The sequence below is a fragment of the Ureibacillus thermophilus genome (assembly GCF_004331915.1).
Lineage (GTDB): Bacteria > Bacillota > Bacilli > Bacillales_A > Planococcaceae > Ureibacillus > Ureibacillus thermophilus.
On record NZ_CP036528.1, the window covers coordinates 2,793,306 to 2,892,096 of the forward strand.

Here is a 98,791-nt window from a genome sequence, read left to right on the forward strand (position 1 = left end):
TGGGTTTTTAGTAAGAGTTTGCTAAAAATTTAATCCACCATGACTAAGCAGCATGAACATTCATGCCGTTTCATGGTGGATTTTTTATTTTTTCAGGTGTCAAAACTAGAAATCTTTCGCTCACGATAAGGGGGTTCTCAATTTGGAGAAAATCAATATTAATGGCACTCTTTATGATATTCCTGAAGGGGCAACGATTTTGGATATTTTGAATCAACACAGCATCCCTCACCCGCAAATTTGCCGTGCGCCGATTGTTGATCCAATTCAAACTTGCGATACATGCATTGTGGAGGTGGATGGAAAGCTTGTTAGATCCTGTTCCACCAAAGCCTTAGATGGCATGAATGTGAAGCTGGATTCAGATAGGGCGCGAGCTGCTCGAAAAGAAGCGATGGACCGCATTCTTGAAAATCACTTATTGTACTGCACCGTTTGCGACAATAACAATGGCGACTGTATTCTCCACAACACAGCGATGATGATGGGCATCAAATCGCAAAAATATCCATATCGTCCAAAAGTGGATCCTGATGAAGTCGATATGTCCCATCCTTTCTACCGTTATGACCCAAACCAATGCATTGCCTGTGGCCGCTGTGTGGAGGTTTGCCAAAACTTACAGGTAAATGAAACAATCTCCATCAACTGGGAAGCAGAAAGACCTTTAGTAATTTGGGATGATGGCGTAAAAATCAATGAATCTTCCTGCGTCAGCTGCGGACAATGTGTGACTGTTTGCCCAACCAATGCGTTGATGGAAAAATCCATGCTTGGGGAAGCTGGATTTCTAACAGGGCTGAAAAAAGAAATTTTAAATCCAATGATTGATTTAGTGAAAGAAGTGGAACCGGATTACAGCACGATTTTCGCCATTTCCGAGATGGAAGCGTCCTTGCGCAAAAAACGCATCAAGAAAACGAAAACGGTTTGCACTTTCTGCGGCGTCGGCTGTTCCTTTGAAGTATGGACAAAAGGGCGAAAAATTTTGAAAGTGCAGCCTTCTGAAGGTCCAGTCAACGGCATTTCCACTTGCATCAAAGGAAAATTCGGCTGGGATTTCGTCAACTCTAAAGAACGGCTTACAAAACCTTTAGTCCGGAAAAATGGTGAATTTGTGGAAGTGTCATGGGATGAAGCATTAGACTTTGTGGCAGAAAACCTTCTCCGCATTCACAAAACTTATGGTCCGGGTTCAATCGGCTTTATCTCTTCTTCCAAAACGACAAACGAAGAAAATTACTTAGTGCAAAAAATGGCTCGGCAAATTTTCCAAACAAACGATGTGGATAACTGCTCCCGCTATTGCCAATCGCCGGCAACTGACGGACTGATCCGCACGGTAGGTTTCGGCGGTGACTCTGGAACCATCAAAGACATCGAAAAAGCAGGGCTTGTCATCATCGTTGGCGCTAATCCTGCAGAATGCCATCCGGTTTTAGCAACGCGAGTTAAACGCGCCCATAAATTGCACGGTCAAAAATTGATTGTGGCTGATCTTCGCAAAAATGAAATGGCAGAACGAGCAGATATTTTCCTCCGCCCGAAACAAGGAACAGACCAAGTTTGGATTATGGCCGTCACAAAATACATCATTGACCAAGGTTGGCATGATGAAGCCTTTATCCAAGAAAATGTCCTAAACTTTGAGGAATATAAACAACTCCTTGAAAAATATACCCTTGACTATGCGGAAGAAGTGACAGGCATTCCGAAAGAAACGTTGATGCAAGTGGCGGAAATGATTCGCGATGCAGACGGCACATGCGTACTTTGGGGAATGGGGGTTACCCAAAATACAGGCGGTTCCCATACTTCTGCGGCTATTTCCAATCTTCTATTAGCAACAGGAAACTATCGACGTCCTGGAGCAGGTGCTTTCCCTCTCCGCGGCCACAATAATGTGCAAGGGGCTTGCGATATGGGCTCATTGCCAAATATGCTGCCAGGCTATCAAAGGGTAACGGATGAAAAAGCCCGGGAAAAATTTGAAAACGCTTATGGTACCAAAATTCCTTCTACACCTGGTCGCACAAATCCGGAAATGCTTGATGCCATTATGGAAGGCAAAATGAAAGCAATGTATTTAGTCGGGGAAGAAATGACTTTAGTGGACTGCAATGCCAATCATGTAGATGAAGTCCTTTCTAAATTGGAGTTCTTTGTCGTACAAGATGTGTTCTTCTCTCGTACTGCCCAATATGCGGATGTCATTTTGCCGGCTTCTCCTTCGTTAGAAAAAGAAGGAACTTTTACGAATACAGAACGCCGCGTGCAGCGGTTGTATCAAGTATTGCCGCCTCTTGGGGAATCAAAACCAGATTGGCAAATTCTTCAATTAGTGGCGCAGCGTTTAGGCTATGATTGGAACTACAGCCATCCTAGTGAAATCTTTGATGAAATGGCAAGCCTCACCCCCATCTTCTCCCAAGCCAACTATGATGTGTTGGCAGGCTGGGGAAGCTTCTGCTGGGGCAGCCTCGATGGTAAAGATACGCCTTTACTCTATTTGGACGGCTTTAACTTCCCGGACAAAAAAGCCCGTTTTGCTTTAGACGACTGGGTAGAACCAGTGGAATATGAAGGACAATTCGATTGCATCATCAATAATGGACGGATGCTCGAACATTTCCACGAAGGCAATTTGACGAACAAATCCACAGGCATTCAATCGAAAGTGCCGGAAATCTTCGTGGAAGTATCGCCAGAGCTGGCAAAAGAGCGAGGCATTGAAGATGGCATGTTCGTGCGCCTTGTATCTCCATATGGGGCATGTAAAGTTAAAGCCCTTGTGACAGACCGGGTGAAAGGAAACGAACTCTTCCTGCCAATGAACTCTGTAAGCAAAGATTCGGCCATCAACTTCTTAACGGGTCCGGCAGCGGATGTGAACACAAAAACCCCTGCCTACAAGCAAACAAAAGTGCGGCTAGAGGTATTGAAAGATAAAGGAAAACGCCCGCTTCCAAAAACAAATCCAAGAACGAAAAAACGAAATCCGCAAAATGGTGTCGAAGTGGAACGAAAATGGAAGCGCCCTGATTACGTGCCGATCACGACTAATTAGGAGAAGCAGTAATAGAGCAGCTCTGCACAATCGGAAATTGCATTGGGCAGAGCAGTTCTGTCCAATCACAAACAAGCAATGCAAAAGGAGGGAAAACATGGCCTCACCAATTCGGACAATTCGAAAGCAGCCAGTAACAAAAGAAGAAATCGTAGAACAAAATTTGGAGAACTTGAAAGAGCTTGTTTCGGAAAATAAGGAAACTATTCATCAACTCTTTTCGATTTTAAATGAACTTCAGGAAATGGGTGCACTAGAAGCAGCGGAAAAACTCCTTGAAGCTCGGGAAGATGTGGCGGAAATCGCCCTTGGCCAACTGACTAGAAAACCAGCGACAAATCTCATGAATCATTTGATGAATGCAGCTGGTGCATTATCTACCATCGACCCGGAAGCAACGAAAACATTAGCGAATAGTTTCACCAATGGCTTAGATGAAGCGAAAAATGCATTGAACAATGATGAAAAACTCGGCGTATTCGATGTATTAAAAATGCTCAACGACCCGGACGTCAACCGCGGCCTCCACTTCGCCCTTCACTTTTTGAAAGGCTTTGGGAAAAGTTTGAAGGAATAAATGAATCCCCCGCTTTCGTTTTGGAAAGTCGGGGCGATTGCTCTATGTGGGAATGACCCGTGCCCGGGACTATAACCCGCGATTTTTCAAAAGCAACTTGGCTCAATGAACAAATGGCAACAGATGGCCTTCCGATCCTTTCGGCAATCCGGGTTGGCGAAGAGGATGGAGAAATCATTGTCAACGGACAGTCCTTAATCAAAAGGCTTCAGGAGTCATCGATTGTTTAATTGAACTGCCGGACGGATGGGTCATCATCGACCATAAAACATTCCCGGGCCGCGAAGAACTTTTGGCAGCGCGTACCTAAGATCTATGCCCACGCTTTGACCGAAGCTTCCGGCAAACCGGTGCTGGAAGGCTGGATCCATATGCCGATTGTCGGCAACATGGTGCAATATACAAAAGAGGATTTAGTGATCAAAGATTGGAATAAGCTCTCGTTGGGGTGAAACTTGACAGAAAATAGGAGAGCTGTGCTGAAAAGTCTTTTGAATCGACTTTCCGGCACAGCTCCATTTGCATTACACCAATTCCACTTTGATCCATTTTCTTACGCTATTGATGAACCATATTTTCGAACACTTTTTCAAATCGTCCAACGTTAAAACTTTTTCCTCAATTTGCCCCGCTTTCAACAAATGCTCACGGAAAGTGCCTGCAAGAAGCCCGCTTGTGACAGGCGGCGTCCACAGCTTCCCATCGATTTCCAACACGACATTCCCGTTGATGAACTCTGTCAATTCCCCTCTTTCATTCCAAAGAAGAACATCAAAAATTCCTTCTGATGACGGCTTGAACTGCTCATACATATCCCGGTTCGTCGTTTTGTGATATAAAAACAAATGTTCCGAATGGATGGGACTTTTCGCAAGGGCCGCTTTTTTCGGAGACTGCATTTTCACAATCGGCTGCCCCTCAATAGTACAGGCACCGTCTTGCTCCAAAAGCAATCGCACTTTCCATTGGCCCAAAGGATTCATGTTGGCAAATTCCTTCAGCTTCGTTTCCACTTCATCGATGTTGACAGCATACTGAAAATAGGTTGCCGATTTTTTCAAACGGTTGAGATGCTTGTCTAACAGAAAATACTCTCCATCATCCAACAGCAAACTTTCCAGCAACTGAAACGCTTTTTCTTCCCTATTAAGAAAAGCGCATTTCGCAAGAACTTCATGAAATTCGTCTTCAGCGGTGGAGTCCCAAGTGATGCCCCCTCCGACACCATACATGGCTTTCCCTGTCTTATGGTCAATCATTACCGTCCGAATCGGCACGTTAAAAATGGCCTCCTGATCGGGCGTGATGTATCCAATGGCTCCGCAATACACTTCCCGAGGCGATTTTTCCAGTTTTGAGATGATTTCCATTGTGCTGGCTTTTGGAGCTCCTGTAATGGAACCGCATGGAAAGATGGCTCTTAGAACATCCACCAGTTCTGTGCCTTTTTTGAGCTTTGCAGTTACGGTGGATGTCATTTGATGAACAGTCGGATACTGTTCTACTTCAAATAATTTGGTCACTTTCACCGTACCCGTTTCAGCAACGGCTCCCAAATCATTCCGCAATAAATCAACAATCATTACATTTTCTGCGCGGTTTTTTTCGGAATGATACAGCCACTTTGCCTTTTCTTGATCTTCTTCAAAGGTTTTTCCCCTTTTAACTGTCCCCTTCATTGGGCGAGTTGTAATGTGGTTCCCTTCAATATGGAAAAACAATTCAGGAGAAGCTGATAGGATACTATGTTCGCCTGTATGAATGTAAGCGCAATAATTTGCCGCTTGAGCTTTTTTCATTTTATTGAATAATGCAAATGAATCACCTTCAAATTGTGCATGTAAACGAATTGTATAATTCGTTTGATAGGTAATTCCCTTCGCAATGGAATTTTTAATAAATTGGATGGCTTCTCGATATTCCGATTCATTCGTATCAGGTTCCCACTCCGTCAATGAATGGAAACCTTGGCTTGCCATCACTTGATATGTAGGTTCTTTATAAAGGCCGAACCACAACAAAGGCATCTGATAATCCGCCTTTGTTTTTAATGAAGAGTCGAAAGCCGGGGCGCTCTCATAAGATAAAAACCCCGCCGCATAATACCCTTTCTTTACCCATTCTTGCACTTCTTGAAGACAAGTTAACACTTCATGCATTTGGCTGGCAGAAATGATTTTTTCCGGATGAAGAAAAGCAATAGGCTCAATCATCCCATTCGATTTTGCAAATTCGAAATAGAGAAATGGCGTTAGTTCGTTCATGAATCATTTCCTTTTCTGTTTAGAAATTTCTATACATAGTATAGTAAAATTGTGTGTTATTGCAAATTTTTATTTTTTATCAACCATGAATCCAACAGCTTTAAGAAGAGAAAAGATGTGGCTGATTCATGCATAAATCCAGCAGGATATTAGCCAAAGATGGCACAATAATAGTCATTCTGCTTCAAATTTGTAAACATAATAGCCAGAGGAGGAAAAAAGGGAATATTGAGAGGCGATAATAGTCAAATAGAGGAAGATATTAGTCATTTCTCCAAAGATAATAGTCAATCTTAAGAAGATAATAGCCATTGTGGAAAAATAGGGAATGAGAGGCGATAATAGTCAAATAGAGGAAGATATTAGTCATTTCTCCAAAGATAATAGTCAATCTTAAGAAGATAATAGCCATTGTGGAAAAATAGGGAATGCTGAGAGGCGATAATAGTCAAAGTTGATTCGATAATAGCCAAAATGCCAAGGATAATAGTCAAACTTGGCAAAATAATTGCCAAAGCATTAGAAAAGAGCGAATGAGAAAGCCAATCATCATTCTCATTCGCTCTTTTGAATAAACCCACGTTTTCTAGAACAAAGACATTTGTTCCTTTTCTGTCAGTCTTTCCAACGCTTCTGGTTCATGGTCGCGGAAGTATGCGTGGTGGAGCCATTTTTCTGTTGTGACGATTTGTTTATTGGCTTGTTTGGCTTCACGGAGTTTGCAGCTATAAATTACAGGGAAATAATCCCGCAAAAACTTCCCTTCCGCATGGGCGGTCAATGCGATGATTTGAAATCCCAATTGTTCCGCAACAAAGAAAACCGGACTGAGCACATGATCGCTCGATGCTTTGCCGAATGGATTGTCCAAAATCACCACCCGGCTGTGCTTCATGTTTGTTTTTTGATGCTGTTTCTTTTCAGCGACGTATTTTAACAAGCCCAAAAACAACGTCATATTTTTGCTCCATTTTTCTCCGCCTGACCATACATTGCTCTGCTCCCAAGAATAGGACCTTGTCGACACTGTATTTTCGTTTGTCACTTTGCGGCAACTTACTTTCATGCCTTCATTTTTCATCACCACTTGCAGAAGCTGTTTGGTTTGCAGCCACATTTCAATGTCATTCCGAACTTTCGTTTCATCCTGAAGGCCATTTTCTTTTACATAACGATCCGCCTCCAGTTGAAGCATAATCCACTCAATGTAATCGCGAATCCGCTGCTTACCTTCTTCTGCGTCCCATTGAGGGATCGTAAAAGTATAAATCGTTTTCCATTGATCCTCTTCTTTTACTTTTGTATGTTTTGGAATTTGTTTCAACTCTTCTACCACTGTTTTTAAATGGTTATGGATTTGGTTGATATATGCCTGCAATTCCTCATCTTTTTGCCGTATATGTTCATTGGCATAATTCGTCGACCGCTCGATTCGGATCATCATATTCTTTTTAAAATCCAATAACTCTTCATAACCCGTCTTATAATCCACACCTTCAATCGCCATTTTTTGCAATTTATTATCAGAAACCGTTGAACAAAACTGCTTATAAGCTTGTTTTTGGGCATCCACCGCTTCCTTTTCCTTCTCCACTTGTCCACTATGTTGCTCCAATTCTTGGATAATGGCTTTCACCATTTTCTTCCGATTATAGATAAAATCCATTTTTTCATTTTCACTTAAAGGGATTGTCACGACTTGTGGTGCGTTAAAATGATGTTTTTCAATGAATTTGATCAGCTCGCGTTCCGCTTCATCAATCTTGTTTTGCTCCCGTGACACTTGTTCCATCTGTTCATCCAAATAATTCTTCTCTTTTTGAAGCGCCTTCTTTTCTTCAGCAAGCTCTTCTTCCGCTTGGTTTAATGGAACGGAGAATGTGTAAATATCATGATCCGGAAAATTTTCACGGAAAAGCTGTTTCAAATGATTTCTTTTTCCTTTTTGCTCTTCCTTTGCAGAAAGCTTTTCTGTAACCTGTTTTTCCAACTTGTTTAATGCCTGTTTCAACTCTTTTATTTTGATAATCTTATTTTGCAATAAATGTTCTCCATCTGATGGAAATTCCCAATGTTCATGCACATTTTCACATTCATTGCGGATCTGATCCATCTCTTCCTGCAGTTTAGTCAAATTGTGTTTGGCATTGGCCAGCTTTTCATTCAATTCTCCTATACTTTTTGACGCTTGATGGATTTTCAAATTCAGCGTCTGGATTTTGTCGCGGAGATTTTTCCGGCTTTCCCCGGTAAAAATTGGGGTCAATGATTGCACTTCTTTATACTCTTCATCATTTTTAAGAGAATCTAATTTCCATTTTAAATTTTGTTTGCGTTCCTCCAGTGCAGCCTTTTGTTCGTTATAATCCAATAATTGTGCGGCTAAATATGCTTTTTTGGCTTTTATATTGGCCAATACGTCTTTCAACTCTTTTTCAACTTCCTTGGCCTCTTTTACTTCACGGCAATAATGGAAATATTGATTCCCTTCCTGGATTTTCCGTTCAAGCCCTTGCATTTCTTCTTGGCAAAGTTCCATTTGTTCCCCGATGGTTGTGATTTGATGCTTCAGATTCTTTCGCTGCTGCTCCGCATTTTCAATTTCTCTTTCGATTTGTTCGATTTTTAACATCGTTTCCGACCATCTTTTTTGAAAATCGGTCAGCCGTTCATATGGATAGTCTTTCAAAAATTGTTGGAAGGCTTGTAGGGCATATTCCCATTCTTTTTGTTCCGTTTCTTTCAGTTCTCTTTCCTTCGTCGCTTTTTCCGCATCCACACGGACTTTTTCTTTCCATTGCCCAAAGGTCTCTTCCATCATCCCTTTTTCCCAATGAGCAGGAATAATCCAGGATGGCTCCGGTTGGACGGCATCTTTCTTTATCTTCACCGCTTCTTCGGTCGTCAGTATTTGAATCGGGTATCGAAGTTCATCGGCAAGGTCTTCCACTTTCTTTTGCAATTCTTCCTTCGATTTATTGGTTGTAATCAAAGTGACAGCCCATAACGGATAGAAGACTTTTTCTTCATAATCCGCTTCATTCAGCATCTGCAAATATTCAATACCCATTACACAATAGTCCAATTGATTTTTCCATGATTTTATCCGTTCTTCAATCAACGGATCGCTGAAAAATGTTTTCTGTTCCCCATAATCATCGACTAAACGCAATGCCACCCGCTCTTTGTATAATAAAACCTCTTTTTCCTTTTTCAATTTTTCGATGGTTTCATAAAGCCGGTTATAAATGGAGTGTTCATTTTCATAGACCGATTCCAGAATGGCCCATTGCGGTCTTAATCTTCCCAAAATTCGAATCAATTTTCTTTGTTCATTTTCAATTTGGCTTTTCTCGTTTTTCAATTGTTCTTTTGCAACATGCAAACCGTTCTTCTCATTTTTTAATTTTTCGATGGTTTCATCCAGCTCAATCGATTGCTTCTCTTTTTCCTTCTTCTCTCCGTGCAGCCGTATCAGTTCTTCATCCAAAAATTGATGGCGGTTTTGCCATTCGGCCATTTTCTCTTCCACTTGTTCGTGCTGTGGATTGGAAAGCAACAATTGTTTCAACCTTTCGATATCCGCTTCCCTCATTTGGATGGTTTTCTGAACACCGGCGATTTCCCTTTGCTTATCCAAATCATGTTTTTCGATGGATCGCTTTTCTTCCTGCAAAGTATCGATTTTCCTTACAATCGGATTGAGTTCGAATTGGATTTGTTCCATATTCTTTTTCATGTCATCCATCTGTTCAATAAAATGTCCGAGCAGCGCCTGCTTCGTTTCTTCCAATTGGTTTTGCAAATCCGAGAGCTCTTCTATTTCTTCCAGCTTCTTCATTTCGCTTTCAACAAACGCAATTTCCTTTTGATAATGATTCAAAAGTTGCTTGCATTTTGCAAATTTCAATGAATAATAGGCAAGGCTAAGTTGCTCCAGTTCTTCCTTTTTTGTGCCATATTCAACATTTGCCAGATCATAATCTTTCTGCAGTTGTTCGTATTTTTCTTCCTCAACGGCAATCTGATAAGACGCCACTTTCACTTCATGTTCTTTTTTCTTTTGAATCCAAAGATTGAATTGCTCTTCATTCTTTTCCATTTCTTTTGCAACATCGATTTTTTGAATTTGAATCTCTTCCCAGATTCCCTTTGCCTTCTGCTTCGACTTGTCATAGGCAAGCTGGGAGGAATGCAGTTTTTCAAACGTTTGCACGTATTTTTCCAGTTGATGTTGGATTCGCTTGTTCTCTTCAATGGTTTCTTTCAGTTTTTTATAAAGTTTCAAATTATCCAGCTGTTTTTCAAAGATATCGGCAAAAAGGGTTGGATGATGACCCGCAATCGATTGTTCAACGGTCGGTATCAATAAGCGGTCAAATAACTGGGTGGTGTTTTTGCAGGCTTCGAAAAAGGCCTCGACGCCCCCTTCCGAGCTGTTGATCGTCACAATACTTTCCCATTCATCGGCAATAATATGGTATTGTTCTTCAATAAACTTCCGATATTCTTTGATTGTCGAAAACGTTCTTGCCGATAAAGGATATCGTTCCTTCATGCCATTGTAATAATCAAGCATTTCCCCCTTGTCGGCAGGTCTAGTGCCGCCTTGTCCTTCCCGAACAAAAGGAATGCCTTCGATTCCGTTCTGATCCCCTTCATCATATTCATAAACATAGCGGTAAGAATCCAATCCTTTATCCGTCATAAAAAGGGTCACCGCCGTCACAACATATCGCCGTGGACGTTCGTTGAGTATCCATTCGATCGCAATATGGGCCGGGGCATTTTCCAACACCAAAGTGTTTTTAATTTTTCGATCCGCCAAATCGGTATGGGGAATCATCCCTTGCAATACCGTTTGGATAAAAACGGTCTTCCCTCCGCCGTTTTCAAGAAGAATCACCCCATTATATCCGTTGAATAAAAAGAGTTCATCATTATAACACTTGTTGCCTTCTTCATAGACAATATTGGTCAATCTGATTTTATTGATGGCCGGCATGTTGTCCCTCCTTATCAAAACCGTAAAGAAACTCAAAAATCCCTTTGTTATATTCCACTGCCATGAAAAATCGCTGGATGATGGTCATCGCTTTTTCCGTCAAGGTGATTTCATTATTCCCGATTTCCCGGATCAACTGTTGGTCGCTCAAAAACTTTGCAACCATATGCAGGAAGCTCATTCGGCTAATCGTATTTCCTGATTGCCGCTTAGCGGTTTCCTTAATATCATCCATATCATCCCATTTTTCGATGATGGCGCTCCAATTGTAAGAAAACTCTTTTTCTGATGTTTTTAATTGTTCCTCATCATGGGATTTTAAATGATCAATCCGCTCCTGAATCAGCCGGATCCATTCATCCATGCCGATAAATTGCCTTGTGGGATGCGGACTTTGATAGGAATCATAAAAACTGCCGAAAAGAACAAGTATGCAAAAATAAAGAAGATACATATCCGCATTCGTCGCACCGGAACGCAAATATTTCCGTTTAATCCACTCATTGCTTACATGGAATGGAGACAGCTTCGGTTCAGGAACGAGAAACAGTTCTTCACTCGTTTTGATTATTGCGCAATGCACTTCCTGGCTGAACAATTCAAGAAGGGCGCGCACATCTTCATCGGCATTATAGATTTGAACGGCCTCTTTGCCCAAAACCCCGTCCCTTGCCAGCTTCGTATATAGTCGAAAGGCTTGCAACACCGTTTGTTCAGAATAGTTCATCTTCATCCTCCAACTTTATGTTCATTTCGCTGATGGAATAGCGATCTACTTTTTGAATGATCGCTTTATCTTCCGTAACGATTAATTTGCGTTTTCCCAATAATCGAAAGGCCTCATCAAAAACCGTTCTGCTTTCTTCATCATCCGTTCCCGCTTGAATAGGCGAACGTTGGTGGAGAACAATCCAAAAATCGTAGAAATACCGCATTTGGAATAGATTCTCCAATAGATTTCTTTCGAGATAGGATATGAACTCGGATAACGTATTGCCGCTATTTTCTTCATAAGCCTTCAGAAAATGTTCCATCAGCTCTTTATATTTTTCTGAAATCCATTGTTTATATGAATTGAAGCTGTTTTCGTCATCCACTTCATAAAAGTGATATTCCACCTTCACTTTCCGGTCTTCTACAATATTCTGCTCTTCCAAAACAGCAAGCGGCGACCAAAATTCATTTTCTTCCACTTTCAAGAAAGGATGGAGAACGCCTTTCATCGCATCCAACGGCAAAGGGGTGGACACAATGAGAGACACGATATCTTGGTCGAAGTTAAAGGAATGCATGCCCGTATAATAAAGCGACTCCTGGGCTGTAATCAAAGTCGTGTTTTTCAAATGGAGCGTCTGATTCAGAAGCTCGGAATGTTCATAGTGCACTTTCTCCAATTCCCTGTTGATCTGCAAAATGTATTGATACGTTTTCTGCTCCTTTTGATGAATATTTTCGGCAAACAATCGTTCCCTCGTTTCTTTGACAAACTCCCTCAATTCTTTGAATTCTTCATCTTCCCGTTCCAGCCTCTGAAAAATATCATCAAGCAGCTCTTTATACCGCTCAAACGTTTCTTCGGACACAATGCTTCGCTGGATTTCATGCTTCAATTTGACAATGCGTTCCTGCAACGTCTCGACGGCCACCCGCATTTCATTGATTTGCCGAAGTGCCCCCTTAAATTCCCCCTTTTCCAGCTGTTTCCGTAAAATCAATTGGTTGATGGAAATTTGAAACTCACTGTAAAACTCCTTAGTTGCAAAAATCAATTCCAATCCATCTTCATCCAATGTGTAGAATTGGGTATTCGTTCCGGCATCAAAATCGTTCGCCTTCAAAATGGAATATTCAATGGTCTCCTCCGCCTTTTCCTCCCAATCAAAATAACCGTAGCTGCGTTTTTTTCCGTGGGTCGGGCGGAAATTTTGAATCAAGGATCTGGCCAGTTCTTCATAGGTTTCCTCTTTCAGCATATACACTTCTTTCGTGGCTTCTTTTAAAAAGAAAGCCAACTCTTTGACACCTGTCCTTTGATTTCGCATCAACTTCTGTTCAAAGAAAAAAAGCAAAGTGAGGAGGCCAAGCCCTTTCATATCAATCTTCGTCCCATTTAAATCAACATCCCTTTTCCGATCCAGTTCATTCAATGGTTCAAACAGGGCGATGCGCCGGATCCGATCTCTATATCCGCTTAATAACGCTTGCATATCCATCTGTTCCAATCGGATCCCCTCCAAATTTCCTGCAATTCTTTTGATTTTAAGATTTCCTGCGGGTAATACTTCCCTTGCGAAAACATCATCGCCAGTTGTTCTTGCTCCTTTTGCGGAAATTGGCTAATGAATTTTTCTTGAGCTTCAGTATATTGTCTTTGATATTCTTTTCCGGCGATCGGCTGTTTTTCAAGACAAGCTTTATAGAATGGCAATGCCAAATGGGCTTTGATTTTTTGGTTCAACGAATGCCAAATGGACACTCCTTCCCGGTCAATGTCGCCGAAATAGAAAAAATGATGCTGGGCGTTGACCGGATATTGATCCCGGAACTGTTCGATGCTATGGATGATTTTCTTCCCACTTCCGTAAATCAATGTGGAAAATTCAGTGGATGGCAAAGCCGGAAGCAGACCTTGATAAGTCGTTTTATTTTCAACAATGAGGTGAAACTGTGTCTCTTTTGATACCAGATTGGGATGGATGGCAAACATCAACGGGTCGGAAACAGGGATGATGTTAAAAGAATGGAAGAGTCCGATACGCTCCAGCAGCTCTTTTCCCCCTTTTTCAGTGAGCCATTTTTCATCCTGGACCAGTTCAAAACTGCGCTCCGGTGCAGGAACGGACTCTTCCGGAAAACCAAATGTTTTTATGTATTCATCGATTTTGATGAGATAAGGAAGATCGTGCCGCCAAATGGAAGGATCTTTTTTGTAATATTCATCAAGGTTTATGGATGGATGGAACTTGTTGCGATAATGTTGAATCTCTTGATGGAAACCGGTTTGAAGCAGACTTTTATTGATCCGGTACTGAAAGGCGAGCGATGGATTTCTTGTCGTTCTTCCTTTAGACTTCACCATCTCCAAAATGCCTTCCTGTTCCAGCTTCAAAATAAAGCCGGCATATTCTTCGTATGTATGAAAGAAATTCCCCATGATTACTTCCAATGCGGATAATCCTATCATTCTTTTCGGATAGCCATTAAGTGCGCGGTAAATTTCATCCACTATCCTTACCTCCGAACATTCTTTTTTCTTATTTTACTTAAAATGAAGGGAAATTGGAAATACAAGTCTGTGAAGAAAGTTAGGGGAATGTTGCACAGTTCAAGAAATGTTTGGTTTTGGGGAGGGGATTTCAATAAAAATCGTTTTACGGGCAATCAATAGATTTGTCAAAACAATAAAAAATGGAAATTTTTGTTGAGAAGTGTTTCCATTTCTTTCCATTAATGTATTCTTTACTCAACTTTCGCACACAGAATATGAAGACAGTCCTTGATATAACGAGGTTGTAAAAACGATTTACTGAATTTAAAAAAGGTTTCGATGTCCCAACGCATCCCATAGATTCGAACGATTTCTTCATTAGACAGCGTGGTATCTGTACTCAAAATGGCCAGCCATTCACTTTGGTTGTTTCGATTCCGCACAAACACGATTTTCACTGGTAAACCCGTATGAAGGGTTGCGTGAATCGAGCCGAGTGTTTCTTTTTTGCCAATGTCTCGTTTCGCTTTTCGATACAGTTGTTCAAAGGTTAAACGTTCTCCGTTGAAAAGATACCGTTGTTTCAGCTGTTTGACCATGCCAATGACAAAAAGGCCTTTGGAGTGAATCTTCTCCACCAACGGGGCATGAGTAAACCATGTATCCATGAGCACATAATCAGCGAAAATTCCTTTATCCAATGCATGTTCTACTAATTTCAACACCATGTTTGGTTTTGCTTCCAATGCCTCGAGCCGTCGTTTGTAGCCTGTGGTTCGTTTATCAATGGACGAATGGATTTCGTTCAAGCGATTCTTTTGGTTCGCTGAACTCAAAAGAGCGAAATCGATAGGTACAAATGTAAAGCCATCGGACCATCCGAGCGTTAATAGTTGAAAACCATTGACAAACTGACGAGTGGAATGATCGAATACTTTAGCTAGAAGCTCAACCGATTTACTACGGTTACGAGAATAAATCGAATCGTCTACAATAAACACGGTAACACGGTGCTTCGAAATCGTTTGTTTCACACGACGAATCACTTCGGAGCTCAGAGATAGTAAAAAGGTTCTCCAGTTAGTTATACGTAGACGAGTTCAAAAAACGATAAATGGTATCTTTTCCTTGTAAATCGGCAGCCTTTTTGCTTTGTAAGGCGTGGTACCAGTTTCTGTATTGAAAAACAAGAAGAAATAATAGTTGAAAAATCGATAAACAAGAATAACCACAAGCCTTGATAATTCCAGCTTTTCTTAAATGATTACCAATTTGTAATTCAGAAAATCCGTCTTTTATTTCTTTTGGTAATTGCGCAAAATACTCTTTTTTCGTTATCATAATGGTGACATCTTTCTTTCTTTGGTTTTTGGTTTGGTCACCAATAGTTTACCAAAAGAAAGAGGTGTCTTTTTGTTTTTTAGACGAATTTTTTCAGTGTCAAGTGAATATGAGATACCCAAAGAAACCTATCAAATCAAGGATTATTCATAAATTTTTCACTGCGAAAGTTGAGTAAGTAATTTTACTATGATAATTTTATTTATGTAATCTAAAAAAGACTAACAACTTTAATCGTTAGCCAATACCGTTTCTTTTCCTTCATTATATATTTCTTCAAGCCTTATTTTAATAGCATTTTTAATCATAGGCTTTAAACTTTTGTACTTCTTTCCTGTCAGTGGACAATGGTATCGCTCATCTTCAATTACTTCATCCTTTAGTGTTTCATCCTGTTGGAAGAATAGAGAATACAGTTCGTTAATTAATTCATTTTCTTGGTTAGATAGCTCAACTCCTTTATTTTCATATTCCTTTGATATTTCTTTAAAGACATTTTTAAAATCTTCCTTAGACATAGTTTTTATCAAGTTTCGCTCCATTGTTTTTGGTGTTCCATTGCTGGGTACCGTCAAGAATTTTGTGTAATGTAAGATAGGTAGGGCATCTCTGAAATGGATTTAGAATAGAGAGGGGGCTGTTTCTTCCACACAGGAGACTGAATATTCAGTCTCCTGTATGGAAAGGGAGAATCCCCCTTATCTCATTTATTTACATTATTTAGTTAATTGTAACGTTCTTCAAACATTCGCTCGAGGGCTTCATGCTCTTCGGCAAATCCTCGCGTCCTGCCCATTTCTCATTAAAATCTTGGATGGTCAAATACACGACTTTTTCAGCTGCTTCTAAACTACTCAAACTGTTCATCGGCTTGAGACGTTTCCGAATCTCCTTAATCGTTCGTTCAATGGTATTCGTCGTGTAAATCACACTTCGAATACGGCTTGGATCATCCATAAATGTTAGGAGGGCATCCAACTCATTGGCCCAAGATTGAACTTCTCTCGGATACTTGCTTGACCATTTCGACTCAAACTGTTGAAACATCTGTAATGCCATCTCCTTATTCGGCGCGCGATAAATCAGCTTGAGGTCCTCGGCCACTTCGAATTGGTCTTTTTTCCGAACACGATTTAAGGTATTACGTACTTTGTGCACGACACAGCGCTGCACATCGGCTTTCGGATAAACGGCCCGAAAAGCTTCCTCCAGCCCCGGAAGGCCATCGAAGACGCCAAGAAGCACTTCCTTGACGCCTCTTTGGTAGAGCTGCTGGAGAATCTCCCGCCATCCATAGGCGCTTTCTTGTCCTCCCACGAAGAAATCCAGAATTTCTCGATACCCTTCTTCATTCACTCCTAACACCACATAAATGACTTCTTTCTCTACCGTATCCCGGCGAAGTTTTACGTATAAACCATCCAAATATAAGACGGAATAACGCTTGTGCAGTGGACGAGCGTGCCATTTCTCGATGTCTTCCTTCACTACATCGGTAATACGGCTGATCGTTGCAGGAGAATAGGCATTTCCTAGAATTCGTTCGATAAACTTGCCAATTTCCCGTGTACTCATGCCACTTTGGTACATCCTAATGATGGCTTCCTCGAGCCAGCCGGTGTGGCGTTGATAAGGGGCAAACAACTGTGTTTGAAATTCCCCGTTTCGGTCTCTTGGAACCAAAAGACCTTCAATCCGACCATATTGCGTATCTAGATTTCGTTGATAGTAGCCGTTTCTCATATTGGATGTGTCCGCCTGTTCGATTTCGAGGAAATGTTTGATTTCTTCCCGCATAATCAGCTCTAATTTTTCCTTCACAAACTGACGAATGACACTTTCCAGTTGATTTGCCCAGTCGACATTCGGTATCCTTTTAGACATAGGTAGGGTACTCCTTTCTCTAAGATTTTTGGTCCAATCAGAGAATGCCCTACCTTTTTTCTTTTGATCTAGTAAAATGCTTTACACAAAATTTTATACATCATCAGAAAACGATCCGTTTATTATGTAGTAAAGGTTTTAAAAAATACAAATCTGAATGATCATCTAATTCATGCAATTGTATACTGTATGTATGATCTTTTAGCCAATTGATTTCAGAAGAAATATTATTTTTGCGGTGAAACATGTGTTTATCCCCTTGCTTTCATAATATTCCGTAGCATTACTGCCCCAAAGCCTGTAAAACGGCCAGACAAACATTTTAAACATTTTTTCATTTGTCACCTCCCTCTCGCTTTTTTAACGGAAGACCCGTTATCAAAATTAAACTGTACGCCCATAATAACCAAGATCCAAAATACCGATCGGATTGCACAGGTAAATTCGTAAACACATCTGGAAAGATCACTAACACAACCGTATCAATGAACATGCCGGGAAGCGCGATAAACATAGCGGCTTTTAAACGTTCCTCTTTTGTCAAGTCTTTAAGCTTGTACAGCGGATAGGTTAATAAAGCAATGACCGGAACAACAAGCAGATAGGACAAAAGAAGAAGTAAAGCGTTTTCTGGATGGAAGAAAAAATGGCCAAAAAACCGGAAAATGAGGGTTGCTCCTAACCAGACAAGAAATCCCCAAATAAGAAAATACACGATCAACACCCCTTTTTCTTAAATAAGGTCATAACCGCATTTCACCAACAATTTTGATCCATCATACCTTCACAGACGGTCCTTATTCTTTTCGGCAATAAAATCTTTAATAAAAAACAACGGGTAAATCATTAAATACAAGTTGGCAGCCCACCAAGTGATGTCAAAATCTTTGCGGAAAACCCAAAATGCAATGGCTTGTAAGCCAGAACAAAAAGTCAAAACAAGGGAAATCAAAGCATAGTTCATCCACGCTGGATTATTTTTATTATATTGATATATGCTGTAAAGACCCGTTATAGAAATAAAAATATCTAACGGAAAAAATGAACCTCTCCCACCTTCATTCTGTTTAGAGGAAGGGAGACTTCTCGGGAAAAATGTTAAATTACTTTTCTCTATTCTTCAACGTCAAAGTAAGCCGGGGAAACATATTTAAAAAATAAAATCCCATCATATTGTTGTGCAGGTACAAAGGAAGTAGGCATTCCCCCGCCTTCATAGGCCCGCCACTTTTTCTGTGCCCAGTTTCCATTGCACTGAATAAAACTATTTTGATAAGGGGAATGGTCAAGAAGGCTTTCCAAATGTTTTTTATTCGTTTTTTTTATTGGATATTCCTTACCTGTATAATCCAACATTTTGCCTTCCTTTGCATACAACCCCAATACAAAACTTTTCTCCTTAATCGTTTGGGAGAGGTTTTCCACAAACGATTTATAGGCAGACAGGCGCTTGGCGGAAGTATTTTTGCTAATATGCATGTTATGTGCCCAAATGATAAATTTTTCATTTGGGTATATTTCCCGTACTAAAAATTCTAGGTTTTTTGCCATTAATGCATCCCGATACTCAAAAAGTTTCGAGAAACTTTTTTCTAAAGTTACTTTCAAATAATTTACTCTATTTTCCATCGTACGGAGGACAATTTTATAAATCTTGCTGTCCGGAAAACAATGCTGTTTGAGTTCCTCAATCAATTCCATGCCCTTACTTTCCATCTCTTCCCTTATATTTTGGCGCATTGAACGCTTGATTTTCCGTTTATCGGCTGCAATCAAAACCTCGATCGCCCGCTTTTCAAAATCGACAAACTTCTGTTTGGTCGGACCCGTTAAATAAGACTCGAGGAATTCCGAAAACAAATTCTCCTTTTTTCCTTGATAAACATCCACACCAGTAAAATACAGCGGCCGCTCCTGCTTCATTTTTTTCATATAGTCAAATAATCCGAGGACAAATTCATTTTGCCACACACGCCCAATGGTACCCGCCATAAAACGTTTAGAATCAAGTTGATCAGACAGATAATCGCCAATCATACATGGCCCCAATTCGCTTTCAAAGGCAAGTACATGAAACCCCAATTCTTCATGAAGATATTTAATCAGGCTTACTTTTGCTAGACTGTATTCTTTGACGCAATGGCTGCTCTCCCCAAGGAAGACAAAGCGTTTATGTTTCAAAATCGGCTGAAGAAACTCAAAATGATAGCGGCCCATATCCCCTATATTGATACTTTGATTTTTGACTTCGTTTACAAATAAAGTAGTCATTTGAATTTCACCTTATCTCTTTTTCCATGATTTCACCAACATCCTACACAAATATTTCCAATAGATAAATTACAACAAAATTCGTGAAATTCCTTCTTCAAACTAATCGAAATTTAAAATAAAAATCTATTTATGATCCCTTGTTCTTTCATCGCCAACTTATGTCGGAACACCGCCATTTTTGGCGGAATATCGACACGAAATGGCAGACTTTAGGAAAAGCGGAGCTGAGATCACCCAACAGCAATGGGCAAATGTTCTTTGCCCGCTTCAAAGTTTTACTTAAATGCAAAAAAAAAAAAAAAAAGAAAATGTCCTCACTGATCAGATGAAGGCGTTGACAACATATTAAATTATGGAATAGTGACTAATTGCTTCCATCTATCTACCCTTTGCAAGTTTAGTTGTTAAAGATAAGCATAGTTTGATCTTTTTAAACATTAATGAATAATGAAGTTACCACTCATATATCGACTTCTCTACTATGACTTAATGAAAACTTTTTAGACAAGAAAGGTAACGATAAACTCGAAAGGAAACACAAAATAATCCCGCTAAAAAATGCTTTTGCCATGGATTTTGCTACATACTCTTTAGATATGTCTTCTATTTGTTTTTTTATGTTAGCAACGTTTTGGTCTATATTGATCAACTGTTGCTTCACTTGTTCTTTGATTTTCTTTTGCATTTCTGGAGACATTGGTGTTCCCTTTGGAATCTTCGCCAGTGTCTCTTTTTCAATATTTTTCGCAAGTAATTGCTTACTTTCCTCATCTAGCTCCAACACTTTATCGTTATTTTTTTCCTCAAAAAAAGTATCTCTTTGTTTCATTAAAACTTCCTGAATAGAATTTTTTACTTCTTCAGGAATGTTTGATTTTTTTACGATCATTACTCCTTCATCGACTACGTTAGCGGAATAATGATTTAGAAAGCTTAATGTTAAAGACACAAACAAAGCTACTCCAACCGCTCCTCCCATATTCCGAACCATCGCAAAAATACCTGAACTTAAAGAAATTTGAGTTTGAGAAACGGCGGCCGTGCATACTGTAACACTGGTAATCATAATAATCCCTAAACCCGTCCCTAAAATAGCAAGAAATGAAATTAAATTTAAAACACTTACATCCGTATCAATATTTATAAGCAAAATCAAACCAATAACACTTATTATATACCCTATTAACATAGGAATAAGATAGCCAATTTTATCGATTACTCTCCCAATAATTGGTGCTACGATGAGTATAACTCCGGAAAGGGGGGTAATTGCAAATGAAGCTTCTAATGTACTGAATTCCTTAACTCTAATGAGAAATATAGGAAGTAAAATTAATGTTCCCATTAATAATATACCGCCGAGAAAATTTGAAACTAATCCTGAAACATACAAACGATTCTTAAAAATGGAAAAATCGAGAATAGGGTTTTTTACTTTTGTTTCAACAAAAAGAAATAGGGCTCCGCTAACAACACTAATTATAAAATAAAGAAAGATTTTATGAGATGTCCATCCAATTTCTTCCCCTTGCAAAATGGCATACGTAAGAAAAAACAAACTCAAGCTCATCAACAAAATTCCCAATGGATCGAGTTTAAATTTATGAATGGGCTCATTTTGTACTCGAATAGCAAGATATATGAACGGAAATGCCAATAACACAATGGGGACATTAATATAAAACACCCATCTCCAGTGAATATACTCTGTAATAAGTCCTCCTAAGCTCGGGCCGATAGCAACCGCCATAGCACCTACAGCTCCCCAAATTCCCATTGCTAATCCCATTTTTTCTGGAGGAACAGCTGTTCTAACTAGCATCATACTTGTAGGGATGACCATTGCTCCGCCTATTCCTTGCAAAATTCGAAAAATAATAAGAGAATCTACCGTCGGTGCAATTCCACATAAAAACGAGCTAACCGCAAAAATGATGACTCCCCACAAAAAAGTGCGAACACGCCCTAACATATCAGCCATTTTACCGAGAGTAACTAATAATACTGCAAGTGTAAGAACAAACCCGTTTATGATCCATGAGGCTTTACTTAGGTCAATTTTGTAATCATCAATAATATTAGGAATAGCGATATTTACTACAGTACTATCTAAAAACACAAGAAAAAGCCCAATGCTTACTGCAAACACTTGTTTTAATCCTCTGTGCCGTTGTTCGTTTACAGTTTCAGTCATATATCCTGATCCTCCTATTTTATTGTTTAAATGCTAGCCGGAATATCCAATATTATTTTCCCAATAAGTTCCTTTAACAACTCTGGAGTTGGTCCTAACACTGTCCCTGCTTTACTGTCCCTTATATATCTTTCGAGAGGAGAGCGGGCGGAATAGGCATGACCTCCACAAACCTTCAAACACAAATTCGCCAACTTAAGCACAGCTTCACAAGCAATTATTTTAATTTCTAACAAAGTTATCATATCTAGCTTTCCTTTCTCCATTTGACAAGCCATATATTCCAAGGATCGTTCTGCCCGGTCGCATTCAATCTTCATTTCCGCAATAATTTGTTGTATACTTTGAAAAGATGCTAGATTCTTTTCGTTATGACTATAGAATCGATTTTTTACATACTCTACTGATTCACGATAAATAGCTTTTGCTATACCAACTTGTAAAGCTGAAATCCCTAACTGTCCCATAGGTAACAATTTTTCGCGAGAAATTTTAAATCCGTCTCCTTCATTACCGATTAAAGCTTTGCTTTCTATTCGACAATCCTTCATTTCTATAGGGGCGCTATTATTGCCACGTAACCCCATTAATTTCGGCATTTCTCCAACATATCCTCCTTTCTAACACTGATCATATTATACAAAAAAATTGTCAAGTGACATTCATCTCCCACTTATAGAAGTGGGAGACTTCTGTCAAAGTTTACGTTTAATTCGTTAAAAATTTGTAAATGATACAATAAGCTTATTATTCCGGCATAAAACTTATTCATTTCGACGCTTTTTGCTTTGGCGTATTCTTTTTAGTATTCATGAAAAACGTTTGCTCGTTGAAGCTTTTTTAAAAACTTAGGTGCCCACCAATTTATATCTCCCATGAGCTTCATTAACGATGGAACAAGCAATAATCGAACAACTGTAGCATCAATAAAAATAGCCAGTGCTATTCCTAACCCCATTTGTTTGACGGGAACAATACCTGTAAACGCAAATGCTCCTGTTACGATAATCATAATCAGCGCTGCAAATGTAATCACCCTGCTAGTCGAGGATAAGCCTTCGATTGTAGCTCTATCATTGTCATTCGTCTTCAAGTAGATTTCTTGAATTTTAGACAACAGGAAAACTTCATAATCCATGGATAAACCGAAGACAACTCCAAAAACGAAGACCGGAATCATAAGGGCGATAGCGGGAACCGGTTCAAAGCCAAAATGTCCTTCTTGAAAAATCCATACTAAAAGCCCAAATGAAGCCATTAAACTCATGATATTCATCACAATAGCTTTTAAAGGAATAACAATCGAACGAAATGCTAGAACTAAAATAATAAATGTAGATACAAAAACTATCAATAAACTATACTTGAAATTTTCGGAGATTTCATCATGAATTTCTTGGTTAAACTTTGGTAAACCTCCCAATAACACTTCAATCTGACCGTCATTTTTTTCCCAGCGCTTCACAAACTCTTTTGCTTCTTCCGAATCAAAATCAACATTTAAATGAACAGTAAAAATCGTTTGATTACCTTTCACTAATTTATTAATGAAAGGAGCTATTTTTTTCTTCGTTTCATCATTGTGCAGAAGCATATAAAGTTGTTGGTAATGTAAATCTCCCATGATTGAAAAGATAGAATCAACACTTGCCACGATCTCTTCCTTCTTTAAATCTTGCAACAAATTTTCCAGCTGTCTAAGAGATTCTTTTTCAAGTATATCATTTTCTTTCGTGCGAACGATCATTAGCACTTCCGAATGATTTTCACCCAAAAATTCTTTTTCGTAAATTTCGTACGCTATCCTAGTATCATATTCCTTTGGAAGCGCTGTAGCATCAGGGATGCTCAGTTTCATATTAGAAATAGGGATTGAACAGAAAAGCAAAATTCCAAAGCTAATCAACGACAATATCCCTGCTCGATTCATGACAAACTTAGAAAATCGATGCCATACACCCTCTCCGCTTCCTTTAATCTCGAGAACCTGTAATTTGTTAATATTTCTTCCTATTACAGATAAAAGAGCAGGCAGAAATGTCAGCGCTATGACTAATGAGAAGATGACAATCACTGCTCCGCTGATGGCCACTGTCTTAAAAATTTCAACATCAATAACTAACATGCTAGCTAACCCTAAAATCACGCATAAAGCCGAAAATAAGATAGCTCTCCCCGCAGTTTGCGCTGTAACAACAATTGCTTCCTTTACATCCCTAGATTTTAGCTCTTCCCGAAAACGACTGATAAATAACAAAGCAAAATCAATTCCTAAAGCCAATCCAATCATCGGAACAATATTCAATGTAAAGATGGATAACTCTTTCTGCTGACCGATGAAATACAAAGTTCCCATCGAACAACCAACAGCAAGTAAGCCAATCACAATCGGAACAGATGCCGCGACAAAACTCCCAAATGCGATTAATAAAACAATTAAAGCAATCGGGATTCCAATCATTTCTGCTTTCTTCAAATCTTCTTGACTTGCCTTATTCATATCCTCATTAATCAATGCCGGTCCTGTCAAACGAATATGAATTCCATCCTCACTTTTTAACTTCATCTTTAACTCATTGAGTATATCCCCCATATCGTTAAATTCCCGATCAAATCCCAAAACAGCAAATGCTACACTGCCTTTTAACTGCCCTTCTTGATCATAAGGAGATATAAGACTAACTAATCCCTCTACATTTTGAACACTTTCCAGCTTTTTTAGTATAAACTGCCTAAACGCCTCCTCCTTTACTTTTTCTTCCTTTTCGAATAAAACAATAACGCTATTATTAGGAAGATTAAATTCCTCTTTCGCTATTTTTTGGACTTTTGCATAAGAACCTTTCATCTCAAACCCATCGCCACTGAGCACATCCGGGAGTTTAAATGCATATAAAATAAGTAAAAATGAAGCGATTCCCCATAAAGCTAATATAATCCAGCGATAGACATATGTCATCTTACCTAAGCTTTTAAACATGAATATCATCACATCCAAAAAAATATTCACTGTATTGTTTTAATATGTTAAGGCTACACACCCTATAGATAAACCGGCGGAAGTTCCGAATAATAACACTAAATCTCCTCTATTAATCTTGTTATCTTCTATATAGTCAAACAATAACATTGGGAGAGAAGCTGCAATACAGTTCCCATGTGTAGAAATATGAGAGGCAATTTGTTCTGAATGAAATCCAAACTTTCTAAAAATGTCTATTCCATGCTTGCTTGTTTGATGAGGGAATAAATATTTAACATCACTTTGACATATACCACTTTCAGAAAAAAAATCTTGAAAAAAATCAGGAAGCAAACGAACTGCATACCTAAACACTTTTCTGCCATCCATCTGAAACAAATTATCTTCCATTCTCGTATTTGGATCATTAGGGTGTCTTAACGTACCTCCTCCTTTCACACATGTCAAATTTGCCCCTGAACCATAAGTTTGCATTTTGAAATAATGAAGAACGCTTTTTTCATCTTTTGCAGATTTGGTGACAATCGCAGCAGCAGCCCCATCTCCAAACAGAGCTCTTACCTCATTAGAAGTTTTTGGCAATGTTGGACTTGGAGCATCTGAACTGATGATTAAGATGCAATTGTAGACTTGATTATGAATAAGATTAGCCGCCACAAATAAAGCTAATCCGAAACTATAACACGTCGTATCAACATCAAAACACGGAATCCCTGAATCGCCCAAACCTAATTCTCGCTGAAATAAACTAGCTCCGCACGGAATGGCCTGTAATGGAGAACCATTCGCACCAATTATACAATCAATCTGCTCCGGATCAATTCCGCTATTTTGGATTGCCTGCTTAGCAGCTTTTACACCTAATGTTAACGCATTTTCTCCATTTTCAAAATCAACATAATGTCTAGACTCAATACCTGTTGCCTTAACAATCCAACCGCTCGTAACATTCATTTTTTCTTCTAATTCTTCACTTTTTACTTTCAGTGAACCAACGGCTTTTCCCATTCCAGCAATTTTTACTTTAAACATTTTTATCCCCTCCCTATACTCAATTATATTTATGATCCCTTGTTCCTTCACCGCCAACATCGTATCGGAACCCCGCCATTTTTTGACGGAGTACCGACACGAAATGGCGGAGTCCTGAATAAAAAAGAGAAAACGCCCTCACCGATCCGATGAAGGCGTTAACAACATATGAAGCTCTGGAATGAGTCCTAATTGTTTTGCTTTTTCCACGGCTTCTATTCGTGAAGATACGTGTAGCTTGATGAAGATACGCGATAGGTGTCTTTCTACACTTCGCTGGCTTATATGATGTTTTTTGGCAATGTCTTTATTACATAAACCGTTGGCGACTTCCATTAATATTTCTTGCTCAAGCTGGCTCAGCGCAACATGTTCTTCACTTTCTGCAATCTTGGTCTTTACTTCGCAACGATGCAGCTGACGCAGTAAATGCACAGGAATGACAACTTCATCTCTTAATGCACAGCGAATCGCTGTAATCAATTGCTCGCTTGTCCCCGTTTTACTGACAAAACCTGTAATGCCTGATTCAATCAAATAATTAAAAAAAGGAGCAACATCATATCCGGTATATATGACAATTTTCGCATTCGGTTGTTTTTGAAGAATTCGCTTACTTAATTCGGTGCCGCTCATATCCGGCATACGCCAATCAAGCAAAAACACATCATATGTACGTTGTTCCATCATCTGTTCCGCTTCTGTGCCAGATGTAACAAGTTCTACTTGAAAATCTTGTTCGTTCTCCAGCATGTTCTTTGTCCCTTCACCAACAAGGCGATGATCATCGACAATTAAAATATGAATCATACAAGTAAGTCCCCTTTCATGTTCATAACGGGATTGTGACAATGATATGTAGCCCATCTCCAAGTTGTGACGTCATCTCGCATGTTCCACTCAAGCTTTCAACGCGCTCTTTTATGCCAAACAAACCAAGCTTGCCATCACAATGATTTAATTTTTCCATATCTATACCTATGCCATTGTCAACGTAATGAAGTTGAATTTCCTCATTTCGAGCCTCCAATGTGAGTTGAATATGCGATGCCTGCGAATGTTTCAGCGCATTGTTTAATAATTCTTGGATAATCCGATAAATAGCAAGCTCCCGTTCTTCCTCCAATTTGGCTGATAAATGAACATTCCATTCTACTTTTATATTCGCACGTAATTGGAATCGTTGGATTAACTGTACGATCGCTTCCTTTAATCCGATTTGACTCAAAAATGGCGGTCTTAATTCATGGCATATCTCCCTTGTTACATCAATCATATCTACGATTTCTTCTTCGATATTGTTTAGCTGCTTTTTCATTTCTTCCATACGCATATTTTGAAAACGCAAGCTCTCCACTTTCCGTTTTAAAACAATTAAATCTTGAAGAATCGTATCGTGCAGATCAATGGCTAACTTACTTCTTTCCTTTTCTGACCATTTGAAGATCAAACGAGTGAGCCAGACAGAATTGTTTCTTTCCTTTACATTGTCTAACTCTTTTATTAAATCTTCTACTTTTGACATATTTTCAATCGTGATGCTGGCATAATAAACAATGGTGGATAACCAATCTTTTTGTTCTGCCCGAAATGGAATGGGATGTTTCTTTTTTCCTATTAATAGTAAAGGACTTTGGCGGAACGAGCCTACAAAGACCGCAAACAAACGCTTATTTTCAATGATTTTTCCAATCGAAAGTGGTTGACCATCCATCTTTTTGATTAACTTCATCCACTCTTTTTCATCGCAATGAAAAGGTGCTTGCATATTTTTGGCCTCTAATTGTACAAAAGCCAGATTCTCTATATCTAATACTTCTCTCACTTCTTTTTCCATGCATCGGATCACTTCTTGCATGTTTTTCTGTTTTTTTAATGTTTCGCCGATTCGATATATACTTTCTTGGTAAAAGTCTTTTTGTACATATAACTTAGCTCTTAATGTTCGATCGAAACATTCTTTTAAATAGAGAGCAAGGATATTTATTATATAAATTAGTAAAAACAACAAAACGAATTCAACAAGTCTCCACGCTTCATTGACAAATTTGGCATAAAGCAATGTAATAAGAAAAGCTGGGAGGAATGATAAAAAAGCATAGTACACAAAGCGATTGATGGAAAACTGCAATCGAAATAACCGATCTGTACAAATTAAATAAAGAAAGACAGATGGCAACACAAAAAGCGAAGTAACGGTTAATTCAGCTGGTAGTACCCATTTTCCAATGATTAGAACCGGGAGACTATAAAATAAAACAAATGGTGCGGCAGATAGCCCAATGGCTAAAAGCAAACCTTTGACCGTATTTTGCTGTTCATCTTTTTTAAGATAAACTAATCCTTTTCCTAACAAAGCCAGAATGATGACCATGTTGATAAAAAATGTAGCCAATAGCACTTCCGCTTCACTTATCGAACGAAACGATAAAGATATGAGTGAGGCAACGAACATCACTAAGTTAAACCCATAAAGGGAAAAGACGATTTTTTTCGCGAACCACACTTTCTTTTCTTTTTCAAAATAATGATGAACGAAGTGCAAAAAGACGGCAGGCAATATTAAAAATATACCGTTAAACATTTGCCTTCCAAACAGTGCATATTTCGCTGATAAGCTGGCACTTATATAACAAAGCCCTATCAATAATAAAAAGTAAATAAGCACGGTGGCCAATTTGTCATCCGGCCGCAGACGAAGCAAAAAAATGCTTAAACTAACAGCGAATAGAAAAAAACCCATCGGCAAGGCGATATAATACAGCCATTGTTCCGTTCCATGCGATTTATAGTCAACCGTCAATGTTTGGATTTGATTTTCTCTCTGAATCGTTATTGTTTTCGCTTGTTCAATTGTTTTGTATTTCCGGACAGTAAAATGGGAGAGCGGGGGCTTTCCGTCCACTTTCAGCACTTGATCATTAATATGAATGCCATTTTTTTTTGCCCAACCAAACTCGTAAATATCGCTTACAACAATATCACCGTTCTTATTTTTCTCTACATCCATGCCGATCAATGGATGCTTCACATTGAAAATGGTTAAATATAGTGCCACAATCGCAGCTACGCTTATCACGGTAATCGTTCGTCTCATCGCTCTCTACTTCCAATATCCAAGGGGGGTAACGGATTGGCTAAATACCTTTATTATCGCTTGAACTTCGAGTTCATCTAAACCTACTAAGCTTACTGTACCACTTTTTAATTTTTCAATAACCTCTGGATTTTCCATTAAAAAACGAATCATTTCTTGCATATTTACTCCCTCCGAAATTATAAAATTATCATTTTTAGTGCGGATTTGTACCTATCGTTTACATCCAGTTTCTCGATTTCTTGCAAAGCCTTTTCCTTGTAAATCTGGCTCATCACTTTTGCATAGTAAAACGCTCCTTCCTGTTCCATTTGCTGAATCACTTTTTCCTTTTGGACATAAAGCTCATTGTAATCAACATGATTGCTAAAATACTGTTTCAGTAAGTTATCCCGTTTACTTGTTAGCATGTACAAAATCGGAAGCGACTTCTTCTTCGCTTTGATGTCGTTCTTCTCATCCCAACGATACAACGCATCCATATCATTGTCGATTTGTGCAGCAATTCCTATATCATTGGCATACTTTTCAATGATGACAGTGTTTTTTTCAGCATCTGCTAATGCAGTTCCGACGAAACACGCCATTGCTACTAAAGAACCTGATTTTTTCTTCACCATTTCTATATACTCCGCTTCCGTCTGTATGTCATATGTGACATCCATATGCTGCCCGTTTACGCTTTGAAGCAATCGAGATGAAATATATAACTGTGCCTTTGCTTTTTTATGATCATCAATAAGTAAATCCACAATAGCTTTTTGTCCTGCTAACAATAACCCTATGGCTATATGAAGTGAAGTTGTAAGAGGTGCTTTGTTCCACGTGGTTTCCAAGCTGTCTTGATCAACGAGGTCATCGAGCATATCTCCCGCCAACATCATCAGTTCTACAGACGCTGCGATTCGTTCAGTTTCCTTCATGTTTTCGGAAAATATCTGATAATGCACACCAGCTAAGCGGCCGAACAAAAAGTCGCTTTGTTTTGTGTGCTCCTCTATTGATGTCAATACCGACTCTTTTAAAGACGGTACGGAAAAAGATGCTGTAACGATCTCTTTCATTTGCATCTTCACTGCTTCTTTTTCGATCATTTCAGCAACACCTTGCATAAAATAAATATTTCCAAATAGGTAAATTTCAACAAGATTTATAAAATTCCTTCTTCAAATCAGTGTAATTTTCAAAACAATAACCCCTTTGCTTTGACAAAGAGGGATTCACTATGTATTATCTGATGAACATGTTTTATCCAACTAACATATTTTGGGATTGGTGGAAGTAGCAGAAAATGGCGAAGAGTGAGTTTTTTTACAACACGGTTTCTAAAGAATATTTATGTTTGAGAGGTTGATTTCAAAAGGCATCCTCATTTTATAAGAAGCCACCATGTGCTCATGAAATTTTTAGCTTCACATCGGAGCGGGCATGGCATCGCTTTGTGGTCGAAAACCTATTACAGAAAAGGCATTCCCTGAGCGTTCTCGATACCATCGTTGTTGTCGCTCGCTACGTTGGATGATTAAATGGATTCGACATCAATTCGCAAACTTGGACAATCTCACGCGTATACCATTGTAGACAGTTTACCGATCTGTGCCATTATACACGTACTTCACGTATAAAACGGTTTCGAGATGTGGCGGATATCAGATATCGTGCTTTCAAGAAGATGTTCTTCTATGGATTTAAGATGCACATCCAAATTGCCAAACGAACGTTGGTGTTATGTCAAGAAAATAGACACAAAAAAATAGAGATTTTTTCTACCGCGCTTCGCTTGCTGGCCTTGTCAGGGAATGAAGGTGTTATCCTCTTTCATTTCTGACAAGGAAATAGATAATTAATACGCCTTTTCATACATCACTGGAGATGGATATCGATTGTCGGAATGGATTCGTTTGTAGTTGTAAAAACACTCAATGTACTCAAATACACTTACTTTGGCTTTTTTAGGATGGAGTTTTCCTATTCTAGGTTACGAATTCGCTTTTGTACTTCTCGCAATGCTTGCTCTTTCAACCGGAGGTTTCCACTTCTAACAAAACTGTGAACAGAATCTTATACCCATCTATGCAATGTTTTTGGCGATAAATCGATCTACCGTGCTGTTGCAGCGATAGTGTTGCCTTCTTCTACAACTAACTTAACGGCATGAAGTTTAAATTCTTTATCAAAACGTTTTCCCACGTTGGACACTCCCTTAATGTAATTAGTTTTATTATAACCTTTCTAGGTCGTGTCCACTTTTTAGACTAACATCAAATTTTCATAATGTGTTAAAATACTTTCATAAGGGGATTTGATTTGGGATGATTATACCAACATGCCATCAGTGGCAAGTACTAAGTTAAACCTCTCTTTTTTTAATTTTATTTCATTGATAGTAATCTTTTTATTAACAAATCTTGAGAGTTTTAAATTATTTTATTTAGATGTAGAAAACGGAATTTTATGAATCCAACGATAAAGTATATCTAAGATAAACTTTCCTAAAGGTATTGTAATAGGTAGAAGTAGTGTACCCAGCAAAAGCATAAAAGGCACAACCTCTTCGACATTCACTGTTTCTAAGCTACCTAATACTAAAATATATCCGATCAATAATCCAACAGAATTTGCAATTATACTAATAATGAATACTGAAATAGCCGAAACTTTCCATCTATGTCTGTTAGATAATGTAGATTTTTTTGAAAAATAGAAACCAACGTATCCAAAGGTAGGGATGATAGCAATTAAATAAGCTATATAAGTCCATCGACTACCAAATACATTGTAAAGACCGCCATATAAACCACTCAATCCATTAATACAAATGAAAGGAACTACAAAAGCTGTAATCACTCCAACTATAATACCTTTAATTATACTGATAAATATCAATTTTTATCTTCCTCCCGTAATTGAAAAATAGAACTTTAAAAAATGTACACTAGTGTTGCATTAATTTAATTTTAATATTAAAAAGACTCACAATCTTCACTTATTTTATTTTGTAGAAATATTATCTTTTCAAGTAATTCTTTTCCACAAACTCTTTCTGTGGAAAAACATAACCTTTCGCTTTTACCAAGAGTAGAAAGTAAATTATTTAATAAAGTAAAAGAATTCTTTGATAATAATGGTGTAAAGTTAGTTTACTCAGATTATGCAATTAATCACTGGAGTTTCCTAGAGTATATCCCTGGTATGCCAATTTCTTTTAATATTCGATACTCAATTGATGATGCATACGTTATATACAAAGGAGATGCTATAAAAAAAGGGGGATTAAATATAAATAAAGTAGCAGAAGCAAGTAGTCTTCTTGTTAATTCCGCATACTTTCTGGGAAAAGATTACTCGTGGGGAGATGCTGAAATTTATAAGAGAGCAGTTGGAGAGATTAAAAAACCTGGTAACACAACAACTTGGCGTGCGATCGGAACAAATCATCATATAACCTTTATGGTAAATCACCTCTCCAACCAGTTCTAGTTTTTAATGTTTCCCTTGTAAATTCTTTAATTTTATTTAAAGGAATATTAGATATCACCAACTCTTTTAATCCAAATTTATCTTTATTAGAGTAGCCACGAATCTTATTTTCCTTTAAATATTTAATTATTTCGTTTCTCCATAAAAGATCTAAAAGATTTGTGGCTTCTATTTGCTTATTAAATTTACTAGCCCTAATTCTTTTAATGGACACATTTCCGTACCTATTCATATATGCCATGATAATTCCCCAATACTCCGGTACTTTTTCTTCAATAACATCTATAAACTTTTCTCCAATGACTATTGTACATTTGTCAAAAGTTTTTTCATAATGTTTTATTTGATTTTCTAAACGCTCAAGTGTATCAAAATCACTTTTTATTTCATAACCATGTAATAATCCATTGGCTATCACTACATCTGCTCGAGCTAAGCCATCACAGATGGACAATTCTTCAATAATTCTGTAATGTTTATTTTTATTTTTCTTTTCTAATGTTTCGACCAGTTTTCGTCTAATTTCATTATCCGTCAACATATACTTTCACTCCAAAAAATACTCATTTATAATAAAATATATTTCAACAACTAATATGTCATTCCTTTTTATGCTCAAGAAAAATTATGTGATTCTAAGAACAATTTCGCAATGATAATTTATTATTGAACAATTATGATTTTTTACAGCTACTTGTAGATAAATAATGCCCCGTAAGAAATTCATCTTACAGAGCACTTCAAATAGCCTGGTTGAACCTATTGCTTCAGTTCACCCCCAACGCTTTAAACACAGCATCAATCGGATCCGCATAAAAAATGGGTTGCACTTTAACTAATAAATCCGATGGAACCGTTTGAAAATCTACAGCCGATAATGCAGGAATTAAAACCTTTTTCGCTCCAGCATCCACACAAACTTGCAAAACATTGGCTAACTCCTCAACTTTAGAAATTGTTCCTCCAACAGTCATATTCCCAATGACAACCGTTGACTCTAGAACCGGTTTATCCAATGCTCCGGAGCACAGACCAATTAATTCCGCTACAGCCAATTCTCCCGTTAAACCAATTCCTTGCAAATCGCTTATGTGCATCAAGTAATCTTTTGTTTTGGTACTAATAGAATTACTTATACTCTTACAATTTGCGGCAAAATAACGAAATGCCGTATCTAAGCTTTCTTTTGCACCACGATGAGAACCGACACCAGATTTTTCAAACTTTCCTGTTCCACTAACCACTTGATTTTCAAGTTTGTAAACGCCAATCATTCCTGAATCACTTTGACCAACAACATACACATGACCTGGTTTACCAATTCCTTCTGGGATTAATTTTCCGCCCCCTTGTTCAGGAACGGAAACATATTCCTCTAGTAAAGTTTCCTTATCAATATAAGAAAACATTATATCATAAAATTCCATGCCACCGATTTTTTTCAATTGTTCTTTTACACGACGACGACCTTCCAATGCATATTTTAAAATTTCTTCAATATCTTCCTTCACATATTCTCCATTTGGATAAATTAACTTCACTAATCCAGATACAGTTTTCCGAACCGCAATCGTATCTCGCTGATTTAAATTGTTTCCTAATTTAAAATATCGGTCAATTGCATCAGAGAAGGAACGTTTTCTCATCTCTCTAAAAAATTCCGCTACATAATCGACAATAAAACCATATTTGTCTGTAAAGAATTCTGGACGCATTTTTGGAATCTCCCAGCCAGGTAAATAATAATGCATACGATCAAAAAATGCGGTATCATTTGCCATTTCATCAGGAAACGGTGCAAATAAATGAGATGTTTTCAACAATACGTCCACACTTTGATTGATGTTGCCGACAAACACCATGGAAGCGGAAGCATTCTTTTCCTCCTTCCCCCTTGCAAAAGACCCAGATGCCATATAATCTTTCATGATTTGAATGCCATCTTTGTCTTTAAATTTAATGCCTGCCACTTCATCAAAAGCCACACAATCCCATAATCCAACAAGACCAATTTTTCGAGTAGACATATTGTAGAAAAGGTTCGCTACTGTTGTTTGTCCACCAGAAACTAGAATCGAATTCGGCGAAATTTCTTTATAAACATGGGATTTTCCTGTTCCCCTTGGACCCAATTCACACATATTATAGTTATTTTCCACAAGCGGTACTAAACGCAATAATAGATGCCATTTCACCCGTTCTTCTAATTGAGTTGGTTCCATACCAACAGATCGAATAAGAACATCAATCCATTCATCTTTCGTAAAATGTTTTCGTCCTTCAAAAATTTCATTGATGTCCATATTAGGCAGCTGAATCGGCTTTAAATTACTAACGCTGAATGGATTAATGTTGCGCACTTCTTCATCGTAAAAATAATCAATCTTCACCATGCTCCAAATGCCGCCCACTAGAAGCTTGTCATATTCCTTTACAAAATTAGAAGGAATCGGCACTCCTTTTAAACCTAGATTGGAAAATTCCGCTTCATATACATCCAATTTGGGATTTAATTTTACGGTTACTTTATCAATAATTGAATATTGACCTAACTCACGAATTTTAGATTTAATCTTTTCTGCTTCATCCGGACGCACAAAATTATCTGCAAGAATCTTTTTCACTCGTTCAATTCCCTCACGGATACTTTCTTCATCATCAGTTGCGCAATACATTCCCAATAAGTATTCAAGAACATAAACAGGTACATTGGCGCCTTCCTTAATTAGTTTGGTTAAATCCTTGCGAACAACACGGCCTGCAAAATATTGATTCAATTTTTTATCTAAATCGAGAACTGCTGCCTCTTCGCTCATAATTCCGCCCCCTAACGCCTAAAAATCAAAATCGCTTACAATGCCTAAATTTATTGAAAATGGAATTTTTTCCGTCATAATTCCTGTTTCCATATCTTTAATAATCAGATAGTACGTTTTATTGCGGTCATAAGGAAGACTTTTTAATGCAAATTGTAACTTAAACGTGCGTTCTGCTGGATCATCTGATGTTCGATCTCCAATTACTCTTTCTTCATTTGATAAAATATTTCCTTCCTCATCTGCCATGTATATGATAACTGTACGAGGATTCATTTTTTCTTCCACTTTCTCTGTCTGGAAGAAACTCAAATGGAAAATGCTATTAGTAATTCTTCTCATCGTACTTGTCAATCTTATATCCACTTTTGAAATGGATTTAACGCCCTTTTGACCTGCCCGTTTATTTTTGAAAATGAGCAGCGGAACAACAATTTCTTGTAAGCTTGCCCCACCATGGACAAAATTGATACCTGATCCTTGATTTCGATTGCGAATTGTTCCATTCGGCACATACACAAAAAATTGCAACTCATTGCGAATAACGGAAGATAAATCAATGCAAGTTTGTCCAGATACCTCTTTTTTCTCTTTGGATAAAATATAGCGACTTTTGGCTTCAATCATTTCCATTGGCTCTTTTATGATTTTATCGCTTTCTTGTAAAGGCTCACGTTGATATAAAAAACCATGGTCTGCCGTAATATAAATATTTGTACCACTTAAATCATCACGAATTATTTTTACTAAATCATACAATTGATTGACCGCTTTTTCTGCCGCATCAAAGGTATAAATTTCGGTTGTTGCTTTGTCACCTACCGCATCAATGGTGTCATGGTAAATATAAATGAGTTTCTTACCTTTAAAGGTTTCACGTCTACCTGCTTTATTCATATTCAATATATCTTGATAATAAATAGCGATACTATCTTCTGTTACCCCTTCAAGAATAGATTTTCGATGTTCAAGTCCGGATGAAACCTGTCCATTCACAAGCACTTGTCCAGATTCATTTATATCAATCGTTTTATGAGGGAGAAGGGCTGCCATGCCAAGCTTAGTAACAGACGGAATGACCCCAAGCATTGACTGAATTTCGCATATTCCAATCGTTTCCGCATTCAAACGCTCTGCAAGTTCGACACCGATTTCATAACGTAAGGCATCTGAAATAATAACAAATACCCGCTCTCCTTTATAAATATGAGGAGCAATAATGGAAGAATAAAATTTTTGCTGATTCAATACACCAGGTAATGACCATTGTTCCGTCATTTCCGATTTCACGGCTTGGGTCCAATGAGCACTCAATTCACCCATATACCAATGAGTATAAAGATATTCCACTTGTTCTTTCAATTTTTTCAAAAGTTCATTATTCTCCTGATCATAGGCAACGTAAAACTTGCGATAATATGTATCCATTACATGATACTTTGTTTGATATGCGTTAAACATATCAATTGCCTGACCAGTAGGAATACCAAGGGAATATTCTTTATAAAACTCATGCATTTTTACTGTATAATAAAGTGCTTCATAAACCGCAGCAAACCGTTCATAAAAATGTTTTGCCCTTCTTAATTTAATGAGCTTAATATATTCTTCAAAATCTTCAAGCTTTTCCAATAGGCTATTAGCAATATACATAATAATGGTTTTATCAATATAAGGAAAAATCTCAGCCTGTTTAAATTCATCAATCGGAATGGATAGTAAAATTTGAGGAAGTTGAATTTCTCTTTCCACCAACTCAATATAATCATTAAATACAACGTAATCGGCTTTGTGATGCATCCAATGATCAATGAATACTAGGGCATTTGTTCGGTTTCGAACAGCAATATAATCTTTAATATCCGCTAAATATTCCTCTTTGACAGAATGACTGAAAGCTGTTACTGCCAAATGAATAAATAATGTTTTTAAACTTTTTGTTTCCCGTTCATAACCATAATATTCTGCTGCATATTTCCAAAAAGCATCAATATCAAAAAACTTCTCCATTTGTGTTAAATACTTGTTGTTTTCATCTTCCAACGTATCCATTAAAACTGTTTTCAACACCTCTTCAAAGTCAGGTGTTTTCAAATTGCAAAAAACACTCATGATGGCAATTTCGATCATTTCTTCATTGTAAGAATCCATTTGGAAAGCTTGAAACTTTCGATAGCGTTCTTTATTGTTAAAGAACTTTTCATATTTTTTGATGACAGGACGCAAAGAAGAATCCATTCGAAGATCATTTAAAATTAAAGAAATGCGATCAGCATAGAAAGTCTTCGAATATAAAACGGTATCTGCCAACCAATTATGTTCTATTTCCAAGTCTAAGTTGGTATAGATTAAATAATTTGAAGTTGGGTCTTCTTCCTCTAATAAATACTTCATATAAAATTGATTATTTTCTGTCAAGGTTTCAATTTTTACATCCTCTAAAGTAAATTGTTGAATGTCTTCAATAAACTCTTGATCCCGGTCTACCCAAAAGACAATTTTTCGGAGTTCTCCATCTTCGAGGGGTTCATTAAAAATATCTTGTAATGCAGATGTAATTTGGGTTAAATTCATTGCAATCACCTACCTAATTATCAATATTACCTTATAATCCAGCGTTCCAACAATGACGCTGAGAAAAAAGAAGAAAGCAAATCCAAAGCGGACTTGCTTTAAACATATAACTATTTATAAATATCTCCACGACTATCAACATTAAAAACAAAAATCACAATTTCATGCTCCATGATAGTATAAAGAATCCGATATTTTCCTACACGCAATCGATAAGAATTCGTATAGCCTGCCAATTTTTTTATATCCTGCTTCGTAAAGTCAAAAGGGGATTCAGATAATTGTAATAAGGATTTTTTTATTCTTTCTTGCGTCACTCTATCTAATTTTTTAATATTTTTTGCTGCCAATTTTGAAAAGCGGAGTTCATACTTCACGCTTTCCATCATCCTCAAAGACTTGGTCAAAGGTTAGGAATTCACCTTTTTGATATTCTTCATAGCTTCTTTCAATCTCTTTCTTTGTCTCTTTATCAAGAACAACTTCTTCGATGGAATCTTCGTTTAACTTATCAAGAAAATCTTTTATGATTTTGTATTTATCAGCAGGCATTTGATCGATTTGCTTAAATAAATCCCATTTCGTAATTTCCATCATCATTTCCCCTTTACTTAATTGGTACTACCAACCCTTTAAACTTTTCATAATTCATTTTTACACCATCATCAAGGTAAATTTCAATTTGCATATCGGCCATGTGGTGAAGTAATTCATCATAAGCTTTTAATTCATCAATTTTTTTCTCAAGGGCTTTTAGTTCTTTCTTGGCTTTTGTAATTTCTTTAGCTGAGAAATCTCCTTCAATAATTTCTAGTAACTGAAGTTTTTCTGCTTCCATACGTGTTTGGACTTCATGTAAATAATCCGTACGGATGCGGGAAAGGGTTGTTTTATCATAACGATGCATATAAATGAGGCAATTAAAGGCTTTTTCCTTACCTGGTGTAAATAACCAATAAATCGGCCGTTTCTTATATGTTTGAACATGATCTTTGAAGAAGTCATTTAAGAAATAACGTCGCAATGTTTCTTTTGCGGTTTCATTTGGTTTTCGTCCAATGGCATCAGCAATGAAATCCAAATTCTCTTCCAAGGTGTCTTCACTAAACGTTATTTTTACAAAATCCACAAACTTCGAGACAATATCATCTTCAAAATAAGGATCTGAAAGGATTGGCAGAATATTGTCTTCATCTGCAGGGAACGTTTTATAACGAGTTGAATCAAACTCTCCACCAGCGTAAATCAAACCTTCTTCATCAAGGGAATAACGACCGAACATACAGCCGACAGCGTAAGAGATGAAGCTCTTAATATCCCGTTCCAAATCAGCTTTTCGAATCGTTATATCTTCATCCGCTATATCTGGAGTCAATTCATCTTGTAAACCATAAATTTCAATAAAGATTCGGTTTAGTTCTTCTTCGTTTTGTTTTAACTGATTGAATTGTTTTTCAGCAAATTGTGTCCATTGTTCAAAAGACGACTTGATTGTATTTGAAGGGAATTTCAATAATGGGTGTTTTGAAAAATCCCAAGATGTTTCAAAAGAATCCCATTCCAATTTCGAAATAGAAACATTTTCTTTTACTAGTTCAATAATTCGTTCTTCCTTTTCTTTCTCCATTGATATTTTTATCGGTAATCTTCCAATAGTACCTGGTTGATAATTTAATGTCGGATTGATCAATGGTAAGAAATTTTGAACAATTTTCGTTGCAAGAAAACCTTGAATTTTATATAAATCCTCCATGTTATTTGTAAACAGTGATGAACCTGAATTATCAAATAAAAATCCATTTAAAAAAAGGCGAGAACTAAAATCACCAGAACTTAATGCTGACCAAGTAATTCCTGGTTTAAAAATATAATCCAGATTATAATTATGTGATCTCACTTTCCCGTTTTCATCAGCATAGTTTCTTATTTTTTCCCCATCATTCTCCCAGTCCACAACATAATCATTATTACCATACCATTTTCTAAATTCTCCACCTTTATTATATGGAAACCAACGTCGTTTACTTGAAATTGCTTCTTCTCGTTTATTAGAAGAAAATTTTATATTATCAAAACTTACTTCATACCAAAATCTTAAGAATAATTCATTATTTGCAGTTGCCATCCCTAATCGTGGTTCAGCAACTTCTGAAATTGAAGGGTTCTCTGAAAAAATATTCAATACTTCATTAGAAACCCAATATGCAATTGGACTTCCTGGAATTTTACTAAAATTTTCTACTGAAACAATACCATTTCTGTTTTCTTTAATTGGAAATATACTTGGCTTTTCTTCCGATTGCACATCTTTATAAGTTACTTCAGTGTAGATTCCTTTATAATTATTAATATGAATGTTTCTAAAAACAGTGGCAGAAGTACCAAATGCTATCCCCATTACCATATTATCCATATGTAATAAGGTACTTATAGTTTTCTCTTTTATTATTTTATTTCTCATTTTTTCAAAGCTAGATAAAAACATCCATGATTGCATTGTTACCATGCTATTAAAACTTGTTTCCTTAGATAACTCGAACCCTCTTTCCATAAATGCAGCAAAAAGATCACTTTTTGAATCAGAATAGTGTTTATCCATAAAATCCTTTAATTTTTTATTCATACCGTTGCGGCCCATATATGGTGGATTCGTACATACAACATCATATTTTTTGCTTAATAAAGCTGACTGTTTTAATAAAACTGGTAATTTTTCTTTAATTATATCTTTATTAATAATTTCTAATAGATCATTTTCTTCTATTAAATATTGTTCAAGATACTTTTCAATTTGATGGATATTTTTAATTTCAATACTAAGTAAAGAACCATATTCTTTTGCATCATAAAAAGTTTCCTGAATTAATTTTAAGGATTCATTTACTTCAAGATTATCTTTTGATATATCTTTAATAATCTCATCTGTTAACCATTTGCTTTCTTGAATAGCGACAATTTTAGGGGTAATTTTTTGTCTAAAAATTCTTCTCGTTTTTTCTCTTGCTTTCATCATTAGGGCAAAGGATGCTAATTGTACAGCACGCTCATCTACATCTATTCCAAACAAATTTTTTTCTAAAATCAATTGTGGAATTTCGCTTTCCATATATCCTTTTTCAAGGTACATATCATAAAATACATCAAAAGCATAGACAAGAATATGTCCACTACCACAACATGGATCAAGAAATGTAATTTCTTCTGGATTAACATTTTTATATCGAATTTCTTCAAGTTGCTTTTTGACTTCTTCTACTTGCTCGGCTTCATCTAAATAATATTTCCATTTTGTTTTTAATTGACTATCTGGATAACTTTCCATCCAAATACGTCCCAAAGAATTTTCTATCATATATCGAACAATCCAGTTTGGAGTAAAAAGTTGAGTTGCAGCTGGAAGTTTATCTTTTGTAATTTTGATATTTTTCTTTAGATTAGCAAATATCTCATCTTTTTCTTCAGAAATATAATATTGATACAACCAGCCAATTATCTCAATATTTTTCCAATCATCTTCTGAAATTTCGTTTGTATCTGTTAGTTTTCGAAGGAAAGTATCTTTACCAAGTAATCCTTCCGGGAAAAGAATCTCCTTATAGTCCTCAACCGTTTCAAACATAAACGGCATGTAACGGTTTAAATCATTACAATGTACTTTGATTAAGTACTTGAACAATTCATCTGTTTTATTGTTCATTTTTAATGCGTACACGTATTCTTTGTCCAAATCTAAATCTAAATTTAAAGCTTCTTTCATCATATCTGGTTCAGCACTGTCCGGATCTAAAGAAGATAGAACTCGTACTTTTGTTGGAAGATAGTCATTCACTTCCATAAAGCGTAAGGCGATAAATCGGTTAAACCATGTATATGCCGTTTCTTCCATTACCCTCTTAAATCCAATTTCTTTGGTACGGGCAATCAATTTATTTCTTTGACGTCTTTCAATGTCAGAAAGCTGTCTGCCGTCAATAAAGACGGCATCGGAGCTTTCCACATCAGCTTTTTTAATCGCTTCTTCTGTAATTCCTATTTTTCTTGCCTGCAGTTCTACACGTTCTATCAGTTCTTTTCGTGCTTCTGTTGCAAATTTCTTTAATGCACTTTTATTCATGCTCTTCACCCTTAATCGACTAACTCAATGTGTTTATTTTCTTTAATGATTTGTTTTAATTTATTGGATAGGGTATGGATATACTTATCAACATCTTCTTCATTTCTCAATGTTTTTATAGATACTAGTTGTGAAATTTTTACTTGTTGTTTTTTCGGAGCTTGTTCAATCGCAGCAATTGGTGGTTCTACAACAGTTCCTCCATTATCCGTTTGTTTCCGCTCCCATTCCAATCTTTCTCTTTCAATATGAATAAGCATTTTTTCTTTAAAAGCAGCACTTTGGGTTATTGTTGCATCTACTTTGAAAATGTCTGTGTAATTCTCAAGGTTTGTATTTAATTCATTATAATAGTCTTCCACCCGTTGTTTTGTACTGTTTGAAACCCCATATTGATTTGCAAGTAGCGACAGTTCCTCATTATCTTCCTGAAGCTTCTTACGGGCATTTTCCTTTTTTTCTTGTAAAACAAATCCTATTTGTTGTTCCAAAATATGAATTAATTCAGGGATGTCTTTAATTTGTTTATACGGAATCGGATTTTGAAGAATCTCACGTAATTTGTTCATCGCTTCTTCTACTTCTTGTCCAATGAGATACGCTTTATTGTCTTCAAATTTGCTGAGCGCTTTTAGTCCCTGGTCAAAAATCTCTTTTTGATTTGTACTGAAGAAGCTTTTTATGTAAATCATATCTTCTTCCCAATCCGCTAAATCATCTTCAAACTCTTTTAGTTTTGTAAAGAAAGAAACATTATCTAATTGGTTTGTAAATTGGCCGAAGTATTCTAATCCTTTATTTAATAAGCTTAAACCAGGATATTTTCTTCCTTCATAGCGGGCTTTATACGCATTGATTTCATTAATTTGCTTTTCGATGAGTTGACGAATGTCTTTAATTAATCCGTCTTCATCATCTGCTAAATCAGTCTTATTGAAAACTTCTTTACAAACTCTTTTCGCCGTGCGAAGAAGGGCTTCGTCTACTTTTACCCTCTTTGTGATAATGGCTTTATCTGCTTCATTGATTTTTCCAAAGACGGTCATTAATTCATTTGTATCCCGTTCCGGTTCTAAATAGGCGGAGTTATAGCGAATACGAATGCGCTGCTCTTTTAATAATTTTGTCAGTATTCCGGCTATGTCTAGCTGTTTCCAGCCATAGGGTTTGCCTTGGAACCGGTCATAGATGATTTTCACTCGAACTTGTTTATTAATTTGCTCTTGTAAATCGATAAATTCATATATTTCTTTTTTTGCAAGTTCATTTGGGTCTGTGCCTAATTGTTCATCTAATGTAAATTGTTGATTATTTTCTCTTATCATTAACAATAATTGGTTAGCATCTTGTAAGTGTTCTTTAATGTAGCCCAATTTTGTATAAACACTTTCTACTAAACGTTTCAAAGCAGCATTCATTTTTTCTTTAACAGTCGACCCTTTTACGTCTAATTTTTCACCATTTACATAGAAGGTTGCATCTTTAATTGCTTCTTCCAATAATTCGCGCACCCGTTTTCTTCTTCCACGGGCTTCAACCCGTTTATTGTTTAAAATGTTTTGAATATGCTCTGGTTGTTGAGAAGGATTTCTTTTCTTCAAATATTCTTCTATCCGCAACGCTTCTTCCATTTCTTCGACATAAGAATCACTGCCACCCAGTTTCACGATTAATTCGTCATTACCTGATGACATCATCATTAATTCCTGTTCTGATTTATGATAATGGTCTGAAAGTACAGATAAAACTTGAACGCCAATCGAGGATGTTTGATTTCCATAACTTTTTTCATCCATTTTTTGATTGAATGGGAATGAGTATTCTTTTGAATATGTGAATCGTTTTTCATCATATAAATCATGGAATATATAGTTCGCTAATTCACGCTTAATAAGTTCTTCTTCAACATTTATATGTTTAATTTCACGATTTACATCTTGCTCATCATCTGTTAAGAAATTGTAGTTGTCCCCGTTTTTCTGAATAAATGCTTGTGAAATAAGTTTTCTTAACGCAACTTTAATTTTTTCTTTCAACTCCAATTTATCTTCATCAATACGAGTCACCATTAATGTTGCAATATTATCAATGTTTGCTGGGAGTTCATTATCTTTAATATATTTAATCAAGAACAGTACTTTTAATAAGTTTACGTTAAAAGGATCGTCTTTTAATGCTCGATTTTCAGCCGCTTTTGCGATAACTCTGGAAATTGATGGATTCAAAAATTCTTCAATGGTATCATAAAAGGCATAGAACGGAATTAGAATCCCTTCTTCCGCATCTTTGTATTTGAGTCCTGCTTCTTTAAAGGCTGATAACATAGAACGTTCCCCTTCAGACAAATGCTTACCAGAGGAACCATGTTTACGCACTTGTTCAAACACATTTTGTAACAACTTAAATTGATATGGAACAAAAGGATATACTTCCGCAAATTCAATATCGTTTTCATATCCTCTTAAATCAGCGGTGCTTTCCTTAAAGCTGATTAGGTTTTTCAAAATAGCGCTTTTATTTGGAAAATCTGCTCTTAATTTATCGAATACATGAGGTTTCTTTTCTAAAATGCGTTTTTTAATCACCTCATCTACCGAAATGGAAGAAAGGGAAAGTCTCGTATCAAAGCGGCCTTGGATTCTTGAGAAGTCGTCTCCTTTTACTTTAATAATCGAGTCGATGCTTTCCTGAGAAGTCACGATAATCCATACTTTACCTGCACAATAAGTTCCTAAATCCTCTGTCACCGTTTGTAAGTTGAGCATGAGATTGCGGTTATCCCCGATATATTGCCCGATTTCATCAACAAGGAAGACTAAATGGAAGTTTGGTCCTTTACTGTCAATGTACTCTTTAACATCTTTTGCAAACTTCTCAATACTAATTTCATAGTTGTTTACTCCATTTTCAAACCAGTTTCTTGCAGACTCTTCCGACATTCCTGTCGCTTTCACCAATGCCCCAATGACATAGTCCGCGTCGAAGTAAAACGTATTCCTACGTTCTTCCCATGGTTCGCCTGCTAATTTAAGAAATTCCTCTTTAAACGTCTCATATACGCCTTGTTTATCCAAATATTTTTCCATTTCGGCAACGCCTGGAATATCGCCATAATAACCACGATGTTCATAAAACACTTTCATGAAGACCCGCAAAATGGCATCTTCTTTCGATTTGTTATCGAGCGGACTTTTGGAGTCGATATTAAAAAGAATTACTTCTGTATCGACATCCGCTGTGCGTTTCATACTAGCATAAACAAGGGGATCTTTTATTTTTGCTTCAAAAAAGTCAACGGGTTTTTTCCCTTTGACTGGCTTATTGTCTAAGAGATAGGCTAGGATTTTCAAAAAATGGGATTTACCTGATCCGAAGAATCCAGAAATCCAAACTCCCATTTTATCTGTTATACCATCTATACTCCTTGAATAATTATCGTAAAATTTCGAAAAGTGTTTAAGTAATTCTTGCGTTACAACATACTCATCCAATTCCTGATAAATATCATCTTCACTAGTTTGTGCGACTTTAATCACACCACGAATGTCACGTTCAATGTCCTTTAAAAACATTTCTTTTAATTGCATTCCCTTTTCCTCCCTAATCGACTAAACGAAAAGCGCGATAGTAATTGTCATCTTTTAATTTTCCAAATAATTGAAGAGATTGTCCATCATATTGGCCAGGGAAAAACATAATGACTGGAGTTTTATCTAGCACTTCTTGAAGATTATTTAATATGTTATGGGATCGAACAAAGGGATAAATTTTTCCAATTCCTGTTAAAAAGACAACGTTATGGTCACCCATTTGTTCTTTAATTTTTTGAAGAAAAATTTCGGGTTTTGCAAAAGTGGTTAAGGCTTTAAAAAGTGCTGTTTTTCCTTGTTTTTGTTCCATTTCAAAAATGCGGTTAAAAATTCTTTTTTCTTTTGCAATTTCAATGAGCATTTTGTATAAATCAAATTCTATAATTTTTCTATCAGTACTTTCATAATCAAATACTTTTTTTATATGCTGAATGTAATTCCTTACTTTTAATTCATATTTGGGCTCATAGTCAAACACGTAGAAACTGATTTCATTTCCAAGTCCCTTGCCGTGAATAAACTTATCTTCTTTAATCTTTGGAATAATCTTATCGAGCCTTTCATTTATATTAGACATTTTTATTCACCCATCGCTTCCAAATATTTTTTATCTCCAATCTGAATGAAATGTTGTTTCAATTCATCATCTATAATCAGCCTATTTATTTCATTTCCCTTTCGATTTTTCAATATGCCGCTTTCATAAAGTACTTGCATAAACGCCCTTTTTAATTTTTCTGTATTTATTGAGCTCCAACTCGCAACTTTTTCACTTTGCTCAGCTTTAGCTGCAAAAAACACATTAATATCCTTTTTTTCAATTAAAAAATTATTATTGTAAATTTTTTCACGTATCACCTCATCCATAAATTCAAAAAATAGGCGATCCGTTTTCATAATGGCGTATAAATTAATTACCTTTGCCATATCATTTGAGCCTTCTACTAGATAATTGATTAAAAATGAATCGAGGGATTCTGCCCTCCTCATAACTGAAGGCAAAGCTCTATTAATTCTTCCCTTATTGTCAAACTGAAATAAGTTTTCTTCCATTACTTTTTTTCTAATTTCTTTTGAATCTAATCCTTGTTGCTTCAATTTTGCCACTTGTTTTAATTCGAATAACAAAAATGATGCACCATTCAAACTGGAGGAGTATTCCAATTCTTCCGGCATATAACCCTACCTTTCATGTAAGATAATTACCCTAATTTTCTTCCATATAAATACAAATAAAAATAGTTTATAATAACTACTTCTTGTTATTTTTTTATGATTATAATTATTAATCCTTTTTTAATCGAAAATAGTATTTTTATAAATCTAATTTATATTTTTTCAAATTTCGTTTATAATTTTCAAATGCTATTTTAACATTCAACCTTTAAAGTCTCCATACACTTTTCAAAAGCGAATTCATAAAATAATACTAATTGTGGTAATTTATTAAACAAAATACTGTATAAGGTGTAAGTAAAACCTATCTAAACTCATATATTATTCTTTTCACATTTGTTAACCTTAAAATTAAAAAAACAAAATTCCCCCATTTAAAAATATCCCGTCAATTATACTTAAAAAATTTCCAACTCCCGATTACAACAACTGCAGAAAGCAACATCAGTTTCTGTAATTTCGGTTAGTAGACCGCAATAGGGCATTCTGCACGGGAAGGAGTTTTTTGAGATTCTCAATCATTAGTTGGAACATCAAAAGAATATTTAGTTTCCATTAATCTTTTTTCATCTTGAATCAGCTCCTTTCTTACCTCTAGTCAAGTGTTTTTTATTAAATAATTTGGTTCACATAGATTTTATTTTGGAAGGAAGGGGTACCCCTTCCTTCCAAAATAAATTTTCGCTTTCAATTGCCAAACAAAAACACCTCCTCTGTAATCGATAACTCTATCTTACAGGGAGGTGCGATTGGTTGAAATGCGTCGTTTGAATTCGGGTTTACCGTCGCAATAGTTGAAATGATATTCTTCAATGATTTCAATCCACGCACCTAATGTAAGGTGCGACTATGTCGATGAAGGTCTGCCCAACGAATAATTTGATTTCAATCCACGCACCTAATGTAAGGTGCGACTTTAAATTTAGGAAGAATGGACGTGATCATTAGTATTTCAATCCACGCACCTAATGTAAGGTGCGACGATGTGTACGTGAAATATGGACCATTATCCGCATAATTTCAATCCACGCACCTAATGTAAGGTGCGACGTAAACTTTCAGGAAAATTGCGACTGGAAGCGGATATTTCAATCCACGCACCTAATGTAAGGTGCGACTTCTAGCGACTATTTAAAAAAATGGTACGATAGCATTTCAATCCACGCACCTAATGTAAGGTGCGACTCATGTCGTTCGAGTAAGCGAAATGATATGTGATATTTCAATCCACGCACCTAATGTAAGGTGCGACGATTACTGACGTAGATATATTGAACGACAAGATTATTTCAATCCACGCACCTAATGTAAGGTGCGACAAACCAGTCTTGCGGTTTGATTTTGCGTATCTATATTTCAATCCACGCACCTAATGTAAGGTGCGACACTAAATATCTTATTACCATTCAAATAAAATGCAATTTCAATCCACGCACCTAATGTAAGGTGCGACACTCAGCTATATACTTACCGATATTATCACAACCGATTTCAATCCACGCACCTAATGTAAGGTGCGACCGAAGTGGATGGAATCGAGTTTGATTCCAAGATTATTTCAATCCACGCACCTAATGTAAGGTGCGACATAGATTAAAAGAGATAACGAGAGCATAGCTATTATTTCAATCCACGCACCTAATGTAAGGTGCGACATTAATTAAAATCTCTTGATTGTATATTAAATTAATTTCAATCCACGCACCTAATGTAAGGTGCGACTCAAGAAACGCGTCAATTGTGCGCACAGTTTGCTTAAATTTCAATCCACGCACCTAATGTAAGGTGCGACAACTTCTTGTACGTCTAAATACTCAAAATTACCATTTCAATCCACGCACCTAATGTAAGGTGCGACAAGTATGCAGTTAACGTAAATGAGTTAACTGAAAATATTTCAATCCACGCACCTAATGTAAGGTGCGACGTTCGTTTGTAGATTGTTCTGGTGCCTTTTCATCAATTTCAATCCACGCACCTAATGTAAGGTGCGACGAATTACATTTTGACAGCAATAGTCCAGTTTTTGATTTCAATCCACGCACCTAATGTAAGGTGCGACCAGGATTTCCGTATATTAAGTAAGTTGCATTATTATTTCAATCCACGCACCTAATGTAAGGTGCGACAATAAACATCTATTTAATTCCTCAACTATAAATAATTTCAATCCACGCACCTAATGTAAGGTGCGACCGTAATTTAATTTATTAATTTATAATTTGATTAAGATTTCAATCCACGCACCTAATGTAAGGTGCGACTTTAGCACAATACACAACATTTGAATCTGTGGAAATTTCAATCCACGCACCTAATGTAAGGTGCGACGCATGCTGGACAAGTGCATTCCACCCACTCTTCGTATTTCAATCCACGCACCTAATGTAAGGTGCGACTCAGAAACGAACCGCAATTAAAAATCAGACAATGCATTTCAATCCACGCACCTAATGTAAGGTGCGACGGTTTCGCGATTTTCAATCTGAAACAATCGGATATTAATTTCAATCCACGCACCTAATGTAAGGTGCGACGTATTTATTTCTATTTTCTTTCCAATCCAATTTTATTTCAATCCACGCACCTAATGTAAGGTGCGACACAAATCGTTACGTCAAAACATACAAGTACGTTAATTTCAATCCACGCACCTAATGTAAGGTGCGACTTTCCAACTGCTTTTGCAAGTTAAATTCGAAACGATTTCAATCCACGGTAAGCGTAAAATAATCCCCACCTTTTAATGATAGGGATTAAATACTATTATTGTGATAAGTTATTAAAAACCCGACAATTCAAAGGAATTGTTTTGGACCAAGGAAGTAGTTGATCAAGCTCATCCATATTGCTTATGTCCATATTGGGAAGCCTTTCAAATAAGTAGCGAAGATAATAAAATGGATTTAATTTATTCTCTTTTGCTGTCTCCACAATACTGTAAATGATTGAGCTGGCCTTAGCTCCTTTCGGAGTATTGCTAAAAATCCAGTTCTTCCTTCCGATCACAAATGGTTTAATGGATCGTTCACTTCGATTATTATCGATTTCTAAACGTCCATCCTCTAAAAATGCCACGAGTTTTTCCCATTGGTTGAGGCAGTATGTAATGGCTTGACCTAATAGACTCTTTGGTAAAACATTGCTTTTCTCTGTTTTTAGCCATGCTGAAAAAGCCTCCAACAATGGTTGGCTGTGTTTAAGTCGTTTTTTATATCGTTCTTCTGGTGTACATTCTTTCAAATCACGCTCGATGGCAAATAGCTGATTACAGAAATTGAGGCCTTCCCGAGCTGTGACTGCTGAATGACGTTTGGATTCAGGAAGTACGTTTAAAGCCTCATCGAACTTTCTGCGGGCATGAGCCCAACATCCAACTAATGTTACGCCGGATACCTTATGGTATCCTGCATATCCATCGACATGCAGGTATCCTTTAAACCCTTTTAGGAATTCTTTGGCATGTTCTCCTGCTCTAGTTTCCTGATAGTCATAAAGGACAAGTGGTGGATCCTCTCTTCCAGTCCGATAAAGCCACATGTAAGATTTCGATGTACTTGACCTTCCAGGTTCATGTAAAACCTGAACAGTTGTTTCATCCGCATGTAGAATGTCTTTAGAGAGGAGATGCTCTTTCATTCGTTGATAAATTGGCGCAAGCCATTTTTCGGCACCATAAAGCATCCAATTGGCCATGGTTTGCCTGGATAAGATCACACCTAATCGTTTGAACTGTTGTTCTTGGCGATATAGAGGTAGCCCCTCTACATATTTTTGATTCATAATATATGCCATGCTTGACGGCGAAGCTAAACTTTTTGGATACACAGATTTTGGGGCAGGTGCTGTAACGATTGGTGTCTCTATTTCATTACGCTCACAATGACGGCATCCATAGACATATCCTTATTTTTTATTGAAAAAATGAAAAACAGCCCATGAAATTTCATTCCAAAATTTCATGGGCTGTTTCCATTTTAGAGGGGGTTTTGTCCCAGCCTCTTCTATAGTAACCTTTATTAATGGTATGACAGATGATATGGAAGATAGGTGTTTTTGATGCATGAAAACGAATTATAAGTTTAATAGAACAGATAATGAATGCAGATGGGATAGAAGAAGTTGCTGATTTAATTGACATTCTTGAAAAAATGTTCCAGATCTAAATGTTAGTGACCTAATTTTTGGGAACGACGAAAAACTAACAGCAGAAAAAGCATATAAAACAATAATATGATAAAAAAGCAATAAACGTGGTATAACCCCCTCTTATCGGCAATCATCCTGTAAGGGGGGTGTAATCGCTTGGAGATATAATATTATTTTTTGAATCCTGGTTGTGATTTCTTTAATTTTGACTTCTTTATTAACTGAATAAGTTATTAAAGGAGATGATACAATGCAAAGTATAATTGAATTGGATAATCAAACAAAGGAAAGATTCGCAGCTGAGGTGAAAAATAACAAACAGGTACAAAAATTAGTGGAACACCTTAACCATCTGTCCGAGAATACTTCAGAATTGAAAGTGGAAAAAGTGTTGCAAGTTTCAATCAATGATGAAAAAGTAGTTGTAGTTCATTTGAAAAATGATAATAATACGGTTCGTGTACATTATCAAACAAAACCGGTACAAGTATTTGGACGTGTAATTATCCAAGAGGGTGACAAACGTATTGCTAAAGTGATTGATGGAAACCAAGAACCATTTGAAGTGGTAAAAGAATATGCTTACACTAAAGAATTAGAAGAAGCGCTTGTTGAACTTCAAAATAAACAACTACCCAATATGGAAGAAGATATGATTACACCTCAAAGCTTATTTTGTATTCATGGAAATTGGTGTGGACCATTATGTAGTGGCCCTGAAGATCCTGAAACGCAAGTAGACGCTTGTTGTAAAGAACACGATATATGTTATGGTGATAGTGGCTATTTCAATTGTGAATGTGATGCTCGACTGCAATGGTGTCTATTACCGTATGTACAAGAAGGTAGTGAGTGGGCGATTTTAGTTTTTGAATACTTTAATTTACAACCATGTAGAGATTAATTCTAAGGGGCTGTCCGAAAAGTAGTATTTAATCCCGAAATCTAAAAAAAGCAAACCCAAAGAATGCTGTAAAATCAACATTCTTTGGGTTTTAATTTTGGCGGATTTTCAACTAAAATGGACTTTTTAGACAGCCCCATTTTCTTATTATTCCATGTTACAATAAAAAAAGACTACAAGAAGAACTAACCGAACTCTAAGAGATATTTTGTTTTATATGAGGTGAGTTTTTTGGAAAAACTATTCGTGAGATTGTGTAGTTGGTTAGGTCTATTCCTTTTGCTGCTTGCGTTTTTAAGTGACTTTATTGGTGTTTCGATATTCGATTCCCCATTTATTACTTTTTATACAATCAGTGTTATAGGTTTAATTACCGCATTTATGGGTTGGATTCTTCTAAGATTTAATGAAGTAGATTCTATCACAAAGATTATTGGTAAGTTAGGTTTATTCGGTAATTTACTAGTTGTTATTTTGTTTTTCCCGCCATTGTATCATTTTTGGGGAACACTTATTTTTGGACCTTAATCATTTGTCTATATGAAAGTCGATCCTTTTATGTTGGATTGGCTTTTTATTTTTGGGTAAATGATTAGTTTCTCTAGAACTATGTTCGGATATGAAACCTAAATCGAGAGTGTAAAATATTTTGTGTAAATAGAAATGCACTAAATAATGTTCATAGAAAAAGGAAGACCCTTTCTGTAGAATAAAGTTAGCCTATAAAATTCACAGAAAAGAGGTCTTCCCTATGAATCATCTTACTACAGATTTAATCGAAGCACTAGCACAAAAACAAGATATCGAAGAAGTTTTTCGTTATCATTTGGAAACAGCCATCAATCAGCTGTTGAAACATGAATTAACTGTCTTTTTAGACTATGAACCTTATGATCGAGAAGGTTTTCATTCTGGCAATTCCCGAAATGGCTACTACGATCGTACCTTTAAAACCGAATACGGAGAACTACATCTTCGTATCCCTAGAGACCGTAATGGAGAGTTTCAACAACAAACAATAGCTCCTTATAAGGTAAGCGTAAAATAATCCCCACCTTTTAATGATAGGGATTAAATACTATTATTGTGATAAGTTATTAAAAACCCGACAATTCAAAGGAATTGTTTTGGGAAGCTAAACTTTTTGGATACACAGATTTTGGGGCAGGTGCTGTAACGATTGGTGTCTCTATTTCATTACGCTCACAATGACGGCATCCATAGACATATCGAACGTGTTTTAAAACTTTGACTTGAGCCGGAATAATCACTAATTCTTGTCGTACTTCTGTGCTCATTTCGTGTGTTTTTTCACCGCAACACGAACAGACCTGCTCTTCTTCGGGTAAACGATATTCAATCGTTTCCATAGGCAGGTTTTCAAACGTAGCTTGACGTTGACCACGTTTCTTTTTACGACGATATGTAATTGTTTCAACAGTTGGCTCTTCGGCTTTTACATTAGACTCTACCTCTGCTTCATTGAATAAAGGTAGTTCTAATTGATTAGGATTTGTTTTTTCGCTTGAAGAGCCAAATTTTCGTTTTTGACTAAGACGATACTGTTCTTCATACCATCGTAATTTCGCCGTCAATTCAACGATTTGCTGTTGAAGTTTTTCAATTAATTCAAATGGGTTTTGGTTAGGATTCTTTAAATTTTTCATCATGTAGTAATAATTCGACGGTTTTAGCTATTTTCCTCCAAGGTTTTTGTTAAAAGTAAAAAATTCATATAACTGTTCTAGCCTTTACTTCTGGGTGTGCTTTCTTTTGCTCCATTGGAAGACCATCCAATAACCAGCGTAATTGCCGATAACTAATTTGTATCGTTCCAGTGTCATTTTCATTTGGCCATTGAAATTTTCCTTTTTCCAATCGACGATAATAAAGCCAAAAACCATTATAGTCCCAGTGAAGAATTTTTAATTTATCTCGCTTTCGATTACAGAACACAAAATAGCTTGATGAAAAGGGATCTAAATCAAATCCCTCTTTCACCAAAGCAGCTAATCCATCAATGGATTTTCTCAAATCAGTACTTCCTTTTGCCAAGTAAACTCGTTCAGCTCTTGTACCAACTAACATGTTGATTTCAACGTCCTAACCACTTCTGAAAGAAAGGCCGGATCGAAACCAGGTTTTACTTCAATTGAAATCCCACTAATTTCAATCCGTAATGAATTTTCAACTGTTTGTGAATGATCTTCTAGGGTAACGGATACCCATTTTGTAGACTTTCCTTGATTGTTTATTGGATTTTCAATTTTTCTTAACCAGTATTTAAACTGGTGAATACTCCATTGATTTTCCTTGCACCAGTTTACTTGAGTTTGACCGCTTTTACGATAGTCAGCGATTCGTTGTTCCCAAACCTTTCGTAATTCAGGATTCTTAGGCATAAAAAAAACCTCCTTCAATTTCATCTTGAGGAGATTATCTCATGAAATTAGCACATCAAGAAGGTGTGCAAGATTTGACGCTTACCCTTATACATATATTGAACTGGGTGTGGCTTACTATCACGTGGTGTTGTTATATAATTTCAATTTTAATCAGAAGGTAATTTAATGAGTAATTGGCAACGTGTAAAAGAGCAAATATTATTTCAATCTAAACGCTACTGTAAACGTCAACCATTTGGGGTTGGCTTTTACAACAATATGTTGTCAAAATATATACTTTATTGTATTTTGCTGTATATTTCATTTGAATAAGTATGTAAAAAATTGTTAAGATATGATATATTTTAATAGAAAAGCTCTCTCGTTTATTGAATAGAGAGAAGAAGTATCGTGCTGGCAACTTATAAAAAGACTTTACAATATGAATAACTTGAATGATGAACATTAGCATTTATAAATAATGTGTAGCAAGTTTAACAATTCTAGTAGACTTATGCTAAAGTTTAATAATTTTACACAATAATCGTTTGTATACCAAGTGCATGTAATAAATTATAAGGCTTAATTAATATTTTTAACGTTGATATAAGCTAGGAGGCTTAAGTTATGTTGAAGTATACTGTCGAATCTGAAAATGTAATCATTAACCGAACAAAGTTATTTGATGCAATTAAAGTATTTAATGGTGGAGAAGTTGGTAATGATTTTGATAATAGGTCAGCAATGTATTCTGATTCAGAAGTTATATTGAATATGTTACAATATTTTGTTGCCACAAGTTATGAACAATTAGAATTGGGTCATGAGGTACATCTTGTTTCAAATGTTGGCACAGAGGTTTATAAAAATTTTAAAGAGTTGAAGCAATTGTTAGATGATTTGATTAATCATAAAAATGACGATATATTGACCGGTAAAATCTATGAAGTATTAGAACGAAAATTAAAATAAATCGCGAGTATTGTTCTCGTGACACTTCTTAACTAATTACAAAAAAGAACCCTACAACATGGTAATCACTTAGTTTTAGTAAGTTAGATTGCGTGTTGTGGGGTTTTGTTTATATTATTCTGAATGAAGAGTGATGTGTATTGCATAATAAAAGTGCAGACTAGTGCAATGAATTTGTACAGAGTCTAGCACTTTTTTTAGTGCAAAAAAAATATGATCCATGATCCACGGGGACGGTTCTCGTGACTCATTCTGGATAAATTTTCAATAATCGACGAGGACGATTCCTTTAAAGAATAAGTGGAAGGTAAAGGGTTTTGGCTCTTTACCTTCTCGTTTAATACGAAATTAAAAACATAACCACAACATGACAATGACTTATTTGAAGTAAGTTGGATTGCGTGTTGTGGGTTTTTATGGGATGAACCACGGGGACGGTTCTGGTGACTCATTTTGGATAATATTTCAAGAGTTTACGAGGACTATTCCTTTCAGGAATAAGTTGAAGGTAAAGGGTTTCGGCTCTTTGCCTTCTTCTTAACTGAATACAAAATGAATCCACAACATGACATTAACTTATTTGAGGTAAGTTGAATGGCGTGTTGTGGTTTTTTTCATTTTTGGTTCTATTTTTAATAATATAAAGGAAGTGGTGTATTTTGCAAGATAAAAGTGCAGAGAATTGCAATGAAAAATACAGAGTGTTGCCACCCAATATTTTTACTGTTTTCTCGACAACGCATTGGCTAAACGGAAGCTCTGTCCCGTATAAGAAATAATGTGGGCGTGGTGAATCAGGCGATCCACCAGAGCTGCCGTTAAACGTGAATCCGAAAAAATACGATTCCACTGACTAAATTCTAAATTTGACGTGATAATCAAACTCTTTTGTTCGTAAAACTCTGAAATGATTTGAAAAAGTAACTCCGCTCCTTCTTTACCAAAAGGAAGATAACCCATTTCATCCAATATCATTAAATCAATTTTCTCTAATTTATTTCGAAATTGTTTTAATTTCCCTACATGTAGAGCCTGTTCCAATTCTTCTACTAAATGCGAAACTCGATAAAAACGCACTTCAAAACCTTGCTCAGATCCACGGGGACGGTTCTGGTGACTCATTCGGTGAAGTGATGATGCTTTGCTGAACCAATGGAAGGTAAAGGGTTTCGGCTCTTTACCTTCTCTTTCAATAACAATACAAAAACATAACCACAACATGACAATGACTTCCACGGGGACGGTTCTCGTGACTCATTTTGGATAAAATTTCAAGAATTCATGAGGACAATTCCTTTCAGGAATAAACGGAAGGTAAAGGGTTTTGGCTCTTTCCCTTCTCGTTTAATACGAAATTAAAAACATAACCACAACATGATAATGACTTTGAAGTAAGTAGGTGTCGTGTAGCTGACGAATATGACAATATCGATGTAGAAGTTGAAATACCGTCATAGTAATTGAGCATCCTTTAAGGGTGCTTTTTTTAATCTCAGTCATTTGATTTTATGTGACAATCACTTCCTTTCATTAAAAGAGAGAGGTTATGTGTAAGAAAATAAAAACGTAAATAAAGTCGGTAATAGCCTTAATTTCAATTGAATTACAGAAAGTGGGGTGAAATATATCTATAGTCGATGAAAAGCGTCTCTCAAACGTTTTAAAGAAGAAGTTGGGATGCTGTGTTCCAATTAGTGTTCCATTTTGAATGAACATCAACATCCCAAATATCGTCATTCAACTAAAAAATAGTATCCTTAAACTTTAGGGGATTAGGGATACGTTTTTTTATGGATGGATGAACCATTACAGAGGGTTTTATAAAAGTATTTTCTTTTTTTATGAAACTATAAATAGATTTACTACGTATTATTAATCAAACAAAGAATAGGTGGTGATCTTAATGAGTTTAGAATTATTCGAAACAATTTTAGAAAAAATGAATACTGAGGGTATCGATAAAACAATGGAATGGGCATCGGAACAACTTAATATGGATAAATCAAATTTTGATAACCTATTTCAGTTGTTTGCACAAAATCCAACAATGAGTGATAAAGATTTAAATTTACTAAAAAATTTACTTGAACAAAAATAATCAGTCTACGGATATGGATTAACGGGGAAGGTTCTTAAAGAGGACAATCGTGATTGCAGCCAATGAAATGTACCACCTCTGCCATCTATTTTACCGTCAAATGACAACAAGTGTACCAGCAAACGACAAGTAGTTTACCATTACCCAAAGAATGGGGAAGGCTGTAGATTATTAAACTCACAACTTTACACCGAGTGCGGGCATGATAGCCTTGGCGGGACAAGCCAGCATGTGTTGCTGGTTTCCTGGCTTGGGACTCATGCCCGTGGAGGCTCGGTGTCAAGTTGTTAACCAACACATATCGCTTTATGAATATACTGCTAAAAAGAGATCTTTCCCCAGCTAGCACGCCATCTGATCCACGGGGACGGTTCTCGTGACTCATTTTGGATAATTTTTCAAGTATTTCTCAATATTTAAAATCCTTTGTATAAGAAAAATCTTGTACAAAGGATTTTTCTATTTTCATCCCCAAAACACCTCGAAATATTTTTTTCAATTCTTTTGAAAATATAGGATTGGTCGTTGGTTAACACTCCTTTTAGGAAAAATAGACTAGTTAAAAAAGTGATTTTGAATAGCCACTTTCCAAGCAAAATCTTATTTTGAATGGTTGAAGAAATTGGAAGTATGTTGCGGTATTTTTTATTATTTCCTATTATAGAAGAAATATATCACTAACGAAAATAAGTGTGGTGATCCTATGCCTCGCAAGGCGAGATCAATGAGTAAAACAGGGATTTATCACGTGATGTTGAGGGGCGCAAATCGGCAGGAAATTTTTCATGATGATGAAGATCGGTTAAAGTTTTTAGAAATCCTTACAAAATATAAGAAAAAAGTAGAAATGAAAGTGTATGCCTGGTGTTTGATGAATAATCACGTGCATTTGCTCATAAGGGAGGGAAATGAAAGACTATCTGTCACAATGAAGCGAATCGGTGTGAGTTACGTTCAATATTATCATTGGAAGTACTTCACAACAGGTCATCTATTTCAAGATCGATTTAAAAGTGAAAATGTCGAAACGAAACACTATTTATAAGATCCACGGGGACGGTTCTCGTGACTCATTCCGAGAAGTGATTTGAGGTTAAACGTAAGCCCGAAATCAAACAACGCCTACAAATCAATGACACCTCCCTGTAAGATGAAAGTAACATTTATAGAGGAGGTGTTCTTTTTTGACAACAGAAAAACTTAATATCGTGCCAGTCAAATTGGAATCCGAATCCGATCCAACTCCACCCCCAACAAGTCGTGGTGCACTCATACCAATATGCGTCATTCAATCCAGTCAGTGTAAAATCCCCTTCTACCCCGGTGTCAAACGTCCATTACTTCAAGCTGTTATCAGGGAGTTGAATCGAAATGATTCATGATTTTACAAAATGCAAAATTTAGAAAATGAAAGACGTTTTATTTTGGATACATCATTGCAATCTAAAATCGAAATCGAATTCGGATGAGATTTTAAATACGTTTAGAAAAATAAAAAAATATATTTAATCAAATTTCACAGAACATCCAACCATAATGGAAGGTATAATTATAAATAGAAAAACGAGCATGATTGGAATGAATCTAAAAGGATAAAGACAACTTTCAATGGAAAAGGGTGCCTTGAAATGGATCAATTTGAAATGCTTAAAAAAAGAGCGAGAGAAAATGCTTTTGTTGCTAAGTATTTGGATAGCCCTGAAAGTGCATTGGGGAAAGATATCATAAAATTGCGTATAACAAATAGATTAACGCAACAAGAATTAGCCAAAATCGCCAAAACTACTCAAAAAACAATCTCTAGAATTGAAGCTGGGGATCCTGGAATAGAAATAGACATATATAATAAAGTTTTAAAAAAATTAAGGAATTTAAAATAAATGAAAGTATAAATTCGCTTCATGCTAATCTGTCGCCTTATATATGATAGTCTCCAAACAGAGTATTTGCTGATTGCAAAAGAAGAAAGAGGTTAACCAAAACCAATCTAATGAAAAGTTGAGAATTGCGAAGTTCTTGAAAATTAATTATTGGTATTGGTGGAGGTTAATGGAAATGAAAGACGTTTTAATTTCTTCTTAATGGAAATATCCCCAAAATGGGGATTTTTAATAGTGTATGTGGAATGTTAGTGGGTTTCGTATGTTAGCCAATCAACCAATTTCCAACTACGGCTGTTTTCGGTGATTGTTAATCCGTGAATTTGAAACGCTGAGAGGATTTCTTCTCTGTAGTTTAGCCAATGTCGATTCATGAAGTTTTTGATTGCTGTTGAGTTTGTTATTTTGCCGACTGGCTGGGGTAAAATGATATTTTCTTTTTTAATAATTTCTACTAATTCATTTGCATACATTATCGCTTTTTCTTTTACTTTGTCGCTATCTATTACTGTTTTGCTATCAAAATGGAACGTCACTTTATTCATTCCGCATCGTTCAAAGAGACCTTTTAACTCATATAGAAAATGAACTTGCTTTGTTGCAATATAGATGTTTACCTTTTTCGTTTTTGTCTCATTCAAATTTCGGATATTGCTACGATAAATGATTTGAATCAGCTCTCTTATTACAAGTTCACGATAAATTTTTTCAATCCTCTCATCGCTAAACCATTGTTTGACCGAATGATCATGGTTCATTTTTAAATTTAGTAGCTCTTCATCTTTTTCAAACATTGCTATAGCTGCTGCTTTGTAATAATACGGCGGACGTAATGGCAAAGCTCCGAGGTACAGTTCCGTATATTCAGACAAATAGTTTTTACTCGATGTCGTTAGGATATTTATTTCTTTATAAATTGAACTTTCACTGTCAATGATATTGTGTTTTGAGTAATATTCATAATCTTTCTTATAGCTCAAAAGAAACGGATTTTGATTGTTTCCACGAAGCTTTTCTAGTTCCCGAATGATTACTTGATAGGTTTTGTCACTGCTTGACCGCGCGTAATAGGATGTATTAATATGATGATGAGTGATAATAAGTCGTTCATCATTTGTACGGTTATCTAAAGGAATAATGTTGTAATCTTGATAATGGGTGGGAGTGGCAAAAGCCGTTCCATCCATTATTAAAATTGGGCATTGCAACGTTTCATAATTTATTTTTTTACTGCATATGATCTTCTTCTCATTTTTATTTCTTTTCGATAATGAATCCTCTTGATCCATATATCCTACATTTTCTTCTCGACACAATCGAATGAACCATCTAAGTTTATTACGAGATTCGAAGTCTATTATTTCGTAGATATTCTTTTCCGTTTTTCTCAAAAAATTAATCAAAAGTTGTTTTTCTTCTAATTCGGTAATTTCTGAAAGGATTGGTTTTCCCGTAGTCGGTCCATTTTCATTACTAATTTTTTGTTTAAGAAGTTTGATTATGAAGTTACGGATTTTTACTCGATCTTCGTTATTATAAACTTTCCCATTGGCATCCAACCACTCATTAATCCATTGGCAATCATCAGTAACCTGATAAATAAAACTATCAATCATCTCTGGCATTTCATCGACAATCACTTTTCGTTTTTTACCTCGCCATGTTGTGAAAAGATTGATATTTTCTTTTCTAAAATGTTCAATTGCAATTTCTTTAAAGCGTGCGTGAGTAATAATAACGATTTGGCTTTGTTTTATTTTTTCTCTTACTTCACTTAAGTTTTCGTGTGATACATAAAGCACTTTATTTTCTTCCAACGGTAAAATTTTATTAAGTGCTTTCATGTGACTAATTTCTTTGACTACAAAGAGAAAACCATTATATTTCAGTTTATCATGTAAAATTTGATTACCCAGTAAAGCTAATGCAGTTGTTTTTCCATGCCCAGGATAGGCAAGTAATACGTTATTGTTTGCGTAGTTCAAAAAGTTGTTTATATAGTCTAGAAGTACATTATAAATGTCTTTAACAGCTTCTAACTGAATAGTTGATAAATAATCTTTTGGTAATCTATTTAAAGAAGAATTCATAGTATAGCCTCCTTTAACAGTAAATCAAATATTAAGAAAGTGTGATATGTTAAAACATACATGATTTTTGGTTGCGGAGCGTATAACTAATTGTATAGCACAGCACCTATTTTGTACGTATGCCTAAATTCCTCAGCAACCAAATATATAATACTAGTTTAAACAAATGAATAAAGTTAATTGGATTGTTTAGTGCAAGAGATTACTACTTTAAGTGAATCACAAACTCTTATATATAAAGAAAAATGATTCACTTATTAAAGTTAAATGATAAATTTGATTGCGGATAGTATAGCCAAATGTTTTGAACTGCATCTATTTTGTTCGCTTCACCAGTTTTTTTGGCAACCAAATATAATACACTAAGTTTAGGAAACCAATAGCATTTTCTTGATTGTTCACATGTAAGAAATTATTAAAAATGAATCACAGACTTTATATATTAAGAAATGGTGATTCACCTTTAAAATCTAGTTAGTTGAATTGACTGCAGTAGTTAAATGCTAAGTATGTTGCAATGCATTTGTTATATTCGATTCACTTATTTTTTTCGACAGCCAAATAGAGAATTAAGTGAATCACAGACCCTTAATATATTAAGAAAAAGTGATTTACTTTTAAAACTTAGTTATTTTAATTGGCTGCGAAAGTATGATGCCATGTGTATAGCTCCAGCCATATTGTTCGTTTCCCTAATGTCTTCGGCAGCCAATAGAGTACATAAGGATTATTGAACAGCTAATGTGAAATGACTAATTAAGTGTAAGCGTTAATAATTAGAGTGAATCATAAATTCTTATATATTAAGAAATCGTGATTTACTTTTTCCATTTATGCAGTACATTGGTTGCAGCTTGTCCTTCAGATGTTTTGATTAAGGTTACATTCGTCTAAGTGCATCAACTAATTCTTTTGCACTTGGATCAATATAAATATCTTTCAGAAGGAGCTTCCAGTATGTTTTCAATTTATTGTAATTCTTTTTATCCCGATTCATGACGTTGATGCGCGTTTTGTTTAAAGCTCTGCTAAATAGTTGGAGGATATGGAATTTGTCGAGTACGATTTCCGCTTTAGGGAAAACTTCTTGGATTAAGGAAATATAAGGGCTGTACATATCGATGACAATCGTTTTTACCGCATCTCTCGCCTTCTTGGAATACCGTAAGAAATCTTTGAGGACAGGTAATCTCCGGTCCTCCACGATATCCACAATCTCCCCCGTTTCAGAGTCGCAGAAAATAAAGGACATCGCTCCAGCTGCGGATTTCACTGATTTAAACTCATCAAAACACAAATGCTTTGGAAGGTAGTGAACATTTGGTTGATAGTAGATATAAAAGCTGTCAATGACTCGACTGACAGTGGCATGAGAAACATGATGTTTCATCGCAATATCTTTTTCGGAGATTTTATCTTTGGCGTTAAAAGCAATTGATACTTTGGTATTGTTGGAAATGCAACAGTTTTTAGCCACGACGCTCGTTTTTCAAGTAAACGTGGCATGACCATGTTTACAGAAATAACGCTGTTTACGCAATTTTAAATAGGTATGAAAACCTGAAACACTAGGCATTTTAATGAGAGACGTTTTAAAACCGTGTTTAATGATTTGATCATCGAAGACATGTCCACAAGCATAGCACGCTTTTGGTTGGTAAGTGAATTGTCCATAAAAGACTTTTGATTGGACCCCTTTAATGAGTTCTTCTGCACAAAAATTTTCATCAAATGTGATATTTTTATCTTTTATATTGAGTAGGTTTCGTATAGAATGATGGTGAGACATGTGACACAACTCCTTGTAAATGTGGTTTTGGTCGATTACATTTTACCAGAGTTTGTCACATGTCTCATTTTTTTGTTCAAAAAAATTGGTGCTGGTTTATACTCACCAACACCAAATATTATAGAGCCAAAAGGAGAAGCTTTACGCACTTCTCCTTCACTACTCCCGCTCCCATTCTCCTTTACAATCAGGACATTGCCATCGAATTACCCGATCTGCTTCCATACTGGAAATGCCGATTTTTTTGCTCGTTACGTTTTACATATTCATGGCATGTTGGGAAAATGATGAAGGATTTAGGCGATATTTGTCGAATAATGGAAGATGAAACGATGTGGAAAGGAGTTTATGTATGTGTAAAACGATCAAAACGAAAGTAACGGTGGAGCGGATTGGGATTGTTTATGGGGAAAATCGAGCGACGTTACGAGTTTGCCAGGATGCTTATTTGCATGATTATTTGTTGCCTGGAACGGATCACAATGGAAAGAAAGTTGCTGTCGGTTTGTTTGATAAAACGATTGAGCCGTTAAAAGATATGATTCATGTAAAAATCGAGAATGACGAGAATGATCGGCTGTTTTCTTATTTATTTGAGGCGTATAAGCATGAGAAAGAGGTGGTGGTGTATTTAGAAAAGAGGAAAAATGGCATGTATGTTGTCGTCGGATTGGAGTTTTATTCATGAAACAGTTGAAATCGTTTCAACCGTTTTGGCCTGAAACAGTCATCTTTTGGGGAGCTGGAGCGACGGCTAGTTTAGGGATCAAGACGACAGAACAGCTGGCTCGAGTCATTTTTCGTTTGGCAGGGATTAATGGGAAGCGGCAAGTGCAGCAACGAGTGAAAGACGAGTTTCCCCAAGCGGATAAACGGGTGCGCGCGGAGCTGGCAGCGCTGCTCGTTTTGCTTGGGGAAGATGGCGATCGGGACGAAGCGATGCGAACATTACGGTTTTCCAAGAAGCGGGTAAGCGAGCTTAAACGGCTGTACAACTGGACGGTGACCCGAGAAGTGATGCGGCGCTGTCCTGGCGTTCATAATGGGCATTTTTCGTTGCAAGATTGTTATAATTTGATCGATCTTCATATAAAAAGCGGACAAGGGTTTGCGGTAAACGGCCGCTTTATTCAGCCGGAGGAGTTGATCGTGGCGCGCCGTACGTTAAACATGTTGATCGGTATTGTACATGCGCTCGATTATCGCGCGATGTTGCGGCATCGCAGAAACGAAATCTGCCAATATTTCCAGTTTGCCTACATTTTAGGGCAGCTGATGCAACAAGAAGGGAAGGAACGGGCGAGACATAATGTTCCGTTGACAGAGCGCCAATTTTATTTGTTCAGTTACGCTGTCATCAGCATGAACTGGGATCCGTTGCTGCTATGGTTTCTTTTTAACGCGCATCGGGAGTTAAATCATTCGTACTCAGCGGTTCCGATCGATCGGTTTGGCAATCGGCTGAAACTGTTTCACGATTTGGCGCATTTTATGGCGGTGAGACGAATCGATGGAAAAAAACCGGCTCCATGGTTTCCGTTTAATGAGACAGTCGTTCAACGTTTGAATGATCCAGAGTACAATCCTGGTAGGAGAGTACGCGTTGGGAAATTTTATTTTCCGCACGGGTGCTACGGATTTCGTGAATGTCCAAACTGTGGAAAATTGACGGTGTATTTAGGGGATGAGTGGAGCGTTTATTCCGAGACGTTGTTTCCGCCGATGTTGTTGCCGTCGTTGTCGTACGGTCGTCCGCGTTCGGAGGAAGAAATGGCCGCTCACCGAGAAGGGATTTTTGATGCGATTCAATGCGTACATTGCGGGCAAATGACCGAATCGCATCATACCGCAATGATTATGCAAACGCAGTTGAAAGAGCAACATCCGCCGTTTTTGGAAGAAATTCAGCGTGATATGAAAGTGGCGATTGAAAACGCGAAGCATATCATTTTACTCGGCTATTCACTTCCGGAGGACGATTTCTTATATCGTACCATTTTGTCAGCGCGCAAAAAAGATGGGACAGTGAAATGCTCAATCGTCAACTTTCAACGCGGTTTACCGGACAAATGGCTCGATTGTGGGCAGTGGAAAACATACAAGTTCGATCATTCCCTCAACAGCTTATGCGAACGAGTAAGCAATATTTTTGGCGAAGAAAACGTCCGATTGTACGGAGCCGGAGTGCCAGCGGTGTTTCTTCGTCACGGACGCGCTTCTGTAGAAAAAGTGAAACAGTTGCTTGAGTGGAAGTGAGAAAAGATATCACGTTCCGAATGGGATGCGTGCCTGTCACGCCCCGAAGTTTGTCGAAGGATTGGTGGTTGAGAGAGGATGATAGATGGATTAAAATAGACTAAAGGAACGAATGTTCTTATAATTAAGGAGGGAATTATGCAATGAAACGTCTACTCAAAGGAATATTAATTTCATCCGTTACATTGTTTTTATTAATAGCTTATTCAAATGATTCAACCCCTCCAAAAAAAGATAAAACAACAAGTAATGCTGTTTCAAAAGAAATAACAACGCAAAAACAAGAGGTTTCTCATCCTTCTCATATATATACGAACGGTGTTTATGGCAAACTAAAAATGGCTCTTACATTCTTTTGGTGAAAAGTCGAGATAATTGAGAATGAGAAGCTAAAAAATTCTATTTGCACACTGATTTTCTCAATTACTCCCTCCCTATCACCAAGATTGCGTAAGAGCCCTAAAAATGTAACGTTTGGCAATTAATTTATGCAGGTCCTATAAAACAAAAAACCACTTGCCAACATTCCCCAAATACACTACCCTCCTAGTTGGACAAAACAGTTAAACGGGAGGTATTCAAGGAGATGTTAGCAGTGGCTGAAATTCATTATATCAGATATGAAGCAAACCAAAAAGGATGTTCCTATTCCGATATTGCCAAAAGAATGAATCGTGATCCAAGAACAGTGAAGAAGTATGCGGAAATGGAAGACTTCAATCCCTCAAAAGTTAAACAAACGAGAAAAGCGAAAGTGATGGATCCAGTGAAACCGATATTGGAACAATGGATTAAAGAGGACTTGACAAAGAAGAAAAAATATCGAAGAACTGCGAAACGAATGTATGAAATCTTAAAAGAAGAATATGGATTTACAGGTTCAGATCGTTCTGTTCGGCTCTATGTATCAAAAAGAAAACAAGAACTGCTCGAACAAAGTGAATCAGCTGCGTTACCTTTAGAATCGAAACCTGCAACGGCTCAAGTTGATTTTGGAGAAGCTCCTTTTCTCTATCAGGGGAAATACGTCGATTTTCCTTACCTGGTCGTTTCATTCCCTTACAGTAATGCGGCCTATGTGCAAGTCATGCCAGCTCAAAATCAAGAATGTTTCTTGGAAGGATTAAAACGAATCTTTCACTATATGGGAAGGGTTCCAAGGGTCATTCGTTTTGATAATCTCTCCCCTGCAGTAAAAACGATCTTGCCAAACGGAGAAAGAGAATTGACAGAGACATTTCAACGATTCGTTTTACATTATGGCTTTGAATGCGAGTTCTGCAACCCAGCCAGCGGAAATGAAATTTCCTTGATTTTTTATTGGATTTTCAATTTTTCTTAACCAGTATTTAAACTGGTGAATACTCCATTGATTTTCCTTGCACCAGTTTACTTGAGTTTGACGCTTTTACGATAGTCAGCGATTCGTTGTTCCCAAACCTTTCGTAATTCAGGATTCTTAGGCATAAAAAAACCTCCTTCAATTTCATCTTGAGGAGATTATCTCATGAAATTAGCACATCAAGAAGGTGTGCAAGATTTGACGCTTACCTTATAAGCGTTCCAATGATACGCTAGAACAGTTTGTCATTCACCTTTATGAAAAAGGGATTACGACAAATGAAATTGCTCATCTCATCGAGCGGATGTATGGACATCACTATTCCAAACAAACGGTTTCGAACTTAACAACTTGTTTCTGAAGACGTGCAGGCTTTCCATGAACGAAAGCTCGAAGAACGCTATGTGTGCATTTACTTGGATGCCACTCATATTCCGATTCGACGTCAAACGGTTGAAAAACATACTAACATTAGTAGTACAGACCTAGGCCAAGGTTTGTGCTACTATTTTTTTATAGTAGAAGTGAAGGAAGGTCGAACAGCTCCTGGGACCATTCCGCGTCACCACGGACACCCTTGCTCTTGGCTAACCTCTACTTCTGTCTTCGGGGTTCGGGACTTACACCCTATAGTTCATGTACATGCCGGGCGCACAAATACGGCAAGAGTCCGGTGGAATGCCGAACTCTTGCCGCATAAGGTTCACTCTTTTATACGTATCTATTTGACAGGTATTATTATTTAGCCAACCTGTATCCTTTAAACGAGTCAATCAAAGGAGCGGATGAAGGAATGATTATGGAGTTAATCTTAAATCCGCCCAATGTGGGTGTGCCTCAAGTCTACGCTCCATATCGCGGAACGCTTTGAGTGAACGGCTTAGCTTGCTGTAAGCGTCGCCTCCTTCACCCCAACCTTGGTAGCCAATCATCCCATTATAGCCCATCTTTTTAAGCTGTCCAAGCAACGCAAAATTATCTAACTCTCCGACATCCAAAGGCTCGATTGTCGCCACTCCCCCAAAACCGTGAGGATCTCGGCGGCTGCCAGAAATGTTTACTTGTTTTAAGTAAGGGGATACCGCTCTAAGCGTACCTAATAGGTTTGTTCCATCGACTGCGCCGAGATTAGGATGATTGAGACGCTTGCAAAGTCTTACTGCATCTTCATGGCGTTCAACCCAGAATGATAAGTGTGTGTAAAGCAAGATATTAATGTTTCTTCGTTCAGCAATCTTTAGTGCTTTTTCCAGCCACTTCACAGCGATGTCGTCCCCTTTAGGGTCTGAAGGGCGTATATGATGTCCGACAGATTGAATCGCCAGCTCGACCGTGGAGCATCCTTCCATGATCTCCAGCATTTTTAAAATACCTGTATTTCTTGGATGGTCCTCACCTAATGAAAGGTCTAACACAACGTACACGCCAGCGACATCCAGTCCATATTTCTCCTTAACGTTTTTCAGCTTCTCTACATCTCTCCACCGTTCTCCGTGCCAGACGGATAAATGGGTCGCATCATACCCGATCTCTTTTAGCATTTCACACCGAGCTTCAAAGCTATAAATGCCCATGGAGTTATAAAAAGCAAAATCCATTGCATAAAATTTGTAAGCCATGTTTCTAAATTCTCCCTTCGGATGAATGCTTCATTACAGTGATTTCAATGCTTCCGCAATCTCTGTATCCCCTGACATTAAATCGAATGCTTTTTTATACGTATTTGGTTCATCAAGAGATTGAACGATTGTTCTTGCTACATCTTCACGTGGAATGCTCCCGACATTTAATTTTTCTGCTACAGTAACCAACCCTGTTCCTTTTTCATTAAGAAGATATCCAGGACGAATAATCGTATAATTTAAACCACTATTCATTAACATACGGTCAGCATAATGTTTAGCGACATAATAAGGTTTGAGGTTTTCTGGCCAGTTCTCACGGTTGTGGGCCTGGAATGAGCTCACCATGACAAATCGTTTAATTCCGACTTTTTCTGCAGCTTCCATCGCTTTTACGGCACCGTCTAAATCGACAAGCAATGTCTTATCCGCTCCTGTGTGTCCACCTGAACCGGCAGAGAATACAATCGCGTCACAGCCTTTGGCTGCTTCGGCAATTTCATCGACAGTGCCTTCAAGATCAGCGAGCACCGCTTCAATTCCTTTTTTCTGAAAAGCCTCCAATTGCTCTTGTTTTCGAACCATTGCACGAACGGTGTGCCGTTCATGCGCATGAAGCATGCTCACCACTTGTTGGCCTACTTTTCCGTTGGCACCAATGACCAAAACTTTCATACGCATCCTCCCTTTCTTATATTTACGTCTTTAAAGGTTATCAACCAAATGGATTGTTCTCATCATGATAAAGCCGGAAAGTGTGGAAGCACAAATTCACCTAATTCTTCGATCACTTCTTCTACTGGGCGTTGGCCATATTTTAAGTTGATGATGACATGGTTCACACCTGCATCCTGTAAAGCTGCAAGAAATTCGATAACGAAATTTCGCCCCGTACGGAATCCAAGATGAATCGGGATTGGTACATGATTTGGGTCTTCCGTCAAATCAATATAAAGCGATTGGGTAAACGGCTTAAATTCGTCTGTTAACGAACGCCAATTATCAATTAACATTTTTTGAAATTTGAATCCGCGTGGATAGTAAATCCAACCATCACTATTCTCAGCAATCCATTCAGGAGACTGTCCGCTGTGACCTGTCACCATTAATGGGATGTCTGACAATTTCGGTTTTGGTAAAAGATCTCCATTGGCTAGATGAACTCGTGCAGAGTCAATGGTCGGAAAATGCTCTTTCCATGCTTTTCTTATGACAGCCACTGCTTCTCGGAATAATTCGCTCCGATCTTCTGGATTCACAGCGAACGCTGGAAACTCGATTGGACGGTCACCTGTTGCGACACCGAGAATAAGTCTTTCACCAGATAATCTGTCTACAGAAGCCGCCGCTTTTGCGACATGAAGAGGATGGCGCAATGTTAAAATAATACTTCCCGTTCCCAAGGCAATCTTTTCTGTGTTGGCAGCAACATACCCTAAATACGTAAACGGGTCATATATTTGCCCGACATCCCCGAAATTAGGATCGCGCAACGGTACATCTCTCACAAATAATGAAGCGAAATTGAGTTCTTCTGCTCGTTTGGCTAACTTCATTTGCTTTTCTATATTCATCTCAGGGACATCGCCCATATACGATTCAATCGGAAAGAACAATCCTAAAGTTAGTTTGTTTTCTTGATACATGCGTGAATACCCTTTGTGATTTTTAAATTTTTCCATTTCACATCTACCTTCCAATTATTTTTTAATTTCGTTGTATCTAGAAAAACGTTCCATCAAAACATAAAATATCTTAAAGATGATTCAGTATGATGTTTTGTAGTTACTCTTTGTATGATAGCCGATAAAATTCCCCGAGATTTATTCCTTATCACAGCACTTATTATTCCTGACAAGATAGCGTGCATACAGGGTGTCATTCTATAGTCAAATAGTGTATTGTTTTAAGATGCCGCAGTGGCAGTTGAAGCATCCATTTTTATCACTTCGTCAATAATCGCACTGCCAAGACAAACATCATTGTCATAAAATACCGCTACTTGTCCTGGAGTAACGGCTTTAACTGGTTTTTCGAATTCCACAAAAGCCGTTCCATTCGGACGAATATGAACGGTTACTTTCTGATCTTCTTGACGGTATCTGAATTTAGCTGTACATGCAAATGTACGTGGACGAACATCCCCGTTAATAAAGCTGATGTTCGATGCAATAAGACCGGTAGAAAACAGAGCAGGATGATTTTTACCTTGAGCGACGAGTAAAACGTTGTTTTCTAAATCTTTATCGACGACATACCAAGGTTCCCCTGTTCCTTTTCCACCGATTCCAAGTCCTTTTCGTTGGCCAATCGTATAGTACATCAACCCATCATGAGTACCTAGCACTTCTCCATCTAGAGAACGAATTTCTCCGGGCTGTGCCGGTAAATAATTCTTTAAAAAGCTTTTGAAATTTCGTTCCCCAATAAAACAGATTCCTGTACTATCTTTTTTACTGGCGGTAACAAGGTTCAATTCTTGAGCGATTTTTCGTACTTCATCTTTCGTTAATTCTCCAATAGGAAACAGGACTTTTGACAAATGCTCTGCTGTTAATTGGCTAAGAAAATACGTTTGATCTTTATTGGGATCTTTTCCACGCAATAAGGCGATTTGGCCATTTTCTCTGCTGATTCTTGCGTAATGGCCTGTCGCGATATAATCAGCATCTAGTGAAAGAGCGTAGTCAACAAATGCTTTAAACTTAATTTCTGTATTGCATAAAACATCTGGATTTGGTGTTCGTCCCCGTTTCAACTCATCTATAAAGTACGTAAACACACGATCCCAATATTCTTTTTCGAAGTTCACACTGTAATAAGGAATCCCGAGTTGATTGGCAACTCTCTTAACATCTTCGTAATCTTCCGTTGCTGTACATACACCATCGTCATTGGTGTCATCCCAATTTTTCATAAATACACCGATGACGTCATACCCCTCTTGTTTTAAAAGGTAGGCTGCCACAGAGGAATCAACCCCACCCGACATTCCAACGACAACCCGTTTTTTCTTCAACCTTATTCACCTTCTTAAACTGAAATATTTTTTGTTACAGTTATGTTTAAAAAAAATTGATGGAGCATAACGAACATAAAAACATTAGTCGTACTTTTGTTTCAGGCATGAAAACCTAACTACTATTGATTTCATCAATGATATCTTTGATCGTTACACCTTTTAAATAATTTAAAAAGTGTTCTTCCGCATTGTGAAAAACGCGAATGAGTATATTTGATAGGTTTCTGCCTATTGGACAATTCTCATTGGAATCAGGGCATTTCGGTACAAGCGTTTCCTCACTAGTGATTTTAAATATTTTGTCTAACGTAATATGTTCCGGTGAATCGTTTAAAGAGAATCCGCCTTTTGCCCCTTCTTTAGAAGTAATAATATTTTCTTTCCTTAATATGCTCAAAATTTTCCTTAATCTTGCTGGGTGGACAGAAACACTTTGGGCAATGTCTTCACTGGTCACTCGTTGGCTTTGCTTTTGGGCCAGGTAAGCGACGCAGTGAACGGCAATCGAAAAATCGCTATTCATAATGAACCTTCCTCCTAACTGTAATAATAATGATTACAGTTGATATTGTCAATTGCAAATAATTTCTAAAGTCCTTCCGTTTCGAGTGTTGGTAAATCATTATATATATCTTCAATTTTCATCTTCACACTTCCCCCGAAAGCTTTTTACTTGTAATATTCTGTCTCCTTGTACAATTCTCCCCTTTTTCAACTAAACTATCCCATTAGCCCATCGCTTCGTGGCACCACAGATTAAAGAAGAATTTCCGTTCTTCCATTTAATCGCCGTGACAACTGTGAAATACTAATAGAATGAAGGTCGACCCCTTTTTGAAGTTGGTCATCAAAAAGGCAATCGCTTAGCGCATGGAGACTTTCGATTTCTTCCAATTGCGCAAAAAGCAGTAATTTTAGAAATGGCTCTGTCGTTAATTTTTTCGTATAGTAATCTAATTTCATCGTTTTCATCAGTTCTTCAAATAATTGAAGATTTATTGGCGAAAACCATTGTCCAAATGAAGTTTTTCGTGTAATCTTGTCCATGAGTTTGGTCCTTTTTAGTGGATTTGGACGGGTTACCACCTGACTTATCCATTATAAAGGACTTTTTCTTTTCACAAAATAAAATAAGTGAAGATTGTGAGTCTTTTTCATTTTAAAATTAAATTAATGCAGCACTAGTGATATTTCCTAATTATATTTTCTAATAATTACTTTTTTTACATAATTTACAAATTATAATAAGTAAAAAGACTATACTCATTAAATAATTACTGACTGAATTTTGAGGAAGCAATAAATTTGAAACCAGACATTTTCATATAAAGTATCTCTTCGCTACGAGGGAAAATTTGGATAAAAATGATATTCGTGTATTTTATGTCAAAACATAAAGTTTGTGTTAAATATGTTACTTATAACTCTAATACCTTCTCTTTTAATATTTATGTTAGATCATTTTTGATTTTTAGAAATAGTTTGATTAAATCCCTCAACAAATGTATCTCAACCTTTGACTAGGACACTCAATGTATGTGGATAAAATCCATTTTCCCTTTGCCACAGTTTACGATGCAGCCGTCTAATTGGATGCCAAAACGATGAAGTATACTATTCTTCTATTTATCGAGCTCCTGGGTTTACCAAAAACAGCAAGCGATATTTGAACAGTCATTTTGAGGAATCCGCTTTGCAAAAAGGATGAAGAAAACCTGTTTCAACCATTTCTGGGGAAAAGAAAGATAATAGATAATTGTTTCTAAAAATAAAGGTGTCCTGAAAGTTCTTGACTTTCAAGACATCCTCTTCTTTGTTATCTAAATTTTCCCCTCACATCCCCCACCCCTGCAGCCAACATCACCGCCAGCTTCATGCGGGCTTTTTTGCTGTCGTAGTCGCGGCCGAGGATGGCGCCTTTCTTTTGCAAGTCGTAGGCAGTGCCTGGGGTGTCGTACACCACTTTGACGTTTCCTTCCGCCGTGCTTGTTGTCACCACCACGATGACGCCTTTTTCAATGGCATATTGCACTTGTTCTGCAACGGCCGGGTGGACTTGGCCTCGGCCGAACGCTTCAAGGACAATGCCTTTTGCTCCCGTCTCCACCGCATACTTAATCAAGCGGCCATCGGAGCCCAATGAACATTTGATGATTTCCACATAAGGCAATTCGGACTTCAGCTCATAAGTTTCCCTTTTCACCGCTTTCCCGTAAAGGATGACTTCTTCCTCATCCACATACCCCAAATGGCCGAACCCCGGCGCGTTGAAGCCGTCCACGTTGGAGGCGTGATTTTTCTTCACATAGCGGGCAGGCAAAATCTTTTCGTTGAACAACACAACCGCGCCCAAGTTTCTCGCTTCATCACTTGCAGCCAAAATGATGGCTTGGCGCAAGTTGGAAAAGGCATCCGTTCCGATCGTGGCCGGGCTTCGTTGGGCGCCTGTGACCACAACCGGCCGCTCGTCTCCAATCGTCAAATCCAGAAAATACGTCGTTTCCTCCAGCGTATCCGTTCCGTGGGTCACGACCACTCCTGCCACTTCTTGATTCTCAAACACCTTCTCAATTTTTTCTTTTAACTGAATTAAATGATCAAAGGTCATTTCATTGCTTGGCAAATGAAAAAGGGTTTCTACATTTAATTCAATATAAGTTGGCAATTCGCATTGTTTGGCCAAATCTTCCCCCGTCATCATGCCGGATGTGAGGAGCCCCGTTTCCGGATTCACGCCGCTAGCAATCGTGCCGCCCGTACTGATCAAAACCACTTTCTTTTTCATTTTTTGCACTCCTAAACTCTCAATTTATAAACGTTCATTTATCAAAATAAACCATTGTTACAAGAACTTCAACTGTCGCACGTCCAAAGAAAAACCCCCTGCAGCTGCCAAGGGAATTATTTCAAATCAAGCTGCATTTTCTCTCCCGGTTTAAATGCAAAAAAAGAGCGAATGGCAACACTCCATGATCTTCTCCACTCACTCTTTCCTTCCATTCCCTATTTCTTATCCTTCCAAAATCAATTTTTCCAATTCCAACGGCTCGATATATTCGCCATTTTTGTAGGCGCGCATGTTGCCGCCGGAAATTTCGTCGATCAACATGATTTCATTCGTTTCTTTATCACGGCCGAATTCGAATTTAATATCGTAAAGTTCGATGCCTTTTTTCGCCAATTCTTCTTTTACAATGCCGGCGATTTTTTGTGTAAGTTCTTTTAACACTTTGTATTCCGCTTTGGATAAAATGCCAAGCATGTCCAACGCATCTTCGCTGATTGGCGGGTCTTCCCGTTCATCGTCTTTGATTGTCACTTCCACAAAGGCATCAAGAGGTTGCCCTTCTTGTGCATATAAACCATATCGACGTAAGAAACTTCCCACTGCACGGAAGCGGCAAATCACTTCCAACCCTTTGCCGAATGTTTCCGCCGGTTTCACTTTCATCGTCTTTTTATCGATATCCGCTTCAATAAAATGCGTTGGGATGCCTTTTTCATTAAGCAATTCGAAAAAATATTTCGTCAATTTCAATCCTGCAAGTCCGGCACCTTCAATTGTCAATCCCACCGTGTTGGCACCTGGGTCAAATACCCCGTCAACGCCTGTTACGTCATCTTTGAATTCCAATAAATAGTTGCCATCTTCCAATTCGTAAACATTTTTCGTTTTACCAGTGTAAATGTGCTTCATGTCAAGTCTCCTTCTTCTTTTAGCCTTTTCATCGATAGAACTGATGCTGTCTTTATAATAAATCAAACAAAGTTTATCGGACAAGAGTGCCTCTTTTATTAATTACAATTTCTTCATTATTATAGCGATGAGGCCGATGAATCTAAAAGCGGCTGTCTTGTGACATACACCGTTTTACCGCCGTGGATCAAATAAAAAGACTACCCGGAAAGTCCTTCTCTCCAGATAGCACGATTAGCTGACATTATTATTTATCTTCTCTCAACAAATACTGATTTCCATCTTGGTCATAGAAAGTGAACATCGAACCATAAGGGAATTTTTGTAGTTCATCCACCTTTACGCCATTATTTTTCAACCGCTCATACGCTTCTTCAATGTTCGGTGTGCTGAAAAGGAGGGTTGGATGAGCGACATTTTCCGGTTTTTGTTTCTTCATCAATGCTTTTGAGTATAGCACCAATGTCGCAAAATCATTTTCAGGCCCCACCTCAATCCACGCCATCCCAGGCCCCATCGGCTGTTCGAATTTCAATACAAACCCTACTTTGTTAATCCAAAAATCTTTTGCCTGTTCCTGATCTTCAACATAGATTGTGATTTTTCCAATTTGGATCATCGAGATTCTCCTTTTACGCTTTTTCATTTCATTATGCCTTAAAAATGGATTAGCTAAGTATTTTTCAAACTGAATATTTTCCTATAAATATGGTTTTTTCCTATATAATATAACCATGATTAGATTCTAGGTTTATAATATATATAAAGAAATCAATGAGGAGGATATCATGGAAAATGAATATGTTGTTGGTTGGGGCACTTTGGCGTTGATCAATGCAGGGCTTGCCCAAGGAAAAAACCGCTCCGGATTGAACTGGTTCTTGATTTCGCTTTTATTGGGACCATTGGCCACATTGCTTTTATTGTTTGCAGAAAAGAGATGAATTTTTCAAAAGACGATGATTTGTAACTCAACAGTAGTATTTTCGTCCTCCATAAAACTTATTTTGATAATCATATTTTACTATTCACAAAGAGATATAATCCGCGCTTATCTCCCTATTTTTTTTATGTCGAAAAATGGAAATCTATTTACATTAAATAGTAGTATTTCCTATATTGCTGAACATACTCTCTGCTAGTATCTTTATTTTTAAGTATATGGATACGCTTCCATGTACGAAATTCAAACAAAGGGGGATTATTATTGAAAGCTGCAGTTGTATCAAAAGAAAAAACGGTGAGTGTGGTGGACAAACAATTACGTCCGCTTAAACATGGTGAAGCTTTGGTGCAGATGGAATATTGCGGAGTTTGCCACACAGATTTGCATGTGAAAAACGGGGATTTTGGGGATGTCACAGGTGTTGTTCTTGGCCATGAAGGCGTTGGAAAAGTCGTTGAAGTGGCTGAAGGGGTCACTTCCTTAAAAGTCGGCGACCGGGTAGCCATTCCTTGGTTATACGAAAGCTGTGGCCATTGCGAGTATTGCACAACGGGAAGAGAAACGTTGTGTCGAAATGTAAAAAATGCCGGCTATACGGTTGACGGAGCCATGGCGGAACAGGCGATCGTGGTTGCCAATTATGTGGTAAAAGTGCCTGACAACTTGGATCCGGCAGCTGCCACTTCCATTACATGCGCCGGAGTGACAACATATAAAGCGGTAAAAGTGTCGGATATCCGGCCTGGGCAATGGATTGGCGTATTTGGCATTGGCGGTTTAGGAAGCCTGGCTGTCCAATATGCAAAAAATGTATTTGGCGCAAGAGTAGTCGCATTCGATATTAATGACGATAAATTGGCCTTTGCAAAAGAAATGGGAGCAGATGTCACGGTGAATTCGTTAAAAGAAAATCCGAAAGAAAAAGTCCTTGAAATCACAGATGGAAAAGGATTGGACGCTTGCGTTGTGACAGCTGTGGCGAAAGCACCATTCAACCAGGCTGTAGATGTCGTAAAAGCAGGCGCCCGGGTTGTTGCAGTTGGTTTGCCTGTTGATAAAATGGATCTTGATATTCCTCGCCTTGTGCTGGACGGCATTCAAGTGGTCGGTTCCCTCGTCGGTACCCGCCAAGATTTGAAAGAAGCGTTCCAATTTGCAGCTGAAGGAAAAGTAGTACCTAGAGTAACCCTCCGAAAACTTGAAGAAATCAATGATATTATGGAAGAAATGGAGCAAGGAAAGTTCACTGGTCGAATGGTGATCGATTTTACGAACTAAAAAATAAAAGGAAGGAGCAGTCTCTTTTGGACATGCTCCTTTTTAAATTTCGAAGAATTTGGCGGTCAGAAGACGGTTTGCCTCTTTGGTTGGCGAATATGTTCGTTGATTTGGCGATTATTCTTGCCTGGTTGGCGATTATCGGGTTCTGCAGAAACGTTTTTTTCCTTTGGCGATTATGTTCCTCTATTCGGCGATTATCAGGATCTTCGCAAATTTTATAGAAGTCCTTTCTGGCCCCTACACGCCTCTTTTATTCCCCCACACAAGGGTATGGAGTTGCGGCAGTACTTTCACGTTTTGTAATTCCTCATCTGCCATTACTTTGTTAATGAGCCTTTCATATTTTTTCAGTAAGTGGCTAACGAGTTTCGTTTGATCTTTTGTAGTTGTGTCATCATTGCCAACCTGTAAGAAAAATGGAATAGTCGGATATCTTAAATGTACTTTTTTTGCATATTCATAATCTTCCTCATCAAATACAACGACTTTCAATGAAATGTGCTGGTTGCCGTTTCGGGCATTTAGCTTATCTATGATTTCAGTAAGCACAGTAAAATCTGTTTTCATCCCAGAACTTGGCGGTTTTGGGGAAATCGTCACTTGATTTACATCGTACAGCCAATCTTGCCATCTAGAGCCTTGAGTTTCGACGCCAATTTGGATTCCATTCTCCTTTAAAATCCGCACTAATCCTTCTAAATTCCGAATTAATGCCGGGTTGCCGCCTGAGATCGTTACAAAAGAGAATCCGTCTCCGCCAAGCCGTTTCAATTCCGTCCAAATTTCTTCTGCGGTCATTTGCCGAATCAACTCTTTACCGCTGCCATCCCATGTAAAGGCTGAGTCGCACCATTCACAAGAGTAGTCACAGCCTGCCGTGCGAACAAACATCGTCTTTTGCCCGATGACCATCCCTTCTCCCTGAATGGTAGGGCCAAAAATCTCCATAACGGGAATTTTACTCACTTTCCATCCACTCCCGTCTAGCTTCTGCATAACTTGTAGGAGTCTCATAGAGTCGAATAAATTCTACCCGCGCCCCGTCAAAACCTTTCTCCTGCAACGCTTCCGCCAATTTTTCATAAATCCAAACGACCATATTCTCAGCTGTTGTATTCATTGGCGGCAACGTTTCATTTAAATAGCGGTGGTCCAAATAGATTTCAATTTTTTCTTTCCAAATGTCTTTAAGGTCAGCAAAATCAATAACTAACCCTCGATCATCCGGATATCCGCTTACTCCAAGCACTACTTTGTACGTATGCCCATGGAGGTTTTTGCATTTCCCTTCATATGCATGCAAATGATGGGCGGCATCAAATGTAAATTCCTTGCTGACGAGCACACGCTTCGAGTGATATCTCAATTGGTCTCTTTGAATATCTTCATCTAGTTTTTGAAGCTTATCAACAATTCTAAAATCTAACATGTGAAGCACCCTTTCTAGAACGTAAATACTCATCAAGACCTCTTTTTCTCAACTTACATGCTGGACATTCTCCACAGCCATCTGCAATGATTCCGTTATAGCAAGTCAATGTATTGTTTCGTACAAAATCAAGCACACCTAATTGGTCTGCCAGTTCCCATGTTTGTGCTTTCGTTAACCACATGAGCGGCGTATGAATGACAAACGTATCATCCATCGCTAAATTCATTGTTACATTCAACGATTTGATAAAAACATCACGGCAATCAGGATAGCCACTAAAATCCGTTTCACATACGCCTGTTACGATATGCTTTGCTCCTACTTGGCTTGCTAACACCCCTGCAAAGGAAAGGAATAGCAAATTGCGCCCCGGCACAAAGGTAGAAGGAAGCTCGCCATCTTTCCCTTCCTCAACTTCGATATCATCCCGTGTTAGTGCGTTTGGAGCTAGCTGATTTAAAAGGGACATATCAAGAATGTGATGCTTCACTCCTACTTCCTTTGCGATTTCCTTCGCACATTCAATTTCCAATCGATGTCTTTGACCATAATCAAACGTCACAGCTTCCACTTCTTTAAACTGTTCTTTTGCCCAAAACAAACATGTCGTGCTGTCTTGTCCACCGCTGAATACGACGATTGCTTTCTCTTCTTTTAATATCATTAAAGACACTCCTTTATAAAGAAAAAAACAGCATCCTAAGAAGGAAATGCTGTTTTCTTCTTAGTTTTTTATAGAGGGTAGCTAAGAACCTCTGTTATTCAATTTATCGATTATCCACTTTTTCTGGATATAAATCATGATTCATTAAACGATAATTTGCCATTTCTTCATATTTCGTTCCAGGTCTGCCGTAGTTGCAGTATGGGTCGATGGAGATGCCTCCGCGCGGCGTGAATTTGCCCCATACTTCAATATATCTTGGATCCAGCAATTTGATTAAATCATTCGTTATGATATTTACGCAGTCTTCATGAAAATCCCCATGGTTACGGAAACTGAATAAATATAACTTGAGAGATTTGCTTTCGACTAATTTTTTGTCTGGAATATAGGAAATATAAATCGTGGCAAAGTCCGGCTGGCCAGTAAGCGGACAAAGGCTTGTAAACTCAGGACAATTAAACTTCACAAAATAGTCCCGATCAGAATGCAGATTATTCACCGCTTCCAACACTTCCGGCGCATACTTTGTTGGATAATTCGTTTTCTGATTTCCTAATAAGGTTAAATCTTTGAGACCATCTTCCAATTTGCGACTAGACATAAAAAAAAAACCTCCTTGCAAAATGTTTCCCAACATTTACAAGAGAGGACACCCATAAATTCTATAAAACTCATGAAATTGGTTGTTTCATAGTTTTTTATAGAGGGTTAAGCTATGAACCTCTCCCGTGCTAGTCGGGCCAATTTAATAGTATAGAAGTTTGGAAAATGAGTCAACTTGTTTTTTGGGGTGATTTAGGAAAAAGAGGAGGTTGGAGATAAAAAATAAGCAGGTTCACGGGTGTGCACCTGAAGCATGGATGTAAGAATTATGAATGTTTTTTGAGCTTGTCTATTTCTCTTTCATTACGAACAGCTTTCTGCCAAATATAGTCTTGGTCGGCTTTGATGGTATTGATGGCACGCATTAATTCGTCATAGCGCTCTTCGTTTTTCATTTCATATTCGTCTTGTCTTTCTTTTATTTCGCGAATTTCTGTTTTGATTTCTTTGATTTCTGCTTTGATTCCTTGAATTTCTGCTTTCATTCCTTGGATTTCTGCTTTCATTCCTTGGATTTCTGCTTTCATTCCTTGGATTTCTGCTTTCATTCCTTTGATTTCTGCTTTCATTCCTTGGATTTCTGATTGAATGGCGCCAACAATTTGAATAAGCTGTGTTAACATTTCCTCTGTTTTTCCATTGCTCATATGATTTCACCCCCTATTATTTTTATATTTTGTCATGAAGAACTGTTAAAATCAAGGACTTATTACACCGTTGCCCCACCCATAGATAAATAAGCTTTGACCGCATAAGTTCCTTCCGGAGAAATCGGTTGGGCAATTAATTCGTCCTTCAACCGGCTCCAGTCAAAAAAAGAGCCAATATATACCGTAGCCAAAAATCCCGTCAAAAAGGAGGAACCAAAAAAGAAAAACAGTTAGAACTTTTTTCTTTACTTCGGGTTTTACTGCGGCAAGTTCCAGTGGCTATCCCTCCACAAATATAGTTTTAAATTAGAGTGACGCTAGATGCTGGAAGAAGTTTGATTAAGATTTATTTTTATCCATATTGAAATAAAAAAAGCAAATTAGAAACTTGTTCCAATTCGCTTTAAATGAATTGCCACAATACTTCATTGAATTTATTCCGCTCTTCCCAGAAGGTTCCGTGTCCACTATATTGAAATGGCACAATGATGGAGTTTGGAATGCGTTCACTTAGTTCATGCGTTTGGGCAAAGGGAATGACCTTATCATGAATTCCGTGGATGATTAAAGTAGGAACATGAATTTTCGATAAATCAGCATATAATTTTTCATCCCTTAATGTATTAATAATAGCAATCGTGGACCAGCTGGCCGCTTCCATGCCCATGTTCATAAACCAATCGGAAAATTCTTTCGTAATATATTGGAAGAAAAATCCATCAATGACTTTTTGCATCATTTTTGCCCGGTCATTGTATGCTAGTTCAAGGAAGCTTTGCCCCGTTTCCTGCGTAAAACTGACCGGAGCCGCGCTGGCAACAAGGATAAGTTTCGATACTCCATAGCCATTGTGGCGGGACATATAGCGGATAGCAATAGCTCCTCCTGTTGAATGGCCAACTAATGCAAAATGTTGAAGCTGCAGTGCTTTCACAACGGCCAACACATCATCAGCCAACCTGTTAAAATCGTAGCCTTCAAAAGGTTTATCCGACTTTCCGTACCCTCTCCAGTCAATGCCAATGCAGCGGTATCCGAGGGCCGGCAACACGTTGAACTGATATTCAAACTGTTTGTGATTTAATGGCCAACCGTGCAAGAAGACAATGGTTTTCTTTCCAAATGGATTAATATCTTCCACATATAATTTTACACCCGAATCCACAGGAACATAATAGCCCATGAATATCCTCCTTTCGGAATAGGATATTCAGTGCTGAAATGATTGGTGAAGTAAACCCGTTTAGCTCCGTAAAATTTTCTCCATGGCTTTTCCTTTTGCAAGTTCGTCAATCAGTTTATCTAAATAGCGAATTTCCCGCATCAATGGTTCTTCAATTTCCTCCACCCGCACTCCGCAAATAACGCCTTTAATAAGAGAACGGTTCGGATTTAATTGGGGAGCTTCTGCAAAAAACGTTTCAAAATCCGCTTCTTTTTCTAGTTGCGCCTCCAACTCTTCTTGGCTATATCCCGTTAGCCAACGAATAATTTCATCCACTTCCTCTTTAGTGCGTCCTTTTTTCTCCGCTTTCTGAACATATAGAGGATACACTCCAGAAAATTTCATCTTATATATTCGATTGTTTCTCATCATAAATCTCCTTTTCTTAACAAATCATTCCTATTAAATACCCAAAAAATGTAAGAGTTATTCCACCTATGTAGGTAATAATTATGTACAAAAGGAAATTCTTTTTATTCTTTAAATAAAGCTGAGTGAGTTCTAATTTCATCGTGGAGAAAGTGGTAAATGCCCCTAAAAAACCTGTCCCAAAAAGTAAAGCAATCATTTCATTTACTTTTGCCCCGACGATCATCCCCAATAAGAACGATCCTAGCAGATTTACGGTCAACGTTCCAAAGGGAAAAGACACTTTCTTATTGAATGCTTTACTCATGGCAAAACGGGAAACGGCTCCTGCAAAGCCTCCGATTCCTACGAACAAAAAATTGATCCACATTTTATTTCCCCCCCTTAAATCCCAAGCGGCTCATGAACAATCCGCCCACTAGGCTTGCCAAAATATAAACTACGCCTACTAAAATATGTTGATTCTCAAAAAGTTGAATCGTTTCGACACTAAGTGTGGAAAAGGTTGTGAATGAACCAACAAAACCGGTGCTAATGGCGATCGCAACGCTTGGAGATATAGAGATTCTTTTAAATAATGAAGTCGAAAGCCATGCCAATAAAAAACTGCCTGCAAGATTAGTAATAAGTGTGGCCCATGGAAATAAACTCCCCGTCAACAATGTTATTCCAATAAAATATCTCAACATGGCACCACACGCCCCTGCCATGCCCACATATAGATAAACCATTTGATTTCCTCCTTCTCATGAAAAAAACCCCTGCTGAAGACATGGGCGTTCCATATCACCAGCAGGAGTCATCAGCACCTATCGGCGGTTAAAGGTGAACTCCATCACCTATTGTACGGAATTGGTAATTCACTTATAACATGATGGAATTTAATTTTCAACTATTTATGTAGGATAAATTTTTAATATGAGTAACTTGTGAATACTGCCTTATCTGATGTGGATACAACCTCGTTTGGTGCGTTTACTTATTCCTTTAGTTCGGATACTACCTCAATTGGTTCAGTTGCTCCTCCCTTCAGTTCATATACTGCCTCATTTGGCCCCACTTGGCAAAGATACTCCTTCTTACTCCCCCTTAGTTCATAAACTCTCCCCTTTGGTACCGGTCTAACGAATCCGCTGAATTTGTCTTTTCCCTCATTTCAGAATAAAATGATTAAGAATCTTCATAAAACTCTACTATTCTCACAAAAGGAGTGCGAAATATGAAAGCACAAGTGATACAAGCTTTTGGCAATCCATCCGTTTTTCAAATTCAAGAAATTCCTGCACCTGAAGTCATTCCAGGCCACGTTCTTATTGAAGTGAAAGCGACAAGCGTCAACCCAATTGATACAAAAGTGCGTTCTGGTTTCGTGAAAGGGGTTGCACCAGATTTTCCAGCAGTTTTACATGGAGATGTAGCTGGAATTGTACGGGCAGTTGGAGAGGGAGTGACAAAATTTCAAGTAGGGGATGAAGTATACGGCTGTGCCGGCGGATTTAAAGGAATGGCAGGCGGGGCATTGGCGGAATATATGCTGGCCGATGCAGATTTACTGGCCTATAAACCTAAAAATCTAACAATGGAAGAAGCCGCCGCTTTACCGCTCGTTGCGATTACCGCTTGGGAAGCAATGTTCACTCGCGGCAACTTGACTTCTGGACAAAATATCCTAATTCATGCTGCAGCTGGCGGTGTGGGCCATGTGGCAATTCAATTAGCTAAATGGGCTGGAGCAACAGTTTATACAACCGCCTCTTCCAAAGAAAAGCTAGAAATCGGCCGACGCCTTGGTGCAGACGTAACAATCAATTACCTTGAAGAAAGCGTTCAAGAGTATTTACAAAAATATACAAATGGTAAAGGGTTTGAAATCGTATTTGATACAGTTGGTGGAGAAAATTTAGACCGTTCCTTTGAAGCAGCTGCGCCCCTTGGAACCGTGCTTGCCATTGCTGCCCGTTCAACCCATGACTTGACGCTGCTACATTCAAAAGGATTGACTCTTCATGTCATATTTATGTTATTAAAAATGTTGGAGAAAGAAATGAGAAAGGAATATGGACAAATTTTAGAAAAAGTTACAAACATCGTTGAGGAAGGCAAACTCCGCCCGCTTCTAGATTCAAACATCTTTACTTTTGATGAAATCTCCAAAGCCCATGAACATTTAGAATCTGGAAAAGCCATTGGTAAAGTCGTTTTAGTTAATAAATGGTAAATAAACGCTCACAATCGTTGTTGAAGCAACGGTTTGTGAGCGTTTATTTATTTTAAATTTAATACTTTTCTTTCACTTTAAAAATGATTTGCTTCATGCGCTTGGGCATCTGCTTTTGTCCGATGAATCGTACCGTGTGGATGATGCGGCGGTGCATAAATGGAATATAATTTTAACGGGCCTTTTCCAGTATTCACTACATTATGCCATGTTCCAGCAGGTACCATAATAGCAGAATCTTCTTTCACTTTTCTACGATAATTCAAATTGTTTGGAGTTCTCCCCATCTCGACAATACCTTCACCTTGTTCAATGCGCAAAAATTGATCCGTATGTGGATGAATTTCTAAACCTATATCTTCTCCTGGCTGAAGGCTCATCAATGTGACTTGCAAATAATTTCCAGTCCATAAAGCTGTACGGTATGTTTTGTTTTGCTCTGCAGCCTCTTCAATATTTACCACAAAAGGTGCAGGGCCGCGGTCTTGTGTTGATGAATGCTCAAAATATGGATGAATCCACTGATTATTTCCGTTTGGATGCGTCCATTGATTATAAAAATTTGGATCAGTATACATATTTTCAACAGGTCGATTCATATAATAGTTTGGATAATAAGGAGAGCCAAATGGGTAGGGATTATGAAAAAAGTACATTGTCACATCCTTCCATTTTCTTATTATAAACATCTATTCTAGATATTATGAAAATTCACTTCCATCCCCTAGGCATTCTTCACAGTTTCTTAAAATTCCCTTCATTAAAACCAAATACCTTCACATTAGCGTGTTAGCAAGAAAACAATCAAATTACTTCAAAGTAAAAATATTGGGGGAATACATGAAAAAAATTAGAACAACACTTTTGTTAATTTTTGGTATATTGCTGTTACTCGTTATAGCCAGTTTCATTTTTTCAAACACTATCAATTCTATTCATTCAAACGAACAACAAATCAATCAGTACAAAGAAAGTTTATTCAATAACTACAACAATTTGATTAAATCCCAAACGGAAAGTGCAGTTAAACTTCTTGAATATGTTTATTTAGTAGAGGGGGATCTAAAGGGATTAGATACCCTTTTTTGTTTCCCATTCCTTCTATTAAACGAAAAAACTTTTGATTATCTTAAAATAAAAACTTCTTATCATCTAAAACAAAAGACATCAAACGGAATAAAATAATAGCATAATTCATCTTTTGATTGACTCTGCTAAGAAACTATCATTAGAATTGTACTAATATTAAAAATTCCCATAATACGGTATAAGAAGGGAGATGATGTCATGTTTCAATTGCCAACTGTGCAGTTTACAGAGGAGCAGGAAGCCTTTCGTTTAGAAGTGCGAAATTTCCTGCAAGCGCATATTACAAAAGGAACATTCACCCCTGCCATCGATTCTTGGTTAAGCGGCGTGGATCCCTCCTTTTCCAAGCTTATTGGAGAAAAGGGCTGGATTGGACTGACTTGGCCAAAAAAATACGGAGGTCAAGAACGAAGCACCCTTGACCGATATATTTTAACAGAAGAATTTTTAGCTGCTGGTGCACCAGTGGCAGCTCACTGGTTTGCAGACCGCCAGACAGGGCCTTTGCTTCTTCGTTATGGAACGGAAGAACAAAAACAATTTTTCCTGCCAAAAATTGCAAAGGGAGAATGCTATTTTGCCATTGGATTAAGTGAACCAAACAGCGGTTCCGATTTGGCGTCCATCCGCACGAAAGCCGAAAAAGTCGAAGGTGGTTGGATTGTGAATGGCCAGAAAATCTGGACAAGCAATGCCCACGTCTGCCATTATATGGTGGCGCTTGTCCGTACAAGCCCATACGATGAGAAAAAGAAACACTCGGGATTAAGCCAGCTGATTATCGATTTGAATGCTGAAGGGGTAACCATCGTTCCTATTAAATTTTTATCGGGCGAATATCATTTTAACGAAGTCTTTTTTGATAATGTGTTTGTACCGGACAATATGGTCGTTGGAGAAACTGGAAACGGATGGGAGCAGGGATTGGCGGAACTTGCCTTTGAACGAAGCGGACCGGAACGCATTTTGAGCACATACCTCTTGCTGGAAGAATTGATAAAAGAATTAAAGCATCAAAAAAATAAAGACGGGTTAAAGCAAGCAACGAAGCTTCTTGCCCAATTATGGGCGCTGAGAAATTTATCTATTGGCGTTGCGAAATTATTGGAATCCGGCAATGCTGAGGATGTCGCCATTCCTGCCTCTTTAGTCAAAGCAATCGGTACAAAGTTTGAACAAAGCATTCCTGAAATTGCACGGTTGTTAGTTGAAACTTATCCAAACCTTGAGGCAAAAAGAAAATTCGACCGCTATATGGCACAGGCAATCTTGCATGCACCAAGCTTTACGATTAGAGGGGGCACAACGGAAATTCTTTATGGCATGGTGGCGAAAGGGATGGTAGAAAAATGAGCGAAATGAAAGAAATGATTTTAGATGCAGCTGGACGCATGTTGAAAGAAAACATCTCCAAAGATGTTGTGGATTTGTTGGAACGGGATGATTGGGCAAGGGGCATTTGGGCTTTATTTGAAGAAACCGGCATGTTTAACGTTGCCATTTCTGAAAAACACGGAGGAGCTGGAGGCGATTTAGAAGATTTATTGCATATTGTGAGATTGACTGGAAAATACGCCGCCCCAATGCCATATGCAGAATCCACTTTTGCAAATTTTCTCCTTGAAGCAACGAATCAGGCAATTGTCAAAAACATTGCAACTTACTCTTTAAAAGAAGGATTCCATTTACAAAATGACCTTATTTCCGGTTCATTGCACAATGTTCGATGGGCAAGACATGCTGATTATTTAGTTGCCCGTGTCGACAGCTTTCAAGGAACACAAATTGCCTTGATTGACTTGCAAAAGGCAACCATTGAACATAGCAATAATTTAGCCAGCGAGCCGCGGGATACAATTATTTTGGATAAGGTAAAACCGATTTCCATCGCTCCTCTATCCGAAGAACAATTATTTTATACCCTTTCTATTGAAACCGCCTTCAAAATTGCATTAATGACAGGCGCTATTGAAAGAATTTATGAAATCACGGTTCAATATTCCAAAAAAAGAGAGCAGTTTGGCCGTCCTATTCACCGCTTCCAATTAGTGCAGCAGCATCTCGCCCAGTTAGCCGGGGAAACAGCTATTGCCATCACTGCCTTTCATAATGTTTGTGCTGCAATTCAATCAAAGGATTTCTTGCATGAAATTGCTTTTGCCCGCATCCGCATAGAAGACGCCATCACGACTATTACATCTGTTGCCCATCAAATTCATGCAGCCATAGGGATGACCCATGAGTATACATTGCATCAATATACGCGTCGTTTATGGTCTTGGCGAGATGAAGGAAGGAACAGTCCATTTTGGAGCAACTACATTGCCGATTATTTACTGAAGCATGATGTGGATTTATGGGCATATCTTACAAAAACCATAGGAAAAAAATAAGGGAGAGATTCCATGCCGGACTTGCTGTTTGAAGTGGATAACCATATTGCAACCATTACTTTGAACCGACCGGAAAGTTACAACGCCTTCAGCGAAGAAATGATTATGAAATGGATTGAAGCATTTGAAACGGTGCGGGATGATGATTCCATACGAGTGGTCATTGTAAAAGGAAACGGCAAAGCCTTTTGTGCAGGTGGGGACATTAAGGCCATGCAAGCAGGCGAAGGATTTTATCGAAGCAAAGAGGATATCACTTCCACAGGACTCGCTCGAAAAAATTCATTATGGAAGAAAATTCAACGGATTCCATTGCTTCTTGAGGAAATTGATAAACCAGTCATTGCCCAAATTCACGGTTTTGCCATGGGGGCAGGGTTAGATATGGCGCTTATGTGCGATATCCGGATAGCCGCAAAATCCGCAAAGGTTTCTGAAAGCTATATTAATGTAGCGATCGTGCCAGGGGATGGAGGGGCTTATTACTTGCCGAAACTCGTTGGCATCGACAAGGCGCTGGATTTGTTATGGACGGCACGGATGCTTACCGCTGCGGAGGCAAAAGAAATAGGGCTTGTTACTTTTGTAGTTGAAGATGAGGAATTGGATTCATTTACCCGCTCCTATGCTGAAAAATTAGCAAACGGGCCTCAAACCGCAATTCGTTTTATAAAACGGGCCGTTTATCAAAGTCAGAAAATGGACTTGCGCTCTGCCCTTGATTATATTTCCTCTCAAATGGCCATCGTGACGGAATTGGATGATTTTAAAGAAGGCGTCGATGCAGTAGTTAATAAAAGGAAACCTAAATATCAATAACAATTTAGATGCTCCCTATCAGTAACTTGGTAGGGAGCATTTTCGTGAAAATGGGAAGGTATTCTTACAAAGTAGGGATGTGGTTGTATCTGCACGAAATATTGCCTCATCCGCACGAATTAAGGAGGTAAGCGCACCAAATGTTTCTTCATCCGCACGAATTAGGAAGGTAAGCGCACCAAATGTTGCCTCATCCGCACGAATTAGCACTTTATCCGCACCAATCCTTCCCCCATTTCCTTCTTTAAAAACTGCACATTCTCCTTATGGCACTTTTTCAAACTTCTTGGATATGGATATTGTGCAATCAAATGCTCATGTTCTGCATTGGACTGGATGGCTTTTTTCAAACTGATGATATAAAGAAGACTATCATTTTTCCTTTTTATGATTTCCTCTCTGCTGCAAGCTGCATGTCCATGCCCCGGAATCATGATATTCATTCGATGATTTGCCAAAATGGTTTCCGTTTTTTCCAAAGTATTTATGTAATCCTTTGAACTTGAATAAATAAACGGGAATTCAATATTGGATAAATAATCCCCTGCAATCCAAATCCCAAGAGGCTCTACAATGGCAAATATGCCATCATCCGTATGGCCTTTCGCTTCATAAAAAGTGAGCAATGTATTGCCAATTTTCAGCTGCTGTCCATCCTTCTCCACAGCTATATCCACTTTCGGATAAATTAATGGTGTTTTGCGATCGATATAATATTCATCATCAAAGGCTTTCACTTGTTCAATCATGTCATCTGGATTTTTCTCTTCGAAGGCGGTACTGGCAATGACCATCGCTTCTGGAAACGCCCCAGCCCCCACTATATGATCCCAATCCGAATGGGTAATAATGAGATAGATTGGACGATTTCCTTTAATGCTCATGACATACTCCCGAATTTGATCCACTTCAAAAGGAAGCAAACACGGATCAACGACGATCATGCAATCTTCCGTTTGGATGACGGAGGAGGTGGTTTTATAAAGTTGGCTTTCGAATACGGTGAGGTGATCATCTTTGTATTGGATCATGGTTTTCTCCTCATTGCATTGTCTACTTATTCTCTATTGTAATCACAAAACAAATAAAATCACACCTCCCTGCAAAATAAAATGAAGAATTACAGAGGAGGTGCTTTCCACAAGAAAAAGGAGAACTGAATTTCCCCTTTTTCCAATAAATCTATTTTATTTTAAGAAGTCCGGATCAAGGTATTTCGGATTTGGATAGTCATAGAATCCTTTGCCGTTTTGGACACCTAAGCGTCCTTTATCAAGGAATTCTTTTTTCAAATATTCGGCGATTTTCTCCGCTTCCTTGTCTCCTGCTTTTGCTCTGGCAAGGCACAAATTGTAAGGAGTGTTAATGCCAATCACATCCAGAATCGCAAATGGACCTTGAGGGGCACCCGTTGCAATCATCCATGTTTTATCCACTGTATAAGGATCGGCAATTCCATTTACCACTAATTTTTGCGCAGCATCCAAGAACGGAACGAGCAAGGAATTTAAAATGTAACCTGGCTGTTCTTTATACAATGGCAGTGGAACCATGCCAATGGCTTTGGCAAATTCAATGATTTCTTCAAATACTTTTTCGTCTGTGCCTTCATGTTTCATAATTTCGGCTGTATTGTGCTTCCAAATTTCATTGGCAAAATGCAAATTCAAAAATTTTTCAGGTCTTCCGGAAATGTCAGCAAATTGGCTTGGCAACATCGTAGAAGAATTGGAAGCGAAGATGGTCTTTTCATCCGCCACTTCAGAAAGTTTTTTATAAAAGTCTGCTTTAATATCGTACACTTCCGGCACCGCTTCAATGACAAGGTCCGATCCTTTCACCGCTTTTTCTAAATCTGTATAGAAAGTTAAGTTATTGTAGGCTTTTTCCACATCTTCCTGAGTAGCCCCTAAATCTTTCTTATATGCTTCTTGCCATGCGCGAATTTTTTCTTTTGCTTTCACTAAAGCTTCGTCACTAATGTCATAAAGATTGACCGGAAATCCCGAAAACGCTGTCTGAAATGCAATTTGGCTTCCTAATACTCCTCCGCCAGCTACTGTCACTTGTTTAATGTTCATAAGTATGCCTCCGTTTCTTAAGGAATCTACTATTATTTTACACCTATAATTTTTTGAAAAATATGGTTAGTAGATAAGGTTCATAAAATGTATAAACTTCAAGGTTTTTCACAAAAAATGCTTTCTGAAAAAATTTTAAACATAAAGTATAGGTAACAATTCCTCCATAAAAAAAACTTCATTCTGCCAAGCAGAACAAAGTCTCTTCTTTTCAATATCCTTATTGTGCGCAACGCATCGTTGAAATATTCCGCAAAGTTCTGCGCAATTCTCTTCCTTTTTGGAAAATCCTTTTTAACAAAATATAAGTTTGGTAAGTAGCCTGAACATCTAAAAATTCTTTGGCTGTATGCTCATTGCCATATCCTACTGAAAGATTTACGCTTTCAATGCCATGGCTTGCCCAAACGACCGTGTCACTGCTTCCGCCTTCCCTGCAAGCCCATCCGACTAAGCCGATTTCTTTCGTGACTTGTTCAAAAAATAATCCATATTGCGAATTACAGAATGGGATGATTCCTCCGGAAGAAGTTACAATATCAGAATTTCCACGCCGATCTAAAACAATCGCTGCATCAACACCCCACAAGAAATATTCGTCGACATGCCGAGCCCCAACCAATCCGATTTCTTCTTCCACGGTAAAAATAAATTTTACTTTTCCACAAAAATCAGATTGATTCAGATGTTTTGCAATCATTACTATTAACGCTACGCCTGCCCGGTCATCCGCTCCTAAAATTCCCTCGCTGGAAGTCCAAATCGTTCCGTTCTTTTGAATCGTTCTACCAGGTTCTATTTCACAAACCGTATCTAAATGAGCATTTAAAAGAATGGTTGGTCCATTGCCGTTTCCGTATGTCTTTTCTGCCAACAAATTGCCGTAGTGGTCAACCGAGATGTAATCCACATACGGTTTCATTTTTTCTCGCACCACTTTGCGAATAACATCCTCTTCCCCGCTTGAGCCCGGAATTGAAAGGCATTGTTCAATTTCTTGATTTAATAATTGTCGCTCAATATATTCAATTCCTTGCTCCAACCATTCTGAATGTAGATTGCTTAACTGTTCAGCCAAGTCTAAAAGTTGAGAGCGTTTGATGCGAAGGGATAATTTATAATGGTTTCGCATTTCATAATAAGACACGCGAGGAATGCCAAATAGCCGCAAAATGCTTGTTAGCAGGTCGATGTCAATATCTTTCATCAAACAAATAATAGGAAATCTTCTGTCATGGCCGTCACATGACAAGGTTGTAGAAAACCCCAAACGGTTTAATTGACGGACAGTTCCCATCATATATAAATCCAAATGACAAATTTCCAGTTCGTCGTATTCCGGGTTGAAGTAATAAGATGGGTCTCTTCGTTCTTTTGCCGCCTTTTCAACTGCTCTTATCCAATTGGATTCATCCATCAATTCTTGAACAATCATTAATTCCCGATTTTTTAAAACATACTGTACATCCGCTTTTTCTAAACAGGCTTGCAAAAATTGAAGATTTTCTTCCGTTTCCTTTTTGCAATCAAATGTATTTTTCCCTTGTTCCTCTAAAATCCAGCCGCTTCTTGTGAATAATTGATTCCAAGTTTTCAACATCATCACCACTCCTTTGCTTTGATGTATTTATGATATAAAAAGGAGGGTGACAGACCTGTCATTCTTTCAAAAAGAAATCCTCATCTGTACGGTGGATGATAAGATAGTCTATTTCATCAGCAAAGTAGTATCCCGCCTGTTTATTCTGAATCATCCCAATTGGGAAATGAATGTTTTCCAATTTTTCTTTCAGTCTTTGAATCGCTTTTGTAAATGTATTATTTTTCAATTCGAAATTTGGATTTTTTCTAGTAAATATATCTGCCACATCAAATTTAGTGATTGGATGCTTTTCTGTTCCATATATCAAAAGATATCGAAGCAGCTCTGCTTGTTGATTGGTCAGTTTCACGTATTCGCCATTGAAAATTGCTGCAATTTCCCTGTCGCCAAAATAGCAAATTAACATGCCCGCAGTATCTTGCAAGTTTTCTGCCTCTTCCTTTGTGCAATAGCGTTTTCCTTCTTTTGAAACAACGGTATAAGCATTTTGCGTTAAATATTCTTCATTATTAGAAGCAATTATTTCATAGAATGGTGAAATTTCATAATTTGGAAGTTGATGGAAGGGTTTATTTTTTATGTTCATGATGGAATCTTGGGCATTTTTCGCGATGAATAGCGCACTGTTCGTCAAATACAAATGGGCATAGTAATGTTGAATCTCATTTAACTGATAATCTGGCTCAACTTCCCCTTCATTTAATTGAATAGCCTTTTCAAAATGCTGTAAGGCTTGCACATAATCCTTTCTTTTATACGCTAAAAATCCTAAACGGTAATGAGCAATAGGAATATGTGGCTCTTCCTTTAGAGCTAAATGAAAGTAACGTTCTGCTTCCTTTTCTGATTTTTCCACAGAGCTTTTCATATAAGTTCCAAACCAAATTAAATGCTTAATAAACCGTTTAGTTATGTACGGTTCCAAATGTCGATATTCTTTATTTCTTCTTATTTTTTTCAGCAGTATTTTATATAAATGATGCAACCGGTTATTCGCCCCTGGTTCATCCTCTGCTCTTTTCTCCAATAGCACTTGTTCAATATCAAGTAAATCTTCAATAGAGTGGTTCTCAAATTCTCTGAACAACATTATCCATTCCCTTCAAAACAGGATTGTGTCAGTTCTTTAAGGTAATAAGTAGTTTCCAAAAGATAATTGACTAGGAAAATTCCCCCTAATAAAATAATACTATATCTTTTACAGTTCATGTATTTTGATAGATGTCTATTATAAAGAAAAGGGATTCAACGACTTAAAAGAATCCACTGGCAAAACTGTAAAAGGCGTTGTCAATTCGGTAAAATACACTGTCCATAATGCTTCTACTACTTATCAGGGAATTGTAAGTGGAGACAAGACTCAAACAATACAAGGTTTAAAAAATATAGGAAAAGTCGCAGCGGTTTCTACCCTTGCCATTGGAGTTGTTGTTTTATTGGATGGTGCTGATCTAGCAGAGGCGCAAGAAATCGATACCATCAACGATCATTTAAATGGCACGGAGCATCCAGAAACTGGGGTGCCTTTTGAAGATAAAACGGTGGAACTGCCTGATGGTGAAGTGAAGGAAGGGGTCTTCCCGATTTTTGAATCCAAATTTAGTGTGGAACTTCCGGAAGATTACTATCTGGAAAGCGATGATGTGCATTTTAGCATCGCCAATTACACATTGTATCAAGCCATTTTGGACAATCCAAGCTTAGCCAATGACTTGCACCTTTCCCAGTCCGATATTGAAATGTTTGCTAATGGTGAAACTCCAGATGGTTATGTCTGGCATCATAACGAAGAACCCGGTGTTTTGCAGCTAGTGGATGAAGACATACATAACCATACGGCTCATACCGGCGGGCGATTTTTATGGGGCGGCGGAAGTGAAAATCGTTAACCGTGACAAAGCGTTCTTTAAATTAGCAATACAAACCTTCTCGAGTCCTTCAAATTGTTCGAACCATATTTTATAATTTTTTAGAAAACATATCCTAAACAGAAGGTGTCTGCAATGGTATTAAAAATTTCAAACTCCGAAAACAAACGCCTTTACAAACCCTTTCGGAAAACGATTATGGAATACAATATGATTGAAGAAGGAGATCGAGTGGCGGTTGGCTTATCTGGGGGAAAGGACAGCTCCACTTTGCTTTATCTTCTCACACTGCTCAAGCAACAGGCTCCTTTCCAATTTGATATTGTTCCTGTTACCTTGACGCTCGGCTTTGAAGGAATGGATCTATCGCCGCTAAAAAACTATGTGGAAAGCCTCGGACATGAGCTGCATATTAAAGAAACCAACATCAGCCAAATCGTGTTTGACATCCGCCGGGAAAAAAACCCTTGTTCCTTATGTGCCAACTTGCGCAGGGGAATTTTATATGATTACGCAAAATCCCTTGGCTGCAATCTAGTTGCTTACGGCCACCATTTAGATGACGGCATTGAAACCTTTTTTATAAATCTTCTGTTTGGAGGAAAATTGGGCGTGTTTAAACCGGTATCCTATATGAGCCGTTTGGACATTACATTGATTCGCCCGATGATTGCCATTGAAGAGCAATCCATCATTCAATTCGTCAAAGCGAAAGAAATCCCTATTATACATAACCCTTGCCCTGCGGATAAAAACACGAAGCGGGAAGAGATGAAAGAACTCGTCAAAGCGTTAAGCGAAAAATACCCAAACGTGCGCCAAAACTTTTTGCATGCTGTGAAAAATGTGGATGAAGCGGATTTTTGGAATGTGGAAAAATAGGGGCTGTCCGAAAAGTAGTATTTAATCCCGAAATCTAAAAAAAGCAAACCCAAAGAATGCTGTAAAATCAACATTCTTTGGGTTTTAATTTTGGCGGATTTTCAACTAAAATGGACTTTTTAGACAGCCCCTTTCCTTTATTTCTTTAAAACTTCAATAAAACTATTCAGTTTATCCAATGAAGTGATATTTTGATTACATTTTACGCTGTTTTTGCAAATATAATTTCCTCTATTGACATAAGATTCTTTTCCGCTTTTCACATTTGCGACAAATAGACCGATTTCTTCCAATCTATTGCATATAGAACATATGCCTTTATGTGACTCTTTAAAAGTTCCTTCGATTCCCATCAATTTGCCGTCATATTCGACTACAAGAAACTTTCTTCCTAATCCGACATCATTCCAGCCTAAATAGGAAATTTCCCTGCAATCCATTTCTACTAATGGAGGAACTTTTAATTTCCCTATTTTTGGAAAGAGTTTTCTTATTGCATTTTCCGTGAGATTCGCAAACGGAATAACATATTGTTTCAATTCATGAAGAAAATGCTTTGCTTGTGTTTCCTCTTCAATGTCGATGATTTTATATAATCGTTCACTTTGTTCTTCATTTAAATCGGGGAACAAGTTTTGAATCTTATCGAATGCATATAATTTCAAAGCATCCAGCGTTTCTTTGTCTTTAACCGATAAATGTGCTGAAATAATGTTTTTTAGTTCAAATTTAATAAAATTGAATTGATCATTTCGAATAAAAGGTTTTAAATTCATTTCTGTATTTTTGTTTTCCATTCCTGACAGCTCCTTTTCTTATTATTTAAAGAATTTTTGCAAAGCTGTTTCAGAAATGGGATCATTCAGTTCATAGGCGATTTATTTAAAATCCACCCATGCAAAGTATCGCCATTTCAGTAACAGACTTTGCATGGGAAGCTCCAATTTCTGGCGGATAAATCTTCATATCTGCCATTTGCTATCACCTCCAATCAATCATATTATACAATACTTTGAAGGATTTTTTTATGAAGTTCAGAATATATGGTTTTTAGAAAATATACGTCACATCACACTATCCTTCTTTTTCTCCCTAATAGAAACCTAGAAATTAGGTTGCTATAGAGAGCTGATATAATTAATGCGCCATCATTTCTTCCGCAATTTCTTCTCCGCTTAATGAGAGAAATAGTATGTTGGCCAATTTTCCAATTCTTTTAACAATGTTGCATGATCTGCATCCCCAAAGTAAATATGGAAATGATGTGATTTGGTTGGATAAATATTGTGATCACTGAATTGAACATGTTTTGGAACCCCTTCTTCACCGTCTACCAAATCAAATAAGTAACGAACACCTCTATTTCCAGCTTCATATGTCAGTATTTCGTAACCATGATATTTATATTTTCCTGTTTTCCCCTCCCCATTTCGATAAAATGTTATTGTATCATCCTTTATGACAATTCGTTCAACGTCTGTTTCATAGCCGATTTTATAATATTCTTTGTATTCTTCAAAAGTCTTGTCTTTCTTTGTTTCCGCTTTTTTCTTCAAAACCTCGTCCAAGGTTCCATCCAATAAATAAGGATAAACAGATTGCCAATCTCCTTCCCAGTCCGACAATTCCCTGTCTTCCACTTCATCATCTTCAAAAATTCCGGAGTAAATTTCTTTCTGTTTTTCAGCATTGTGACCATATTCATGATTGTGTTCATGGCTCTCTGTAAATTCAGTTTGCGAAGAAGTCGTCGTTTCTGAAGAAGCATTTTCATTTTCTTGACAGCCCGCGAGAATCATTCCTAATAAAACCATTGTTGTTGCAAATTGCTTTTTCATTAATATAACCCCTCTTTTTCTATATTGTTTTATAAATAGTAATGATTACTATTTACACCTTAACGAATATACTATGTTTTCATTCATTAGTCAATATAAATCGTAACGATTACTATTTGTTTTTTTCTTGCAGCTCATAAATAAGTGATATTATCTATCCAAAATAAAAAAAGAGTCCTCATTTTAATGAGAACCCTTGTCCCTAAAGCCTTTTCCCTATTTTCAATGCCGATGGTGGGAGTCGAACCCACACTCCTTTTGGGAACACGATTTTGAGTCGTGCGCGTCTGCCAATTCCGCCACATCGGCATAATAATAAAACATCAAAACAATGCTTATTTGATTTGGAGGCGGCTACCGGATTCGAACCGGTGATAAGGGTGTTGCAGACCCGTGCCTTACCACTTGGCTAAGCCGCCAAAAATATGGAGCGGAAGACGGGACTCGAACCCGCGACCCCCACCTTGGCAAGGTGGTGTTCTACCACTGAACTACTTCCGCATTCTCAAATGGCTGGGGTACCAGGATTCGAACCTGGGCATGACGGAATCAAAATCCGTTGCCTTACCGCTTGGCTATACCCCAATAATACTGTATTAACAAAATAAACAGAATTATATTCGTTCTAAATCCTTTTTATTAATTTATGGGGCGACTGATGGGAATCGAACCCACGAATGCCGGAGCCACAATCCGGTGCGTTAACCACTTCGCCACAGTCGCCAAAATACTATATTTTATTGATTGGCAGGGGCAGTAGGAATCGAACCCACACTGAAGGTTTTGGAGACCTTTGTTCTACCATTAAACTATGCCCCTGTTATCATAAATGGTGGAGGGGGGCGGATTCGAACCGCCGAACCCAAAGGGAACGGATTTACAGTCCGTCGCGTTTAGCCACTTCGCTACCCCTCCGGAATTATGGTGCCGGCGAAAGGAATCGAACCCTCAACCTACTGATTACAAGTCAGTTGCTCTACCAATTGAGCTACACCGGCATCATTAATTTATATGGTGGGTTGGGGCGGAATCGAACCGCCGACACGAGGATTTTCAGTCCTCTGCTCTACCGACTGAGCTACCGACCCATCTTTTATGGCGGTCCCGACGGGACTCGAACCCGCGATCTCCTGCGTGACAGGCAGGCATGTTAACCACTACACTACGGGACCACTCTTTGGTTGCGGGGGCAGGATTTGAACCTGCGACCTCCGGGTTATGAGCCCGACGAGCTACCAGACTGCTCTACCCCGCGATAATAATATACATTATCAATAGTATGGAGGATGACGGGATCGAACCGCCGACCCTCTGCTTGTAAGGCAGATGCTCTCCCAGCTGAGCTAATCCTCCAATTGGTGACCCCTACGGGATTCGAACCCGTGTTACCGCCGTGAAAGGGCGGTGTCTTAACCACTTGACCAAGGGGCCATTCCTTAATTATGGCGGAGAGTAAGGGATTTGAACCCTTGAGACAGGTTATCCCCGTCTACACGATTTCCAATCGTGCTCCTTCAGCCACTCGGACAACTCTCCAAGAAGCATGGCTCCGAAGGTAGGATTCGAACCTACGACCAATCGGTTAACAGCCGATTGCTCTACCACTGAGCTACTTCGGAATAATTTTATTGGTAAGCCTAGCAACGTCCTACTCTCGCAGGGGGAAGCCCCCGACTACCATCGGCGCTGAAGAGCTTAACTTCCGTGTTCGGTATGGGAACGGGTGTGACCTCTTCGCCATCGTCACTAGGCTTATTTCTTACCGAAAGACAAATATTATTATAACACATTTTATTATTTTTACAAGCATCAATTTATATTTTTTTATATTTTTTGATGTTTGAGAGTTGTTCTCTCAAAACTGGATAACGACATTGAAAGGATATTGGTTAAGTCCTCGATCGATTAGTATCCGTCAGCTCCACACGTCACCGTGCTTCCACCTC

The 98,791-nt window shown here is 37.7% G+C and carries 81 protein-coding genes, 15 tRNA genes, 1 rRNA gene, 13 pseudogenes, 1 CRISPR repeat array and 3 riboswitches; of the genes and pseudogenes, 27 read left to right on the forward strand and 83 right to left on the reverse strand.

The genetic code is table 11. From position 1 onward, the window contains the following. Window positions 1–142: 142 nt before the first annotated feature. The 4 genes from fdhF (at window position 143) to DKZ56_RS14150 (ending at window position 4,096) form a co-directional block, all read left to right on the forward strand. Window positions 143–3,067: a formate dehydrogenase subunit alpha gene (fdhF, locus tag DKZ56_RS14135; RefSeq protein WP_208650555.1), complete on the forward strand. Its 2,925-nt coding sequence runs from the start codon at window positions 143–145 to the stop codon at window positions 3,065–3,067. A gap of 97 nt (window positions 3,068–3,164) precedes the next feature. After that, complete coding sequence (locus DKZ56_RS14140; RefSeq protein WP_096552063.1) at window positions 3,165–3,644, forward strand: helical membrane plugin domain-containing protein; 480 nt, start codon at window positions 3,165–3,167, stop codon at window positions 3,642–3,644. A 59-nt stretch (window positions 3,645–3,703) separates the two neighbouring features. Then, complete coding sequence (locus DKZ56_RS14145) at window positions 3,704–3,874, forward strand: hypothetical protein (RefSeq protein WP_208650556.1); 171 nt, start codon at window positions 3,704–3,706, stop codon at window positions 3,872–3,874. Next, window positions 3,875–4,096: a hypothetical protein gene (locus DKZ56_RS14150; RefSeq protein WP_208650557.1), complete on the forward strand. Its 222-nt coding sequence runs from the start codon at window positions 3,875–3,877 to the stop codon at window positions 4,094–4,096. Between the two features lie 72 nt (window positions 4,097–4,168). Here the strand turns inward: DKZ56_RS14150 and pabB are convergent, their stop codons facing one another. The 20 genes and pseudogenes from pabB to DKZ56_RS14250 all read right to left on the reverse strand — a co-directional run bounded on the left by pabB (window position 4,169) and on the right by DKZ56_RS14250 (window position 30,020). Continuing rightward, window positions 4,169–5,908 (reverse strand): aminodeoxychorismate synthase component I, encoded by a 1,740-nt coding sequence (gene pabB, locus DKZ56_RS14155; RefSeq protein WP_208650558.1) that lies wholly within the window; start codon window positions 5,906–5,908, stop codon window positions 4,169–4,171. Window positions 5,909–6,494: 586 nt separating this feature from the next. Beyond that, entirely contained in the window at window positions 6,495–10,913 is a 4,419-nt protein-coding gene (locus DKZ56_RS14160) for a coiled-coil domain-containing protein (protein ID WP_208650559.1), read from the reverse strand. After that, window positions 10,897–11,640, reverse strand: a complete 744-nt coding sequence (locus DKZ56_RS14165; RefSeq protein WP_208650560.1) for a DUF6063 family protein — start codon at window positions 11,638–11,640, stop codon at window positions 10,897–10,899. Before DKZ56_RS14165 ends, DKZ56_RS14160 begins: the two co-directional genes overlap by 17 nt. Next, window positions 11,627–13,135, reverse strand: coding sequence for a replicative DNA helicase (locus tag DKZ56_RS14170; protein ID WP_208650561.1), 1,509 nt, complete (start codon window positions 13,133–13,135; stop codon window positions 11,627–11,629). Before DKZ56_RS14170 ends, DKZ56_RS14165 begins: the two co-directional genes overlap by 14 nt. Then, window positions 13,105–14,139, reverse strand: coding sequence for a Wadjet anti-phage system protein JetD domain-containing protein (locus DKZ56_RS14175; RefSeq protein WP_208650562.1), 1,035 nt, complete (start codon window positions 14,137–14,139; stop codon window positions 13,105–13,107). The genes DKZ56_RS14170 and DKZ56_RS14175 overlap by 31 nt, the downstream gene beginning before the upstream one ends. A gap of 287 nt (window positions 14,140–14,426) precedes the next feature. Beyond that, window positions 14,427–15,462: pseudogene (locus tag DKZ56_RS14180) on the reverse strand (IS4 family transposase); the annotation flags it as partial. A gap of 230 nt (window positions 15,463–15,692) precedes the next feature. Continuing rightward, window positions 15,693–15,992: a hypothetical protein gene (locus DKZ56_RS14185; RefSeq protein ID WP_208650563.1), complete on the reverse strand. Its 300-nt coding sequence runs from the start codon at window positions 15,990–15,992 to the stop codon at window positions 15,693–15,695. A gap of 194 nt (window positions 15,993–16,186) precedes the next feature. Beyond that, window positions 16,187–17,346 (reverse strand): annotated as a pseudogene (locus DKZ56_RS14190) (IS256 family transposase). A gap of 103 nt (window positions 17,347–17,449) precedes the next feature. Then, window positions 17,450–17,593 (reverse strand): hypothetical protein, encoded by a 144-nt coding sequence (locus DKZ56_RS14195; protein ID WP_245989499.1) that lies wholly within the window; start codon window positions 17,591–17,593, stop codon window positions 17,450–17,452. An 87-nt stretch (window positions 17,594–17,680) separates the two neighbouring features. Continuing rightward, window positions 17,681–18,061 (reverse strand): DUF5367 family protein, encoded by a 381-nt coding sequence (locus tag DKZ56_RS14200; protein WP_003253272.1) that lies wholly within the window; start codon window positions 18,059–18,061, stop codon window positions 17,681–17,683. Between the two features lie 69 nt (window positions 18,062–18,130). Then, window positions 18,131–18,391, reverse strand: a pseudogene (locus DKZ56_RS14205) (DUF5360 family protein); the annotation flags it as partial. 68 nt (window positions 18,392–18,459) lie between these two features. Continuing rightward, window positions 18,460–19,617, reverse strand: a complete 1,158-nt coding sequence (locus DKZ56_RS14210) for an erythromycin esterase family protein (protein WP_208650564.1) — start codon at window positions 19,615–19,617, stop codon at window positions 18,460–18,462. Between the two features lie 463 nt (window positions 19,618–20,080). After that, the gene (locus DKZ56_RS14215) at window positions 20,081–21,814 is read right to left on the reverse strand and encodes an MFS transporter (RefSeq protein ID WP_208650565.1); all 1,734 of its coding nucleotides are present in this window, start codon (window positions 21,812–21,814) and stop codon (window positions 20,081–20,083) included. Between the two features lie 26 nt (window positions 21,815–21,840). After that, complete coding sequence (locus tag DKZ56_RS14220) at window positions 21,841–22,413, reverse strand: acyl-CoA dehydrogenase family protein (protein ID WP_208650566.1); 573 nt, start codon at window positions 22,411–22,413, stop codon at window positions 21,841–21,843. A gap of 203 nt (window positions 22,414–22,616) precedes the next feature. Next, complete coding sequence (locus DKZ56_RS14225) at window positions 22,617–24,794, reverse strand: MMPL family transporter (protein ID WP_208650567.1); 2,178 nt, start codon at window positions 24,792–24,794, stop codon at window positions 22,617–22,619. Between the two features lie 39 nt (window positions 24,795–24,833). Beyond that, a complete protein-coding gene (locus DKZ56_RS14230) occupies window positions 24,834–25,829 on the reverse strand; it encodes a 3-oxoacyl-[acyl-carrier-protein] synthase III C-terminal domain-containing protein (RefSeq protein ID WP_208650568.1) in 996 nt (331 codons plus the stop codon). 138 nt (window positions 25,830–25,967) lie between these two features. Then, on the reverse strand, window positions 25,968–26,639 hold the full coding sequence (locus DKZ56_RS14235) for a response regulator transcription factor (RefSeq protein WP_208650569.1): 672 nt from the start codon (window positions 26,637–26,639) through the stop codon (window positions 25,968–25,970). Between the two features lie 22 nt (window positions 26,640–26,661). Continuing rightward, window positions 26,662–28,926 carry an ATP-binding protein gene (locus DKZ56_RS14240; RefSeq protein ID WP_208650570.1) on the reverse strand — a complete coding sequence of 755 codons (2,265 nt, stop codon included), beginning with the start codon at window positions 28,924–28,926 and terminating at the stop codon, window positions 26,662–26,664. A gap of 6 nt (window positions 28,927–28,932) precedes the next feature. Next, window positions 28,933–29,088, reverse strand: a complete 156-nt coding sequence (comX, locus tag DKZ56_RS14245; protein WP_008881885.1) for a competence pheromone ComX — start codon at window positions 29,086–29,088, stop codon at window positions 28,933–28,935. Between the two features lie 17 nt (window positions 29,089–29,105). Further along, entirely contained in the window at window positions 29,106–30,020 is a 915-nt protein-coding gene (locus DKZ56_RS14250) for a polyprenyl synthetase family protein (protein WP_245989501.1), read from the reverse strand. Between the two features lie 305 nt (window positions 30,021–30,325). On the opposite strand from DKZ56_RS14250, the pseudogene DKZ56_RS15630 reads away from it, so the two are divergent. Beyond that, a pseudogene (locus tag DKZ56_RS15630) lies at window positions 30,326–30,649 on the forward strand (transposase family protein); the annotation flags it as partial. Window positions 30,650–30,769: 120 nt separating this feature from the next. On the opposite strand, the pseudogene DKZ56_RS16015 reads toward DKZ56_RS15630, so the two are convergent. The 3 genes and pseudogenes from DKZ56_RS16015 to DKZ56_RS14265 all read right to left on the reverse strand — a co-directional run. Then, window positions 30,770–30,877: pseudogene (locus DKZ56_RS16015) on the reverse strand (IS3 family transposase); the annotation flags it as partial. A 149-nt stretch (window positions 30,878–31,026) separates the two neighbouring features. Next, a complete protein-coding gene (locus tag DKZ56_RS14260; protein ID WP_141603388.1) occupies window positions 31,027–31,116 on the reverse strand; it encodes a transposase in 90 nt (29 codons plus the stop codon). Between the two features lie 237 nt (window positions 31,117–31,353). After that, a complete protein-coding gene (locus tag DKZ56_RS14265) occupies window positions 31,354–31,812 on the reverse strand; it encodes a hypothetical protein (RefSeq protein WP_016838198.1) in 459 nt (152 codons plus the stop codon). Window positions 31,813–31,971: 159 nt separating this feature from the next. Between DKZ56_RS14265 and DKZ56_RS14270 the strand changes: the two genes are divergently transcribed. Continuing rightward, entirely contained in the window at window positions 31,972–32,406 is a 435-nt protein-coding gene (locus tag DKZ56_RS14270) for a beta family protein (RefSeq protein WP_245989503.1), read from the forward strand. Here DKZ56_RS14270 and DKZ56_RS14275 read toward each other — a convergent pair. The 10 genes and pseudogenes from DKZ56_RS14275 to tnpC form a co-directional block, all read right to left on the reverse strand. Further along, window positions 32,375–32,947 (reverse strand): sce7726 family protein, encoded by a 573-nt coding sequence (locus tag DKZ56_RS14275; RefSeq protein ID WP_208650572.1) that lies wholly within the window; start codon window positions 32,945–32,947, stop codon window positions 32,375–32,377. The two genes, DKZ56_RS14270 and DKZ56_RS14275, sit on opposite strands and share 32 nt — an antisense overlap. A gap of 226 nt (window positions 32,948–33,173) precedes the next feature. Then, complete coding sequence (brxL, locus tag DKZ56_RS14280; protein ID WP_208650573.1) at window positions 33,174–35,222, reverse strand: protease Lon-related BREX system protein BrxL; 2,049 nt, start codon at window positions 35,220–35,222, stop codon at window positions 33,174–33,176. A gap of 18 nt (window positions 35,223–35,240) precedes the next feature. Continuing rightward, complete coding sequence (gene pglZ, locus DKZ56_RS14285; protein ID WP_208650574.1) at window positions 35,241–37,796, reverse strand: BREX-1 system phosphatase PglZ type A; 2,556 nt, start codon at window positions 37,794–37,796, stop codon at window positions 35,241–35,243. 110 nt (window positions 37,797–37,906) lie between these two features. Next, window positions 37,907–38,173: a type II toxin-antitoxin system RelE family toxin gene (locus DKZ56_RS14290; protein ID WP_208650575.1), complete on the reverse strand. Its 267-nt coding sequence runs from the start codon at window positions 38,171–38,173 to the stop codon at window positions 37,907–37,909. Then, window positions 38,163–38,390, reverse strand: a complete 228-nt coding sequence (locus tag DKZ56_RS14295; RefSeq protein WP_208650576.1) for a hypothetical protein — start codon at window positions 38,388–38,390, stop codon at window positions 38,163–38,165. The genes DKZ56_RS14290 and DKZ56_RS14295 overlap by 11 nt, the downstream gene beginning before the upstream one ends. 13 nt (window positions 38,391–38,403) lie before the next feature. Then, entirely contained in the window at window positions 38,404–41,910 is a 3,507-nt protein-coding gene (gene pglX / locus DKZ56_RS14300; RefSeq protein WP_208650577.1) for a BREX-1 system adenine-specific DNA-methyltransferase PglX, read from the reverse strand. Window positions 41,911–41,921: 11 nt separating this feature from the next. Then, window positions 41,922–45,497 carry a BREX system P-loop protein BrxC gene (gene brxC / locus DKZ56_RS14305; RefSeq protein ID WP_208650578.1) on the reverse strand — a complete coding sequence of 1,192 codons (3,576 nt, stop codon included), beginning with the start codon at window positions 45,495–45,497 and terminating at the stop codon, window positions 41,922–41,924. Window positions 45,498–45,510: 13 nt separating this feature from the next. Beyond that, window positions 45,511–46,077, reverse strand: a complete 567-nt coding sequence (locus DKZ56_RS14310; RefSeq protein WP_208650579.1) for a DUF1788 domain-containing protein — start codon at window positions 46,075–46,077, stop codon at window positions 45,511–45,513. A gap of 2 nt (window positions 46,078–46,079) precedes the next feature. After that, window positions 46,080–46,676: a DUF1819 family protein gene (locus DKZ56_RS14315; protein ID WP_208650580.1), complete on the reverse strand. Its 597-nt coding sequence runs from the start codon at window positions 46,674–46,676 to the stop codon at window positions 46,080–46,082. Window positions 46,677–47,491: 815 nt separating this feature from the next. Continuing rightward, window positions 47,492–49,347: a CRISPR direct-repeat array (repeat unit 33 nt; unit sequence ATTTCAATCCACGCACCTAATGTAAGGTGCGAC). A gap of 95 nt (window positions 49,348–49,442) precedes the next feature. Next, window positions 49,443–50,579 (reverse strand): annotated as a pseudogene (gene tnpC, locus DKZ56_RS14320) (IS66 family transposase); the annotation flags it as partial. A gap of 496 nt (window positions 50,580–51,075) precedes the next feature. Between tnpC and DKZ56_RS15635 the strand changes: the two are divergent. The 3 genes and pseudogenes from DKZ56_RS15635 to DKZ56_RS14335 form a co-directional block, all read left to right on the forward strand. Then, the gene (locus tag DKZ56_RS15635) at window positions 51,076–51,729 is read left to right on the forward strand and encodes a phospholipase A2 family protein (RefSeq protein ID WP_245989505.1); all 654 of its coding nucleotides are present in this window, start codon (window positions 51,076–51,078) and stop codon (window positions 51,727–51,729) included. A 231-nt stretch (window positions 51,730–51,960) separates the two neighbouring features. Further along, window positions 51,961–52,257 (forward strand): hypothetical protein, encoded by a 297-nt coding sequence (locus DKZ56_RS14330; RefSeq protein ID WP_208650581.1) that lies wholly within the window; start codon window positions 51,961–51,963, stop codon window positions 52,255–52,257. Window positions 52,258–52,480: 223 nt separating this feature from the next. After that, a pseudogene (locus tag DKZ56_RS14335) lies at window positions 52,481–52,762 on the forward strand (transposase); the annotation flags it as partial. Window positions 52,763–52,859: 97 nt separating this feature from the next. On the opposite strand, the pseudogene DKZ56_RS14340 reads toward DKZ56_RS14335, so the two are convergent. The 3 genes and pseudogenes from DKZ56_RS14340 to tnpA form a co-directional block, all read right to left on the reverse strand. Continuing rightward, window positions 52,860–53,399: pseudogene (locus tag DKZ56_RS14340) on the reverse strand (transposase); the annotation flags it as partial. A 61-nt stretch (window positions 53,400–53,460) separates the two neighbouring features. Beyond that, window positions 53,461–53,817, reverse strand: a complete 357-nt coding sequence (gene tnpB, locus DKZ56_RS14345; RefSeq protein WP_145986160.1) for an IS66 family insertion sequence element accessory protein TnpB — start codon at window positions 53,815–53,817, stop codon at window positions 53,461–53,463. Beyond that, a complete protein-coding gene (gene tnpA / locus DKZ56_RS14350; RefSeq protein WP_208650582.1) occupies window positions 53,811–54,131 on the reverse strand; it encodes an IS66 family insertion sequence element accessory protein TnpA in 321 nt (106 codons plus the stop codon). Before tnpA ends, tnpB begins: the two co-directional genes overlap by 7 nt. A 609-nt stretch (window positions 54,132–54,740) precedes the next feature. On the opposite strand from tnpA, the gene DKZ56_RS14355 reads away from it, so the two are divergent. Then, on the forward strand, window positions 54,741–55,085 hold the full coding sequence (locus DKZ56_RS14355) for a hypothetical protein (protein WP_208650583.1): 345 nt from the start codon (window positions 54,741–54,743) through the stop codon (window positions 55,083–55,085). 720 nt (window positions 55,086–55,805) lie between these two features. Here DKZ56_RS14355 and DKZ56_RS14360 read toward each other — a convergent pair. Then, a pseudogene (locus DKZ56_RS14360) lies at window positions 55,806–56,186 on the reverse strand (ATP-binding protein); the annotation flags it as partial. A gap of 802 nt (window positions 56,187–56,988) precedes the next feature. On the opposite strand from DKZ56_RS14360, the gene DKZ56_RS14365 reads away from it, so the two are divergent. From DKZ56_RS14365 to DKZ56_RS14375, 3 genes are all read left to right on the forward strand, one after another. Then, the gene (locus DKZ56_RS14365; RefSeq protein WP_208650584.1) at window positions 56,989–57,183 is read left to right on the forward strand and encodes a hypothetical protein; all 195 of its coding nucleotides are present in this window, start codon (window positions 56,989–56,991) and stop codon (window positions 57,181–57,183) included. 724 nt (window positions 57,184–57,907) lie between these two features. After that, entirely contained in the window at window positions 57,908–58,228 is a 321-nt protein-coding gene (locus tag DKZ56_RS14370; protein WP_245989507.1) for a transposase, read from the forward strand. A gap of 583 nt (window positions 58,229–58,811) precedes the next feature. Beyond that, a complete protein-coding gene (locus DKZ56_RS14375; RefSeq protein ID WP_208650585.1) occupies window positions 58,812–59,063 on the forward strand; it encodes a helix-turn-helix domain-containing protein in 252 nt (83 codons plus the stop codon). Window positions 59,064–59,311: 248 nt separating this feature from the next. Here DKZ56_RS14375 and DKZ56_RS14380 read toward each other — a convergent pair whose 3' ends face one another. From DKZ56_RS14380 to DKZ56_RS15385, 3 genes are all read right to left on the reverse strand, one after another. After that, window positions 59,312–61,153: a hypothetical protein gene (locus DKZ56_RS14380; protein WP_208650586.1), complete on the reverse strand. Its 1,842-nt coding sequence runs from the start codon at window positions 61,151–61,153 to the stop codon at window positions 59,312–59,314. A gap of 880 nt (window positions 61,154–62,033) precedes the next feature. Next, window positions 62,034–62,630, reverse strand: coding sequence for a transposase (locus DKZ56_RS15380; protein ID WP_222837119.1), 597 nt, complete (start codon window positions 62,628–62,630; stop codon window positions 62,034–62,036). A 12-nt stretch (window positions 62,631–62,642) separates the two neighbouring features. Next, window positions 62,643–62,942 (reverse strand): transposase family protein, encoded by a 300-nt coding sequence (locus tag DKZ56_RS15385; protein WP_222837120.1) that lies wholly within the window; start codon window positions 62,940–62,942, stop codon window positions 62,643–62,645. Window positions 62,943–63,294: 352 nt separating this feature from the next. Between DKZ56_RS15385 and DKZ56_RS14390 the strand changes: the two genes are divergently transcribed. The 4 genes and pseudogenes from DKZ56_RS14390 to istA form a co-directional block, all read left to right on the forward strand. Then, window positions 63,295–63,630 (forward strand): hypothetical protein, encoded by a 336-nt coding sequence (locus tag DKZ56_RS14390; RefSeq protein WP_208650587.1) that lies wholly within the window; start codon window positions 63,295–63,297, stop codon window positions 63,628–63,630. After that, window positions 63,627–65,198, forward strand: a complete 1,572-nt coding sequence (locus DKZ56_RS14395) for a hypothetical protein (protein ID WP_208650588.1) — start codon at window positions 63,627–63,629, stop codon at window positions 65,196–65,198. Before DKZ56_RS14390 ends, DKZ56_RS14395 begins: the two co-directional genes overlap by 4 nt. Before the next feature lie 143 nt (window positions 65,199–65,341). Further along, a complete protein-coding gene (locus tag DKZ56_RS14400; protein ID WP_208650589.1) occupies window positions 65,342–65,560 on the forward strand; it encodes a hypothetical protein in 219 nt (72 codons plus the stop codon). 224 nt (window positions 65,561–65,784) lie between these two features. Further along, a pseudogene (gene istA, locus DKZ56_RS14405) lies at window positions 65,785–66,501 on the forward strand (IS21 family transposase); the annotation flags it as partial. On the opposite strand, the gene DKZ56_RS16020 reads toward istA, so the two are convergent. Continuing rightward, entirely contained in the window at window positions 66,451–66,561 is a 111-nt protein-coding gene (locus DKZ56_RS16020; RefSeq protein ID WP_425471056.1) for a hypothetical protein, read from the reverse strand. The pseudogene istA and the gene DKZ56_RS16020 sit on opposite strands and share 51 nt — an antisense overlap. A 190-nt stretch (window positions 66,562–66,751) precedes the next feature. Between DKZ56_RS16020 and DKZ56_RS15640 the strand changes: the two are divergent. Continuing rightward, window positions 66,752–67,001, forward strand: a pseudogene (locus DKZ56_RS15640) (transposase); the annotation flags it as partial. Window positions 67,002–67,337: 336 nt separating this feature from the next. Here DKZ56_RS15640 and DKZ56_RS14420 read toward each other — a convergent pair. The 9 genes and pseudogenes from DKZ56_RS14420 to DKZ56_RS14460 form a co-directional block, all read right to left on the reverse strand. Beyond that, window positions 67,338–68,081, reverse strand: a complete 744-nt coding sequence (locus DKZ56_RS14420; protein ID WP_245989509.1) for a sugar phosphate isomerase/epimerase family protein — start codon at window positions 68,079–68,081, stop codon at window positions 67,338–67,340. 111 nt (window positions 68,082–68,192) lie between these two features. Then, complete coding sequence (locus tag DKZ56_RS14425) at window positions 68,193–68,837, reverse strand: SDR family oxidoreductase (RefSeq protein ID WP_208650592.1); 645 nt, start codon at window positions 68,835–68,837, stop codon at window positions 68,193–68,195. Between the two features lie 62 nt (window positions 68,838–68,899). After that, the gene (locus DKZ56_RS14430; RefSeq protein WP_208650593.1) at window positions 68,900–69,844 is read right to left on the reverse strand and encodes an LLM class oxidoreductase; all 945 of its coding nucleotides are present in this window, start codon (window positions 69,842–69,844) and stop codon (window positions 68,900–68,902) included. 224 nt (window positions 69,845–70,068) lie between these two features. After that, window positions 70,069–71,181 carry a tRNA 2-thiouridine(34) synthase MnmA gene (mnmA, locus tag DKZ56_RS14435; protein ID WP_208650594.1) on the reverse strand — a complete coding sequence of 371 codons (1,113 nt, stop codon included), beginning with the start codon at window positions 71,179–71,181 and terminating at the stop codon, window positions 70,069–70,071. 115 nt (window positions 71,182–71,296) lie between these two features. Continuing rightward, window positions 71,297–71,707, reverse strand: a complete 411-nt coding sequence (locus DKZ56_RS14440) for an RrF2 family transcriptional regulator (RefSeq protein ID WP_015374305.1) — start codon at window positions 71,705–71,707, stop codon at window positions 71,297–71,299. A 254-nt stretch (window positions 71,708–71,961) separates the two neighbouring features. Then, window positions 71,962–72,231 (reverse strand): annotated as a pseudogene (locus DKZ56_RS14445) (DUF4372 domain-containing protein); the annotation flags it as partial. Between the two features lie 769 nt (window positions 72,232–73,000). Next, on the reverse strand, window positions 73,001–73,969 hold the full coding sequence (locus DKZ56_RS14450) for an asparaginase (protein ID WP_208650595.1): 969 nt from the start codon (window positions 73,967–73,969) through the stop codon (window positions 73,001–73,003). Between the two features lie 225 nt (window positions 73,970–74,194). After that, window positions 74,195–74,881 (reverse strand): phosphoribosylaminoimidazolesuccinocarboxamide synthase, encoded by a 687-nt coding sequence (locus DKZ56_RS14455; protein ID WP_208650596.1) that lies wholly within the window; start codon window positions 74,879–74,881, stop codon window positions 74,195–74,197. A gap of 247 nt (window positions 74,882–75,128) precedes the next feature. Then, window positions 75,129–75,500, reverse strand: a complete 372-nt coding sequence (locus DKZ56_RS14460) for a VOC family protein (RefSeq protein WP_096552102.1) — start codon at window positions 75,498–75,500, stop codon at window positions 75,129–75,131. A gap of 169 nt (window positions 75,501–75,669) precedes the next feature. Between DKZ56_RS14460 and DKZ56_RS14465 the strand changes: the two genes are divergently transcribed. Both DKZ56_RS14465 and adhP read left to right on the forward strand, forming a co-directional pair. Next, on the forward strand, window positions 75,670–75,825 hold the full coding sequence (locus DKZ56_RS14465) for a hypothetical protein (protein ID WP_016838205.1): 156 nt from the start codon (window positions 75,670–75,672) through the stop codon (window positions 75,823–75,825). Between the two features lie 263 nt (window positions 75,826–76,088). Then, entirely contained in the window at window positions 76,089–77,105 is a 1,017-nt protein-coding gene (adhP, locus tag DKZ56_RS14470; protein ID WP_208650597.1) for an alcohol dehydrogenase AdhP, read from the forward strand. A gap of 240 nt (window positions 77,106–77,345) precedes the next feature. Here the strand turns inward: adhP and queE are convergent, their stop codons facing one another. The 10 genes from queE to crcB form a co-directional block, all read right to left on the reverse strand. Then, a complete protein-coding gene (gene queE / locus DKZ56_RS14475) occupies window positions 77,346–78,074 on the reverse strand; it encodes a 7-carboxy-7-deazaguanine synthase QueE (protein WP_096552107.1) in 729 nt (242 codons plus the stop codon). Continuing rightward, window positions 78,067–78,537, reverse strand: a complete 471-nt coding sequence (gene queD, locus DKZ56_RS14480; protein WP_208650598.1) for a 6-carboxytetrahydropterin synthase QueD — start codon at window positions 78,535–78,537, stop codon at window positions 78,067–78,069. The genes queE and queD overlap by 8 nt, the downstream gene beginning before the upstream one ends. Continuing rightward, window positions 78,524–79,204, reverse strand: coding sequence for a 7-cyano-7-deazaguanine synthase QueC (queC, locus tag DKZ56_RS14485; RefSeq protein WP_208650599.1), 681 nt, complete (start codon window positions 79,202–79,204; stop codon window positions 78,524–78,526). Before queC ends, queD begins: the two co-directional genes overlap by 14 nt. 54 nt (window positions 79,205–79,258) lie before the next feature. Next, window positions 79,259–79,302: riboswitch (PreQ1 riboswitch) on the reverse strand. Between the two features lie 5 nt (window positions 79,303–79,307). Next, window positions 79,308–79,808: a preQ(1) synthase gene (gene queF / locus DKZ56_RS14490; RefSeq protein WP_208650600.1), complete on the reverse strand. Its 501-nt coding sequence runs from the start codon at window positions 79,806–79,808 to the stop codon at window positions 79,308–79,310. Between the two features lie 83 nt (window positions 79,809–79,891). Continuing rightward, window positions 79,892–79,937, reverse strand: a riboswitch (PreQ1 riboswitch). A gap of 139 nt (window positions 79,938–80,076) precedes the next feature. After that, the gene (locus tag DKZ56_RS14495; RefSeq protein WP_208650601.1) at window positions 80,077–80,457 is read right to left on the reverse strand and encodes a hypothetical protein; all 381 of its coding nucleotides are present in this window, start codon (window positions 80,455–80,457) and stop codon (window positions 80,077–80,079) included. A gap of 62 nt (window positions 80,458–80,519) precedes the next feature. After that, window positions 80,520–80,651, reverse strand: coding sequence for a DUF5412 family protein (locus DKZ56_RS14500; protein WP_208650602.1), 132 nt, complete (start codon window positions 80,649–80,651; stop codon window positions 80,520–80,522). 212 nt (window positions 80,652–80,863) lie between these two features. Then, window positions 80,864–81,643, reverse strand: a complete 780-nt coding sequence (locus DKZ56_RS14505; protein WP_208650603.1) for an alpha/beta fold hydrolase — start codon at window positions 81,641–81,643, stop codon at window positions 80,864–80,866. A gap of 60 nt (window positions 81,644–81,703) precedes the next feature. Then, window positions 81,704–82,054, reverse strand: coding sequence for a DUF2200 domain-containing protein (locus DKZ56_RS14510; RefSeq protein WP_208650604.1), 351 nt, complete (start codon window positions 82,052–82,054; stop codon window positions 81,704–81,706). A gap of 16 nt (window positions 82,055–82,070) precedes the next feature. Beyond that, on the reverse strand, window positions 82,071–82,424 hold the full coding sequence (locus DKZ56_RS14515; RefSeq protein ID WP_208650605.1) for a fluoride efflux transporter FluC: 354 nt from the start codon (window positions 82,422–82,424) through the stop codon (window positions 82,071–82,073). 1 nt (window position 82,425) lies between these two features. Beyond that, window positions 82,426–82,785, reverse strand: coding sequence for a fluoride efflux transporter CrcB (crcB, locus tag DKZ56_RS14520; RefSeq protein WP_208650606.1), 360 nt, complete (start codon window positions 82,783–82,785; stop codon window positions 82,426–82,428). A gap of 55 nt (window positions 82,786–82,840) precedes the next feature. Further along, a riboswitch (Fluoride riboswitch) is annotated at window positions 82,841–82,903 on the reverse strand. A 370-nt stretch (window positions 82,904–83,273) separates the two neighbouring features. Between crcB and DKZ56_RS14525 the strand changes: the two genes are divergently transcribed. After that, window positions 83,274–84,272 carry a zinc-dependent alcohol dehydrogenase family protein gene (locus DKZ56_RS14525; RefSeq protein WP_208650607.1) on the forward strand — a complete coding sequence of 333 codons (999 nt, stop codon included), beginning with the start codon at window positions 83,274–83,276 and terminating at the stop codon, window positions 84,270–84,272. A 77-nt stretch (window positions 84,273–84,349) separates the two neighbouring features. Here the strand turns inward: DKZ56_RS14525 and DKZ56_RS14530 are convergent, their stop codons facing one another. After that, window positions 84,350–84,928: a cupin domain-containing protein gene (locus DKZ56_RS14530; RefSeq protein WP_208650608.1), complete on the reverse strand. Its 579-nt coding sequence runs from the start codon at window positions 84,926–84,928 to the stop codon at window positions 84,350–84,352. 184 nt (window positions 84,929–85,112) lie between these two features. Here DKZ56_RS14530 and DKZ56_RS14535 point away from each other — a divergent pair, with 184 nt between their 5' ends. The 4 genes from DKZ56_RS14535 (at window position 85,113) to DKZ56_RS14550 (ending at window position 88,573) form a co-directional block, all read left to right on the forward strand. Beyond that, entirely contained in the window at window positions 85,113–85,457 is a 345-nt protein-coding gene (locus DKZ56_RS14535; RefSeq protein ID WP_208650609.1) for a hypothetical protein, read from the forward strand. 102 nt (window positions 85,458–85,559) lie between these two features. Next, complete coding sequence (locus DKZ56_RS14540) at window positions 85,560–86,714, forward strand: acyl-CoA dehydrogenase family protein (RefSeq protein ID WP_208650610.1); 1,155 nt, start codon at window positions 85,560–85,562, stop codon at window positions 86,712–86,714. Then, the gene (locus DKZ56_RS14545; RefSeq protein ID WP_208650611.1) at window positions 86,711–87,754 is read left to right on the forward strand and encodes an acyl-CoA dehydrogenase family protein; all 1,044 of its coding nucleotides are present in this window, start codon (window positions 86,711–86,713) and stop codon (window positions 87,752–87,754) included. Before DKZ56_RS14540 ends, DKZ56_RS14545 begins: the two co-directional genes overlap by 4 nt. Window positions 87,755–87,766: 12 nt before the next feature. Next, the gene (locus DKZ56_RS14550) at window positions 87,767–88,573 is read left to right on the forward strand and encodes an enoyl-CoA hydratase/isomerase family protein (protein WP_208650612.1); all 807 of its coding nucleotides are present in this window, start codon (window positions 87,767–87,769) and stop codon (window positions 88,571–88,573) included. Window positions 88,574–88,776: 203 nt separating this feature from the next. Here the strand turns inward: DKZ56_RS14550 and DKZ56_RS14555 are convergent, their stop codons facing one another. The 4 genes from DKZ56_RS14555 to DKZ56_RS14570 form a co-directional block, all read right to left on the reverse strand. After that, a complete protein-coding gene (locus tag DKZ56_RS14555) occupies window positions 88,777–89,604 on the reverse strand; it encodes an MBL fold metallo-hydrolase (protein WP_208650613.1) in 828 nt (275 codons plus the stop codon). 156 nt (window positions 89,605–89,760) lie between these two features. Continuing rightward, window positions 89,761–90,654 (reverse strand): 3-hydroxyacyl-CoA dehydrogenase, encoded by an 894-nt coding sequence (locus DKZ56_RS14560; RefSeq protein WP_208650614.1) that lies wholly within the window; start codon window positions 90,652–90,654, stop codon window positions 89,761–89,763. A 220-nt stretch (window positions 90,655–90,874) separates the two neighbouring features. Next, on the reverse strand, window positions 90,875–92,254 hold the full coding sequence (locus DKZ56_RS14565; protein ID WP_245989511.1) for a M20/M25/M40 family metallo-hydrolase: 1,380 nt from the start codon (window positions 92,252–92,254) through the stop codon (window positions 90,875–90,877). 58 nt (window positions 92,255–92,312) lie between these two features. Continuing rightward, complete coding sequence (locus DKZ56_RS14570) at window positions 92,313–93,347, reverse strand: tetratricopeptide repeat protein (protein WP_208650615.1); 1,035 nt, start codon at window positions 93,345–93,347, stop codon at window positions 92,313–92,315. A gap of 124 nt (window positions 93,348–93,471) precedes the next feature. On the opposite strand from DKZ56_RS14570, the gene DKZ56_RS14575 reads away from it, so the two are divergent. Continuing rightward, entirely contained in the window at window positions 93,472–94,146 is a 675-nt protein-coding gene (locus tag DKZ56_RS14575; protein WP_208650616.1) for an HNH endonuclease, read from the forward strand. A gap of 114 nt (window positions 94,147–94,260) precedes the next feature. Further along, complete coding sequence (locus DKZ56_RS14580; protein WP_208650617.1) at window positions 94,261–95,007, forward strand: PP-loop family protein; 747 nt, start codon at window positions 94,261–94,263, stop codon at window positions 95,005–95,007. A 137-nt stretch (window positions 95,008–95,144) separates the two neighbouring features. On the opposite strand, the gene DKZ56_RS14585 is transcribed toward DKZ56_RS14580, so the two are convergent. The 18 genes and pseudogenes from DKZ56_RS14585 to rrf form a co-directional block, all read right to left on the reverse strand. Beyond that, window positions 95,145–95,804, reverse strand: a complete 660-nt coding sequence (locus DKZ56_RS14585) for a FusB/FusC family EF-G-binding protein (RefSeq protein ID WP_208650618.1) — start codon at window positions 95,802–95,804, stop codon at window positions 95,145–95,147. A 340-nt stretch (window positions 95,805–96,144) separates the two neighbouring features. Beyond that, window positions 96,145–96,845, reverse strand: a pseudogene (locus tag DKZ56_RS14590) (metal-binding protein ZinT). 226 nt (window positions 96,846–97,071) lie between these two features. Beyond that, window positions 97,072–97,154: transfer RNA gene (locus tag DKZ56_RS14595), tRNA-Leu, on the reverse strand. Between the two features lie 36 nt (window positions 97,155–97,190). Beyond that, window positions 97,191–97,264, reverse strand: a tRNA-Cys gene (locus tag DKZ56_RS14600). Between the two features lie 7 nt (window positions 97,265–97,271). Further along, window positions 97,272–97,346, reverse strand: a tRNA-Gly gene (locus tag DKZ56_RS14605). A gap of 9 nt (window positions 97,347–97,355) precedes the next feature. Further along, window positions 97,356–97,430 (reverse strand) — tRNA-Gln (locus DKZ56_RS14610). 62 nt (window positions 97,431–97,492) lie between these two features. Beyond that, window positions 97,493–97,568 (reverse strand) — tRNA-His (locus tag DKZ56_RS14615). Between the two features lie 22 nt (window positions 97,569–97,590). Beyond that, window positions 97,591–97,664, reverse strand: a tRNA-Trp gene (locus tag DKZ56_RS14620). Between the two features lie 11 nt (window positions 97,665–97,675). After that, window positions 97,676–97,760, reverse strand: a tRNA-Tyr gene (locus DKZ56_RS14625). A gap of 7 nt (window positions 97,761–97,767) precedes the next feature. Further along, a tRNA-Thr gene (locus tag DKZ56_RS14630) sits at window positions 97,768–97,843 on the reverse strand. A 14-nt stretch (window positions 97,844–97,857) separates the two neighbouring features. After that, a tRNA-Phe gene (locus DKZ56_RS14635) sits at window positions 97,858–97,933 on the reverse strand. An 8-nt stretch (window positions 97,934–97,941) separates the two neighbouring features. Further along, window positions 97,942–98,017 (reverse strand) — tRNA-Asp (locus DKZ56_RS14640). A 6-nt stretch (window positions 98,018–98,023) separates the two neighbouring features. Further along, window positions 98,024–98,100 (reverse strand) — tRNA-Met (locus tag DKZ56_RS14645). A 25-nt stretch (window positions 98,101–98,125) separates the two neighbouring features. Beyond that, window positions 98,126–98,198: transfer RNA gene (locus DKZ56_RS14650), tRNA-Val, on the reverse strand. A gap of 3 nt (window positions 98,199–98,201) precedes the next feature. Further along, window positions 98,202–98,276 (reverse strand) — tRNA-Glu (locus DKZ56_RS14655). Window positions 98,277–98,288: 12 nt separating this feature from the next. Further along, window positions 98,289–98,381: transfer RNA gene (locus DKZ56_RS14660), tRNA-Ser, on the reverse strand. Window positions 98,382–98,389: 8 nt separating this feature from the next. Further along, a tRNA-Asn gene (locus tag DKZ56_RS14665) sits at window positions 98,390–98,464 on the reverse strand. A gap of 16 nt (window positions 98,465–98,480) precedes the next feature. Then, window positions 98,481–98,596 (reverse strand): 5S ribosomal RNA (rrf, locus tag DKZ56_RS14670). Window positions 98,597–98,791: the final 195 nt, after the last annotated feature.

Bases quoted from the DNA above. Each gene is read 5' to 3' on its own strand.
- DKZ56_RS14140 (WP_096552063.1), top strand. From the start codon at position 3,165: ATGGCCTCACCAATTCGGACAATTCGAAAGCAGCCAGTAACAAAAGAA.
- pabB (WP_208650558.1), bottom strand. From the start codon at position 5,908: ATGAACGAACTAACGCCATTTCTCTATTTCGAATTTGCAAAATCGAAT.
- DKZ56_RS14160 (WP_208650559.1), bottom strand. From the start codon at position 10,913: ATGCCGGCCATCAATAAAATCAGATTGACCAATATTGTCTATGAAGAA.
- DKZ56_RS14165 (WP_208650560.1), bottom strand. From the start codon at position 11,640: ATGAACTATTCTGAACAAACGGTGTTGCAAGCCTTTCGACTATATACG.
- DKZ56_RS14195 (WP_245989499.1), bottom strand. From the start codon at position 17,593: ATGTTTCACCGCAAAAATAATATTTCTTCTGAAATCAATTGGCTAAAA.
- DKZ56_RS14210 (WP_208650564.1), bottom strand. From the start codon at position 19,617: ATGACTACTTTATTTGTAAACGAAGTCAAAAATCAAAGTATCAATATA.
- DKZ56_RS14215 (WP_208650565.1), bottom strand. From the start codon at position 21,814: ATGACTGAAACTGTAAACGAACAACGGCACAGAGGATTAAAACAAGTG.
- DKZ56_RS14220 (WP_208650566.1), bottom strand. From the start codon at position 22,413: ATGCCGAAATTAATGGGGTTACGTGGCAATAATAGCGCCCCTATAGAA.
- DKZ56_RS14225 (WP_208650567.1), bottom strand. From the start codon at position 24,794: ATGTTTAAAAGCTTAGGTAAGATGACATATGTCTATCGCTGGATTATA.
- DKZ56_RS14230 (WP_208650568.1), bottom strand. From the start codon at position 25,829: ATGTTTAAAGTAAAAATTGCTGGAATGGGAAAAGCCGTTGGTTCACTG.
- DKZ56_RS14235 (WP_208650569.1), bottom strand. From the start codon at position 26,639: ATGATTCATATTTTAATTGTCGATGATCATCGCCTTGTTGGTGAAGGG.
- DKZ56_RS14240 (WP_208650570.1), bottom strand. From the start codon at position 28,926: ATGAGACGAACGATTACCGTGATAAGCGTAGCTGCGATTGTGGCACTA.
- comX (WP_008881885.1), bottom strand. From the start codon at position 29,088: ATGCAAGAAATGATTCGTTTTTTAATGGAAAATCCAGAGGTTATTGAA.
- DKZ56_RS14250 (WP_245989501.1), bottom strand. From the start codon at position 30,020: ATGATCGAAAAAGAAGCAGTGAAGATGCAAATGAAAGAGATCGTTACA.
- DKZ56_RS14275 (WP_208650572.1), bottom strand. From the start codon at position 32,947: ATGTTGACGGATAATGAAATTAGACGAAAACTGGTCGAAACATTAGAA.
- brxL (WP_208650573.1), bottom strand. From the start codon at position 35,222: ATGAGCGAAGAGGCAGCAGTTCTCGATTTAGATAAAAAATTGAATCAA.
- pglZ (WP_208650574.1), bottom strand. From the start codon at position 37,796: ATGAATTTAACCCAAATTACATCTGCATTACAAGATATTTTTAATGAA.
- DKZ56_RS14295 (WP_208650576.1), bottom strand. From the start codon at position 38,390: ATGGAAATTACGAAATGGGATTTATTTAAGCAAATCGATCAAATGCCT.
- pglX (WP_208650577.1), bottom strand. From the start codon at position 41,910: ATGAATAAAAGTGCATTAAAGAAATTTGCAACAGAAGCACGAAAAGAA.
- brxC (WP_208650578.1), bottom strand. From the start codon at position 45,497: ATGCAATTAAAAGAAATGTTTTTAAAGGACATTGAACGTGACATTCGT.
- DKZ56_RS14310 (WP_208650579.1), bottom strand. From the start codon at position 46,077: ATGTCTAATATAAATGAAAGGCTCGATAAGATTATTCCAAAGATTAAA.
- DKZ56_RS14315 (WP_208650580.1), bottom strand. From the start codon at position 46,676: ATGCCGGAAGAATTGGAATACTCCTCCAGTTTGAATGGTGCATCATTT.
- DKZ56_RS15635 (WP_245989505.1), top strand. From the start codon at position 51,076: ATGCAAAGTATAATTGAATTGGATAATCAAACAAAGGAAAGATTCGCA.
- tnpB (WP_145986160.1), bottom strand. From the start codon at position 53,817: ATGTTAGTTGGTACAAGAGCTGAACGAGTTTACTTGGCAAAAGGAAGT.
- tnpA (WP_208650582.1), bottom strand. From the start codon at position 54,131: ATGCCTAAGAATCCTGAATTACGAAAGGTTTGGGAACAACGAATCGCT.
- DKZ56_RS14355 (WP_208650583.1), top strand. From the start codon at position 54,741: ATGTTGAAGTATACTGTCGAATCTGAAAATGTAATCATTAACCGAACA.
- DKZ56_RS14365 (WP_208650584.1), top strand. From the start codon at position 56,989: ATGAGTTTAGAATTATTCGAAACAATTTTAGAAAAAATGAATACTGAG.
- DKZ56_RS14370 (WP_245989507.1), top strand. From the start codon at position 57,908: ATGAGTAAAACAGGGATTTATCACGTGATGTTGAGGGGCGCAAATCGG.
- DKZ56_RS14375 (WP_208650585.1), top strand. From the start codon at position 58,812: ATGGATCAATTTGAAATGCTTAAAAAAAGAGCGAGAGAAAATGCTTTT.
- DKZ56_RS14380 (WP_208650586.1), bottom strand. From the start codon at position 61,153: ATGAATTCTTCTTTAAATAGATTACCAAAAGATTATTTATCAACTATT.
- DKZ56_RS15385 (WP_222837120.1), bottom strand. From the start codon at position 62,942: ATGTCTCACCATCATTCTATACGAAACCTACTCAATATAAAAGATAAA.
- DKZ56_RS14390 (WP_208650587.1), top strand. From the start codon at position 63,295: ATGTGTAAAACGATCAAAACGAAAGTAACGGTGGAGCGGATTGGGATT.
- DKZ56_RS14395 (WP_208650588.1), top strand. From the start codon at position 63,627: ATGAAACAGTTGAAATCGTTTCAACCGTTTTGGCCTGAAACAGTCATC.
- DKZ56_RS14400 (WP_208650589.1), top strand. From the start codon at position 65,342: ATGAAACGTCTACTCAAAGGAATATTAATTTCATCCGTTACATTGTTT.
- DKZ56_RS14420 (WP_245989509.1), bottom strand. From the start codon at position 68,081: ATGCTAAAAGAGATCGGGTATGATGCGACCCATTTATCCGTCTGGCAC.
- DKZ56_RS14425 (WP_208650592.1), bottom strand. From the start codon at position 68,837: ATGAAAGTTTTGGTCATTGGTGCCAACGGAAAAGTAGGCCAACAAGTG.
- DKZ56_RS14430 (WP_208650593.1), bottom strand. From the start codon at position 69,844: ATGGAAAAATTTAAAAATCACAAAGGGTATTCACGCATGTATCAAGAA.
- DKZ56_RS14440 (WP_015374305.1), bottom strand. From the start codon at position 71,707: ATGAATAGCGATTTTTCGATTGCCGTTCACTGCGTCGCTTACCTGGCC.
- DKZ56_RS14450 (WP_208650595.1), bottom strand. From the start codon at position 73,969: ATGAAAAAGAAAGTGGTTTTGATCAGTACGGGCGGCACGATTGCTAGC.
- DKZ56_RS14455 (WP_208650596.1), bottom strand. From the start codon at position 74,881: ATGAAGCACATTTACACTGGTAAAACGAAAAATGTTTACGAATTGGAA.
- DKZ56_RS14460 (WP_096552102.1), bottom strand. From the start codon at position 75,500: ATGATCCAAATTGGAAAAATCACAATCTATGTTGAAGATCAGGAACAG.
- DKZ56_RS14465 (WP_016838205.1), top strand. From the start codon at position 75,670: ATGGAAAATGAATATGTTGTTGGTTGGGGCACTTTGGCGTTGATCAAT.
- queD (WP_208650598.1), bottom strand. From the start codon at position 78,537: ATGTTAGATTTTAGAATTGTTGATAAGCTTCAAAAACTAGATGAAGAT.
- queC (WP_208650599.1), bottom strand. From the start codon at position 79,204: ATGATATTAAAAGAAGAGAAAGCAATCGTCGTATTCAGCGGTGGACAA.
- queF (WP_208650600.1), bottom strand. From the start codon at position 79,808: ATGTCTAGTCGCAAATTGGAAGATGGTCTCAAAGATTTAACCTTATTA.
- DKZ56_RS14495 (WP_208650601.1), bottom strand. From the start codon at position 80,457: ATGAGCAATGGAAAAACAGAGGAAATGTTAACACAGCTTATTCAAATT.
- DKZ56_RS14505 (WP_208650603.1), bottom strand. From the start codon at position 81,643: ATGGGCTATTATGTTCCTGTGGATTCGGGTGTAAAATTATATGTGGAA.
- DKZ56_RS14510 (WP_208650604.1), bottom strand. From the start codon at position 82,054: ATGAGAAACAATCGAATATATAAGATGAAATTTTCTGGAGTGTATCCT.
- DKZ56_RS14515 (WP_208650605.1), bottom strand. From the start codon at position 82,424: ATGTGGATCAATTTTTTGTTCGTAGGAATCGGAGGCTTTGCAGGAGCC.
- crcB (WP_208650606.1), bottom strand. From the start codon at position 82,785: ATGGTTTATCTATATGTGGGCATGGCAGGGGCGTGTGGTGCCATGTTG.
- DKZ56_RS14525 (WP_208650607.1), top strand. From the start codon at position 83,274: ATGAAAGCACAAGTGATACAAGCTTTTGGCAATCCATCCGTTTTTCAA.
- DKZ56_RS14530 (WP_208650608.1), bottom strand. From the start codon at position 84,928: ATGTACTTTTTTCATAATCCCTACCCATTTGGCTCTCCTTATTATCCA.
- DKZ56_RS14535 (WP_208650609.1), top strand. From the start codon at position 85,113: ATGAAAAAAATTAGAACAACACTTTTGTTAATTTTTGGTATATTGCTG.
- DKZ56_RS14540 (WP_208650610.1), top strand. From the start codon at position 85,560: ATGTTTCAATTGCCAACTGTGCAGTTTACAGAGGAGCAGGAAGCCTTT.
- DKZ56_RS14545 (WP_208650611.1), top strand. From the start codon at position 86,711: ATGAGCGAAATGAAAGAAATGATTTTAGATGCAGCTGGACGCATGTTG.
- DKZ56_RS14550 (WP_208650612.1), top strand. From the start codon at position 87,767: ATGCCGGACTTGCTGTTTGAAGTGGATAACCATATTGCAACCATTACT.
- DKZ56_RS14555 (WP_208650613.1), bottom strand. From the start codon at position 89,604: ATGATCCAATACAAAGATGATCACCTCACCGTATTCGAAAGCCAACTT.
- DKZ56_RS14560 (WP_208650614.1), bottom strand. From the start codon at position 90,654: ATGAACATTAAACAAGTGACAGTAGCTGGCGGAGGAGTATTAGGAAGC.
- DKZ56_RS14565 (WP_245989511.1), bottom strand. From the start codon at position 92,254: ATGTTGAAAACTTGGAATCAATTATTCACAAGAAGCGGCTGGATTTTA.
- DKZ56_RS14570 (WP_208650615.1), bottom strand. From the start codon at position 93,347: ATGTTGTTCAGAGAATTTGAGAACCACTCTATTGAAGATTTACTTGAT.
- DKZ56_RS14580 (WP_208650617.1), top strand. From the start codon at position 94,261: ATGGTATTAAAAATTTCAAACTCCGAAAACAAACGCCTTTACAAACCC.
- DKZ56_RS14585 (WP_208650618.1), bottom strand. From the start codon at position 95,804: ATGGAAAACAAAAATACAGAAATGAATTTAAAACCTTTTATTCGAAAT.